The organism is Catellatospora vulcania (genome assembly GCF_009720385.1).
GTDB lineage: Bacteria > Actinomycetota > Actinomycetes > Mycobacteriales > Micromonosporaceae > Catellatospora > Catellatospora vulcania.
The window spans coordinates 1-115,343 of sequence record NZ_WARX01000034.1; the positions used below are offsets into that span (position 1 = coordinate 1).

At 71.7% G+C, this 115,343-nt stretch carries 98 protein-coding genes (1 of these 98 running past the window's edge); 49 read left to right on the top strand and 49 right to left on the bottom strand.

The genetic code is table 11. The annotated features are described in order from the left end of the window. The first annotated feature begins 142 nt into the window (after positions 1-142). The 3 genes from F6W97_RS37090 to F6W97_RS37100 all read left to right on the top strand — a co-directional run bounded on the left by F6W97_RS37090 (position 143) and on the right by F6W97_RS37100 (position 4,175). Positions 143-2,158: a S8 family serine peptidase gene (locus F6W97_RS37090; RefSeq protein ID WP_155375266.1), complete on the top strand. Its 2,016-nt coding sequence runs from the start codon at positions 143-145 to the stop codon at positions 2,156-2,158. Positions 2,159-2,325: 167 nt separating this feature from the next. Further along, positions 2,326-3,324 (top strand): ATP-binding cassette domain-containing protein, encoded by a 999-nt coding sequence (locus F6W97_RS37095; protein WP_155375267.1) that lies wholly within the window; start codon positions 2,326-2,328, stop codon positions 3,322-3,324. Continuing rightward, the gene (locus F6W97_RS37100) at positions 3,321-4,175 is read left to right on the top strand and encodes an ABC transporter permease (RefSeq protein ID WP_155375268.1); all 855 of its coding nucleotides are present in this window, start codon (positions 3,321-3,323) and stop codon (positions 4,173-4,175) included. Before F6W97_RS37095 ends, F6W97_RS37100 begins: the two co-directional genes overlap by 4 nt. A 3-nt stretch (positions 4,176-4,178) precedes the next feature. On the opposite strand, the gene F6W97_RS37105 is transcribed toward F6W97_RS37100, so the two are convergent. Then, positions 4,179-7,325, bottom strand: coding sequence for an ATP-binding protein (locus F6W97_RS37105; protein ID WP_155375269.1), 3,147 nt, complete (start codon positions 7,323-7,325; stop codon positions 4,179-4,181). Between the two features lie 545 nt (positions 7,326-7,870). Between F6W97_RS37105 and F6W97_RS37110 the strand changes: the two genes are divergently transcribed. From F6W97_RS37110 to F6W97_RS37120, 3 genes are all read left to right on the top strand, one after another. Next, positions 7,871-8,515: a nuclear transport factor 2 family protein gene (locus F6W97_RS37110; protein WP_155375270.1), complete on the top strand. Its 645-nt coding sequence runs from the start codon at positions 7,871-7,873 to the stop codon at positions 8,513-8,515. A 180-nt stretch (positions 8,516-8,695) separates the two neighbouring features. After that, on the top strand, positions 8,696-9,640 hold the full coding sequence (locus tag F6W97_RS37115) for a hypothetical protein (RefSeq protein ID WP_155375271.1): 945 nt from the start codon (positions 8,696-8,698) through the stop codon (positions 9,638-9,640). A 151-nt stretch (positions 9,641-9,791) separates the two neighbouring features. Further along, positions 9,792-10,220 (top strand): DUF3592 domain-containing protein, encoded by a 429-nt coding sequence (locus tag F6W97_RS37120; protein WP_155375272.1) that lies wholly within the window; start codon positions 9,792-9,794, stop codon positions 10,218-10,220. 9 nt (positions 10,221-10,229) lie between these two features. On the opposite strand, the gene F6W97_RS37125 is transcribed toward F6W97_RS37120, so the two are convergent. The 3 genes from F6W97_RS37125 to F6W97_RS37135 all read right to left on the bottom strand — a co-directional run bounded on the left by F6W97_RS37125 (position 10,230) and on the right by F6W97_RS37135 (position 12,858). Next, positions 10,230-10,685 (bottom strand): hypothetical protein, encoded by a 456-nt coding sequence (locus F6W97_RS37125; protein ID WP_155375273.1) that lies wholly within the window; start codon positions 10,683-10,685, stop codon positions 10,230-10,232. A 46-nt stretch (positions 10,686-10,731) separates the two neighbouring features. Further along, positions 10,732-11,580, bottom strand: coding sequence for a M15 family metallopeptidase (locus F6W97_RS37130; RefSeq protein ID WP_230687286.1), 849 nt, complete (start codon positions 11,578-11,580; stop codon positions 10,732-10,734). Between the two features lie 267 nt (positions 11,581-11,847). Further along, positions 11,848-12,858, bottom strand: coding sequence for an RNA polymerase subunit sigma-70 (locus F6W97_RS37135; RefSeq protein WP_155375275.1), 1,011 nt, complete (start codon positions 12,856-12,858; stop codon positions 11,848-11,850). A gap of 302 nt (positions 12,859-13,160) precedes the next feature. Here F6W97_RS37135 and F6W97_RS37140 point away from each other — a divergent pair, with 302 nt between their 5' ends. From F6W97_RS37140 to F6W97_RS37160, 5 genes are all read left to right on the top strand, one after another. Then, positions 13,161-13,919 (top strand): hypothetical protein, encoded by a 759-nt coding sequence (locus tag F6W97_RS37140; RefSeq protein ID WP_155375276.1) that lies wholly within the window; start codon positions 13,161-13,163, stop codon positions 13,917-13,919. 109 nt (positions 13,920-14,028) lie between these two features. After that, positions 14,029-14,358 (top strand): hypothetical protein, encoded by a 330-nt coding sequence (locus F6W97_RS37145; protein ID WP_155375277.1) that lies wholly within the window; start codon positions 14,029-14,031, stop codon positions 14,356-14,358. A gap of 16 nt (positions 14,359-14,374) precedes the next feature. Further along, on the top strand, positions 14,375-16,186 hold the full coding sequence (locus F6W97_RS37150; protein WP_155375278.1) for a M91 family zinc metallopeptidase: 1,812 nt from the start codon (positions 14,375-14,377) through the stop codon (positions 16,184-16,186). Beyond that, positions 16,183-16,755: a hypothetical protein gene (locus tag F6W97_RS37155; RefSeq protein WP_155375279.1), complete on the top strand. Its 573-nt coding sequence runs from the start codon at positions 16,183-16,185 to the stop codon at positions 16,753-16,755. The genes F6W97_RS37150 and F6W97_RS37155 overlap by 4 nt, the downstream gene beginning before the upstream one ends. Positions 16,756-17,264: 509 nt before the next feature. Further along, the gene (locus F6W97_RS37160; RefSeq protein ID WP_155375280.1) at positions 17,265-18,155 is read left to right on the top strand and encodes a hypothetical protein; all 891 of its coding nucleotides are present in this window, start codon (positions 17,265-17,267) and stop codon (positions 18,153-18,155) included. A gap of 172 nt (positions 18,156-18,327) precedes the next feature. On the opposite strand, the gene F6W97_RS37165 is transcribed toward F6W97_RS37160, so the two are convergent. Continuing rightward, complete coding sequence (locus tag F6W97_RS37165; protein ID WP_155375281.1) at positions 18,328-19,293, bottom strand: cellulose binding domain-containing protein; 966 nt, start codon at positions 19,291-19,293, stop codon at positions 18,328-18,330. 219 nt (positions 19,294-19,512) lie between these two features. After that, positions 19,513-23,394 (bottom strand): ThuA domain-containing protein, encoded by a 3,882-nt coding sequence (locus F6W97_RS37170; RefSeq protein ID WP_155375282.1) that lies wholly within the window; start codon positions 23,392-23,394, stop codon positions 19,513-19,515. Positions 23,395-23,968: 574 nt separating this feature from the next. Between F6W97_RS37170 and F6W97_RS37175 the strand changes: the two genes are divergently transcribed. After that, complete coding sequence (locus tag F6W97_RS37175) at positions 23,969-24,703, top strand: phosphotransferase enzyme family protein (protein ID WP_155375283.1); 735 nt, start codon at positions 23,969-23,971, stop codon at positions 24,701-24,703. A gap of 117 nt (positions 24,704-24,820) precedes the next feature. On the opposite strand, the gene F6W97_RS37180 is transcribed toward F6W97_RS37175, so the two are convergent. Further along, positions 24,821-25,684, bottom strand: a complete 864-nt coding sequence (locus F6W97_RS37180; RefSeq protein ID WP_155375284.1) for a hypothetical protein — start codon at positions 25,682-25,684, stop codon at positions 24,821-24,823. A gap of 112 nt (positions 25,685-25,796) precedes the next feature. Beyond that, the gene (locus F6W97_RS37185) at positions 25,797-26,438 is read right to left on the bottom strand and encodes a glycoside hydrolase family 16 protein (RefSeq protein WP_196279500.1); all 642 of its coding nucleotides are present in this window, start codon (positions 26,436-26,438) and stop codon (positions 25,797-25,799) included. 683 nt (positions 26,439-27,121) lie between these two features. Between F6W97_RS37185 and F6W97_RS37190 the strand changes: the two genes are divergently transcribed. Together F6W97_RS37190 and F6W97_RS37195 are read left to right on the top strand one after the other, a co-directional pair. After that, entirely contained in the window at positions 27,122-27,934 is an 813-nt protein-coding gene (locus F6W97_RS37190; protein ID WP_155375286.1) for a hypothetical protein, read from the top strand. 246 nt (positions 27,935-28,180) lie between these two features. Beyond that, entirely contained in the window at positions 28,181-28,849 is a 669-nt protein-coding gene (locus tag F6W97_RS37195) for a TOPRIM nucleotidyl transferase/hydrolase domain-containing protein (RefSeq protein ID WP_230687287.1), read from the top strand. A gap of 7 nt (positions 28,850-28,856) precedes the next feature. On the opposite strand, the gene F6W97_RS37200 is transcribed toward F6W97_RS37195, so the two are convergent. After that, positions 28,857-29,477 (bottom strand): class I SAM-dependent methyltransferase, encoded by a 621-nt coding sequence (locus F6W97_RS37200; RefSeq protein WP_155375385.1) that lies wholly within the window; start codon positions 29,475-29,477, stop codon positions 28,857-28,859. A gap of 212 nt (positions 29,478-29,689) precedes the next feature. Next, positions 29,690-31,138: a cellulase family glycosylhydrolase gene (locus F6W97_RS37205; RefSeq protein WP_155375287.1), complete on the bottom strand. Its 1,449-nt coding sequence runs from the start codon at positions 31,136-31,138 to the stop codon at positions 29,690-29,692. 407 nt (positions 31,139-31,545) lie between these two features. On the opposite strand from F6W97_RS37205, the gene F6W97_RS37210 reads away from it, so the two are divergent. From F6W97_RS37210 to F6W97_RS37220, 3 genes are read left to right on the top strand one after another with little or no spacing between them, the layout of a single operon-like run. Then, positions 31,546-32,868, top strand: a complete 1,323-nt coding sequence (locus F6W97_RS37210; RefSeq protein ID WP_230687288.1) for an ABC transporter substrate-binding protein — start codon at positions 31,546-31,548, stop codon at positions 32,866-32,868. After that, positions 32,868-33,836 (top strand): carbohydrate ABC transporter permease, encoded by a 969-nt coding sequence (locus F6W97_RS37215; protein WP_196279501.1) that lies wholly within the window; start codon positions 32,868-32,870, stop codon positions 33,834-33,836. The genes F6W97_RS37210 and F6W97_RS37215 overlap by 1 nt, the downstream gene beginning before the upstream one ends. Continuing rightward, positions 33,833-34,660 carry a carbohydrate ABC transporter permease gene (locus F6W97_RS37220; RefSeq protein WP_155375288.1) on the top strand — a complete coding sequence of 276 codons (828 nt, stop codon included), beginning with the start codon at positions 33,833-33,835 and terminating at the stop codon, positions 34,658-34,660. Before F6W97_RS37215 ends, F6W97_RS37220 begins: the two co-directional genes overlap by 4 nt. Before the next feature lie 102 nt (positions 34,661-34,762). Here F6W97_RS37220 and F6W97_RS37225 read toward each other — a convergent pair whose 3' ends face one another. The 6 genes from F6W97_RS37225 to F6W97_RS37250 form a co-directional block, all read right to left on the bottom strand. Beyond that, entirely contained in the window at positions 34,763-36,034 is a 1,272-nt protein-coding gene (locus F6W97_RS37225) for an alpha-L-fucosidase (protein WP_155375289.1), read from the bottom strand. Between the two features lie 77 nt (positions 36,035-36,111). Then, entirely contained in the window at positions 36,112-38,478 is a 2,367-nt protein-coding gene (locus F6W97_RS37230; RefSeq protein ID WP_196279502.1) for a polysaccharide lyase 8 family protein, read from the bottom strand. Between the two features lie 126 nt (positions 38,479-38,604). Beyond that, positions 38,605-40,233, bottom strand: coding sequence for a type 2 periplasmic-binding domain-containing protein (locus F6W97_RS37235; RefSeq protein WP_155375291.1), 1,629 nt, complete (start codon positions 40,231-40,233; stop codon positions 38,605-38,607). Positions 40,234-40,362: 129 nt separating this feature from the next. After that, complete coding sequence (locus tag F6W97_RS37240) at positions 40,363-41,253, bottom strand: carbohydrate ABC transporter permease (protein ID WP_155375292.1); 891 nt, start codon at positions 41,251-41,253, stop codon at positions 40,363-40,365. Beyond that, on the bottom strand, positions 41,250-42,236 hold the full coding sequence (locus F6W97_RS37245; protein WP_230687290.1) for an ABC transporter permease: 987 nt from the start codon (positions 42,234-42,236) through the stop codon (positions 41,250-41,252). Before F6W97_RS37245 ends, F6W97_RS37240 begins: the two co-directional genes overlap by 4 nt. Before the next feature lie 274 nt (positions 42,237-42,510). Then, entirely contained in the window at positions 42,511-43,596 is a 1,086-nt protein-coding gene (locus F6W97_RS37250) for a substrate-binding domain-containing protein (protein ID WP_155375293.1), read from the bottom strand. A gap of 153 nt (positions 43,597-43,749) precedes the next feature. Here F6W97_RS37250 and F6W97_RS37255 point away from each other — a divergent pair, with 153 nt between their 5' ends. Both F6W97_RS37255 and F6W97_RS37260 read left to right on the top strand, forming a co-directional pair. Continuing rightward, complete coding sequence (locus F6W97_RS37255; protein ID WP_155375294.1) at positions 43,750-44,757, top strand: hydroxyacid dehydrogenase; 1,008 nt, start codon at positions 43,750-43,752, stop codon at positions 44,755-44,757. Positions 44,758-44,887: 130 nt separating this feature from the next. Continuing rightward, on the top strand, positions 44,888-45,517 hold the full coding sequence (locus F6W97_RS37260) for a HEAT repeat domain-containing protein (protein WP_155375295.1): 630 nt from the start codon (positions 44,888-44,890) through the stop codon (positions 45,515-45,517). Positions 45,518-45,533: 16 nt separating this feature from the next. Here the strand turns inward: F6W97_RS37260 and F6W97_RS37265 are convergent, their stop codons facing one another. Then, positions 45,534-46,025 carry a GNAT family N-acetyltransferase gene (locus tag F6W97_RS37265; RefSeq protein WP_155375296.1) on the bottom strand — a complete coding sequence of 164 codons (492 nt, stop codon included), beginning with the start codon at positions 46,023-46,025 and terminating at the stop codon, positions 45,534-45,536. A 55-nt stretch (positions 46,026-46,080) separates the two neighbouring features. Between F6W97_RS37265 and F6W97_RS37270 the strand changes: the two genes are divergently transcribed. The 5 genes from F6W97_RS37270 to F6W97_RS37290 all read left to right on the top strand — a co-directional run bounded on the left by F6W97_RS37270 (position 46,081) and on the right by F6W97_RS37290 (position 53,353). Then, a complete protein-coding gene (locus F6W97_RS37270) occupies positions 46,081-46,581 on the top strand; it encodes a hypothetical protein (RefSeq protein WP_155375297.1) in 501 nt (166 codons plus the stop codon). 276 nt (positions 46,582-46,857) lie between these two features. Continuing rightward, positions 46,858-48,093, top strand: coding sequence for an exonuclease domain-containing protein (locus F6W97_RS37275; protein WP_155375298.1), 1,236 nt, complete (start codon positions 46,858-46,860; stop codon positions 48,091-48,093). Positions 48,094-48,200: 107 nt separating this feature from the next. Next, positions 48,201-51,716: an ABC transporter ATP-binding protein gene (locus F6W97_RS37280; protein WP_155375299.1), complete on the top strand. Its 3,516-nt coding sequence runs from the start codon at positions 48,201-48,203 to the stop codon at positions 51,714-51,716. A gap of 209 nt (positions 51,717-51,925) precedes the next feature. Beyond that, positions 51,926-52,663, top strand: coding sequence for a lytic polysaccharide monooxygenase (locus F6W97_RS37285; protein ID WP_155375300.1), 738 nt, complete (start codon positions 51,926-51,928; stop codon positions 52,661-52,663). 93 nt (positions 52,664-52,756) lie between these two features. Further along, a complete protein-coding gene (locus F6W97_RS37290; protein ID WP_196279503.1) occupies positions 52,757-53,353 on the top strand; it encodes a DUF305 domain-containing protein in 597 nt (198 codons plus the stop codon). Positions 53,354-53,357: 4 nt separating this feature from the next. Here the strand turns inward: F6W97_RS37290 and F6W97_RS37295 are convergent, their stop codons facing one another. The 3 genes from F6W97_RS37295 to F6W97_RS37305 all read right to left on the bottom strand — a co-directional run bounded on the left by F6W97_RS37295 (position 53,358) and on the right by F6W97_RS37305 (position 57,882). Further along, positions 53,358-54,563 carry a PP2C family protein-serine/threonine phosphatase gene (locus F6W97_RS37295; protein WP_155375302.1) on the bottom strand — a complete coding sequence of 402 codons (1,206 nt, stop codon included), beginning with the start codon at positions 54,561-54,563 and terminating at the stop codon, positions 53,358-53,360. 92 nt (positions 54,564-54,655) lie between these two features. Then, entirely contained in the window at positions 54,656-57,148 is a 2,493-nt protein-coding gene (locus F6W97_RS37300; protein WP_196279504.1) for an FtsX-like permease family protein, read from the bottom strand. Further along, positions 57,145-57,882 carry an ABC transporter ATP-binding protein gene (locus F6W97_RS37305; RefSeq protein WP_155375303.1) on the bottom strand — a complete coding sequence of 246 codons (738 nt, stop codon included), beginning with the start codon at positions 57,880-57,882 and terminating at the stop codon, positions 57,145-57,147. The genes F6W97_RS37300 and F6W97_RS37305 overlap by 4 nt, the downstream gene beginning before the upstream one ends. Positions 57,883-57,990: 108 nt before the next feature. Between F6W97_RS37305 and F6W97_RS37310 the strand changes: the two genes are divergently transcribed. Both F6W97_RS37310 and F6W97_RS37315 read left to right on the top strand, forming a co-directional pair. Beyond that, positions 57,991-59,202, top strand: coding sequence for a sensor histidine kinase (locus tag F6W97_RS37310; RefSeq protein ID WP_155375304.1), 1,212 nt, complete (start codon positions 57,991-57,993; stop codon positions 59,200-59,202). Positions 59,203-59,204: 2 nt separating this feature from the next. Beyond that, on the top strand, positions 59,205-59,840 hold the full coding sequence (locus F6W97_RS37315) for a response regulator (RefSeq protein ID WP_230687308.1): 636 nt from the start codon (positions 59,205-59,207) through the stop codon (positions 59,838-59,840). Between the two features lie 31 nt (positions 59,841-59,871). Here F6W97_RS37315 and F6W97_RS37320 read toward each other — a convergent pair whose 3' ends face one another. After that, positions 59,872-60,576 carry a carbon-nitrogen hydrolase family protein gene (locus tag F6W97_RS37320; protein ID WP_155375306.1) on the bottom strand — a complete coding sequence of 235 codons (705 nt, stop codon included), beginning with the start codon at positions 60,574-60,576 and terminating at the stop codon, positions 59,872-59,874. 329 nt (positions 60,577-60,905) lie between these two features. Between F6W97_RS37320 and F6W97_RS37325 the strand changes: the two genes are divergently transcribed. From F6W97_RS37325 to F6W97_RS37340, 4 genes are all read left to right on the top strand, one after another. Then, a complete protein-coding gene (locus tag F6W97_RS37325) occupies positions 60,906-62,765 on the top strand; it encodes a Calx-beta domain-containing protein (protein ID WP_230687291.1) in 1,860 nt (619 codons plus the stop codon). A 166-nt stretch (positions 62,766-62,931) separates the two neighbouring features. Further along, the gene (locus tag F6W97_RS37330; RefSeq protein ID WP_196279505.1) at positions 62,932-63,723 is read left to right on the top strand and encodes an META domain-containing protein; all 792 of its coding nucleotides are present in this window, start codon (positions 62,932-62,934) and stop codon (positions 63,721-63,723) included. A gap of 266 nt (positions 63,724-63,989) precedes the next feature. Next, positions 63,990-64,856 (top strand): hypothetical protein, encoded by an 867-nt coding sequence (locus F6W97_RS37335; RefSeq protein ID WP_155375309.1) that lies wholly within the window; start codon positions 63,990-63,992, stop codon positions 64,854-64,856. Between the two features lie 132 nt (positions 64,857-64,988). Next, positions 64,989-65,384 (top strand): RDD family protein, encoded by a 396-nt coding sequence (locus F6W97_RS37340; RefSeq protein ID WP_155375310.1) that lies wholly within the window; start codon positions 64,989-64,991, stop codon positions 65,382-65,384. Between the two features lie 58 nt (positions 65,385-65,442). Here the strand turns inward: F6W97_RS37340 and F6W97_RS37345 are convergent, their stop codons facing one another. Beyond that, a complete protein-coding gene (locus tag F6W97_RS37345; RefSeq protein ID WP_230687292.1) occupies positions 65,443-67,056 on the bottom strand; it encodes a RecQ family ATP-dependent DNA helicase in 1,614 nt (537 codons plus the stop codon). A gap of 259 nt (positions 67,057-67,315) precedes the next feature. Here F6W97_RS37345 and F6W97_RS37350 point away from each other — a divergent pair, with 259 nt between their 5' ends. After that, positions 67,316-68,998 (top strand): GH12 family glycosyl hydrolase domain-containing protein, encoded by a 1,683-nt coding sequence (locus tag F6W97_RS37350; protein WP_196279506.1) that lies wholly within the window; start codon positions 67,316-67,318, stop codon positions 68,996-68,998. 147 nt (positions 68,999-69,145) lie between these two features. Beyond that, entirely contained in the window at positions 69,146-69,904 is a 759-nt protein-coding gene (locus F6W97_RS37355; protein WP_155375312.1) for an alpha/beta fold hydrolase, read from the top strand. Positions 69,905-69,980: 76 nt separating this feature from the next. Here F6W97_RS37355 and F6W97_RS37360 read toward each other — a convergent pair whose 3' ends face one another. Next, a complete protein-coding gene (locus F6W97_RS37360) occupies positions 69,981-70,919 on the bottom strand; it encodes an SDR family NAD(P)-dependent oxidoreductase (protein ID WP_155375313.1) in 939 nt (312 codons plus the stop codon). A gap of 170 nt (positions 70,920-71,089) precedes the next feature. Between F6W97_RS37360 and F6W97_RS37365 the strand changes: the two genes are divergently transcribed. After that, positions 71,090-71,653, top strand: coding sequence for a TetR/AcrR family transcriptional regulator (locus F6W97_RS37365; protein WP_230687293.1), 564 nt, complete (start codon positions 71,090-71,092; stop codon positions 71,651-71,653). Positions 71,654-71,739: 86 nt separating this feature from the next. On the opposite strand, the gene F6W97_RS37370 is transcribed toward F6W97_RS37365, so the two are convergent. The 3 genes from F6W97_RS37370 to F6W97_RS37380 form a co-directional block, all read right to left on the bottom strand. Then, positions 71,740-72,684 carry an NAD(P)/FAD-dependent oxidoreductase gene (locus F6W97_RS37370; RefSeq protein ID WP_407924642.1) on the bottom strand — a complete coding sequence of 315 codons (945 nt, stop codon included), beginning with the start codon at positions 72,682-72,684 and terminating at the stop codon, positions 71,740-71,742. A 106-nt stretch (positions 72,685-72,790) separates the two neighbouring features. Further along, the gene (locus F6W97_RS37375) at positions 72,791-73,378 is read right to left on the bottom strand and encodes an HD domain-containing protein (protein WP_155375316.1); all 588 of its coding nucleotides are present in this window, start codon (positions 73,376-73,378) and stop codon (positions 72,791-72,793) included. Positions 73,379-73,544: 166 nt separating this feature from the next. Continuing rightward, positions 73,545-74,522 carry a phosphotransferase enzyme family protein gene (locus F6W97_RS37380; RefSeq protein WP_155375317.1) on the bottom strand — a complete coding sequence of 326 codons (978 nt, stop codon included), beginning with the start codon at positions 74,520-74,522 and terminating at the stop codon, positions 73,545-73,547. A 213-nt stretch (positions 74,523-74,735) separates the two neighbouring features. Here F6W97_RS37380 and F6W97_RS37385 point away from each other — a divergent pair, with 213 nt between their 5' ends. Continuing rightward, positions 74,736-75,518 carry a sulfite exporter TauE/SafE family protein gene (locus F6W97_RS37385; RefSeq protein ID WP_155375318.1) on the top strand — a complete coding sequence of 261 codons (783 nt, stop codon included), beginning with the start codon at positions 74,736-74,738 and terminating at the stop codon, positions 75,516-75,518. Here F6W97_RS37385 and sigJ read toward each other — a convergent pair. The 5 genes from sigJ to F6W97_RS37410 form a co-directional block, all read right to left on the bottom strand. After that, a complete protein-coding gene (sigJ, locus tag F6W97_RS37390) occupies positions 75,444-76,412 on the bottom strand; it encodes an RNA polymerase sigma factor SigJ (RefSeq protein ID WP_155375319.1) in 969 nt (322 codons plus the stop codon). The two genes, F6W97_RS37385 and sigJ, sit on opposite strands and share 75 nt — an antisense overlap. Continuing rightward, entirely contained in the window at positions 76,413-76,850 is a 438-nt protein-coding gene (locus F6W97_RS37395; RefSeq protein WP_230687294.1) for a carboxymuconolactone decarboxylase family protein, read from the bottom strand. Positions 76,851-76,983: 133 nt separating this feature from the next. Further along, a complete protein-coding gene (locus F6W97_RS37400; RefSeq protein ID WP_230687295.1) occupies positions 76,984-77,385 on the bottom strand; it encodes a four-helix bundle copper-binding protein in 402 nt (133 codons plus the stop codon). Between the two features lie 105 nt (positions 77,386-77,490). Next, positions 77,491-79,149 (bottom strand): MDR family MFS transporter, encoded by a 1,659-nt coding sequence (locus F6W97_RS37405; RefSeq protein ID WP_155375320.1) that lies wholly within the window; start codon positions 79,147-79,149, stop codon positions 77,491-77,493. Between the two features lie 89 nt (positions 79,150-79,238). Then, a complete protein-coding gene (locus tag F6W97_RS37410) occupies positions 79,239-79,856 on the bottom strand; it encodes an acyl-CoA-like ligand-binding transcription factor (protein ID WP_155375321.1) in 618 nt (205 codons plus the stop codon). A 256-nt stretch (positions 79,857-80,112) separates the two neighbouring features. Here F6W97_RS37410 and F6W97_RS37415 point away from each other — a divergent pair, with 256 nt between their 5' ends. Then, positions 80,113-80,319 carry a S1 RNA-binding domain-containing protein gene (locus tag F6W97_RS37415; RefSeq protein WP_155375322.1) on the top strand — a complete coding sequence of 69 codons (207 nt, stop codon included), beginning with the start codon at positions 80,113-80,115 and terminating at the stop codon, positions 80,317-80,319. A gap of 47 nt (positions 80,320-80,366) precedes the next feature. Here the strand turns inward: F6W97_RS37415 and F6W97_RS37420 are convergent, their stop codons facing one another. Both F6W97_RS37420 and F6W97_RS37425 read right to left on the bottom strand, forming a co-directional pair. Then, entirely contained in the window at positions 80,367-80,798 is a 432-nt protein-coding gene (locus F6W97_RS37420) for a CBS domain-containing protein (protein WP_155375323.1), read from the bottom strand. 26 nt (positions 80,799-80,824) lie between these two features. Further along, on the bottom strand, positions 80,825-81,712 hold the full coding sequence (locus F6W97_RS37425) for a universal stress protein (RefSeq protein ID WP_230687296.1): 888 nt from the start codon (positions 81,710-81,712) through the stop codon (positions 80,825-80,827). 248 nt (positions 81,713-81,960) lie between these two features. Between F6W97_RS37425 and F6W97_RS37430 the strand changes: the two genes are divergently transcribed. Both F6W97_RS37430 and F6W97_RS37435 read left to right on the top strand, forming a co-directional pair. Continuing rightward, positions 81,961-82,491 carry an alpha/beta hydrolase family protein gene (locus F6W97_RS37430; protein WP_155375324.1) on the top strand — a complete coding sequence of 177 codons (531 nt, stop codon included), beginning with the start codon at positions 81,961-81,963 and terminating at the stop codon, positions 82,489-82,491. Positions 82,492-82,783: 292 nt separating this feature from the next. Next, complete coding sequence (locus F6W97_RS37435; protein WP_155375325.1) at positions 82,784-83,257, top strand: hypothetical protein; 474 nt, start codon at positions 82,784-82,786, stop codon at positions 83,255-83,257. Positions 83,258-83,356: 99 nt separating this feature from the next. Here the strand turns inward: F6W97_RS37435 and F6W97_RS37440 are convergent, their stop codons facing one another. Next, complete coding sequence (locus F6W97_RS37440; RefSeq protein WP_155375326.1) at positions 83,357-83,614, bottom strand: hypothetical protein; 258 nt, start codon at positions 83,612-83,614, stop codon at positions 83,357-83,359. 329 nt (positions 83,615-83,943) lie between these two features. On the opposite strand from F6W97_RS37440, the gene F6W97_RS37445 reads away from it, so the two are divergent. Then, a complete protein-coding gene (locus F6W97_RS37445) occupies positions 83,944-84,405 on the top strand; it encodes a GNAT family N-acetyltransferase (RefSeq protein ID WP_155375327.1) in 462 nt (153 codons plus the stop codon). 47 nt (positions 84,406-84,452) lie between these two features. On the opposite strand, the gene F6W97_RS37450 is transcribed toward F6W97_RS37445, so the two are convergent. Continuing rightward, complete coding sequence (locus F6W97_RS37450) at positions 84,453-85,340, bottom strand: hypothetical protein (RefSeq protein WP_230687297.1); 888 nt, start codon at positions 85,338-85,340, stop codon at positions 84,453-84,455. 163 nt (positions 85,341-85,503) lie between these two features. Between F6W97_RS37450 and F6W97_RS37455 the strand changes: the two genes are divergently transcribed. The 4 genes from F6W97_RS37455 (at position 85,504) to F6W97_RS37470 (ending at position 90,074) form a co-directional block, all read left to right on the top strand. Next, positions 85,504-86,760 carry an alpha-L-fucosidase gene (locus F6W97_RS37455; protein WP_155375328.1) on the top strand — a complete coding sequence of 419 codons (1,257 nt, stop codon included), beginning with the start codon at positions 85,504-85,506 and terminating at the stop codon, positions 86,758-86,760. A 64-nt stretch (positions 86,761-86,824) separates the two neighbouring features. Beyond that, on the top strand, positions 86,825-88,090 hold the full coding sequence (locus tag F6W97_RS37460; protein WP_155375329.1) for an acyltransferase family protein: 1,266 nt from the start codon (positions 86,825-86,827) through the stop codon (positions 88,088-88,090). Positions 88,091-88,107: 17 nt separating this feature from the next. Continuing rightward, positions 88,108-89,010, top strand: a complete 903-nt coding sequence (locus tag F6W97_RS37465) for an ABC transporter ATP-binding protein (RefSeq protein WP_155375330.1) — start codon at positions 88,108-88,110, stop codon at positions 89,008-89,010. Continuing rightward, a complete protein-coding gene (locus tag F6W97_RS37470) occupies positions 89,007-90,074 on the top strand; it encodes an ABC transporter permease (protein WP_155375331.1) in 1,068 nt (355 codons plus the stop codon). Before F6W97_RS37465 ends, F6W97_RS37470 begins: the two co-directional genes overlap by 4 nt. 15 nt (positions 90,075-90,089) lie before the next feature. On the opposite strand, the gene F6W97_RS37475 is transcribed toward F6W97_RS37470, so the two are convergent. Together F6W97_RS37475 and F6W97_RS37480 are read right to left on the bottom strand one after the other, a co-directional pair. Next, positions 90,090-93,155: a M48 family metalloprotease gene (locus F6W97_RS37475; RefSeq protein ID WP_155375332.1), complete on the bottom strand. Its 3,066-nt coding sequence runs from the start codon at positions 93,153-93,155 to the stop codon at positions 90,090-90,092. Positions 93,156-93,157: 2 nt separating this feature from the next. Next, positions 93,158-93,616: a hypothetical protein gene (locus F6W97_RS37480; protein ID WP_155375333.1), complete on the bottom strand. Its 459-nt coding sequence runs from the start codon at positions 93,614-93,616 to the stop codon at positions 93,158-93,160. A gap of 332 nt (positions 93,617-93,948) precedes the next feature. Here F6W97_RS37480 and F6W97_RS37485 point away from each other — a divergent pair, with 332 nt between their 5' ends. Further along, positions 93,949-94,098 (top strand): hypothetical protein, encoded by a 150-nt coding sequence (locus tag F6W97_RS37485; RefSeq protein ID WP_155375334.1) that lies wholly within the window; start codon positions 93,949-93,951, stop codon positions 94,096-94,098. A 9-nt stretch (positions 94,099-94,107) separates the two neighbouring features. Here the strand turns inward: F6W97_RS37485 and F6W97_RS37490 are convergent, their stop codons facing one another. Further along, positions 94,108-94,758: a response regulator transcription factor gene (locus F6W97_RS37490; RefSeq protein WP_155375335.1), complete on the bottom strand. Its 651-nt coding sequence runs from the start codon at positions 94,756-94,758 to the stop codon at positions 94,108-94,110. Continuing rightward, a complete protein-coding gene (locus F6W97_RS37495; protein ID WP_196279507.1) occupies positions 94,722-96,737 on the bottom strand; it encodes a sensor histidine kinase in 2,016 nt (671 codons plus the stop codon). The genes F6W97_RS37490 and F6W97_RS37495 overlap by 37 nt, the downstream gene beginning before the upstream one ends. A gap of 133 nt (positions 96,738-96,870) precedes the next feature. Here F6W97_RS37495 and F6W97_RS37500 point away from each other — a divergent pair, with 133 nt between their 5' ends. Next, positions 96,871-97,605: an ABC transporter ATP-binding protein gene (locus F6W97_RS37500; RefSeq protein ID WP_155375337.1), complete on the top strand. Its 735-nt coding sequence runs from the start codon at positions 96,871-96,873 to the stop codon at positions 97,603-97,605. Positions 97,606-97,617: 12 nt separating this feature from the next. Beyond that, a complete protein-coding gene (locus F6W97_RS37505; protein ID WP_155375338.1) occupies positions 97,618-98,361 on the top strand; it encodes an ABC transporter permease in 744 nt (247 codons plus the stop codon). A gap of 176 nt (positions 98,362-98,537) precedes the next feature. Here F6W97_RS37505 and F6W97_RS37510 read toward each other — a convergent pair whose 3' ends face one another. The 5 genes from F6W97_RS37510 to F6W97_RS37530 all read right to left on the bottom strand — a co-directional run bounded on the left by F6W97_RS37510 (position 98,538) and on the right by F6W97_RS37530 (position 102,086). Next, on the bottom strand, positions 98,538-98,789 hold the full coding sequence (locus F6W97_RS37510; protein WP_155375339.1) for a DUF6458 family protein: 252 nt from the start codon (positions 98,787-98,789) through the stop codon (positions 98,538-98,540). Between the two features lie 37 nt (positions 98,790-98,826). Then, entirely contained in the window at positions 98,827-100,017 is a 1,191-nt protein-coding gene (locus F6W97_RS37515) for a cation diffusion facilitator family transporter (RefSeq protein ID WP_155375340.1), read from the bottom strand. A 94-nt stretch (positions 100,018-100,111) separates the two neighbouring features. Continuing rightward, positions 100,112-100,357 (bottom strand): hypothetical protein, encoded by a 246-nt coding sequence (locus F6W97_RS37520; RefSeq protein ID WP_155375341.1) that lies wholly within the window; start codon positions 100,355-100,357, stop codon positions 100,112-100,114. An 87-nt stretch (positions 100,358-100,444) separates the two neighbouring features. Further along, complete coding sequence (locus tag F6W97_RS37525) at positions 100,445-101,284, bottom strand: alpha/beta hydrolase (protein WP_230687298.1); 840 nt, start codon at positions 101,282-101,284, stop codon at positions 100,445-100,447. A 142-nt stretch (positions 101,285-101,426) separates the two neighbouring features. Then, the gene (locus tag F6W97_RS37530; protein ID WP_155375342.1) at positions 101,427-102,086 is read right to left on the bottom strand and encodes a LysE family translocator; all 660 of its coding nucleotides are present in this window, start codon (positions 102,084-102,086) and stop codon (positions 101,427-101,429) included. Between the two features lie 521 nt (positions 102,087-102,607). On the opposite strand from F6W97_RS37530, the gene F6W97_RS37535 reads away from it, so the two are divergent. Beyond that, positions 102,608-103,408: a metallophosphoesterase family protein gene (locus tag F6W97_RS37535; RefSeq protein ID WP_155375343.1), complete on the top strand. Its 801-nt coding sequence runs from the start codon at positions 102,608-102,610 to the stop codon at positions 103,406-103,408. A 130-nt stretch (positions 103,409-103,538) separates the two neighbouring features. On the opposite strand, the gene F6W97_RS37540 is transcribed toward F6W97_RS37535, so the two are convergent. Beyond that, entirely contained in the window at positions 103,539-104,744 is a 1,206-nt protein-coding gene (locus F6W97_RS37540; protein WP_155375344.1) for a hypothetical protein, read from the bottom strand. Positions 104,745-104,919: 175 nt separating this feature from the next. Here F6W97_RS37540 and F6W97_RS37545 point away from each other — a divergent pair, with 175 nt between their 5' ends. Further along, positions 104,920-106,725 (top strand): glycoside hydrolase family 15 protein, encoded by a 1,806-nt coding sequence (locus tag F6W97_RS37545; protein WP_155375345.1) that lies wholly within the window; start codon positions 104,920-104,922, stop codon positions 106,723-106,725. Positions 106,726-106,771: 46 nt separating this feature from the next. Here F6W97_RS37545 and F6W97_RS37550 read toward each other — a convergent pair whose 3' ends face one another. The 4 genes from F6W97_RS37550 to F6W97_RS37565 all read right to left on the bottom strand — a co-directional run bounded on the left by F6W97_RS37550 (position 106,772) and on the right by F6W97_RS37565 (position 113,696). Beyond that, entirely contained in the window at positions 106,772-108,031 is a 1,260-nt protein-coding gene (locus tag F6W97_RS37550) for a vanadium-dependent haloperoxidase (protein WP_155375346.1), read from the bottom strand. 117 nt (positions 108,032-108,148) lie between these two features. After that, positions 108,149-108,682 (bottom strand): LURP-one-related/scramblase family protein, encoded by a 534-nt coding sequence (locus F6W97_RS37555; protein WP_155375347.1) that lies wholly within the window; start codon positions 108,680-108,682, stop codon positions 108,149-108,151. Positions 108,683-108,753: 71 nt separating this feature from the next. After that, on the bottom strand, positions 108,754-111,552 hold the full coding sequence (locus tag F6W97_RS37560) for a glycoside hydrolase family 9 protein (protein ID WP_155375348.1): 2,799 nt from the start codon (positions 111,550-111,552) through the stop codon (positions 108,754-108,756). A 188-nt stretch (positions 111,553-111,740) separates the two neighbouring features. Further along, the gene (locus tag F6W97_RS37565) at positions 111,741-113,696 is read right to left on the bottom strand and encodes a cellulase family glycosylhydrolase (protein WP_155375349.1); all 1,956 of its coding nucleotides are present in this window, start codon (positions 113,694-113,696) and stop codon (positions 111,741-111,743) included. A gap of 330 nt (positions 113,697-114,026) precedes the next feature. On the opposite strand from F6W97_RS37565, the gene F6W97_RS37570 reads away from it, so the two are divergent. Both F6W97_RS37570 and F6W97_RS37575 read left to right on the top strand, forming a co-directional pair. Beyond that, complete coding sequence (locus F6W97_RS37570) at positions 114,027-115,007, top strand: phosphotransferase family protein (protein ID WP_155375350.1); 981 nt, start codon at positions 114,027-114,029, stop codon at positions 115,005-115,007. A 79-nt stretch (positions 115,008-115,086) separates the two neighbouring features. Further along, positions 115,087-115,343: the 5' end (the start) of an NAD(P)/FAD-dependent oxidoreductase gene (locus tag F6W97_RS37575; RefSeq protein WP_155375351.1), read on the top strand. Its footprint extends 1,402 nt past the window's final position; 257 of the gene's 1,659 nt are visible here — the first part of the coding sequence; its start codon is at positions 115,087-115,089; the stop codon falls past the right edge of the window.

Genomic DNA, 115,343 nt, shown 5'->3' on the forward strand with positions numbered 1-115,343 from the left:
CCCACGCCCTGTCGTGTGCCGCCCCGACGCTGGTATCTTCACCGTTCCCATCGAAGACATCCACGACTTTCACTCGGCAGCCAGGACCGTCGATTCCCGACGTCGAAGACACGTGGTGACGGTCGACGCCGAAGGGAACGGGATGGTCAACAGAACCGCAGTCGCCGCGTTGGCGCTGCTCACCGCAGCAGGTTTGGCTGCACCGGCACTGGCCGCGCCTGCACACGCGGCGCCGGCGACGGCCGTGTTGCGAGATCCGGGTCCGGGTTTCGGGGACAGGTATGTCATCGTCCTGCGCGACGGCACCGTCGGCCAGGCCGCGGAGCAGGTCGCGCTCGGCAACGGCGGCCAGATCCATTTCCGCTACACGGCCGCGCTCCGTGGTTTCGCCGCAACCCTGAACAGCACCGCGCTGGCCGCGGTACGCAGCGAACCGAGTGTCGCCTATGTGCAGCAGGACAAGATCGCGACCATCGCCGAGTCCGCGGCCAGCTGGGGTCTCGACCGTGTCGATCAGCGTGGCCTGCCGCTCAACGGCCAGTACAACTACACGGCCACCGGGTCCGGGGTCCACGCCTACGTCCTCGACAGCGGCATCCGCAAGACCCACCAGCAGTTCGCCGGGCGGGTCGGCAACGGCTGGGACTTCATGGAGAAGGACGCGGACCCGCAGGACTGCAACGGTCACGGCACCCACGTGGCGGGCACCCTCGGCGGAGCCGGCTACGGCGTGGCCAAGCAGGTGACCCTGCACGCGGTGCGGGTGCTCAACTGCGAGGGCGCGGGAGCGTTCTCCATCGTGCTCGCCGGGGTCGACTGGGTCACCGCCAACGCGGTGCGCCCGGCCGTGGTCAACATGAGCCTCAGCTGCAACTGCACCTTCAAGCCGCTCGAAGACGCGGTCCGCGCCTCGATCGCCGCCGGGATCACCTACGCCATCGCGGCGGGCAACAACAGCCTCAACACGTGTGATGCCACCCCGGCACTGGTGCCCGAGGCCATCACGGTGGGCGCCACCGACCGCCTGGACCGGCAGGCCTCCTGGACCAACTGGGGACCGTGCCTGGACATCTACGCCCCCGGCGAGGACATCATCTCGGCGTCCTTCGCCGGCGACACAGCCAGCGAGGTCGACTCCGGCACGTCGATGGCCGCGCCGCACGTGGCGGGCGCGGCGGCGCTCTACCTCCAGTACCACCCCTACGCGACACCGCAGCAGGTGCGAAACGCCATCGTCGGGCAGGGCACGCTGATCGACTCACCGGTCGTCCTGCTGTACACACAGTTCCCGCTGCCGCGGGCCATCGTGCGCAGCGACTTCGACGGCGACGGCCGCACCGACCGTGCGGTATGGCGGCCGGGCAACAGCACCTGGTACATCCCGGCGGGCGCAAGCGGCGGCTCTCCCTACAGCGTCCTCTGGGGCGCGGCAGGCGATCGCATCGTGCCCGGCGACTACGACGGCGACGCCAGGACCGACGCGGCGGTCTTCCGCCCGTCGACCGGGACGTGGTGGATCAGGCGCAGCTCAAGCGGTTCGGCAGAGGTCGTGTCCTTCGGCCAGGCGTCAGACGTCACGGTCCCGGAGGACTTCGACGGCGACCGGCGCACCGACATCGCGATCTGGCGGCCCGCGGACGGCATGTGGTGGATCAGGCGCAGCTTCGACGGCGCGGTGACGGCGGTGGCGTTCGGGCGCAACGGCGACGTGCCGGTCGCGGCCGACTACGACGGTGACGGCCGGGCCGACCCCGCGGTCCATCGACCGGCGGAGAACGCCTGGTACATCCTGCGCTCGTCGGACGGAGCCACGGTCCGCCAGGTCTTCGGCAGCACCGGCGACCGCCTGGTCCCCGCCGACTACGACGGCGACCGCAAGGCCGATCCGGCCGTGTGGCGGCCCTCGGACGCGACCTGGTACATCAAGCCCAGCTCGGGTGGCAGCTTCTACGGCATCAGGTTCGGCCAGGCGGGCGACCGCCTCGTCCCGGGCGTCTACTCCGCCACCGGCGCCACACCCGCCACCGGTCCCGCGATCACCCGGGCGGCCGGCAGCGCGACCACCTGGTACATCCGCAACCCGGCCGGCGACGTGGACCTGTCCACCTTCGGCCTGGCCGGCGACGTTCCCGTGCCGGCCGGCTACCTGCCCGGCTGACGCCGGAATCCGGCCTGCCCGGCTCCGTGCCGGGCAGGCCGGCCCGCCCCTCGTGAAACCGGCGCGCGAGCGCGTGAAAGGCGGTGAAACCGCGGTGTAGGCGCGGTGGAACCGGCCCCGTGAATGCTGTTCCTCGACCGGCTGACGCCGGCCACGAGGGAGCGAAGATGAATCACATTCCCGCGGTCCACGCGGAGGGCCTGGTGAAGTCGTTCGGCGACTTCCGCGCCGTCGACGGGGTCGACCTGCACGTCGACCAGGGTGAGATCTACGGCGTGCTCGGCCCCAACGGCGCCGGCAAGACCACGATGCTCAAGATGCTGGCCACGCTGCTGCCCATCGACGGGGGCCGGGCGGAGATCTTCGGCGTGGACGTGCGCCGCGACCCGCACCGCACCAGGCAGCTGCTCGGGGTGACCGGGCAGTACGCGTCCGTGGACGAGAACCTGACCGCCAACGAGAACCTGTGGCTGTTCGGCCGCCTGCAGGGCGTGTCCAGCCGGACGTCACGTGCGACGGCGGCCCAGCTGCTGGAGCAGTTCGGCCTGCAGGAGGCGGCGAACAAGCCGATCTCCCAGTTCAGCGGAGGCATGCGGCGGCGGCTCGATCTGGCCGCCAGCCTGATCACGCGACCGCCGCTGATCTTCCTGGACGAGCCGACCACGGGACTGGACCCGCGTACCCGCGGGCAGATGTGGGACACCATCCGCGAGCTGGTCGCGGGCGGCTGCACGGTCCTGCTGACGACCCAGTACCTGGACGAGGCCGACCAGCTCGCCGACCGGATCGCGGTCATCGACCGCGGCCGCAAGGTCGCCGAGGGCACACCCGACGAGCTGAAGGCCTCCGTCGGCAACTCGACCCTGCGGCTGCGGCTGACCGACGCCGCCGAGCAGACCGTCGCGGCGGATGTCGTACGCCGCCTGCTGGGCGAGGATCCGGTGCTCAGCCCCGAGTCGGGGCGGCTGAACGTGGCGCTCGACGCCGCGGACCGGGCCGCGGACGTGCTCATCAGCCTGCGCGAGGCCGGCATCGGCATCACCTCGGTGAGCGTCGACGCGCCGACCCTCGACGAGGTGTTCCTGGCTCTCACCGGGCACGACACCGGCGACAGCGTCGACCCGTCCGCGACCGCGGACTCCCGCCAGCTCGAGGTGGCCCGATGACCATGCAGATGACCCAGCCGGCTCCGGTGGCCACGCCGCCGCGACGGCTGACCCCCGGCGACATCGCCGCCCGTACGACGTCGCACAACAGCCTGCGCGAGACGATCAGCCAGACGATGTCGATGGCGTGGCGGGCGACCAAGAAGATGCGCCGCAACCCGGAGCAGTTCTTCGACGTCACCATCCAGCCGTTGCTGTTCACGGCGATGTTCGCGTACCTGCTCGGCGGCGGCCTGTCCGGCAGCGTGGAGGCCTACCTGCCGCTGGTGATCCCCGGCATCCTGGCGCAGACCGCGCTGACGGCGTGCATGGCCACCGGCGTGCAGCTGCGCGAGGACATGGAGAAGGGCGTCTTCGACCGGTTCAAGTCGCTGCCGATGGCCCGGATCGCACCGCTGGCCGGTCCCATGATCGCCGACCTGCTGCGGTACGCCATCGCCTCGACGCTGACCTTCGTCACCGGTATCGCCATGGGCTACCGCCCCGGCGGCGGCGTGGCCGGGGTGGCGATGGCGATCGTCCTCACGATGATCGCCGGCTGGTCACTGGCCTGGGTGTTCACCTGGGTCGGCACGCTGGCCCGCAGTGCGCAGAGCGTCCAGGGCATCTCCATGATGATCATGTTCCCGCTGACGTTCATGTCCAACGCGCTGGTCCCGGTCGAGACCCTGCCGAGCTGGCTCGCCGCGTTCGTGAAGGTCAACCCGGTGTCGTACGTGGTCACCGCCACCCGCGACCTGGCCAACGACGGCACCGTCACGGGGCACGTCGGCTGGGCACTGGTGGCCTGCGCGGCCGTCATCGCCGTCTTCGCGCCGCTGTCGGTACGCAGCTACAAGCGCCACCTGTAGAGATCACCCGGCCCCGACCCGCTCCACCAGGCTTCGCGCCTCGCCGAGCAGGTCGGGGCCGCGCCTGTCCCCGTACTCGGTGGCCAGCGCGGCCAGCAGCCCCGGTGCCCGCTCCTCGGCGTGGACGGCGATGCGCTCCCAGGCCAGCGTGGGCATGCTCCGGTTGTACGCGAACCGGTCCGCCAGCGCGATCAGCCGCACCGCCTCCGGGACGGGCAGCGCGCCGCGCAGCAGTCCCCACCCGCCGAGCGCGAACAGCACCAGCCCGCAGACCGGATAGTCCAGGTAGGGATGGTCGGGGTCGAGCACCTGCAACGCCTGGTCACGGGCCCGCGTGAACAACGCCGCGCCGATCGGGTCGCCGGCCGGCGCGTAGTAGGCGTGGGCGGCCAGGCTCGTCGCCTCGGCCACCAGCACCCACGGCTCCAACCCCGTCGCCGCGACGGACGGAATCCGCAGCTCACGTATTCGCACACCCGCCGCGCGGTAGCCGGCCAGCCCCGCCTCGACATCACCGCGGGCCAGGGCCAGCTCTGCCCTGGCGAGATCGAAGGAGAGCCGGCCGGCCAGGGCTCCGTCGGACTCCGTCGCGTCGCCGAGGTCGCCGAGCTGTCCGGCGGCGCCGTCGACGTCACCGTTGGAGATCATCACCAGGGCGAGCAGTGACCGCAGCTGGATGGCGTCATCACGGGCGCCGAGCCGGTCCAGCACCGGCAACGCGGCAAACGCGTGGACCGCCGCTTCCTTGCCCCGGCCGAGCTGCATCGCGAGCTGTGCGGCCATGGTGTGCATGATCGCCTGTGACCAGGGGCCGACCGTGTCGTCGGCGGTCTGCAACCCGCGCTCGGCGGCGTCCATGGCCGCGTCCGGATCGCCCATGTTCTCCAGGGCCTGGCTCAGCCACGGCAGCGCCAGGGCGGCGATCTCGCGGTCCGGGGAAGCCGCGTGCGCACGCAGCTGGTGGAGGAAGCCGTCGGCCGAGCGCGGGTCGATGTCGGTCAGCATGGTGACCATCGCGGAGATCCACGGATCGTGCTCGCCCGGCCCGATCGCCCGCAGCGTGGCCCGCAGCAGGTCGGAGTGCGGCGAGTTGGCGACCAGGGAACCGTTGAGGGTCATCGCGATCGCCATCCGGGTGGCGTCGGCCAGGTCCGGCGGGGGCGTCCAGCCGTCGACCGCGTGCGCGGCCGCTTCGATGAGCACGAGCAGCCGGGGGTGCTCCCCCAGGATGATCCAGTATCCGGCCAGCGCGGCCAGGATCTGCACCGTCGCCGCCGGGTCCGGCGCGGCGAAGGTCCGGCGGAGCACGTCGGACAGGTTGCCCTCCTCCGGGCGGATGGCGTCGACGACGTCGAACTGCCGCGGGCTGAACAGGGCGCGGGCGTGCCGGGCGGAGAAGGCGACCGCCCAGGCGCGCTGGGCCTGCTCGGCCGCGCCGTCCTCACCGGCGTCGATCAGCTGCATCCGGCCGAACTCGCGTACGGTCTCCAGCATCCGGTAGCGCACGCCGCCGGGACCGGTCTCCACCACGGTCAGCAACGACTGGTCCGCCAGATCCTGCACCGCCGACAGCGCGTCGTCGCCGAGCATCGCCTCCGCGGCGGCCAGGGTGAACCCGTCGTGGAACACCGACAGCCAGCGCAGCGCCCGGCGCTCCCGTTCGGCGAGCAGGTTCCAGGACCAGTCGATGACGGCGAGCAGCGTCTGATGCCGGTCGGGTGCGCTGCGGTCCCCGCCGCGCAGCAGCGCGAACCGGTTCTCCAGGCGACGCGCGATGTCCGCGACCGCCATCACGCGCACCTTCGCCGCCGCCAGTTCGATCGCGAGCGGCAGCCCGTCGAGCCGCACGACGATCTCGGCCACCACCTCGTCGGCGTCGGCGAGGTGCACGTCCGGTCGGGCCGCCCTGGCCCGCTGCCGGAAAAGCTCGGCCGCGTCCTCGGGGTCCAGCTCGGCCAGCGGGTACACCTGTTCGGCGGCGATGGCCAGCGGCGCCCGGGTGGTGGTGAGCACGCGCAGCTCGCGGGTGGCGGCGGCCAGGTAGGCGACGAGGTCGGCGACGGCGGCGACGATGTGCTCGCAGTTGTCCAGGATCAGCAGGCTCGGCGCCTGGTCGAGGTAGCGCGCGATCCGGGCCCGCACGTCGGCCCACTGCTCGGCGGTGAGCGCGCGCCGGCCGCTGACCGAGTCCCGCACCCCCAGCGCCGACCCCACCTCCCCGACCAGGTCGTCGGGTGCCGTGACGCCGACGAGCTCGACGAAATGCACCACCGGGGCGGGATACTCGCGGCCGAGCACGTGGGCCAGCCGGGTCTTGCCCAGCCCTCCCGGCCCGACGATGGACACCACCCGGGACGCCGCCAGCATCGCCTGCAACCGGCGGATGTCGGCAGCCCGGCCGAGCAGCGTGGTCGACTCGTGGCGCACCCCGGCCCGGACCGGGCTGTCCTGCACGAGCAGCTCGCTGTAGACCCGGCGCAGGTCCGGGCCGGGGTCGCTGCCGATGCGCTCACGCAGGTCCGCGCGGTAGGCCTCGTACCTGCTCAGCGCGGCACCGGCGCCGCGGACCGCCGCCTCGCTGCGCAGCAGATCCGCCAGCAGTGACTCGTCGGCGGGGCTCGCGGCCCACGCCTCGGTCAAGGTGGGCAGCGCCTCGGCGTGCTCACCGAGCCTGACCTTGGCCCTGGCCAGCACCAGCCGGGCCTGCGCGAGGTCATGTCCGGCCGCGCGCCGCAGCGACCCGAGCGGACCGTGGCCGCTGTCGTCGCCGACCGTGCCGAACGACACAGCTTGCGCTGCCTGCTCGGCCGCGCGTGCCGGGTCGGACTCGAACACCGACCGGGCGGCGGCGAGCCCGTCCGCGAGCACCTGCGTGTCCACCTGCGACCGGTCGACGCCCAGGCGGTAGCCGTCGCCGTCGCGCACCACCGAGTCCGGCCCGTGCGCCGCCCTGGTCCGGGAGACCAGCACCTGCAACGCTTTGAGCGGATTGGCGGGGACGTCGTCGTCCCAGATGAGGTCGACCAGCCGTGCGGAGCCGACCGTCCGTCCGGCAGCGGCGAGCGCGGCGAGGAGCGCTTGCGGCCGCTCACCAACCACCGGCTCGCCGTCCCAGCGCACCGCTTCCAGCAACGACAGGGTGATCGGCACCCGCCAAGTCTAAGCGCTGGACGATCTGGTGATCTCCGGCCACGACCAGGTCGACCGGCTGCTGCTCGGTCGCGGACGGCCCACCGGCCGCTTTGGCGCGCTCCGGCACCCGCCGGACTCCGGTGGCTCCGGCGCGGGCCGCGCCGGCGAGCCGCGAGCCGGCAACCGGAGGGAGTCTTCCCCATCGCGTACGCCACGACGCGCAGCCGTGATCGAGCACGAGCCGGTCAGCGAGGCACAGCGGCGGCGATTCGCCCATCTGCTGACTTTCGGGGTTCCGTCGATGCCCCAACATCGATAGTCTCACTGCGACCAGCGAGCCGGAGGTGTTACGTGGGCCCTCACGGCGGCCGGTCGCCGCTGCGGAAAGGGCACCTCCGCGGGCGACGGCTGCCGAGATCGGACTGTCCGAGTCGATCCTGCGGCGGCACGCCACCGCCCCTGATCGTCCGCGGTTCGTGGCCCATGAGCCCTTCCTCGACTTACGGCAGGCGGCCGGCCTGCCGTAACACCCCCACCGTTCGTGAAAGGGCGGAAACCCCATCGTGTCCGAAACCCCTCTGTGGCTGCAAGGCCGCACCGCCGTCATCGACGCCGCCGACCCGTCGGCCTGGCGCGACGGCACCACCCCCGACTACCACCTCTCCCACAGCGTCATGCCGGGCCAGCGCTCCACCCAGCACGCGCCCGACTCGCTCGAGGCGATCGTCGAGAGCATCGTGCAGGTGTTCGAGATGGAGGTCTCGTACAAGAAGGACCCGGCGACCTGGGTGTCGATGGTGACCGAGCACTTCCGGACCAACGTCAACGGCGGTCCGTGGGCCAGCGCGCAGGACATCGTCGACATCGGCAGCTACAACATCCTCATCGGCGACAGCCCGTTCTACCGTAGCGGCCAGGAGTCGTTCGAGTCCTCGCACCACATCTTCCACAAGGCGTTCCCGGGCGGGTTCTACTGGGAGGTCCTGGAAGTCATCAGCCCGCCGCCGGTCGTCACGTTCAAGTGGCGGCACTGGGGCACGTTCGAGGGCGAGTACCACGGCCACCAGCCGGACGGCAAGGTGATCGAGATGTTCGGGGTCAGCGTCGCCAAGGTCAGCGATGACCTGAAGCTGGTGGAGGTCGAGCACTACTACGACCCGAACCAGTTCCTCGGCAAGCTCACGGGCGGCTGCCCGGTCGCGCACTGACACCACCCGGCGGGGCCGCCCGGCATCACCCGGGTGGCCCCGCCGCTTGCGCCGCACCAATTCGTTCGTTTCACACCGCGAATCCGCCTCGCTTGGCCAAATCGGACATCGATCCGTACCCTGCACTCGACGATCTCCGCGGCACCGGGCCCGGGTCGTCGAACGTCCGGGGAGGACAACATGCGATTCGGTAGACGACTGACGATCTCGGTCGCGATGGTGCTGGGCCTTCTGGTGCTCTCCGGACAGCCGGCCCAGGCCGCCTACTACAACACGTACTCCGACATCGCCGGCACACCCGACACGAGCTGCTGCACCGGGGTACAGGGCTTCGCCGCCGGAGCCACCTACCTCTACTCGATCAAGAACCACACCGACCACGACGACGTCTCCGTCATCTACCGGGTCCACAAGACCACCGGTGACCGGGTGCTGATGGCCAACGGCACCAGCGGCGGGTCGACCAACACCTGGCTCGGCCACGCCAACGACATGACGATCGTCGACATCGACGGCCAGCACCACATGTTCGTCGTCACCATGAACACCAGCGGCGCCCAGCTGGTGCGGCTCCGCTACGACGGCACCACCTACTACCACGCCGGGTCATACCAGGTGCGCCTCAACGGCGCCGTATCGACGCCGTCCGGCATCAGCCGAGTCTCGGTCACCAGCACCACGATCACGTTCATGTTCAAGAGCGGCAGGACGGTCTACAACGCCGGCCTCCCGCTACGCGCCTCTTCCGGGACCGTCAACCTGACGAAGGCGTTCGACCTGCAGGTCGAGGGCGCCCTCGTCAACGGCGCCACGGTGCCGGACCTGGGGACCTTCGCCAACCAGGGGTTCTTCTACGACGCGCCCAAGAAGGTCCTCTACTACCCGCTGACCAAGGACAACCGCAGCATCGTGCTCGTGTACCGCAACGTGTCGCCGACGACGACCGGGACCGCCCCCGCGGCCACGGACCTCTCGTTCCGCATCACGTCCTCGGCGTACTCGACCAAATTCGAGATCGAAGGCGTCGGCATCAGCGACGGCAAGCTGTACTTCAACACGAACCGCGCGAACCCCGACGGCGCCTACGACGGGGTCCACGTGTTCAACGGCTACGTCGCGGCCTGACGCACGCGACGGCGGGAAGCGCTGTGGTCCGGCGACCGAGCCACAGCGCCACCCACTCGCCCTGACGGATCACCGACGCGCGGCAACGGCCTTTTCGCGCGTAGCGTTCGCCTGCACGGGTCACGCGAGAGGACAGGCGATGATTTTCACCATGCGGCGCACGATCGCGGGGCTGGCGATCGCCTTCGTCCTGGGTCTGCTCGCCGTCGGCATCTACCTCGTCGGCGAGCAGCAGCGGACCCGGATCGTCGAGCACGGCAGCCCGACCCGGGCCATCGTCACCGCCGACCACAACGACGAACTCGATCACTGGTACACCGTCGGCTACACGGCGCAGGGGCAGGCCCGCACAGCCGAGCTGCGATACCCGTGGGTGATCGACGCGATTCCGGTGGGTCAGGCCCTCACCGTCTACGTCGACCCGGACCACCCGGAGCGGATCGCCACCGCCGACGGCTATGCCACCCCGCTGTGGACTTCGGCGCCGGGGTGGTTCGCCGTCCTGGCGGTCTTCGCCGTCTTCATTTCCGTCGTCGGCCGGCTGACCTCGTCCCGCGGACAGGCGCCGGACAACGGCTAGGGACGGCCTTCACGAACCGGACGAGATCAGCTCCACGTCGATCGGTTCACTCGTGTCGAACCAGACCCCGTATCCGGCTTCCTCGTGGTCGAGCAGGTGCTTCGGGCATACCGAGATCATCAGCACCGGTCGGGGCAGCTCTCCGGTGTCCAGCGGTGGGTCGTGGGTCACCGATTCACGCACGACGACCGTCGTCGGCGGTATGTGAAGGGAACAGCTCGACCCGACCTTGCCGGGCTCCTCGACATACCGCCATGGGGTGTTGAGCCAATCATGGTTGTCGTCATGTCGCGGGAAGGCCCGGCTGCCGTCCCACCGGTAGGCGGAGGCCGGGTCGACCTGCCCCCACGGCGTTCGGAGGTAGACGTAGTAGCGGTCGAGGCGGACGATCTCCGTCTCGACCGGATCGGCCGTCAGCCTCAGCACGTCGCCTGGCCGGATCTGCAAAGCCTCGGCAAGGTCCACCGGAGTACCTCCCCATCGCGCTCATACGGTATCCCGCACGGCCGGCTCAGCCGCCGGTGGCCGAGAAGTGCATGTAGTCCTTCAGGGATCGGTAGTCGCCGCCCCACTTCCATCCGATCGCGGCGAAGGCCTGGACGGCCTCCTCGCGGGGCTGCGCCATGCCGGGCCGCACATCGGCTCGGTCGAGGTAGGCGGTGGCGAGTTCCGGCAGGACGACCTTGCCCTTGTGGTACGGGTTCTGGAAGGGGTTGAGATCCACGGCGAGGCCGTAGGCGTGCTGGGACCAGCCCTTTCGGCCGCGTACCGATCGGCAGGCGAACACCTCGGTGGTGTTGTGGTCGCCGGTCGACGGTGCGTTTAGTTCCGCGGCACTGGAGATCCGCATCCGCTCGATCGGGAAGCCCGCGGCGAAGAGCCGCTCGAACACGGTGACCAGGTCGTCGGCCACCCGGGCGTTGGCCAGCAGCTCGCCGGTGTGCGCGCGGCCGTCGAAGCCGCGGAAGCCGACCGTGAGGTAGCGCAGGTCGGCCGCGGCGATCGGGCAGGCCTTCGTCCAGCTGGACCGGGCGAGCACGGCGGCCGGCACCGCCTGGACGGTCGCATGGAAGCGGCCGTCCGCCGGTGGCGGCAGGTCGTCGACGGTGACGATCGACCGGGTACGCAGCTCGGCCGGGGTCTCCTGGGCCGCGGCGTACCCCTGCGGCCCTGCCGGCAGCGCTCGTGTTCCCAGCCAGGACGGCGCGGCGGTGGCGTTGAGGGGGCCGCTGGGCGCAGGGCTTTGATACTCGATGCGCGCTGTCGGCGCAGCAAACGCATTATGTGCCGCATTGTCCACTTCTGGAGCGGCCTGGACACTCGAACATCCGGCGAGGGCGTAACCCAGGAACACAGCCACGGCCAGCAGGCCCGCCGTTCGAGCGCCGCCGCGCCGCCGAGGAGCCGCATCCGTACGGGCCACGGAACAGGCGGACGGCAAGAGGACTTCGGGGGCGCGCATTTCGGCAAGGATAGCTTTTTCCCTGATGAGCGGCATCATCGTCGCGCACCGACGCTGTGCTGACCGGGCAGGGACGGGCGCTTGCGCACGCCCCTGCGCCACGTGTCGTGCTGTTGCGGGATCCTCAACCGGTACGGGTGCGCAGGCTCCGCGCCAGGGTGGGGTTCATGCCGTTGCTCCGTCCGTGCCGTCCGCAGGCAGGCGGTCCGGCAGCCCGAGCCGCGGGAACCGGTCGGCGTGGAACGTGACGATCTCGGTGATCGCCCCACCGGTGACGCGCAGGACGTCGATCGTCAGCGGCAGGTACGCGCCCTCCCGCTTCCGCCGGTGGTAGAAGGCCACGGCGGGCTGCCGGTTCACGGAGGTGAGCACGGCGCGCAGGTTCCTCATGTCCTCGAAGCCGCTCTCGACCCAGTCGCCGACCACCGCGTCGCGGCCGACGTGCAGGCCCGGCGTGGGCGGCATCGAGCAGCGGACGTCGTCGCGCAGCAGCGCGGCGAGCCCGGCGATGTCCGTGGCCACGCTGGCGTCGGTGTAGCGGCGCACCAGCTCGCGCGTCCCGGCGTCCTCCTCCCCACCGGTCCAGTCCTGCCGCTCGGCGGGCAGGTGCTCGCGCAGGCCGGCGCGGGCCCGCTGCAGCGCGCTGTTCACGGAGTTGACGGAGTCCCCGAGGAGCTCCGCGACGTCCTTCGCCGGCCAGCCGACCACGTCGCGCAGGATCAGCACGGCCCGCGGTCGCGGTGCGAGGTGCTGGACCGCGACCACGTACGCCAGCTCGATCGTCTCCCGCGCGACGGCGACGGCCTCCGGCTCGTCCGCGCCGCCGGCGGGCAGCTCGTCGAGCAGCCGGTCCGGGTAGGGCTGCAGCCACAGCACCTCCCCGCCGGTCGCGGGCTCCGGGCGGCACTTGGCGAGCATGTCCAGGCAGGCGTTGGTGGCGATCCGGTACAGCCAGGCCCGCAACGTCGAGCGCCCCTGGAAGGTCTCCCGCCGCCGCCAGGCACGCAGGAACGTCTCCTGCACGGCGTCCTCGGCGTCCTCGAACGACCCGAGCATCCGGTAGCAGTGCACGTGCAGCTCGCGCCGGTGCCGCTCGGCCAGCCCCGAGAAAGCCGGCTCCTCGACCTCGCCCGGCCCGCTCCCGCCCGGTTCCTCCGACATCGTGTCCGCACTCATCACGTCATCCTTCCGCCTCATCATGTCTGTCGTAGGTGTGACGGGCACCGGCGCGAAAACTCATCACCAGGGCCGGTCGGCACGGCTGATCCAGTGCGGATCCGCGGGCAGGCACGACGCCGCGTGGCCAGGAGGGCGCGGCTTCCCGACGTCGACAGAGACCGCTCGTCCGGCATTGCGCTCCACCCTGCCACTGTCGGCGCCCCTGTGACCTGATCGAGATAAGCGGCCGCACCCCTTCTGACAAGATCCAGGTAGGCTCCCGGCCGTCGGGCAAGCCGCACGTCCCCGGGAGACGAGAAATGACCATCAAACGGGCCGCGGCGGCGGTGGTCTTCGCCATCGCAGTCGGCATGCTCGCCACCGGATGTGGCGGCACCCCGGCTGCGCCACCCGCGGCGCCCAGCGCGTCGCCGTCGCCCACCCCGGCCGCGATCGACCTGCTCACCGCCGCCGCCGACAAGCTGCGTGCCACCACCGCGTCGTTCACCGCCGACATGACCGGCGAATTCGCCATCACCGGCGCCGGCCGGTTCGACGGCGTCTCCGGCGACGCCACCTCCACCACCACGGTCGCCGTCGACGGCCGCAAGAACAGCCTCGAGCTGACCCGCATCCGCGGCGACCTGTGGATCAAGACCACCGGCAGCGGCGCCTGGCTGCACACCGACGTGGACAAGGTAGACCCGGCCGGATCCCTGCACCGCTCGCTCGCCGACCCCACCGGCGCCGACAAGCTGCTGCGCGCCGCGGTCGACGTGGGCCGCAGCGCGGACGGCGTACTGCTCGGCAAGCTCGACATGACCACATCGCCCTTGCTGCCCTCCGGTCTGCCTGCCGCGGCCGCGGCCGCGGCCAAGCAGGTGTCCTTCCAGGCCAGGCTCGACGCCGAGGGCCGGCTGACGCAGCTGGCGATCGACCTGCGCTACGTGCTGCGCTCACCGCGCGACGGCAGCGGTGTCCTGGTCATCGAGTTCACCGACTTCGGCAAGCCCCTCGGCCTCACCCCGCCCACCGGCAAAATCGTCGAAGCGGACAAGGGTGCGCTGGCCCGGCTCTGACCCCGGTCTCGAGACGCTGCCTGCGCCCGTGGCGCTGGAGCACCGCCGGCGCACACCCCGCGTTCCGGCAGGGGTGGAGCGCGGTGCGGCGGCGTTGTAGGGTGCCTGCATGAGCGGGGAGGTACGGGCCGATCCGGTCGAGCTGGCACGGGTCGCACAGTCCTGTCTGGACAGCTCGCAGGATCTCGCGACGGCACTGCGCACCATCAGGGCTGACGCGGTGCTGTCCACGTCCGACTTCGGCAATGTGACCAACGCGGCCAGGCAGAGCGAGGCCTACCACCGTGTGGAGGGCAGCGCGGGCACGGCCACCGAGCGGCTGGTCACCGTGCTCGAGGTGGACAACGAGAGCCTGCTGCGGGTGGCCTTCGCCTACCAGCAGGCGGATGAGGAAGCCGAGCGCAAGCTGCGGCAGAAGCACCGCAACATTCCGATCTGACCACGGGAGGTCGCCGATGGGAATCCCACCGGAAGACCAGGAGCACTTCCCGCCGATCACGGCGGCCGAATCGACCTGGAAGCTGCACGCGAACCCGGGGCGGATCAACAGTGCCGCCTCGGCGTGGCGACGGTTCGGCAAGTCTGCCACGTCGCTGGGCGACGACATCGACGCGGACGCCAAGAAACTGGTCGGCTCCCAGTGGTCGGGCCCGGCCCGCGACAGCTATGTCAGCCACAAGACCAAGGTGGTGTCCAGCGTCGACGCGCTGCAGGACAACGCGGGCAAGCTCGCCGGCCACCTTGAGGGCATAGCCGATCTGCTCCAGCGCTACCAGGGGCTGCTCGACGCCGAGTACGACAAGGTGAAGTTCCGCGACGTCGGCGGCACGTTCCATCCGCGCAGCGCGGAGGAGCAGAAGCTGATCGGCGACACCGTGGCCGAGGCCGTCAAGCTGCGCAAGGAGCTGGAGCAGGCGCTCGACCAGAAGGTCAGCGGTTTCGACAAGTCGGCCTGGGACACCATCGCCACCGACTGGGGCGCGATCGCCACCGGCACCACCGACCCGTTCACGCTTCCCCCCGAGGCGACAGACGGCGTCTCGGTGATCATGGTGGACGGCCGGGCGGTCGTGAACACCGGCACCGGGAACGACGACGTCAAGGTCAGGATCGACCCGAAGACCGGTGACGTCATCGTGACCGTCAACGGCTCGGACTACTACTACCCGCCGGGCACCCCGGTCACCATCCGCGGCGGCGAGGGCAACGACACCATCGAGGTCCCCAAGGGCTCCAACATCAGCGTGACGCTCCTCGGCGGAGCAGGAAACGACACTCTCCGCGGCGGCGACGGCGCTGAGAAGATCTTCGGTGGGCGCGGAACGGACGACCTCTACGGCGGCCGGAGCGACGACTACATCTCCGGCGGCGCCGGCATCGACTACATCGACGGGCAGGACGGAAACGACGTGCTGTCCGGCGGGTCCGGCCAGGACACCCTGTACGGCCTGGGCGGTGACGACCAGCTGTCCGGCGGCGAGGACGACGACTACCTCGAAGGCGCGAAGGGCAACGACTCGCTGCACGGCGGCACCGGCAACGACGTGCTGTCCGGCGGCCACGGCGACGACAGGCTCGCCGGCGGCACCGGCGACGACGTCTACTACGGCGGGCACGGCAAGGACAGCATCATCGCAGGCGGCGGCCGCGACACCGCGTACCGGCAGGACGAGGACACCGTCGACGGCGTGGCCTCCGATGTCAAGGTCGAGATCAGCGACAAGGCGCAGTTCATCAAGATCGAGGGCTCCGACGAGTTCAAGGAACGGGTGCTGGCCGACCTCGACATGTACCGCGCCTCACCGACCGGCCAGCAGATGCTGGAAAACCTCCAGGACAAGCGCGACCCGAACTTCTGGCTCGGCGAGAACACGCTGACCATCAAGGAACTCAGCGACGAGAACGGCTACGCCAGCAAAGGCCACAAGCTCGCCAACTCGGACTCCGTCATCCAGTACAACCCCGCCTTCACCTTCGACTCCGAGCGCGGCCGGCCGTCGGTGGTGCTGTACCACGAGCTCGGGCACGTCTACGACTACTGGAACGACACCTTCCAGGAGGAGACGATCGCCGGCGGGCCCGACGACGGCATCAAGAAGGGCGAGCGGCAGGCGGCGGGGCTGCCCTTCGACCACGACGACGACTCCTCGACGCCGGACCAGATCGACCCCGACCACCCGATCCAGTACACCGAGAACGGGCTACGCCGCGAGATGGGCATGCGCGACCGCGACACCTACCGCACCTACTCGGGGGACGGCTGGTGACGAGAACGTGCCGCACCGCCGGCCTGCTGCTCGTCTCGGCGGTGCTGGCCGCCTGCTCGGGCGACCCGGACCTGGACCTGACGGTGCGGACAGCCGTCGCCGGCGGCGACGTCACGGTCGAATACACCCTGGCCAACCAGTCCGAAACGCCGGTGGTGCTCTACGACGGAGGGTGGACCGATCCGCAGCAGCCCGGCTGGTCGCGCGGGCCCATGGAGGTCAGCGTCCGCGACGACGGGGTGATCGAGCTGGCCAAGCGCATCATCCACCCCTGCCAGACCCCGGACACCAGCGACTGCGGCGGCGCACGCGAACCCACCGAGCGGATTCGCGGCTCCGTGCTCGAGCCCGGTGCCAGCAGCTCGGGCAGTTTCCGGGTGCCGCTTCAGGTGGAGCCCGATCATCCGGCGTCCGCCCAGCGCACGCCGATCCCGCTGGCCGGGCGGAAGGTGGTCTTCTGCATCGGGTTCACCGAGGTGACCGACGACAACCCGCCCGCGGCAGCTGGGCTCTACCCGCCCGCAAGCCCGCAGACCATCCTCTGCGGTGAGCCGTTCGAGGTGCCGTGACGCTCGCCGGCCCGCGTTCGTGTGTTGTCGCCTCCCGCGACCTGGATGCCGACCTGTCCGCTGCGACATGCGGCCAGGCCGGCATTCATCGCGATGGCTGACATCAACGACCTCCCCCGGGCACGCTGGCCAAGACACGGCATCTATCCCCGGCCCCGGCCCTGAGATCCACGACCAGACGCAGTTCGCCTGGCCCACGCACAGCCGCTCACCAGCCCTGGCCCGCCTGATCAGGACCGCCGTACAGCTCGAATCTCCCCGGTAGAGCCCTGCCCCTCGGCCTTACGGTGGATCTTCGCCCAGCGGCTCACCGGCCGCAGCGCCGGCGGCATCGCCCGCGAATTCAAACCACACCACGACACACCGCCCTGCCGGTGCGGGAATACGTAGATCGCACTGGGCTCAGTCTGTCCTTGCATACCAGTGCAATTGCTCCCAAATGCGATAGGAGCCGCTTGACACGATTTGGTATGCTGCGCTCTCTGTCATCCACAAAGGAGAGACGCCGAGTGAAGAAACTGTTAAGCGTCGCGTCCGTGTTGGCACTCTCAACCGGAATTGCCATTGCCTCGACAACGTCGGCCTACGCGGCTACGAACAGGAGCGGGGCGGAACAGCTGAACATACCGGACAGCAGCGCTTGCAAGGCAGGTCGCACGGTCCTGCAAGGCATGGTCGCCGGGCCAGGCGGCCAGCTTTACATCGTTTTCACCAAGGCAGCCGGCGCGGAGCCGGTCCTGTCCAGGTGGCTGCGCGACGGCTCAACCTGGGATGGCGCCAGCTGGATCTGCGCCGGGGCGCCGACTTCCATTCCCACACTCGGCCACGGTAACGACCTTGCTTACAATGCAAACTATCTGAGCCAGGGCCCGGCCTTGATTGCCACCCAGGGAAGTCAATCCGCGTATCCGAGCGACAAGGTGACAATCGTGCGCCTGAACGCCGACGGGTCCATTGGCACAAGCGCGGAAGTGCGTCTGCCGGTAGGCAACATCAGCGGCCTCTGCTACAGCTCGACAGCAGCCGGCGGGGCCGGCAAGTATGCCGCCAGACGGCTGGGCAGCCTGTGGACCCATCCCGGTTCCGGTGCGCTCACGAGTGGATGGACGCTGGTTAAGAGCAACCTGACGAGTCACGACAATCGTTCGGACCAGGGCATTGACTGCTCCGAAAACTATATCTGGAACACCAAGTCGATCAACGACTCCACGCCGGCGACCGGGTGGAACTGGGTGTACCAGTACAACTGGTCCGGAGGCGATGTGGAGAGCGACATCGGAGTTCCGGGGAACAACCTGACCGACGAGATCGAAGACATCACCCACGTGGGGAGCGAGTTCTTCGTCGCCATCAACCGAAACGGCGGTAGCGCCGACTCCGTGAAGGTCTTCACCGAGTAGACCTCGACGCGGGGTCGGTCCGGGCCATCGCAGCGACCGCCAGGCCGACAGCCTCATCGATGGTCGGAGCCGGCCCTCGCTCCGTGTCCGGGGTTCCGGGCCGGCTCCGTGAAGTGTGAGGTGACACGCCGGGTGTGGCATGGCGGCACACGCCACGCCCGGCAGGCCGGTCTCAGCGTGCCGGTGGAGGCGGCGGCGGGTCGATGGCGATGCTCACCTGGGCGTACGGCCCGAAGTTGCCCGAGGCGTCCCAGGCCCGCACCCGTACCGTGTAAACCCCGAAACCGGTGAACGGGACGTAGCCGCTGGTGCCGCCGACTTTGCTGGTCAGCGTGCCGTTCAGGTAGATCTCGTACCCGACGAGGAACGTCTCGTCCGTCGCGGCGTCCCAGCGCACCGTCAGGTGGTCGGGCGACATGCCGCCGATCCGCAGGTTGGCGGGTGCGGTCGGCGGGATCGCGTCCGGCAGTTGGCCGACGTGGAGTGGCGCGAACGGGGAGATGTTGCCGGCCGCGTCGACAGCCCGTACCCCGTAGGTCGTGACCATCGGTGGCGGGGTCGGCATACGGTAGCTCGCCGTCGTCGAGGTCCCGATCTGGGTGGATCGGTGGAAGATCTGGTACTCGACCACGCCGGTGTCGTCGGTGGACGGCGTCCAGACAATGCCGGTGAACGAACCGGTCACGAAGTGAACGTTCGTCGGCGTCGAGGGCGGGGTCACATCGACCGCCGGCGGGCCGGAGCAGGGTGCGCCGTTGACCGTGCAGCCCTGCGGCTCACCGCTGCCGCTCGCCACCCAGCCGAAGCTGGTCGAGGCGCCAGGCGCCAGCGTGCCGTTCCACGACATGTTGGTGAAGACGAAGCGGCTGCCGTCACGGGTCATGCTCGCGTTCCAGTACGAGCCGAGCGTGGTGCCGGCCGGCAGGTCGAACTCGACCCGCCACGAGGTGAGCGTCGCCGCACTGGGGTTGTGCACGGTCATCTTGCCGACGTAGCCGCTGGACCAGTGGCTTTCCTTGGCGAAGGTCACGGTCGCCGCGTGTGCTGGAGCGGGCAGGAGGGTGATCGCACCCACGCCCAGGACGACTGCCGTGGCGAATCGGGCGAGCCGGCGCACAGGAGCAGTTGGTAGCCTCATGTCGATGAAGTCTATAGATATTCATCGATCATTGGCAACGGCCGCCGTCGCGGTCAGCGCTGTCACGAACCGGTTCATGGTCGCGGCATCCTCGCGACTCGCCGGCTGCCTCGGCGGCCCGGCCCCGTATCCGGGGTGGCCGTCGTCGCTCGTCCAGAGCGGGCCGGGCGCGGAGGACCTGAGTGGTCCTCCGCGCCTGGCGATGTGCCGGCTAAGCGATCAGCTGTAGACCTCGAACTCGAACAGCGAGTAGCCGTACGCGGTGCCGCGGGCCGTGCCGTTGATCCGCACGTACCGGCCGGCGGCCGCGAGCGCCGTGTTGTCGTCGACGCCGCCGTTGCCGCCGGTGACCGAACGCACCGCCGTCCAGGTCGTGCCGTTGGCCGAGGTCTGGATCTGGTACGCCGAACCGTACGCCGCCTCCCAGGTCAACTTCACCCGGTTGATCGCGTACGACTGGCCGAGGTCGACCTGAATCCACTGCGGATCGGCGAACGCGCTGCCCCAACGGGTGGTCAGCGAACCGTCCACCGCGGCCGTCGCCACGAAGGCGCCCTCCACGCTGGATGCGGTGGCCGGCCGGTTGAGCGCGAGGTTGCTGGTCGACGGGGGCGGCGTGCCGCCACCGTAGACCTCGAACTCGAACAGCGAGTACCCGAATCCGGTGCCACGGGCCGTGCCGTTGATCCGCACGTACCGGCCGGTGGCCGTCAGCCCGGTGTTGTCGTCGACCCCGCCGTCACCACCGGTGACCGAACGCGCCGTCGTCCAGGTCGTGCCGTCGGCCGAGGTCTGGATCTGGTACGCCGAACCGAACGCCGCCTCCCAGGTCAACTTCACCCGGTTGATCGCGTACGACTGACCGAGGTCGACCTGAATCCACTGCGGATCGGCGAACGCACTGCTCCACCGGGTGGTCAGCGAACCGTCGACCGCCCCCGACGCCACGTAGGCACCCTCGACACTCGACGCCGTCGCCGGACGGTTCAGCGCGAGGTTGTTCCCCACCGGCGGCTGGGTGCCGCCGGAGGTGAAGGTGAAGTCGTCGATGTCGAACAGCGAGCCGGTGGCGGCGCCGGTGAACACCAGGTACAGCTGCTGCGTTCCGGTCGGCACGGTCACCGTGCCGGTCACGTCGGCCCAGGTCTCCCAGCTGCCGGTCGGCGCGACCGGCACCGTGGACACGACCGTGCCGGTGGGCGAGCCGACCCGCACGGTCAGCGTGCCACCGACACCGGCCGAGGCGACCCGCGCCTTGAAACCGGTGACGCCGGTCAGGTTGTACGGCGTGAAGGAGATCCAGTCGCCGTTCTCGATGTAGCCGACGGCGTTGCCGCCGTGCGCGCTGGCCTTGGCGGCGATCTGGACGCCGTTCATCGTGTTGAAGTGCTCGGCCTGCCGGGTCCGCGGCTGCAGCACGTGCTGGGCCTGGACCGCGGTCCCGGTCGGCGGGGTGTACACGGCGGCGAGCACCCCGAAGATGTTCGCGGCCGCGTCGTGCTCGCCGTCCACCGTGGTCTGGATCGACCCGGTGCAGCCGGTCTTGCTGGTGATGGGGTGTCCGTGGCTGTCGTGGGCCAGGACGTAGTTGAGCACGACCCGGTTGCAGTCGATCGTGCCGGCGTTCGGGTCGGTGACCCGCACCTCGTAGGGAACCAGGTCGCCGAACTGGAACACCGTGCCGTTGGCCGGGCCGATGATCTGGATCCCGGGCCGGCCGACGCCGACGACGATGCTTGCCGTCGAGGTCCGGCCGCCCGTGTCCCGCACCGTCAGCGTCGCGGTGTACTCGCCGTTGGCCGCGTAGGTGAACGTCGGGTTGGCCGCGGTGGAGTCGGTGCTGCCGTTGCTGGTGAAGTCCCAGGCGTAGGTGATCGCGTCGCCGTCCGGGTCGTTGCTGCCGGCCGAGCTGAACTGCACGGTCAGCGGCGCTGCGCCGGTGGACGGGTTCGCCGCGGCCTGGGCGATCGGCGCCCGGTTGCCGCCGCTGTTGTACTCGATGCGGTAGACGGCCGAGTTGGCGTCGCCGCCGAACCAGGTCGTGCCGTAGTCGAGCACGTACAGGGCGCCGTCCGGCCCGAACTCCAGGTCCATGATCGCGGTCCCGGACCACGGAATGGGCTCGATCGCGCCGGCGGTGCCGTTGGCGTTGATCGTGGCCGCCTTGATCCAGCGGCTGGTGAACTCGCCGAGGATCGCCTTGCCGTGGTAGGAGGCCGGGAACTTCACGTCGGAGACCAGCGCCGGGTTGAAGTTGTAGACCGGGCCGCCCATCGGGCCGCCGCCGCCCAGCTCGGGCCGCCAGGGTCCCGCGCCGCCGTAGGGCAGCCAGGCGGCCTGCGACGGCGGGAGGGTGGTGATGCCCGTGTTGTTGCGCGAGTTGTTGGTCGGGCCGCCGGCACAGTTGAACAGACCGGTCGACGGGCCGCTGGGGAACGTGTACTCGTGGTAGGGGGTGTTGTAGTTGGAGCAGTACGGCCAGCCGAAGTTGCCCGGCTGCGTGATCCGCTCGAACGCCACCGTGCCCGCCGGTCCGCGGTTCGGGTCGGCGCCGCCGTCGGGGCCGTAGTCACCGAGGTAGACGACCCCGGTCGCCTTGTCCACGCTCATCCGGAACGGGTTGCGGAAGCCCATGGCGTACACCTCGGGCTTGGTGTTGGGCGTGCCCGGCGCGAACATGTTGCCGGCCGGGATGGTGTAGCCGCCGGTCGCGCCCGGCTTGATCCGCAGCACCTTGCCCCGCAGGTCGTTGCTGTTGCCCGCGGTGCGCTGCGCGTCGAACGCCGGGTTGCGGTCGGCCCGCTCGTCGATCGGCGCGGAGCCGCCCGAGTCGAACGGGTTGGTGTCGTCGCCGGTGGACAGGTACAGGTTGCCGGCCGCGTCGAAGTCGATGTCACCGCCGACGTGGCAGCACTGCCCCCGGCTGGTCGGCACGTCGAGGATCGTGACCTGCGACGCCGGGTCGATCGTGTGGTCGTCGCGCACCGTGAACCGGGCCAGCTTGTTCGAGCCGTTGAACGGGGCGAACTGTGCCGCGGTGCCGGTCGCCGGGGAGTCGCCGCCCGGGGTGCTCAGCGGGGGCGCGTAGTAGAGGTACACCCACCGGTTGGTGGCGAAGTTCGGGTCGGCCTTGATGCTCTGCAGACCCTCCTCGTCGTGGGTGTACACCTGGAGCGTCATCGCGATCTTGGTGTTGCCGTTGACGTCGGTGTACCGGACGACGCCGTCGCGGGAGGTGTGCAGCACACCCCGGTTCGGCAGCACGGTCAGGCCCATCGGCTCGCCCGTCTCGGCCGCGCCCTTGGCCAGCGTCACCTGGTTGAACGTGCCGACCGGCGGAGGCCCGCCGACCGTGCAGTTCCCGGTGCCCTGGGCCGCGTACCGGATGCCGCCGAGCAGGTGGGTGCGGAAGTTGGCCTCGCTGAAGCTCTCCTGGGTGTGCCCGAGGCCGGTGTACCACGAGCGTCCGCCGTCGTAGGCGCGGCACCACGAGATCGGGTGGTCGGCGCCCATGCTGCCGCCGGTGTACGTGGACTCGTCCAGGTTGGCCAGCACGTGCACCGACGAGCGCGGGTTGGTGCGGTAGTTGTACAGCTCGTCGGTCCGGTTCCAGTTCGCCGGCAGGCCGGCGGTGGACGGGTGGGCCGTGTCCTCGATGCGCACCGTGACAGGCTGGATAGCCGGGTGGCTGGCGAAGTACGCGCCCACCAGGCTGCCGTACCAGGGCCAGTCGTACTCGGTGTCCGAGGCTGCGTGCACGCCGACGTACCCGCCGCCGGCGCGGACGTAGCGCTCGAACGCGGCCTGCTGGGTGGCGTCGAGCACGTCGCCGGTGGTGGACAGCCAGATCACGGCTTTGAATCTGGCCAGGTTGGCGTCGTTGAACTGGGTGGCGTCCTCGGTCGCCTCGACTGCGAAGTTGTTCTGCGTGCCGAGCTGCTGGATCGCGGTGGTCCCCACCGGGATCGAGTCGTGCCGGAACCCCGCGGTCTTGCTGAAGACCAGCACCGTGAAGTCAGGGGCGGCCTGCGCAGGGGCGCCGTTGAAGCCGACCCCGGCCAGCACGATGGTGACACAGAGCAGCACTCTGCGAAGGAACATGATCGGTTGGCACCTCTTCCGTGGAAGAACAATGAAGACGTGCGCCGATCACGTCTGGATGACCAGCCGTCGGCCGCACCGTGGCACGGTCGGCCTCAGGCTGGGTTACAACTCGATGGGTGGTGCCGCGCTCGCCCGCAAAGTGGAGGGTCGAACGAGCGCTCTGCTGTGGTGTGGTTCGCACCGGTCCGGCTGCGGTGTCGGGATCGGACCATCTCTCGCTTCACCGAAGTCGAGAGGTGCCGCATGCCGGCTGCCGCAACCGCACTGCCTGTCGTGAGTGGTCTCCAGCGAGCCACGATCGAGGGCGTGGGCCTTCACCTCCTCCCCCGGTCGACCCGGCGGGAGAGCGCTCTCCCGTCTATTGCAGACAGTTAAACAGACAATTTCGTCGTTGTGAAGTCTCATCGCGTGCCGACCGTGCGGGGTTCCCACGGGCTGGATACCACCGTTCCCGCTCACCTCGGCACTGACGTTCGGCGATGCGCCCACGGCACACCAAAGCCCTGGCGACTCGACGGGTGCTCGCACCAGCCGGGGACAGTGCCGTCCGGAACCTTCTAAGATGCGGCGAATGGGCTGGGAGACACTGGGGCAGTGGGGTGACAACGTCGCTCGCATCGAGCCGCTCGCCGGCGGAGTCGCCAACGACGTGTGGAGCGTGCGCGTCGACGGGCGCCGCGCGGTCGGCCGTCTCGGCACCCGCAGCGATGCCGATCTCGCCTGGGAGACCGAGCTGCTCCGATACCTCGACCGCGAAGGTCTGACCGTGCCGGTCCCGATCCCGACCACGGACGGCCGGCTGTTCGCCGACGGCCTGGTGGTGATGACCTACGTGGACGGCGGGCCGCCCGAGACGCAGGCCGACTGGCATCGCGTGGCCGGCACGCTGCGCGAGCTGCACCGGTTGACGCAGGGCTGGCCGCAGCGCCCCGGGTGGCGATCGTCGACCGACCTCCTGCACGTCGAGACCGGGACGAGGATCGACCTCGGTGCGATGCCCCCGGAGTCCGTCGCTCGATGCCGAGCAGCTTGGGCGCGGCTCACCGGGCGTCCGACATGCGTCGTCCACGGCAACCCGCAGAACCCTGGCAACGTCCGCATGACCGCGGATCAGGTCGCGCTGATCGACTGGGACGAGACGCACGTCGACGTCCCCGACCTCGACCTAGTGCTGCCAGACAACGCCGCCGACCTCGACGACATCGCGCACGACATCGCCGCGCAGGCGTCGGCCGCGTGGGAAGCCGCCGTCTGCTGGGACGACGAGTACGCAGTCAGGCGGCTCGCCGAAGTCAGAGCGGTCTGAGAACACTTTCGAGGACCTGGGCCATCGGTGCTCGACCGCGGACCTCGGCTGACGATTCGCGCGACTATGGCGCGCGAATCGTCAGCGTAGGCAGGTTGCAGCCCCGGACTCGACTGACTAGGTGGCGGCAGTCGGCGGCGTGACGTACTTCGCGTCCTTGCAGGCCTGCGAGTATCGGGTGGGGACCCGCCAGTAGGCGAGGAGATCGGCGCCGAACTCGTCGCGCAGTGTCTTGGTGCCGAAGCCGTGGTTCGGGCCCGAGTAGCCGCCGGCGTGGTTCTTGACGTACTTCGCGAACTCGTCAGCGGTCCGGTCGGGGACGAGGGTGATGAAGTAGCGGAACTCGATGCCGCAGGCTCCCTCGTAGGCGATCGGGTGCCGGGGTACCTTCCAGCAGCCGCTCTCCAGCTCATAGGCGGGAAAGTAGCGCTCCTCGCGCACCCGGGTTCCGAAGGTGTCGACCGAGTCCCGCTGCGCGCTGCCCACGAGGTAGATCGATTGGCCGGCGGGAGCCTCGCCGTTGATCACTCCCGCGGACGCGATGGTCAGCCGGCCGTTCCCACCCATCTCCAGCCCGTATCGAATCGACGTGGCGAAAGTCAGCGGCGGGTCGACACGCTGATCGATCCGGGTCAGGTCCACCTGGTCGACCTGCCGGCCGTCGAGTACACCGCAGTCGGGGTCGGGCTTGCTTCCGAAGAAGGTCTCGGCCGCGTCCGGCAGCTGGAAGAGTGTCACGACCACTGCCACTATGTTGATGGACTCCTTGAGACGCTGTTTGGTGGTCGGCCGGTCGGGCTGAGGATCCGGCCCGGCCGGGTCCGCAGCGGGGCCGCGCCGCCGAAGTCTGCCGAGCAGCCAGACGAGCGGCACCACGGCCAGGCCCACGAAGAAGATCGATATCCGGGCCCAGCTCGGGATGATCTGGTACGAGAGAAGGATCGCCGACCCGAGTGCCGCGGCCAGGCCGACTGCCAACACGTGCCGGAGCCGAACGTTCTCTCTGAGCGCGTGCTCGACGGCGGCTGCCGCGGTCCGGCGCCGCGGTGCCGACTCGCCCGCGGTGTCGTCAGGGCTGGGTGCGGGGGCGGGGTCAGGCGCGGGCATAGATCTTGATCCAGTCAACGTGGAGCGTCACCTCTGCCGGCGTGCCGCCATCGCGGCAGGGGGTGAAACTGTCGCAGCCTTTGTCCAGCTGGAGCGCGAGATGCATGGGCGAGGTGCTTGGCACGAGGGAGGCACTCGCGGTGGCGTTCGGCACCGACCAGGTCTGCCGGCCGTCGAGATAGAAGATCACCCGGCCCGGCAGCCAGTCCACCGCGACGGTGTGCCAGCTGGTGAAGTCCGCTCGTACCAGCTGGTCCTGCTTATTGGTCTTGGTCTTGTTGTGCAGGTAGTTGAGCCCGGTCGCGCGCTCGCCCTTGTTGACCTCGATCATGTTGATCTCGCCGTCCTCCGGCCACTGCTCCGACTTGGGCCACAGCAGCGCCACGCCGTTGTAGCCGGCGCCCCGGTCGACCCTCAACCGCACCTCCCACCTGCCGTACAGCTGGTTGACCCGCGAAGCGATGCCACCTGAGACGTCGCGGCCGTCGCGAATCGCGCCGGTGATCCGCAGCTCGCCGTCGCGAACCGCGACAGCCTCCCGTACCCGGGGGTGGTTGCCATACGGATCGTGGTAAACGCCCCACTTGCCGGTGTCGAGGGCGGTGCCGTTGAACTCGTCGCTCTGCACCAGGCTCCACCGGACTGGCGCGGGACTGCTCTGCTCCGGCGGCCGCGACGTCTTGGGCGGCACCGGCGGCGCCGGCGGCGAGGATGTAACGGTCGTCGGAGGGCTGGCCGGTGCCGTCGTCGGAGGGCCGGCCGGTGCCGAGGCGCCGGCGTCCGTCGGGGTGGGCGGGACCGCGGAGCCATCCGAAGTGGCGGTGCCGGCCGGTGGATCCGGGTTGCCTCGAATGCCACTGCATGCGAGAAGCATGGCGACGGCCAACGCGTTGACGGTGATCATTGCGGCTACGCGGAGCAGTGGCTTTCCGTGGACGGCCATGGGCATCTCCTCAGTGCGAGTGGGCAGCACGGGGCGCACCGCGATACGGCGATATCGACGGTGAGCGACGAGAGAGAGACTATTTGTAGTGAGTCGAGCCGAGCCAGGTTCTCCGCCCACATCGGTCCTGCCGACGTGGCAACGCGCAACGATTCGGCACCTCGTGAAGGCCGGCCGGGCCAGGACGTTCGATGATCGTTGACCGGCGGTAGTAGCTCACGTCCATTCACGTCGATGATCGGCGCTGGTGGCAAGCCTGATTCGAGCTGGACGGCCCGGCCGGAGTGCTCCCCGCTTGATCGGCTACCCGACAGCCTGCAGAGGCCGATTGACGCTACCGTCGCGGTGATCACCCCCGTGGAGGAACCGTGTCCCCTCGTCGTATCTCCGTCCTTTCCGCTGCCGCCGCCGGCCTGCTCGTGCTGGCCATGCCAGGCGTCGCCGCGGCCTCCGTGCCGCTGTCCAACGACTCGGTCACCCTGTCGAGCACGCCGGAGTCGTACAACTACAGCACCACCAACACCTACTGGTCGGTGGTGGCGCTGCAGTCACCGAGCAGCGCCGACTTCGACCTCGCGCTCTCCGGCGGCGGTGTCGCCCTGGGCACCAGCACGCAGGGCGCCGGCCGCACGGACTTCATCGCGGTCAACTCCAACAGCGGCTTCCGGCCGCTCGGCCGCTATCTGGCGACGGTCACGGCCTACAGTGGGTCGGGGACCTACTCGGTGCAGCGCCAGACCGGGGCGACCTCGATCGTGCTTCCGGCGATCACGCATCCGGGCAGCACGGGGGCCTCCGATCCGGACCTCGCCTTCGCGGTCCTCCCTGACGACGACATCGTCTCCATCGCCGACATGTGGCTCACCGCGGGTCAGGCCTTCTGGGCCTCCACGCCCACCGCGGGACAGCACCTGTATCTGATCAGGAGCACGGCGGGCACCCCGTCCACCTACGTCCGCAACCGGACCGCGGCGGCGTCCGGCCAGTCGGTGGCGGTCGTCGACGGGTGTACGAAGTACACGCCCACCGTCACCGGATGGCATGCCCTGGTGCTCGTCGACGACCGGGAACCCGAGCTGCCGCAGGTGCCCGCCGACGGGATCGCGCACGCGTTGAAGCTGGTGGACCCGGCGACCCCGAACACGTGCCCGGTGAAGAACTTCCCCGCCGCCACCCCCTGACACCATCGCTCCCCCGCGACTCGGCCGAGTCCCGGGGGAGCCGCGGTGCGAGTGGCGAGTCCGACCCCGGGAGCGCCGGGCGGAGTCGCCACGGCACGGGTGCGTAAACAGGTTGTCATCACCAGACGCCGCGACGATGATGGCCAGGATCCGCCGGGTTCGGCGATCCTGCGCCTGACCGGCGTTTCGATGGCACGCGAGCGGATCGCCGAGCGCCCGACCATCACCAGACGACGGAACCCCACCATGGATCTCGCCCGACGCCGTGAGCTCGCCCGCCGGGCGCTGGACGGCTACGACAGCGGCCCCGACGCCACGACGCGGGCGCTGGCCGCCGCGTGGGCGAAGATCGCCGACGCGGCGGGGCTGATCCTGGTCGAGGGTCTCAGCGACCAGATCGCCGTGGAGGCGGCCGCGGCCGGACGCGGCCGGGATCTCGGCGCGGAGCGCGTCGTGATCGTGCCGATCGGCGGTGCGCACGCGATCGGCCGGTTCCTGGCCGAGCTGGGTCCGCTGGCCGCCGAGCTGCGCCTGGCCGGCCTGTGCGACGTGCGCGAGGAGGAGGTCTTCCGGCGCGCGCTGGTCGCCGCACGGGTCGGCTCGCCGCGTACCCGCGCAGACATGGCCGAGGTCGGGTTTCACGTCTGCGTCGACGACCTCGAACAGGAGCTCATCCGCGCGGTCGGCGCCACCGCGGTCGAAGCCCTGTTCGACTCCCAGGGCGATCTGGGGTCGTTCCGCTCGCTGCAGAGCCAGCCTGCCTGGCGGGGCCGGGAGCCCGAGCGGCAGATGTGGCGGTTCCTGCGCGCCGGCTCGCGCCGCAACCTGCGTTATGCGCGGCTGCTGACCGAGGCGGCGACGGATCGTGACGCCCTGCCCCGGCCGCTCGCCGCGCTGCTCGACCAGACCGGCTGAGCTCGGCTCAGCGGCGGCGGACCGCCGTCAGCACGGCGTCGTGGATGGTGACCGGGTTGCCGTCGGGGTCGGTGACCTCGCGACCGGGCGTCTCGGTGCGGATCTCCCAGTCGCGTTCGTCCAGCGTGGCCGCGACCTGCTCGGCCGTGAACATCAGTTCCGGCAGACGGGGGCGGCCGATGGTGGTGTCGAGGTCGGACGGGTGATGGCCGACGATGAGCAGCGTCCCGCCGGGGCGTACGGCGGCGGCCAGGCGGCGGTGCAGCGCCTCCAGCGCGGGGCGGGGCATGTGCATGAACTGCGCCGAGATCAGGTCGTACCGGGCCGGCGCGGGGTCCCAGGACAGGACGTCGGCCTGCTGCCAGGTGATCCGTTCGGCGAGCTGCCCGCCCTGTGCGGTGACGGCGTCCGCCGCGCGGCGCAGTGCCACGGTGGACACGTCGACTCCGGTGACCCGCCAGCCCTGGGCGGCGAGCCAGATCGCGTCGGCGCCCTCACCACTGCCGACATCGAGCGCGTCGCCCGGCTTGAGCGCGGCGACGGTGGTGACCAGGTGCGGGTTCGGGTTGCCGCTCCAGACCCGGTCGGTCGAGCCGTATCGCTCGTCCCAGAACTCCGCGGTGAACATGATCTCGATCGGGTGTTGCGTCTGCGCGTCGGTCACGGTGACCACCTCCGCGACCACCTTCCCGCCCACCCCACCCACCCGCAAACAACCTTGCCGTTCCAGCAAACCAAACCCCCCGCCCAGCCGCGTTGATCATGAAGTTGTGGCGGCGACACGCCGTCGAGCCGTGCCATAAGTTCATGATCAACGCGATCGTGGGGTGGGTGGGGTGGTCAGAAGTCGTCGGGGGTGCGGATGCGGTCTCGGATCCAGGTGCCGGCGGGCTTGAGGCGGGTGGTGCCGGAGAACTGGCCGGTGGCGCAGGTGCCGGTGGTGAAGACGGCGCCGGAGCGGAAGTCGTCGGAGTAGTTCCAGTTGGTCCAGCTGACCTTCTTGGCGGCCATCAGGTCCAGGTAGCGCTGGGCGTTGGTGAAGTCGTTCGGGCCGTCGCCGGTGGCCTGCTGGGTGCCGAACTCGGTGACGAACATCGGCAGGGTGTCCACGGCCTGGGCGAAGGTGTTGTAGTACACGTTGCCGTGCGAGGCGGCGTAGAAGTGGAAGACGTACATCAGGTTGCCGGCGGTGACCGGGTTGGCGGTGATGGTGGCGACGCCGTTGCCGTCTCCGGACACCGACAGCGAGGACCAGTCGGGCGTGCCGACGAGCACCACGGCCTCCGGGTCGCGCTGGCGGATCACCGGGATGACCTGGTCGGCGTAGCTCTTGATGGCCGACCAGCTGACCTCGCTGGGCTCGTTGGCGATCTCGTACAGCACGTTGACCTTGTTGGCGTGCCGCTGGGCGATCTCGGCGAAGAAGGTCTTCGCGCGGGCCAGGTTGTAGTTCGGGTCACCGGGGTCGAGCATGTGCCAGTCGACGATGGCGTACATGCCGCGGGCGGTGGCCAGCTCGATGTAGTCGTGCACCAGGTCGGTGAACCGGCGCGGGTCGGTCTCGTAGCCGTCCTCCTGGATGTACATGGAGATGCGCAGCACGTCGGCCTTCCACTCGTTGGCCAGCACGTCCAGCGAACCCGCGGTCGCGCAGTTCGCGTACCACTGGATGCCGTGCGTGCTCATGCCGCGCAGCTGGACGGCCTTGCCGTTCTTGTTGCACAGCTGCCGCCCGCATACCCGCAGCTGCCCGTTGGCGGCCACGGGCGTGCCGGGGTTCGCGGTCGGGCTGGGACTCGGGCTGGCCGAGGGCGACGGCGGCTTCGAGGGCGAGGCGGACGGGGACGGCGGGCGCGGCGACGAGGCCGACGGGCTGGGCTGCGTGCCGCCCGCGCAGGGCTGGCCGTTGAGCAGGCAGCCGGTGGGGCTGCCGGAGCCCGCGCCGATGAAGCCGAAGACAACCGAGGCGCCGGGGGCGAGCGTGCCGTTCCAGGACAGGTTGGCGAAGACGACCTGCTGCCCGCTGCCCGAGCGGGCGGCGTCCCAGTGCGAGCTGATGCTGGTGCCGGCGGGCAGGGTGAACGACACCTGCCAGGAGTTCATGGTGCTGCTGCCGCCGTTGGTGATGGTGTAGCGGCCCTCGAATCCGGAGCCCCAGTCGGACACCTTCGTGAAGGTGGCGGTGGGCGTGGTCGCCGCGCTCGCGGAGCCGACGGCGACGGCCAGCGACACCGCCGCCAGCACGGACACCGCACCGGCGACCAGGACGTTTCTCAATTTTTGTGACATGCGCGCCTCCACGGGGCGTCGTCGGCGGACGTGGTCGGTGGCACAGACGAGGTACGGCGCTAAACGGCGGCCGCACATCTGTTAGGAAAACTAACTTACTATTGACACCCTAAGTTTATCGATGGTGGGCAGTCAAGCCGAAGCGACTTAATGATCGCTTAAATCAACCTTCACCAGCCACGATGGTTGACCGGGCGGGAAACTCAGCGCTCCATATCGGACTCGTGGTCGCCCGCGGCCGGCGAACAGGCCCTTGCCGGGTGTTGACAGCGGTGCTCGCACGCTCGATCCTCGACGCATTAGTTAGTCAGTCTTCCTAACAGTGCTGTGGCCCTCGGGGGAGGCCGCCGTGCCGCCGCGCGCCCTGACCCCCGGCGCGGTGTCGATCGACAGTGAAGGAGCCAAAAGTGTTCACCACCAATAGATCCCGGCTGCTGCTGACCGTGCTGACGGCAGGCCTGCTGGCCACCGCCGCCTGCACGCCCGGCGAGCAGCCCGCGCCCCTGGCCAGTCCCGGCGTCGAGGCGTCGGGCGAGGTCGAGCTCTGGCACTTCTTCACCGACCGCGAGGCGAACGCGATCGCCGAGATCGTCAAGGACTTCGAGGCCAAGCACCCCAAGGTGAAGGTCACCGTGAAGGGCGGCCAGGACGACACCAAGATGCTGCAGGCCATCGGCGCGGGCCAGGGACCCGACGTCGGCCTGAGCTACTCCACCGACATCGTCGGCAAGTTCTGCTCCTCCGGCGCCTGGACCGACCTGACGCCGTACCTGCAGCGCGACGGGGTCGACCTGAAGCGCTACCCCGAGGTGATCCGGTCCTACACGGAGTTCCGGGGCAAGCGGTGCGCCATGCCGTTCCTCGCCGACGTGTACGGGCTGTACTACAACAAGGCGATCTTCGCCGAGGCCGGTGTCGCCGGGCCGCCGAAGACCCTGGCCGAGCTGACCGAGCTGGCCAAGAAGCTGACGGTGCGCAAACCCGACGGCACCATCGAACGGGCCGGCTTCCTGCCGTCGTTCGGCTTCTACGAGAACTCCCCGTCGCACCTGGCCCCGATGGTCGGCGCGAACTGGCTGAACAACGACGGCACCTCGGCCATCGGCAGCGACCCGAAGTGGCAGGAGCTGGTCCGCTGGCAGAAGGACCTGGTCGACTGGTACGGCTACGACAAGCTGGAGAAGTTCCGGGCCGGCCTGGGCGACGAGTGGTCCGCCGACAATGCCTTCCACAAGGGCAAGGTCGCCATGAACGTGGACGGCGAGTGGCGCATGGCGTTCCTGCGCGACCAGGCCAAGGACGTGTCGTTCGGCGTCGCGCCGCTGCCGGTGGCCGACCCGGCCCGCTACGGCGGCGGCTACGTCACCGGCAACGTGATCGGGGTGTCGCGTACCGCGAAGAACAACGAGGCGGCCTGGGCCCTGGTGCGCTTCCTGACCACCGAGACCGACGCCATCGTGAAGCTGAGCAACGGCATCCGCAACGTGCCCAGCACGACCGACGCGTTGACCAGCAAGGACCTGGTGGTGGACCCGGAGTTCCAGGTGTTCCTGGACATCTTCGCCCACCCCGCCACGGTCACCACCCCGCCGAGCGCGATCGGGGCGGCGTACCAGGAGGAGCTGTCCGGGTTCCTGCAGTCCTATCAGGCCGGCACGGCGACCGACCTGGCCGGCGGGTTGAAGAAGGTGGACCAGCAGATCGACAACCTCGTCAAGTTGGCCGGCTGATGTCGCTGCCGCTGCTCGGGGGTGCGGGTCCGTCCCGCACCCCCTCCCCCAGGCTCAGGCGGCTGCGGCGGCGGCTGACGCCGTACGCCTTCGTCGCCCCCACCCTCGCGGGCCTCATGCTGTTCCTGGTCTACCCGCTGGTGTCGGCGGTGTACTTCTCGTTCACCCGGTTCAACCTGATCCAGGCACCGGAGTGGGTCGGGCTGGACAACTGGCGCTTCCTGTTCGAGGACGACAACGTGGTCCGGGCGGCCAAGAACACGCTGTGGCTGGTCGTGGTGATGGTGCCCATGCGGATGCTCGGGGCGCTGCTCACCGCGCTGCTGCTCAACCAGGTCAAGCGGGCCCGCGGCGTGTACCGGACGCTGTTCTACCTGCCCGCGCTCGCCCCGCCGGTCGCCGCGACGCTCGCGTTCGTGCTGCTGCTCAAGCCGGGCACCGGACCGGTGAACACGGCGCTGTCGGCGCTCGGCGTCGCCGATCCGCCGCTGTGGTTCAACGATCCGGCCTGGGCCAAGCCGTCGCTGGTGGTGCTGGCGATGTGGGGCATCGGCGACCTGATGATGATCTTCATCGCGGCGCTGCTGGACGTGCCCGCCGAGCTGCACGAGGCCGCCGCCCTGGACGGCGCGGGCAGCTGGCAGCGCTTCCGGTACGTCACCCTGCCCAGCATCTCGCCGGTGCTGGCCTTCGCCGCGATCACCGGGATCATCGGCACGCTGCAGTACTTCACCCAGGCCGCAGTCGCCGCCAGCGTCGCGTCCGGGCAGGTCACCGGCGGGGGCGGCATCTCCGACACGTTCGGCTACCCCGAGGGCTCGACGTTCACCTATCCGCTCTGGCTGTACGTGGTCGGCTTCCGCTACCACGTGCTCGGCTACGCCAACGTGCTGGCCGTGGTGCTGTTCGCGGTCTCGATGACCGCGACCGTGCTGCTGCTGCGCCGGTTCAAGGAGTTCACCCGATGACGCGACGGACCGTGCTGCTCTTCGTCGCCCGGCACGCGCTGGCGATCGCGCTGTCGGTGATGTTCCTGGCCCCCGTGGTGTTTCTCGGGCTGACCTCGTTCATGACCAGCGACCAGACGCTGACCTCGCAGCTGTGGCCGACGTCGTGGCACCCGGAGAACTACGCCGAGGCGTTCGCCAAGGCCCCGCTGCTGCGCTACCTGCTCAACACCATCCTGTACGCGGCACTGGCCACCGGCTTCATGCTGCTGGCCAGCGTGCCCGCCGCGTACGGGCTGGCCAAGCTGCGCTGGCGCGGCCGGTCGGTCACCATGGTCGCGATCGTCTGCATGATGATGCTGCCACCGCAGGTCACCACCGTGCCGCTGTACCTGTTCTGGGCCGACGCGGGCCTGACCGGGTCGCTGTGGCCGCTGATCCTGCCGATGCTGGCCGGTGACGCGTTCTCCATCTTCCTGCTGCGCCAGTTCCTCGTCACCATCCCCGACGAGTACCTGGACGCGGCCCGGGTGGACGGCGCGGGCGAGTGGCGCACCCTGCTGAAGGTGGTGCTCCCGATGGCCCGCCCCGGTATCGCCGCCGCCGCCATGTTCCAGTTCTTCTACGCCTGGAACGACTACTACGGCCCACTCCTCTACACCAGCGAGAACGAGCAGAACTGGACCGTCTCCCTGGGCCTGGCCAGCTTCCGCAGCATGCACCACGTGGAATGGCACCTGGTCAGCGCCGCCACCATGCTCACCATGATCCCGGTCGTCGTGCTGTTCTTCTTCGCCCAGAAGGCCTTCGTCCAGGGCGTCACCCTCACCGGCGTCAAGGGCTGACCTCCCCGACGATCTTGCGCGAACTGTGGGGACGACACACTCGATCCGGGCGTATCGGCAACAGTTCGCGCAAGATCGTCGCGATCTTGACCGGCGGCGGGGTCAGCCTTCGCCGTGGCCCCGGTACAGGGCGAGTTCGCCCTCCAGGTCCAGGGCGAGGACAGTGGCGTAGGGGTCGCCGGTCACGGGGGCGTCGATGCGGACCACGCCGGGGACGTTGCGGCTCGGGAAGCCGCCGACCACGCGGTGCCCGAGGTGCTCGCCGGTGCCGAGCACGCGGATGTCGCGGACCTTGTTATATAGGCCGCGCAGCTCGACGAACTCCCGTGGCGTGTCGAAGCAGAACAGGTACAGCGTGCTGCGGTCGGCGGACAGCGTGGACGGGCCGTAGTGGTGGCCGTACGGCAGGCCCGCGCCGGTCGGGTAGACCGCCTCGGCGTTGCGGGCGATCCACTCGCCGAGGCCTTCCAGCCGCTGCACGTGCTCGTCCACGAACGTGCCGTCCTGGCGCGGGCCCACGTTGAGCAGCAGGTTGCCGCCGCCGCCGATGGTCTCGGCGAACACCCGGACCAGCTCGCGCACCGATTTCACGTTGACGTCGTCGGGCCGGTGGCCCCAGTAGTCGCCGAGGGTGTAGCACAGCTCCCACGGCATGTCCGGCGGGTTGATCGGCACCCCGAGTTCGGGGGTCAGGTAGTCGCCGTGGCCCATCATCCGGCCGTTGAGCAGGATGTCCGGCGAGTGCTCGCGGATCGACGCGGCCAGTTCGCCCATCCGCCACTGCTGCTCGTCGCGCTCCCAGGAGCCGTCGAACCACAGCAGGTCGGGGTGGTAGCGGTCGAGCAGCTCCCGGAGCTGTCCCCGGTGGACGTGCGCCAGGTAGCGCTCGAACGCGGCCGGGTCCTCCGCGCCGGGGGCCGGCATCGCGAACCGGTTGTCGACCCACGGCCGGTGCAGGTGCGCCGGGCGCACGGTCGGGTAGTCGGGGTGGCTCCAGTCGTTGTGCGCGAAGTAGAGGCCGACGTGCAGGCCGCGCCGGCGCAGCGCGTCGGCGTACGGGCCGACCAGGTCCCGCCCGGCCGGCGAGCGCTTGACCACGGACAGGTCGGTGGCGTCGGTGTCCCAGAGCGCGACGCCGTCGTGGTGTTTGGTGGTGAGCACCGCGTAGCGGGCCCCGGCGCGGGTGAACAGGTCGGCCCACGCGTCGGGGTCGTAGTTCGCGGCGGTGAACCGGTCGAGCTGGGCGAGGTACTCCTCGCGGCTGAGTTCGCCCGCGTAGAACGACCACGACTCGGCCACGCCGTCGACGGCGTAGACGCCCCAGTGCACGAAGATGCCGAGTTTGGCCTGGGTGAACCAGGGTTGCATGGCCATGGTGAAGCTGGCTCCTAGCGAGGATGGCGGGTGGGTCCCGGCGGCGGCCGCATCGACGCCGCCGGGACGGTCCAGGGTCAGGCGAGCGTCACGGTGATCTGGTGGGTGTGGCCGTTCTTGCCGCTGGTGTCGACGCGCAGCTGCAGTGCGGAGCCGCTGCCGAGCACGGTCACGGTGGCGTCCTTGGACACCACGGCGGAGACCGCGCGGTTCCAGGTGACGTCGACGCTGGTCTGCTGCTGGGTCGGGTTGGCGATGGACAGCGTCGCCGTGGTCCCGCTCTCGCGGACCATGACGCTGGCCGGGCCGGCGGCGGAGACGCCGCCGACGGTGCCGTTGCCGAAGAAGTTGACCGCGGTGTAGCCCAGCGAACCGATGCGCACACCCTGCTGGACGGCGCTGTTGGCGAGCACCTGCAGCCAGCCGGTGTCCGCGGCGCGGGCCGCGGTCGCTGTGGCGTCCGCGCCCGGCAGCAGGATGTAGGCGTAACCCGCTCCGGACGGGTTGACGCCGTGGTCGAACCACAGCGTCAGGTAACGCCGGGTGTGCTGCGTGGTGGAGCCCATCAGCGCGTTGATGTCGTGCCAGGAGCCGGTGCGCTGCGAGCGCAACGCCTTCACCGTCGCGCCGCCGGGGAAGACGTACCCCGCGAACCCGGCCAGGTTGGCCCAGCCCGCCCCGGTCAGGGTCGCCGACCAGCCGGTGGTGGACGGCTGTGTCACGCCGTCGACGGTGAGGGTGTGCGTGCCGCCCGAGCCCAGGTTTCGGTTCTCGACGATCGACTCGACGCCGGTGCCGTCGGCGCAGCCGATGCCCGCGCCCAGGCACACGATCGCGTCGTCGGCGAAGAACCACGACTTGCGCCCGCCCAGGGTCGACTGCAGGCCCCGGATGTCCATGCCGGCCACCGCGTACGTGCCGTCGCCCGCGCCGCCGACCCAGCTCGACGTCGGGCACGGCGCGCCGAAGTCGCCGCCCGCGCCGTCGGCGAGGGTCTTGGCCGACACCGTGGTCCCGGGCAGCCGGTAGGGGTCGACAGTGGGCCAGAAGGCGTCGCTGTACTGCCCGAGCGTCTGCTCCTTCCAGTGGTAGAGCATCCCCGAGCCGGTGTGCCAGCCGCGCTTGTTCTCGGTGTTGCCGTACGCGTAGAAGGAGATCCGGTGCGAGCTCATGCTCAGCGCCGCCGCCCAGCCCGCGCGCCGGTGGGTGACCCGGTCGGTGGCGGGGAAGACCCGGTTCGCGACCGGCTCGGCGAGCGCGGTGACCGCCGGGTCGCCGACGATGGCGCTGAGCCGGGCGAGCGCGGGCACGCCGAGGTTGGCGTTGCTCGTGTACGGCAGGAAGTAGTCGCGCTGGAGCCAGCCCTTGATCAGGCCCTTCCAGCGGTTGCGTTCGGTCGTGCTCGCACCCTGGGCCAGCACCGCGATGGAGTCGATGATGCCGTGACCGCGGACGTGGTCGCCGGTCTCCCGGCTGATCGCGCGGCCGGAGACGCCGTCCATCACCAGTCCGCAGTACAGGAACGGGGCGAAGGTCTTCTCGACGGCGTCGAACACGAGCTGCCGGTTCGGGTCGGTGACCGCCCAGGTGGACCCGGCCAGCAGCGCGAACAGGTTGGCCAGGCCGCCGAGCAGGACCGCGCCGTAGGAGCCGGCGTACGGGTGGCGCACGTGCTGGATGAAGGAGCCGTCGGCGTAGAAGCCGTCGCTGGTGGTCACGAGCGGGAACACCGGGGACAGGGCGTCGCGGGCCAGGGTCATCTTGGCGCTGTTCTTGACCAGCAGCCCGGCCATGAGGATCGACCGGCACAGGTCGACCCGGTTGGCGCTGGTGCTGGTGCCGCTGTAGGTCGCGACCCGGGAGTCGGGCACGAAGTGGAACACGGTGTTCGTGTAGTTCGCCAGCTGGGCTGGCGACAGGTGGCCGTACATGATGACGGCCAGGTCGGTGAGGTGATGCGCGGAGCCGATCTGGGTGTTCCACCACCAGTTGCTGTTCGGGTTGAAGGCTGCGTTGTAGACGTTGGCGTGGACGTGGTCCAGGCCCGCGACGATCTCCGCGGCCAGCGTGGCGTCGCCGGTGAGGCCGGTGCCGGGCTGGGCGTACGCCATGGCCATGGTCTTCAGGCGCGAGTAGGTGGCGCTGACCTGGTCGCCGTTGGAGGCGGTGTAGGGCAGGTCCGGCCAGAGTGCGGCGCTGGTCGGGGCCATGGTCGAGCGGAACGCCGTGGCGTCCGCGCCGCGGGTGGCCAGGCGTCCGGCGTAGAGCGGGTCGGCCGGGTTGTAGCCCGTGCCCAGGAGCATGTCGCGCCAGCGCAGGCGCAGGGTGTCGTATTCGTCGGCGGCTTGGGCGGTGCCGGGCAGCAGGGCCCCGGCGCCGGTCGCGGCGGCGGTGACGCCGGCGGCCTGCAACAGCCGGCGGCGGGACAGGGACGGGTGTGCCATGTGAGCTCCCAACATCTTTGTCAGGCGAGGGGTATGGCGGTGGACCGGACGGACGGCGGGCAACCGTCCGGCCGGGCACCGGTTGTCGTGCTCTTGCTGCGTCGACGCGCCCCCGTGGCGGCCGGGCTACTCGGCCTGGGCTGCCGCGTACTCCATGGCGAACTCCTCGGCGGCGGCCGCGCCGCCGTTGGCGTTGAAGTCCTTGACGATCGTGTCGAGGTCGGACACGGGGCGGCGGCCCCAGCCGATCGCGGCGATGCCGTCACCGATGATCTTGTTGAGGTTGCCGGCGTTCTTGCTCCACGACGCCGAGATCAGGCCGACCGACGGGTCCGCGGCGCTGGCGGGCAGGGTGGCCTTGGTGAAGTCGTACAGGCGCTGCGCGGCCTCCGGCTGGCCCGGGATGAAGATCGGCCACGGCGCGTCGCTGATGTAGCGCACCCCCAGCGCGGACGGCACCTCGGTGGTGGTCGCCAGGTCGGTCGGCTTGATGCCGATCGCGGCGTCGCGGGTGAAGTGCACACCCTCGATGCCGTAGTGCGACAGCTCGTACTCCTTGGTGCCGAACGGCGCGGCCAGGTAGTCGCAGATGCGCAGCAGCAGCTTGATCCGGTCGGCCGGGGCCTTCTTGAAAACGGTGAAGCCGAAGATGCCGCCGCTCTGCCAGTTCGCGCCGCTGCCGTAGGGCAGCGCGTAGTCGATCTCGAACCGGCCGCCGATCTTCGTGATGGTGTCCAGGCTGTACCCGCCGAAGCCCCAGAACTTGGAGGCGACGGTGCCGTTGAGGAAGTCCGCGGCGGTGTCCTTGGACAGGCTGTCCGGGTGGAACGAACCCTGCTCGACGGCCTTGCGGTAGGTCTCCACGGCCGCCTTGAACTGCTCGGTGGCGATGCCGGGCACGAACTTGTCGCCCTGGCGCACCCAGGCGCCCTTCACACCCTCGGACGCCGCGTAGTACAGCGCCTGGCCGTACGCGGTCAGCTCGCCCTGCGAGGTCGAGGTGCCGTACCTGCCGTTGCCGGACAGCGCCTTGAGGCCGGTGAGGAACTGCTCGCGGGTGGCCTGCTTGGGCACGCCCGCGGCGTCGAACGCGGTCTTGTTGATCAGCAGGCCGCCGGGCGACAGCGGGCGGCCGACCGGCACGCCGTAGATGCGCCCGCCGATGCGGCCCATCTTCTGCCAGGTCACGGTCGGGATGTTGGCCAGGTTCGGGTACGCCTTGATGGCGTCGCCGGAAAGGAACTCGGACAGGTCGGCGCACTGGGCGAGGATGAACTCGTTCTTGCGCGGGATGTCGTTGCTCATGATGATGTCGGGCAGGTCGCCGCTCGCCGTGATGGTGGCGATCTTCGCGGCCCAGTCGGCGGCCGGCACGACGGTGAGCTTCAGGTTGACGCCCAGCGCCTTGTTCAGCTCCTGCCACAGCTTGTTCTGCTCCACCGGGGTGGGCGGGGTGCCGTAGGTCAGGTAGACGGCCGTGACGTCGGACCCGTCGCCGACCTTGTCCTTGACCGACTGCGCCAGCTGCGCCGGGTACGTCTTGTACAGCGGCTGCAGGCCGGTGGCGTCACCGGGCGCGTCCGGGGTCGGGCCGCTGAACGGCACGTAGGCCGGCCAGTCGGCCAGGTCCTTGCCCGCGTTGCCGGCGTCGGCGACCGGGCCGCCTGAGCAGGCGCTCAGCAGGGACGGCGCGACGACCGCGGTGGCGGAGACGCCCGCGGCCTTGAGCAGCGCGCGGCGGTTGAACATGGTCATGCCCAGGTTCCTCTCATCAGACTTGCGAGGGGTGGTGCGAGGGAATGGTCGCGCTATTTCAGGTGATGTCCGGCACGCGCAGCGCGTCGGAGGTCGCACCGTCCGATCGGGACGGCGCGGGATCAGAAGTCAGGCTTTGACGGCGCCGGTCAGCACGCCCTTGACGAAGAACCGCTGCACGAACGGGTAGACCAGCAGGATCGGCACGGTGGCCAGCACGACCACCGCCATCTGCACCGAGACCGGTGCGATCTGCGCCCCGGCCTCACCGGTCGCGTCGGCCACGGTCAGGCCGCCGCTGGTGAACGAGCGCAGCAGCGTGGCCATCGGCCACATGCCGGAGTCGTTGAGGTAGATGACGCCGTTGAAGAAGTTGTTCCAGTAGGACACGGCATAAAACAGGCCGACCACCGCGATGACGGCCTTGGACAGCGGCAGCACCAGGCGGAGCAGGATGCGCAGCTCGCCGGCGCCGTCGATGCGGGCGGCCTCGATCAGCTCGGAGGGCACCGACTGGAAGAAGCCCCGCATCACGATCAGGTTGAACGCGTTGAGCAGCAGCGGCGCGAACAGCGCCCCGAACGTGTTCAGCAGCCCGGTGCCCTGCACGACCAGGAACAGCGGGATCATCCCGGCCGGCATCAGGAAGGTGAACAGCACCATCAGCAGCACCGGCTTGCCGCCGAACACCTGCGGCCGGGACAGGGCGTAGGCCAGGCCGATGGTCAGCGCCAGGCTCAGCGCCGTGCCGACCAGCGTCACCCCGAGCGACACGGCCAGGGCGCGCGGCACCATGCCCGCGGCGAAGATCCGCTGGTACGTCAGCGAGGTCCACTCCGACGGCCAGATCACGAAGCCGCCGTTGGCGACGACCTCCTCCGGCGGCGCGAAGCTGGTCGCGACGACGACCCACATCGGGAACACCATCAGCGCCACGATCACCGTGATCGCGACGGCCTTGGCCGCGGTGGTCAGCGGGGAGGGCCGGCCCATCCAGGCCGGGCGGTGGGCGTTGCTCATCGCGTGTACACCCCCTGCTCGCCGAGCCGGTGTGCGACCTTGTTGGCGGTGTAGATCAGCACCGCGCCGACCAGGCCCTTGAACAGGCCGGCCGCGGCGGCGTAGCCCATGTCGCCGCCCTGGAACGCGGTGAAGAACACGAAGGTGTCGATCACCTCGCCGGCCTCCGGGCCGACCGCGTCGCGCTGCAGGAAGAACTGCTCGAAGCCGACCGACAGGATCTCGCCGAGCTTGAGGATCAGCAGCAGCATCACCACCGGCCGGATGGACGGCAGCGTGACGTGCCACAGCCTGCGCCACCAGCCCGAGCCGTCCATCGCCGCGGCCTCGTAGAGCTGCTCGTCCACGTTCATCAGCGCGGCCAGGAAGATGATCGTCCCCCAGCCGCACTCCTTCCAGATCATCTGCACGATCACGAGCGGCTTGAACATCTCGGCGTTGCCGATGAGCTGCACCGGATCCAGCCCGGCCTGCGCCAGCCAGCCGTTGAGCACCCCGGCGCCGCCGAGCATCTGCGTGAACAGCGCCACCACGATCACCCAGGACAGGAAGTGCGGCAGGTAGACCACGCTCTGCACCCAGCGCTTGACCGTCGATCCGGCGATGCTGTGCAGCAGCAGCGCCAGCCCGAGGGCGGCCGGGAAGAAGAACAGGATCTGCAGCAGCGAGATGGTGACCGTGTTCGCCGTGGCGTTCCAGAACCGGTCGTCGCCGAGCAGGCGCTCGAAGTGCTGCAGGCCGACCCAGGGCGAGGTCCACACGCCCAGGAACGGGAAGTAGTCCTTGAACGCCAGCACGTTGCCGAAGGCCGCCCCGTACGGGAAGACGACCAGCCAGGCGATCCCCGGGATCATCAGCGCGACCAGCACCCCGTCGCGGCGCAGCCGGTGCCGGAGCGTCCCCGCGGGACGGGGGGCCGCAGCGGGAGGCGCGGGTTCCGCCGGCTGCTGCGCCGGCGGGTCTTCGACCGCCAGGATCACCATGTCTCTCCTCTCCGCACCACCAATGACCGCATGACATCCTGTCTGAACAGGCATTTCATGTCACGTCGCGTCGGAAAATGTGCGATCTTGCAACTTCGTGTGTGCACGGCGTTGCGGTTGCGTGAAATCTTGAGCGATCGTCACGATCGAAGTCAAGTCTTTCGGAAGACGTTTTCTTTCGCTGATCGTTCGGACGCGAGGGAGCGTTCTCTGCGCACGCGGCATGCGTGAAGGGCCCGCAGGCGTGCGCCTGCGGGCCCTTCAGCGTGTGACGTCAGCGGGGCAGCAGCCGCCCGCAGGAGACCCGCAGCCGCAGCTCCGGAAGCAGTTCGAGGTGCTGGCGCGGCACGCCTTTGCCGTCCGCGTCCAGCCGCTGCAGCAGCAGCCGAACCGCGGCCTCGCCGACGGCGTGCTTGGGCGGGGCGACCGCGGTCAGCGGCAGGTCGGACAGCGCGGCCACGTCGTCGTCGTACGCCACCAGCGCCAGGTCCTCCGGCACCCGCAGCCCGCGGGCGCGCAGCGACTGCACGATCATCAGCGCGTCGACATCGCCGACGACCAGCGCGGCGCTGATCCGGCGCTCGGCCACCGCCGCGGCCAGCGCGTCCGCGGCCGCCTCGATCCGCTCCGGCACCACGTCCCCGGCGTACAGCTCCAGCGGCTCGTGCGGGGCGGTCAGGCCCAACGCCGCCAGCGCCGCGTCGTACCCGCGGCGGACCTGCACCTGGGTGGCGCTGATGCCGGAGACCAGCGCGATCTGCCGATGGCCCAGCGAGGCCAGATGGCGCAGCGCCAGACCGGCCCCGGAGGCGTGGTCGGAGCACACCCGGTCCAGCTCCGCCGCCCGTGTGCCGGGCGTGCCACGCCGCTCCACCAGCACAGTCGGCACGTCCGGGCCGAACGCGTCCGCGCTGCCGGGGTCCTCTCCGGTGAGCCAGCTCGGCACCAGCAGCAGCCCGTCCGCACCCGCTTCGACCAGCCGCGCCGCCTGCAGCGTGTCCTGCTGCGGCTGGTAGTTGGTGACCGCGAGGACCAGGCGGCCGCCCGCCGCCGACACGGCGTCCTGCGCGCCGCGGATGACGTCGGCGAAGTAGTGCGTCGCCTGCGGCACCACCAGGCCGATCACCGCGCCCGCACCCGGCGCCGGCGCTCCGCCGCCCGCCGCGGTCCGGCCGTGCGGCCACGACACCGAGCCGCGCACCCGGTCCAGCCGGCCCTGCGTCGACAGCAGCTCGACGTCGCGCCGCAGCGTGACGGTCGAGATGTCGAGCTGCTCGGCCAGGTCGGTCACGCGCAGCGTGCCCGCGGCGCGGACCAGCTCCAAGATCCGCTCGTGCCGTTCCTCCACGGTGTACCGCATTGACTCTCTCCCCCAGTCCCTCTGCGCGCACGTGGTACCACACCGGCCGGTGCGCACACCACCCGGCGAGAATGATCGTACCGTCTTGACGATCGGAATTGCGATCGCTACTTTCGTTTAGCAAACGTTTACTACTGACCGAAGGGCGGCGCCATGCCCCGGCCGCGAGTGCTCGTCGCCATGGATCCCGCCGTGGTGCCGCACATCCTCACCCCGCGCATCCGCACCGCCCTCGAAGCGGTCGCCGAGGTCGCCGCCCCGCTGGCCGACGACTTCAGCCGCGCCGACGTGCGCGCCGCCCTGCGCGACACCGAGGTGCTGTTCACCTGCTGGGGCTGCCCGCCGCTGGACGAGACGGTGCTCGCCGCGGCACCGGCGCTGCGGGCTGTCGTGCACGCCGCCGGGACGGTGCGCCACCACGTCACCGAAGCCTGCTGGAGCCGCGGCATCGCGGTGACCAGCGCCGTCGACGCCAACAGCGTGCCGGTCGCCGAGTTCGCCGTCGCCGCGATCCTGCTGTCGAACAAGGGCGTGCTGCGCGCCCGCGACCTCTACCGCGCCCGGCGCGGCGAGCAGGTCGACTGGCGCGCCGAACTGCCGTACGTCGGCAACTACCGGCGCACTGTCGGCCTCGTCGGGGCCTCGCGCATCGGCCGCCGAGTGATCGAGCTGCTGCGCCCGTACGACCTGACGGTCCTGGTGCACGACCCGCACCTGGGCCTCGCTGACGCCACCGCGCTAGGGGTCCGCCTGGTCGGGCTCGACGAGTTGTGCGCGGCGAGCGACGTGGTGAGCATCCACGCGCCCGAGCTGCCCGCCACGTTCCACATGATCGACCGGGGACGGCTGAAGCTGATGCGCGACGGCGCGACGCTCGTCAACACCGCCCGCGGCTCGCTCGTCGACCAGGACGCGCTGCTCGACGAGCTGCTGACCGGGCGGCTCAGCGCGGTGCTGGACACCACCACACCGGAGATCCTGCCGCCCGGCTCACCGCTCTACGACCTGCCCAATGTGCTGCTCACCCCGCACTTCGCCGGGTCCATGGGCACCGAGGTACAGCGGATGGCCGACGCCGCGGTGGCGGAGGTGGCCCGATACGCCGCGGGGCTGCCGTTCGCCCACCCGGTGCGCCACGAGCAGCTGGCGCACAGCGCCTGACCCACACCGCTTGCCCGCGCCCTCCCGCAGTACGCCGATCGGTGGAGGGTGCATACCCCGACGGGTGATCGGCGGTCCGGTGTTCAATGATCCCGTGGGAATCGCGAGAAGCCGCCGGAATGCCGGCCGGATGCAACAGGAGTCGGCCTTCGACGGCGGCGGGGCGCTCGCGCCGCAGCCCGCTCGGCCCGAGCACGACCGGGCGTTCGAGGATCGCCCCGCCGAGGGCGAGCACTGGGGCCCCTACGCCCGCCGCCTGCAGGCGACCCGCGACCCGCGAGCGCTCCCGGCGCTGCTGGAGGCACACGACACGCTCCGCCGTGAGCCCCGGTTCTGCTGCGTCGGCGCAGTGCGGGCCGCGCTTTACGAGATCGCGACGGCGCGCGAGAACGCCGCCAGCGAACCGGTCGCCGACCTCGTCGACCGGTGGTGGAATTCCGCCGACCCGTGGGAGGAGATGGTCGCGGTCACCGCCCGCGCCGGCGGGCAGGAGGAGACGGAACGGCCCGCGCTGCTGGAGAAGGTCCGCTCGGCCCGGCCGACGGTGGTCACCGCGGCGATCGAGGGCCTGTGCGGCATGTCCGACGCCGACGAGATCGAGGCCCTGCGCGACGTCGTCAGCCGTCCCGACCCGAAGCTGCACTGGGCGCACCAGGCCGCGGCCCGGCGGCTCGCCGAGATCGGCGGCCCCGACGCCGAAGCCGCCCTGGCCCAGCGTTTCATCGACCCCGACGGCCTGTGGCGCGAGGATCCGGCCTGATCCCACCGCCGGCCGGTCAGACCAGCCTGGTGTACCGGTGGCAGGGCACCGCGATCGGTCCGCCGGACGAACGCGCGGGGTAGTCGAACGCGCCCTCGTCAGTCCAGCCCTCACGCTCGTAGAAGCGGCGGGCACGGGTGTTGCCGCTGGCCACCGCCAGCCAGGCTCGCTCGTGCCCGTTCTGGTCCACCTGCCGCAGCCCTTCGGCCAGCAACGCGCCGGCGACACCGGCGCCGCGGCGGTCGGCGGCCACGTACACCTGCTCGACCTCGTCGGCGACGACCATCACGAACCCGGCGACGGCGCCGTCCACCTCGGCCACCGTCGTGTCGGCGACCCGCTGCGCGGCGCGCAGGTCGAACGATTCGGGGGTGCGGATCGCGACCAGTTCCTCGGGCACGTGGCCGAGGTGGCCGTCGCGCCAGCCGTCCCTCCAGATCGCGCCGACCGCCGGCGCATCGTCGGTGGTCGCCGGCCGGATCCGGACGGTGTCGTCTCTAGTGATCATGTATTGAGCCTATCCGGGACGGCGTGCGGCGGCGCGTTGTGTCACATTGTCCAGCATGGATGCAGCCAGGAGGCGGACCCGCATCGGTGTGACCGGGCACCTGAACCTCACCGAGGACACCGCGGCCCTCGTCGGCGCGGAGCTGCGCGCGCTGCTCGCCGCGTACCGGCCGGCGGAGCTGGTCGGCGTGACCTGCCTGGCTGCGGGAGCTGACACGATCTTCGCCGAGGCCGTGGTGGCGCGCGGCGCACGCCTGGAGGTCGTGCTGCCCGCCGCCGACTACCGGGAACGGCAGGTCTCCCCGGAGCACGCCGCGGATTTCGATCGGCTGGTCGCCTGCGCCGCATCCGTGCGCGTGCTGCCGCACGAACATGCGGGCCGGGCCGCGTACGAGGACGCCAATGCCACCATGCTCGCCGGATGCGACCTGCTCGTCGCCGTCTGGGACGGGCAACCGCCCGCCGACCGGGGCGGCACCGCGGCCGTGGTCGCCCGGGCCCACGCGCTGAACCTGCCCGTGGTGGTGGTCTGGCCCGAAGGCGCACGCCGCGCCTGACCTCAAGACCGTCGGGCTTGCCAGGCAGGTGTGCGTATCCTGCGCCGCCATTCACACGGGTGCCAGGCAGGTCGAGCGATCCTGCGAGCGGGCGGAGGGCACGCGAGCACAGGTGGCGGCGGTGCACGATCGGGCGATCTTCCGAGGTGATCCCTGCCGGGTTCGGCGCGTGTCGGTGCTTTCGGCGGAGCCGCAGCGGGTGTCGCACGACATACTGTGGGGACCCGGAGCGGTCGTGATGGGACGGTCCGGGACGGGGAAGGCGGAGGTGGCGGCGTGTACGCGGTGATCGATGTGGAGACCACCGGGCTGCGCACGACCTGGCACGACCGGATCTGCGAGATCGCGATCGTGCACGTCGACGGGTCCGGCCGGATCACGGGCGACTGGTCCAGCCTGGTCAACCCCGAGCGCGACCTCGGCCCCCAGCACGTGCACGGCATCACCGCCGCCGAGGCCCGCCGCGCGCCGGTCTTCGCCGACCTGGCCGGGCAGATCGGCCTGCTGCTGCGCGAGCGGGTGATCGTGGCGCACAACCTCGCCTTCGACGCCGCGTTCCTGGTCGCCGAGTACTCCCGGCTGGGCCTTTCGGCCCCGGTCGGGCGCGAGTACGGCCTGTGCACGATGAACCTGGCCGCGCAGCTGCTGCCGTCGGCCGGGCGCAGCCTGCGCGACTGCTGCCAGGCGGCGGGCATCCCGCAGCAGCGGGCGCACAGCGCGCTCGACGACGCCCGCGCGGCCGCCGGGCTGCTGGCGCGTTACCTGCACCGGGTCGGCACGCCGCCGCCCTGGCAGCAGCTGGTGCTCGACGCGTCCACGCTGACCTGGCCGCCGCTGCCGCCGGCCGAGGCGATGCCGGTGGTGCGCCGCCACCCGCACGAGGCCGAGGAGCACTTCCTCAGCAGGCTGATCGAGCGGCTGCCCCGGGTGCCGGCCCCGCCGCAGGCCGACGACTACCTGTCGCTGCTGGACCAGGCCCTGCTCGACCGGCACGTCTCCGCGGTGGAGGCCGACGCGCTGGTGGAGGCCGCGTACGCGCTGGGGCTCACCCGCGCCGACGTGCTCGACCTGCACCGGCTCTACCTGCAGGCGCTCGCGGCGGAGGCCGTCGACGACGGCCGGGTGACCGAGATCGAGCGCGACGACCTGCACACCGTCGCCGCGCTGCTCGGCCTGGACCGCGCCGACGTGGACCGGGCGCTGGACCCCGACGGCGAAGACCCGCACCGCCGCACCACCCGGCCGCTGCCGGCGCCGGCGTTCCGGCTGCTGCCGGGCGACACCGTGGTGTTCACCGGGCAGACCGCCGAGTCCCGGGAGCTGTGGGAGGAGCGCGCCCGCATCGCCGGGCTGACGGTGGGCCGCACCGTCACCCGCACGACCCGGCTGCTGGTGGCCGCCGATCCCGACACCATGTCCGGCAAGGCCCGCCAGGCGCGCCGCAACCGCATCCCGATCGTGCACCCGGGCGCTTTCCTGAGCATGCTCGTGGCGCTGCGCGTCGCGGAGTAGCCGAACTGTGTTGATCACCACCCCGTTGCCGCCGTAATTGCGTTGAGCTCGGGTGGGGCGGCCTTGCATGCTGGGGACCAGTTCAAACCAGCTGCAAGGGGCCTGCCATGCGTCTGTTCCGTGACCTGTGGGCCACGTCCCCTCGCCGTACCCTGGCGGTGCTGGTGCTCATCGTGGCCGGGGCGGCTGCGGCCGCGCTGTCCGCGGCGCTGGCCGGCACCGTGCTGGTGGACCGGTCCACGCTCGCCTTCACCGCGCTGGCCACGGCGCTGACGGTGGTCGTGCTCAGCGACCTCGTGCTCAGCCTGATCATGGCGCGGCTCACCGCCGACTGGGCCGCCGACGTGCGCCGCCGGCTGTGCCGGGTCGCGTTCGGGCAGAGCCTGCCCGCGCTGGAGGGCACCCCGGTCGGCGAGCTGCTCGACCGCATCGACGGCGACGTGTACCAGGTGGGCTCGCAGCTGCGCGGCAGCGGGGTGCGCCTGGCCCAGTCCGGCGCGGTGGCCGTGCTGTCGGTGGTGACGGCGTTCGTGGTGTGGTGGCCGGCCGGTCTGGCCATGCTCGTGCTGTCGGTGGTGCTCGGATTCGGGCTGCGCAAGCCGACCGGCGCGATCGGCCCGGCCCGCATGCACGAGGAGGAGGCCTGGTCGGACCTGGCCGCCGTGCAGGAGGAGTCGGTGCACGGCCAGGACGACGTGCGCACCAGCCTGGGCCGGCCGTACGTGCTGCGGCTCTACGCCCAGCGCTCCGCCGAGGTGCTCAGACGGGGCCGGCGGGTGTGGGCGCTGTCGTCGAAGGTCAGCACCATCGCCGGCGGCGTGACCAGGGCGGGCATCGCCGTGCTCGTGCTCGGCGGGGTGTGGGCGCTGTCCGCGGGCCACCTCGACGCGGCCCGGCTCACCGGCGCGTGGCTGCTGGCCCTGGCCTTCGGCGGCACCGTCGAGCAGGTCAGCCGGATGCTGCCGGAGCTGCAGCACGCGCTGGGCGCGTGGGCGCGGGTGCAGCTGCTGCGCGACACCCCGCAGGAGCCGACCGGCGGCACGGCGCCCGCCACCGGCAACATCGAGGTGCGCGGGCTGACCTTCCACTACTCGACCGACCGCCGCCGCCCGGCGCTGCGCGAGCTGGATCTGACCTTCGCGCCGGGGCGCTCGTACGCCCTGGTCGGCCGGACCGGTTCGGGCAAGTCGACGCTGGCCAAGGTGCTGACCAGGGCCGTCGACGTGCCCCGGGGCACCGTGTTCCTGGGCGGGGTGGACCTCAACGACCTGGACGTGGAGTCGCTGCGGCGGTGGGTCGCGATCGTGCCGCAGCGCACCGAGATCCTGGCCGGCACGCTCGCGGAGAACATCGCGCTGTTCGACCCGGAGCTGATCGGCGCGGCCGGGCAGGCGATGGACGAGCTCGGCCTGGCCTCATGGGTGGACACGCTGCCCGACGGCCTGGCCACGAAGCTCGGCGAGGGCGGCCAGAAGCTGTCGGCCGGGCAGGAGCAGCTGGTCGCGTTCGCCCGCATCCTGGTCCGGGACCCGCAGGTGGTGATCCTCGACGAGGCCACCGCTCGGATGGACCCGGTCACCGAGTCACGGGTGCAGCACGCGGCCCAGCGCCTGCTGAACGGCCGCATCGGCGTGGTCATCGCGCACCGGCTGTCCTCGGTCCGCGACTGCGACGAGGTCGTGGTGCTGGCCGACGGCCGGGTCGTGGAGGCCGGGCCGCTGTCGGAGTCGGAGCGGTTCGCGCAGTTGCTGGCGACCAGCCACAGCAGCGCGGCCGACGGCGAGCTGGTCCTGGCGACCGCGTACGGCCTGGAGTCGGCGGCCGAGGGCGCGGCGGGTGACGGACCGCCGGGCGCCGTGGCAGGCCCGGCTCAACCGGCCGGCGGCGGACCCGGGGCGGACCTGATCGCGCTGCCGAAGGCCGATCCGCCGCCGCTGCCCGCGCCGCAGCGGGTGCGCACCCTGCGCGAGATCTTCCGGCTGACCGTCAACGACTTCCGCTTCGGCCAGGTCTCGGTCGCGCTGTTCACCGTCATGGTGCTGTTCGGCCTGGACGGCACGGTGCTGCCGTGGCTGTGGGCCGATGTCGTCGACGGCTCCGGCAGCCCGTGGTGGCCGGCGGTCGGCATCGTCGCCGGGCTCGCCGTCACCACGCCGGCCGGCTACTTCGCGGGCCTGTGGTATCCGGAGTGGTGGGTCCGGCAGATGCTGCGGATCAACCTGCGCCTGGTGCACGGGCAGACCGGGCCGCGCCGGGTCAGCGCGCACACCCCGGCCGAGGTCGTCGCGCAGGGCGGCGACAACGAGCGGGTGGTGATGCTCGCCGACAACCTGGTCGACCAGACCATCTGCGTGGTCATGATCGTCGCGATGACGCTGGTGTCCGGCTCGATCGTGCCGGCGCTGTTCTTCGCAGGCACGATGGTGGTCTCGGCGCTGGCCGCGTCGGTCTTCGCGCCGGTGCTCAAGCGTTCGGCCGCGCACACCGTGGCGGCGCGGGCCGCGTTCGCCACGTTCCTGGTGTCGTCGCTGTCGTCGGCACGCACGGTCAAGCTGGCCGGGGCGACCCGGCCGGTGCTGGGTCGGCTGGCCGATCTCGACGCCGCCCGCAGCGAGCGCCAGCGCCAGGAGATCGCCATGCAGGTGTGGGCGCGTTCGACGCCCTCACTGCTGGCGGGTCTGCTGCCGATCGCGGTGTGGGCGCTGTTCATGGCGGGTGACCTGGGTGCGGGTGCGACCCTGGTCGCGGTGTCGACGCTGGGCTCGGCCCGGTGGTTCGCCTGGACCACGGCCTCGCTGGTCTCGCAGCTGCCGTCGGCACGGGTGTGGACCAGGCGCACCGTGGCGATGGCCGGGGTCGGCGCGTACTCGGCGGCCGTGCCGGGCGTGGACCTGTCCGCGGGCACCGCCCCGGGGCCGGTGGCCGCGCCGCGCAACCCGCTGCACCGGCTGGAGCTGTCCAAGTTCGGGGCGGTGCACGAGGACGGCACGGTCGGCGTACGCGGCATCGACCTCACCGTCGAGCGCGGCGACCTGGTGCTGGTGCTGGGCCCGGTCGGATCGGGCAAGTCGTCGCTGCTGCGGGCCCTGGCCGGGATCGTGCACCACGACGGCGCGCTGCTGTGGAACGGCGACCGGGTCGTCGAGCCGGAGCTGTTCCTGCGCCCGAACCAGGTCGGGTACGTGGGCCAGCTGCCGCGGGTGCTGTCGGGCACGGTCGGCGACAACATCCGGCTCGGCCACGACGTCGACGCGGCCCAGGCGGTGGCGACGGCGCAGCTGGAACACGACCTGGCCGCGGCGGGCAGCGGCATGGAGCTGCTCATCGGGCACAAGGGCACCCGGTTGTCCGGCGGTCAGCTGCAGCGGCTGGCGCTGGCCCGCGCGCTGGCGCCGGGCACCGAGCTGCTGATCGCCGACGACGTGTCGTCCGCCCTGGACGTGACCACGGAGCTGGCGCTGTGGCAGGCGCTGCGGGCGCACGGGCTGACCGTGGTCGGCTCGACGTCCAAGCGGGCGGCGCTGGTGCAGGCCGACCACGTCGTCGTGCTGATCAACGGCGAGGCGGCCGCGCAGGGCTCGTGGGACGAGCTGGAGGCGGGCTGGGGTCACCTGGCCGGTTGAGCGCGCAACGTGGGAAGCCCCGGCTGGGAACGGCCGGGGCTTTCCGTATGTCCTGGCACGTGCCAACTTGAACGCAATCTCAGTTAAGCGTATTTACAGTTAGGACTGTTTAATTTATGTTTTCGTGAACGAGTGTCGATGTCTCCTCTCACGACACCGGCACTCGCCCCACCCGGTCCGTCCATCCCGCACAGAAGCGAGGAGGAGACATGAGAAAACGGATCGTTCTACCCGTCCTGTCCATCTTCACCATCCTGGTGTCCGGCATGATCGCCACCCCGGCGAGCGCGCACGGGTACATCTCGTCCCCGCCCAGCCGGCAGGCCAACTGCGCCCAGGGCCGGGTCACCGGCTGCGGTGACATCGTCTACGAGCCGCAGAGCGTCGAGGCCCCCAAGGGCTCGCTGCAGTGCAACGGCGGCGGCAGCAGGTTCGCGGTGCTCAACGACAACAGCAAGAACTGGCCCGCGGCCTCGGTCGGCAACAACGTCACGTTCAACTGGGTGCTCACCGCCCGGCACCGCACCAGCACCTGGGAGTACTTCGTCGGGAGCACCCGCATCGGGGTGGTCAACGACAACGGCGCCCAGCCCGGTGCGACGGTCTCGCACAACATCAGCCTCGGCGGGCGCACCGGCCGGATCCTCGTGCTGGCCCGGTGGAACGTCTACGACACCGCGATGGCGTTCTACTCCTGCGTGGACCTCCAGGTCGGTGGCGGCGGCGGCAACCCGACGCCGCCTCCGACGTCGCCCTCGCCGAACCCGCCGCAGTCGCCGCCCCCGGCCAGCCCGCCGCCCGCCGGCGGCACCTGGGCCGCGGGCACCGCGTACGCCGTCGGCGCGACGGTGACCTACGGCGGGCTCAGCTACCGCTGCCTGCAGGCGCACACCGCGCTCGCCGGCTGGGAGCCGCCCAACGTGCCTGCCCTGTGGCAGCGCATCTGAGTCCCACCTGACCCGGTCCGCGGCTCACCCGAGCCGCGGACCGGCCCCCGGACCACCGCCGCCCCGGTGCCCGCCATGAGGAGCCACCCGCACATGAAGCGCTTCGTCCTGCTCGCCGTCGCCCTGGTGACCCTGGCCGCCTGCGACGCGCCGCCCGGCGTCACCGCCCGCCCGTCGTTCGCGCCGCCGTCCGGGTCGCCGCCGCCGGCGCTGTCGGAGTCCGGCGGGCACAACGACACCGACGTGATGTTCCTGCAGATGATGGCCGCGCAGTACGGTCCCGCCGCCGAGCTGCTGAGGCTCGCCGCCGCCCGCACCGAGAACACCCAGGTGCGCACCCTTGCCGCGGCGATGGACGTGACCCAGGCCGACGAGCTGACCGCGGTGCAGGGCTGGCTGAAGGGCTGGTCGCAATCGCTGACCCCGGCCGCCGACCCGAGCCTGCACGCCGGACACGGCGGGCTGCCCGCGACCGGGCCGGACGAGATCAAGGCGCTGCGCGACGCCTCCGCCGCCGACTTCGACAAGGTCTTCCTCAACCTGCTGATCGGTCACCAGCACCAGGCCGTCGAGTATGCCCGGATGGAGCTGACGTCCGGCGTCAATCCGCAGGTGCTGGAGTTCGCCACCCGCGTCGACCAGTCCCGCACCGCTCAGGTGACCATGATGCTCGGCCTGGTGTCCGGCTGACCGGTCAGGGCAGCACCCGGCGGGCCGCCTCGGCCGACCACTCGACCAGCATCAGTGTCGCGTCGTCGCGCGGCGGCCCGTCCCGGAACGCGGCGACCCGGTGCGCGAGCCCGCGCAGCGTCTCCGGAGCCGGCAGCTTCGCCTGCGCCGCCTGCTCGGTGAGGTCGGCGAGCCGCTGTACGCCGAACATCTCACCCCACTTGTCGCTCGCCTCCACGATGCCGTCGGTGTACAGCAGCAGCCGGTCCCCCGGCTCCAGAATCTCCTCGGCGACCTCGATCGCCGCATCGTCCAGGCCGAACGGCAGCCGCTGGCCGCCGGTCAGCTCCCGGACCGCCCGGCCGCGCCGTAGCAGCAGCGGGGCGGGGTGGCCCGCGCTGATGTAGCGCAGCCGCCCAGTGCCGGTGTGCAGCTCGCACAGCAGCCCGGTGACGTAGGCGTCGTCGAACTGGTCCCGCAGCGCGTCCTCGACTGCCCGCGCGATCGCGTACAGGCCGCCATCGGCACGCCGGGCCGCGCGGATCGCGGCCAGCGCGGTCACCGTCATGACCGCCGCGCCCAGTCCGCGGCCCATCCCGTCGAGTACGCAGAACCAGGCGATCTCGTCGTCGAGCGCGTAGTCGAACGCGTCGCCGCCGATGTCGTAGTGCGGTTCCAGCACCGCGCTGAGCACGAGCCGGTCGGAGGTGAACGTCATCGGCGGCAGCGTCGACAGCAGCAGCTCGCCCGCCACCGTCATGGGCCTGGTCCGCCGGACCTGCTGCAGCGAGTCGCCGTAGGGCATCTTCACCGCCAGCAGGTGCCCGACCAGGCCCACGTAACTCTCGCACCAGTCCTGCAGCGCCTCGATGTCGCAGTCGTCACGGCGCAGCACGATCTCCACCACGCCCAGGCGCTCGGTGCCGTCCACCAGCGGCACCCACAGCCGGCCGCCCACCCCGCCGCCGACCCGCTGCGTGTCCACGGTGGTGAAGGCACGCCCGGCGACGGTGCCCTCCACGCCCAGCGGGCCGACCGGCTGCTTGCCGTGCTCGGCCAGCGGATGCAGGTGACGCTGCTCCTCGTCGACCAGGTAGCAGGTGGTCTCCATGCCGAGCGGACGCAGCGCCGCGCTGACACACTCGGCCACCTGGTCGTCCTGCGCCTGCTGGGTCAGGTGCAGCAGGTCGAGCAGCGCCGCGTGCCACGGGTCGTACGTCACCTGGGTCATCCGAGCACCTCGCCGTCCCGTCACGTGCACGGCCGGCGTCGAACAACCTCGCTCCCCCGTGCATTCCCTGACGTTCCCGGGCGGCCACCTGCTCAAACACCGCCCACAGCGCCGCCCTGCCGGCGGGAGCCGAGGGCGGGCAGCGTCGCCGCGGCCACGGCCAGCACGAGGCACACGCCGACGGTCGCGGCCAGCGTGCCCCAGGGGACCACCATGGGCACCGCGACGCCGAGTTGCGCGCTCAGCCCGCGGGCGAGCGCCGCCAGCGCGGCGACAGCGACGGCCAGCCCCAGCACCGCCCCGGTGGCGACCACGGCCGCGGTCTCGGCGGCCAGCATCCCCAGCACCTGGCCGCGGGTCGCCCCCGACAGTCTCAGCACCCGCAGGTCCGCGGCCCGGCCGGAGGTGGACATGAGCATCGTGTTCACCACCGCCAGCAGCCCGAACCCGGCCGACACCCCGATCAGCAGGGCGGTGAACACCCATACCAGCCGGTCGTCGGCGTCCTGGCCGCTCGCCGCGTAGGCGGCGGCGCTCAGCGGGCGCGCGCCCAGGCCCGCGAGCGCGGCCCGCGGGACGGGTTGTCCGGAGTAGACGACGAGGGTCAGCGCCGACGGGTCCATGGCGCGCACCGCCGCCCGGTCGAGCAGCACGGAGGCCGGCAGCGGACCGCCGGCGAGCACGGCGACCACCCGCAGCGTGACCGGCTCGCCGTCCGGGCCGGAGACCGGGTGCATGCTGCCCACGGCCCACCCCGCCTGCCTGGCGAATCCCTCGGCCACGGCCACCGCCAGCACCCTGCCCGCCGGCCCCGCGGGCACGACCCTGTCCGCCGGACCCGGGGGCGGGGCCGAGCCGACGGGGGTCGCCAGGCTCGCGGCGGCGAGACCGTGCAGGGCGGACAGGCTGCCGTCGGCGACCGCCAGCAGGGCGTGCTCGGCGGGGGTGATGCCGGCGGCGGGTAGCGGCTCGGTTCCGTCGTACAGGGTGGTGGGCAGGGCGGACAGGCCGCCCGCGGCGGCGACCGCGGCGTCGGACAGACCCGGTGTGCCGTCGGGGACGACCACGGCCGTGGCGTTCGCGGCGGTGACCCGGTTGAGGCCGTAGTAGGCGGTGGTGGTCTGCACCATGCCACCGATCAGGACGGTGAACGCCACGCAGAGCAGCACCGGCGCGGCCGTGGACGCGGACCGTCGGGCCGCGGTGCCGACATGCTGGCGCACCAGCAGCACGATCGCGCCCCGGCCGCCCGTGAACGGCATGGTCAGCAGCCGCACCGCCGGTGGCAGCAGCAGCGGGGCCAGCAGGCTGCCCGCGGTGACCAGCGCCATCGCCGCGTACAGGGCGTAGGTGCCCAGGTCGGCCCCGGACGCCCGGGTCGCGGCGACACCCGCGGCGACGGCAGCGGCCAGCGCCACCCCTCCGGCGAGCAGCCGGACGAGGGTCACCGGCCGGTCGTCGACGGCCGCCGCCCGCAGCGCCGCCAGCGGCCCCACCCGTGCCGCCCGGCGGGCCGCGGCCCAGGCCCCCACCAGCGCCACCAGCACCCCGGCAACCATCGCGGCAACCGGGACCACCGGCTGGTACAGCACGGTGAACGACGCCGGCTCGAACCCGGTGCGGATCAGCCAACCCGCCACCGGCCCGGCGGCCAGCAGGCCCACCGGGACTCCGACCGCGCCGCCGAGCAGGCCCAGCAGCAGCACCTCGCCGAGGACCCAGCGCCGCACCTGCCGCGGCACCGCCCCGAGCAGGCGCAGCAGGCCCAGCTCCCGCTCCCGCTGCCGCGTCGCGAACGCGAACGTCGACGCGACGATGAACACCGACACGAATACCCCGAGCGCGGACAGGGCGGACAGCACCTGCATGCCGATCCACCGGGTGCGGGCGTCCCCGACCGGCTCCAGCGCGCCGCGCGCGTCGCCGGCCAGCACCACCCCGTCCGCCCCGACCGCGGCGACCGCCGCCGCGGCCACCGTGGCGGCGTCGGTGTCCGCGCCGGTCAGCAAGCCGATCACCTGAGCCGCGCCGCGAGCATCCGCCACACGGTCGCCGACCCAGATCCCGGCCCCGTCGGCGGTCCCCGTCACCGTGAACGTCTCCGGCCCGCTCGCCGTCAGCAATTCCACCCGCGCTCCCGGCGGGCTGTCGAACGCCGCGCCGAGCACGACCTCACCGGCGGCGGCCGGGGCCCGGCCCGCCCTGAGCCGGTGGCCGCCGAGCGCGGCGGCGGACCAGTTGTAGGCGTCGTGCTCGCCCGCGACGGGCCGGCCGTCGCGCAGCAACTGGGCGTGGAAGCGGTGCACGGGCACGGCTGCCGACACCTCGGGCAGGGCCGCCAGGCGGGCGGTCAGCGTCGCCGCCTGCTCCTTCGGCCACGGCCGCGGTTCGGTAAACGCCTCCGGAGCAGCCGGCGGCACCGGACGGATCAGCACAGGGCTCGCCGCGTACCGGTCGGGGGTCACCGGGCGGGCCGAGACGAGCAGCAGGCCGCACACGGTGAGCACAGCGACCGCGACGGCGAGCGTCATCAGCGTGCCGAGCAGGCTGCGGTGGCGCTCCCGCAGCGAGGCGAGCGCGATCATGCGGCCACCGCCCCGCGGGCCAGCCGGGCGGCGATCCGCGCCGGGTCCGCGCCGGTGATCTCGTCGACTAGCTGCCCGTCGGCCAGCACCAGCACCCGGTCGGCGGCCGCGGCCGCCACCGGGTCGTGGGTCACCATCACCACGGTCTGCCCGTGCTCGTCGACCAGCCGGCGCAGCGCAGCCAGCACCACCGCCGACGACGTGCTGTCCAGCGCCCCGGTGGGCTCGTCGGCGAACAGCACCGCAGGCCGGGTGATCAGCGCACGGGCGATGGCGACGCGCTGCTGCTCGCCGCCGGACAGCTGCGCCGGGTAGTGCCCGGCCCGCTCGGCCAGGCCGACCTCGGCCAGCGCCTGCGTGACCGCCGCGGCCTGCGGCGCACGCCGGGCCAGCCGCAGCGGCAGCGCCGTGTTCTGCGCCGCGGTCAGCGCGCCCACCAGGTTGTACGCCTGGAACACGAACCCGATCCGGTCCCGGCGCAGCAGTGTGCGGGCGTGCTCGGACAGCCCGGCCAGGTCGACGCCGTCGATGGTGATCTGCCCGCTGTCGACGGTGTCGAGCCCGGCCGCGCACTGCAGCAGCGTCGACTTGCCCGAGCCGGACGCGCCCATCACCGCGGTGAACGTGCCGCCGGCGAACTCCGCGCTCACCCCGTCGAGGGCGGTGACCGCGTTCGCTGCGGTCCCGTACGTCTTGCGGACCGCGTGCAGGCGGACCGTCGCCGTTGATGTCATGCGACCACCCCACCGGAACGCGGGGCTCGGCACACGGGTGCGACGGCGAGGATCCGGACTAGTCCCAGCACTACTGTGCCGCCCATCGGCGCAGGCTAGGGTCGTGCCGTGACCACCCGCACCGCCCTGTCCGCCGCCGCGACACCGCCCTGGCGGCTGGTGCGTACGGGGTGGCCGTGGCGGTCGCTGGCGTACCTGGCCGCAGGTCTGGTTCCGGCGGCGCTGCCGATGGCTTTGCTGATCGGGATCGAGCTGCTGCGCCCGGGGCGCACCGCGCTCATCGGGCTGCTGGTCGCCGCACTGCTGGTCGTGGTGGCCGCCGGTCCGCTGATCGCCGGGTTCGACCGGCGGCGGCTGCGCCTGGTCGACGACCGCCCGCTGCCGGCGCGCCCGCCGCTGCGGCTCGCCGAGCCCAGCACCTGGCGCGAGATCGGGTACGCCGTGCTCAGCGCCTGCGTGGCCTGGTGGCTTGACCTGGCCGTCGTGCTGTTGTCGCTGCTCCCGCCGCTGATGCTCATCTCGGCCCCGCTGCAGCCCTCCGGCCCGGGTGCCGAGCTGCCCGCCGACCCCTGGTTCGCCGCGCTGCTGTGCGCCGCCGGACTGATCATGCTGCCGCTGGCCGCGTACCCCATCACCGCCTGGGCCGGGGCGCGGGGCGCGATCGCCCGTGCCGTGCTGGCCCCGTCCGACACCGACCTGGTCGAGGTCATGCGCTCCCGGCAGCGGCTGGCCGCGGGCTTCGACTCCGAACGCCGCCGCATCGAACGCGACCTGCACGACGGAGCGCAGCAACGGCTCGTCGCGCTGAGCGTCACACTCGGCCTGGCCCGGCTGCAGGTCACCGACGACCACACGGTCGCGCCGCTGCTCGACGACGCGAAGCAGCAGACCGCCGCGGCGCTGGCCGAGCTGCGCGAGCTGATCCGCGGCGTACACCCGCAGGTGCTCAGCGACCGCGGGCTGGCCGCCGCGATCCGCGACATCGCCGGCCGCTCCCCCGTGCCCGTCGAACTCGACCTGCGCCTGGACGGGCGGCTGCCCGCCCCGGTCGAGGCCACCGCGTACTTCGCGGTCAACGAGGCGCTGGCCAACCTGGCCCGGCACAGCAGCGCGGCCGGCGGCCGGGTCAGCGCATGGACGCAGGACCGGCGGCTCATGCTGGAGGTTCACGACGACGGCGCGGGCGGCGCCGACCCGGCCCGCGGCACCGGGCTGACCGGCCTGGCCGACCGGGCCGCGGCGGTCGGCGGACGGCTGCTGCTGGCCAGCCCGCCCGGCGGGCCGACGCTGCTGCGGGTGGAGCTGCCGTGCGAACGCTGAGGGTGGTGCTGGCCGAGGACTCGGTGCTGCTGCGCGAGGGCCTGACCAGCCTGCTGCGCCACTTCGGACACGAGGTCGCCGCCGCGGTCGCCGACGCTGACGCGCTGCGCGAGCAGGTGCCGCTGCTGCGGCCCGACATCGTCGTCACCGACGTGCGGATGCCGCCCGGCTACAGCGACGAGGGGCTGCGGGCCGCGCTGGCGTTGCGCACCGAGCTGCCGGACCTGCCGATCCTGGTGCTCAGCCAGTACGTCGAGCAGACCTACGCCGCGGAGCTGATCGACGCGGGGCGGTCGGCAGGCACGGGATACCTGCTCAAGGACCGGATCGGCGAGGTGAGCGAGTTCGTCGACGGCCTGGTCCGGGTCGCCGACGGGCACACGGTGCTCGACCCCGAGGTGGTCCGCCAGCTGCTGGACCGCCGCCGCGACCCGCTGCACCGGCTCACCCCGCGCGAGCGCGAGGTGCTCGGCCTGGTCGCCGAGGGGCGTTCCAATGCCGCGATCGCCCGCCGCCTGGTCGTCACCGAGGCCGCGGTGGCCAAACACATCGCGGGCATCCTCGCCAAGCTCGACCTGCCGCCCGACGCCGACGACCACCGCCGGGTGCTGGCGGTGCTGGCCTACCTGCGTGGGTGAGACTCAGCTCCGGGCCGCGAGGCCGCCGGCGTCACGGCCGCAGGGTGGCCCGTGCGATCGCGCCCGGCTCGGATCCCGCCTCAGCTACGGCGACGCCGTCGCGAGCCCAGATCGCCGAGCCGCCGGCGGCCCGGTCGAAGCCGCCGCCGGTGGAGCCCGCGAAACTCGCCGCGGCGACCCAGACACCCCGGTCGGCGGCGACGCGCCGGGCCCGGTCGGGTGTGTGCGGGGCGTGCGCGTGGTCGAGCACCGAGGCGACGTACACGTCCATGCCCAGTTCCGCCGTCGCGGCGTCATGCTCGGGGAACGCGGTGTCGCGGCAGATCGCCAGGCCCAGCCGCCAGCCGTCGACCTCGACCACGGCCGGGCTGTCACCGCAGCTGAACCGGTCCTCGGATTCGTGAACGTGGACCTTGCGGTACGCGACCCGCGCCCCGCCGCCCTCCACCGCCAGCGTCGCGATGTAGGCGTGGCCTGCCGTGTCCCACACGGGCGCGCCGGCCAGGGCCAGCGTGCCGGTCTCGGCGCAGGCCTGCACGAGCGGGCCGAGCCGCGGGTCGTCGGCGGTGATCGCGGGCGCGTCGAGCTGGTAGCCGGTGAGGGAGAGCTCGGGGAACACCACCACCCGGGCGTCGGCGGCGCGCACCGCGGCCGCGTGCTCCACGGCGTTGGCCGCCACGTCGTACGCCACGATCAGCGGCTGCGCCACCGCGATCACCAGCGGCCTGCGTTCCACCGGCACTCCCCGCTATCGAATAGCCGTCAACGTGCATCCGGCAGTCATTCACCTCACGCCACCGGGTCCGGGCACAGCGTAGTCCGATCAGGTTACGCCGAACGGAGCGATCGACCGCCATCACCTAACGCGATCGCGCTCACACATGGAGTCACTTAGTCGGCCCGTACCGGATAGTCAAGCGTTGTTGGCTTCGATATTCATCGCTTTGACTCTAGGCACACCCAGCAGCCGTACGCCGCCGGCACACCGCCGGACGCCGCAGGCTGCCCGAAAGGATGTGCCAGATGTTGCACCTGCACAGGCGGAAGGCTACCCACCGGTGGGGCTTGAGTGTCCTCACGGTGGCCGCCCTGGCGGCGTCGGGCCTGCTCTCCCAGCCGGCTCCCCCGGCGCACGCCGCCGATCCCGGCGTCGAACCGTCCGCCGTCACCCGCACCCTGCCGCCCGGCGGCTCCGCCACGATCGCCAAGGTCGTGCACACCCCGGCGGTGCCGCCGAACCCCGACATCGTGTTCCTCGCCGACACCACCGGCAGCATGGGCGGGGCCATCGCCAACGTGAAGACCAACGCCGCCGACATCATGACCGCCGTCAGCGGTGCGCAGCCCAGCGCGCAGTTCGCGGCGGCCAACTACAAGGACGTCAACGACACTCCGCCGTTCGCCGTCAACCAGGGGCTCACCGCGAACCAGGCCCTCGTGCAGACCGGCATCAACGCGTGGAGCGCGGGCGGCGGCGGCGACATCGCCGAGGACGGCCTCAACGCCCTCTACCAGCTCGCCACGGGCGCGGTCACGTTCCGTCCCGACGGCACCCGCATCGTCGTCATCTTCGGCGACGCCGTCTCCCACGAGCCGAGCATCGGCCACACCCGCGCCCAGGTCATCGCCGCGCTCCAGGCGGCCGACGTACGCGTGGTCGCGGTCAACGTCGGCGCGGGCGGCCTGAACCAGGGCGGTCAGATCCAGGCCGTCACCGACGCCACCGGCGGCGTGTTCCTGGACAACGTGCCCGCCAACCAGGTCGCCGACGCGATCCTGGCGGGCATCCAGGCCATCGAGGTGACGGTCACCCACAGCGTGGACTGCGACGACGCCCTGTCGGTGTCGCTGTCGCCCGCGTCGCGGACCGTGACCAGCGGCGACGACGCGGCGTTCAGCGAGACCGTCGAGGTGGACGGTGAGGCCGCGGGCGGGACCTTCCAGTGCGAGGTCGACTTCCTCGTCGACGGGACCAGCCGCGGCTACGTGCAGACCCTGACCGTGCACGTGCCCGGCCTGAGCGTGTACGACGTGCAGGTGAACGAGGGAGCCGGCACCGTCGACTTCACCGTCACCCTGTCCAGCCCGGCTCCGTTCCCGGTGAGCGTGAGCTACGCGACCACCACCGGCAGCGCCGGAGCGGGCGACTTCACCGCCAAGTCCGGCCTGCTCACGTTCTCCCCGAACGAGACGCTCAAGACGGTCACCGTGCCGATCACCGACGACACCGCCGACGAGCTCAACGAGACCTTCAAGCTGGGCCTCAGCTCGCCGAGCGGCGCGGCGCTGACCGACCCGTCGGGCGAGGCGACCATCGTGGACAACGACCGCGACGGCGTCTTCACCTGCTCGGCCACCGCCCTGAACCTGGCCGGCCAGGTCTCGGCGCAGGCCAACCCGGCCAACTCGCCTTGCGTGGACGCCACCTCGACCGGCCCCGACAACACGCTCAACGCCGGCCTGGTCACCGTGAAGACGACAGGCTTGTCCGCGGGCACCAACCTGACCCCCGACAACCTGAGCACCGCGCCAGCGGCGGGTGACAAGGCCGTCTCCACGTCGGCCGCGGGCTCCACGAAGATCACCGTCGCGGGCCTGGTCACCATCGAGGTCGGCTACATCAACTCGACCGCCTCGGCGACCTGCGTGGCCGGACCCGGCGGGCTCGCCCCGCAGTTCACGGGCTCGTCCACCATCACCAACCTGAAGGTCAACGGCGCGACGGTGACGGTGGGCAGCGGCCCGCTCACCATCCCGCTGGTGGTCGGCAGCCTGAAGCTCAACAGCACCACCACCACCGCCACCGGCGTCACCCAGCAGGCCCTGCTCCTGGACACCCTGCTGACCGACGTCGTCATCGGCGAGTCCAAGGCCGGCATCACCGGCTCCTCCACCCACCCGACCGGCACTCCCTGCCGCGCCTGACGAAGGAAGGGCACCTTCACATCGCTATACGTTGTAGAAGGTGCCCTTCCTAACGGCTCACCACCCGCGACCAGCCGGGACGCTCCGACGCCACCACCGCCGGGGCGTCCTGGCCGTGGCACGGAACCCAGCGGGTCCGCCGGAGGTCGAAGGTAACGTGAAGACCGTGCGCGTAAGCCCGCTGCTGACCGTTCTGCTGCTCGCCGCGTGCGCGCAGCCCCTCGACGCCGGCGCGGACGGCCCGCCCGACGACGGTGCCGTCCTGGCCGGGCGGACCTTCCTGTCCACCGCCGTCGCCCGCGACGGCAAACCCTACGACCTGGTCAAGGGCACCCGCATCCGGCTGGCGCTGGACCAGAACGGCCACCTCGGGGCCACCGCCGGATGCAACAGCATGGGCGGCGAGGCAGACCTGTCCGGCGGGCAGCTGCGGCTGTCCGGCGACATGAGCATGACCGACATGGGCTGCGACCCGAAACTGCACGAGCAGGACCAGCTGGTATCCGGCTTCCTGCAGGCCGGGCCGCGCTGGGAGCTGGCCGGGGACGTGCTCACCCTGCGCACCGACACCATGGAGGTCACCTTGCAGGACCAGGAGTCCGCCGACCCGGACCGCCCGCTGACCGCCACCCGCTGGCAGGTCGACACCGTGCTCGACGGGCAGAGCGCGAGCTCGGTCCCCACTGGCGCGACCGCGTTCCTGGAGTTCGCCGACGGCAAGGTACAGGGCCACACCGGCTGCAACAACCTCGGCGGCACCGCCGTGCTCGCCGAGAAGACGATCGCGTTCGCCGAGATCTCCACTACGAGGATGGCCTGCGCCGATGACGTCAACCGGCTGGAGCGGGCCGTGCTGGCCACCCTGAAGGGCGACGTGACCTGGCAGGTCACCGCCGACCGGCTGACCCTCACCGGCCCCGACGGCCACGGGCTGCAGCTGCGCGCCGCTCAGAAGTGAGGCGCGGCACCGCCTCGCGCTGACGATGACGGCCGGGGCATACGCCGATGCGGCCACAACTTGTGGGTTGTACCGACAACCCACAAGTTGTGGGCGTCGGCAGCGGTCGCCCGCCCCGCGCGGCACGAACCGTCGGATCGCCGACTTTCCGCAGGTCAGAAACCTGTCGCTGTAATCATCGCCACCGCGGGTGTGTGGAGAAGTCCACAAACGAACACCGCTCGCGTTCGTACGTTGAAGGCTCCCTACCAGTACAGGAGACTTCGATGCAGGCACGAGCGACCCACCACCGGCTGACCCGCGCGGCACTGACCGCCGGGCTGGCGCTGAGCTCCCTCGCGGTGAGCCAGCTCGCCCTGGCGGCGCCGGCTGCGGCGGTTCCCGGGCTGACCCGCCAGACCGTCACCGGCCCGAGCGACAGCGTCGCCAAGACTCAGAACAAGACCTGCCCGGCGGGCAGCGTCGCGCTCGGCGGCGGTGGCGCCGTCACCGGCGCGACCGGCCACATCGGTCTGGACTTCCTCCTGCCCGTGTCCGGGAACACCACCTGGTCGGTGACCGGGCGCGAGGACGAGAACGGCACCGGCTCGAACTGGTCGCTGTCGGCGACCGTGCTCTGCGCCCCGGCCCCGGCCGGCTACCAGGTCGTCTCCGGCAGCTCGGCCTGGTCGTCACCCACCAGCAAGTCGCACCTGGTCAGCTGCCCGCTCGGCAAGGTGGCGCTCGGCGTGGGCGGCGCGGTCAGCGGCGCGTCGGTCAGCGAGCTGATCCTGGAGGATCTGCGCATCGACACCAGCAGCGTCACCGTCACCGGCGCGGAGGACGGGACCGGCTTCGCCGGCGACTGGCAGGTGCAGGCGCGGGCAGTCTGCGCGACCCAGCCTGCGGGCTACGAGCGGCTGCTCGACGACAGTGCGCTCAGCTCCACCAGCACCAGGTCGGTGACGGTGACCTGCTCCGCCGGGCGCAAGGTGCACGGCGTCGGGGCGGAGATCCTGGGCGGCGAGGGCCAGGTGCGGCTGACGGCCGTGCACGCGGTGTCGAGCACCGCGGTGACGGCGAGCGCGACCGAGGACGACAACGGCTTCAGCGGCAACTGGAAGGTGCGGGCGTTCGCGATCTGCGCGAACTGAGGCACCGGTGCCCGGCCGTGGGGGTACGTCGAAGGCTTGCGATCACCTGCGTACGGCGACCGGGCGTGCCCCCACGGCGCGGCCCGTTCATGATCTGATGCCGGGACTTGATCTACACCAGAGGAGTGCGACATGTCCCTTGCCGGATGGCCCGCCCGCGCGGCCGCGTTCATCGTCGACCTGGCGCTGCTGGGGATCGTCCTGATGCTGGTCCGGATCACCGGACTCGCCGACGGTGGCGGCGGCCTGGCCAAGGCGGCCACCGTCGTGGTCATCGCGGCGCACGGCTTCAACCGCTGGTATCTCGGTGGAAAGTCGGGCCAGTCACTGGGCCGCCGACTGCTCGGCATCAAGCTCGTGTACGAGCGCGGCCTGCTCCCGATCGGCGCACTGCAGGCGTTCCTGCGCGACCTGGCGCACGTGGCCGACACGGTCGTGTTCTACATCGGCTGGCTCTTCCCGCTGTGGGACGCGAAGAAGCAGACGTTCGCTGACAAGATCACCAGTACGGTCGTCGTGAAAGCCTGACGCCCGGCCACCGGGACCTCGGCCGACGTGTCGCGAGGTCCCGGTGGAAGCCCGAAGGTCAGGCGGGGGCGAGCAGGTTGCGGGCGCGGACCGCCTTCAGCGACAGGGTGCGGTAGCCGACCTCGTCGAACAGCACCGTGATGCGGTCGTTCTCCTCACGCATGACCACGCCCGGACCCCACTCGGCGTGGGTGACCCGTGACTGCACCGGGAACCCGGTGTCCACGTCGGACTGCGCGTCGGCGGTGCCCGCGGTGCAGGTGTCGCAGCTGCCGCAGGTGTCGACCAGGTCCTCGCCGAAGTAGCCGAGCAGGAACTGGCGGCGGCAGTCGTCGGTCTCGGCGTACCCGCGCATCATCTCGACCCGGGTCAGCTCGATGGTGCGCATCTGCGCGGCCTCGACCGCGGCCGCCGCGACGGCGTCGGCCAGCTCGCCGCCGGTCCACCGCACGCCCTTGCCGGTGGTGAGCACGGCCCCGGCCTCCTGCAGCAGGTTGACCGAGCGGGTGACCCGCGAGCGGGTGACGTCGAGTTCTTCGACCAGGTCGTCGATGCGCACCGGGCCGTCGGCCGCGATGACGCCCGCGCCGACGCGGGTGAGCAGCTCCTCGTCGACGGTGCCGGAGGAGAAGAAGCGCGGCAGGCGCAGGTCCTCGGGGCGGAAGTAGAGCACGGCGGTGGCCTGGTCGCCGTCGCGGCCGGCGCGGCCGATCTGCTGGTAGTAGGAGTCAAGCGACTCGGCGGGGGCCGCGTGCACCACGAAGCGCACGTTCGGCTTGTCGATGCCCATGCCGAACGCGGACGTCGCGACGACCACGACCCGGTCGGAGGCCAGGAACGCGTCGTGCACGGAGGATCGCTCCGAAGAGCTCAGACCCGCGTGGTACGCGTACGCCTCCTCCCCTGCCTCGCGCAGCGCCTCGGCGTACTCCTCGGTCTCGCCGCGGGTCTGCACGTAGAGCAGGCCTGGCGGGTCGAGCGCGATGATGCGCTCGATGATCTCGCGGCGCTTCTCCCGCTCGGTGATCTCGCGGGACACCTCCAGCCGGATGTTGGGCCGGTCGAAGCCCTTGACCAGCTGCACCGCGTCGCGCATGCGCAGCCGCTCGACGATGTCGGCGCGCACCGGCGGCGAGGCGGTGGCGGTCAGCGCCAGCACGGTCGGGTGGCCCAGCCGCTCGATGACCTCGCCGAGGCGCAGGTAGTCGGGCCGGAAGTCGTGTCCCCAGGAGGAGACGCAGTGCGCCTCGTCCACCACGAACAGCGACGGCTTGGCCTCCAGCAGCTGCGCCACCACCTCGTCCTTGGCCAGCTGCTCGGGCGCGAGGAACAGGAACTCGGCGTCACCGGCGCGCAGCGCCTCGAATGCGGCGTCGTTGTCGCGGGCGCTGCGCGCGGAGTTGACCACGTGCGCGTCCGGAGCCCCGCGGTCGACGAGGTTCTTGACCTGGTCGCGCTGCAGCGCGATGAGCGGCGACACCACGATCGTCGGCCCGCCGACGACCAGCGCCGGGACCTGGTAGATGGCCGATTTCCCGGAGCCGGTGGGCGACACCACGATCGTGTCGCGGCCCGCGACCACGTGGGCCATGGCCTCCTCCTGCGCCGGGCGCAGCTCCGTCCACCCGTACACCTGTGCCGCGACCTCGCGCAGCCGCTGCAGATCTCCCACCTCGTACCCCTCCCCAGACTCGAACCCGCATCCTCCCACCCGCCGCGCGAGCGCCGGCCCACCGGGGCGTGCGGGTCACCGGCGTCCGCCCGAAGAGGTCGGTGAGGCAACGCGGCCGTGAAGCGCGTGTAACTTCCATGAAACTGATTGCCGTCGATACCACTGTTTACAGGCACTTCGACGATGGCCTATGGTGTCCGGTGGAAGCGCTCCCAGTCATGGCACAACCCGATCTCTCCTCCCCTGCCCAAGGAGTGACATGCACGCCACGACGAGCAGAAAGCAACGCCTGACGACGATCGCCTCGGCCATCGTGCTGACCGTCGCCGCCACCGCCGCAAGCCTTCTCGCGGCCCAGCCCGCCCACGCCGCGACCATCTGCGAGCAGTACGGCACCGTGGTCGCCGGCAGCTACGTGATCCAGAACAACCGGTGGGGCACCAGCGCCACCCAGTGCATCAACACCACGAGCAACGGGTTCAGCATCACCCAGCAGGACGGCGTCGGCAGCACCTCGGGTGCGCCGGTGTCCTACCCGTCCATCTTCCTGGGCTGCCACTACACCAACTGCAGCCCGAGCTCCCCGCTACCCAAGCAGCTCAGCACCATCGGCACCGCCAACAGCAGCATCAGCTACTCGTACCCCGGCAGCGGCACCTACAACGCCTCGTACGACATCTGGCTGAACGCGGACACCAACGTCTCCGGTGTCCAGGACACCGAGATCATGATCTGGTTCAACCGGCAGGGCAGCATCCAGCCCATCGGCTCCCAGACCGGCACCGCGAACATCGCCGGGCGCAGCTGGGCCGTGTGGACCGGCAGCAACGGCGCCAACAACGTGGTGTCCTACCTGTTCACCGGCTCGGTCATCAACTCGCTGAGCTTCGACGTGATGGACTTCGTCCGCGACACGTTCACCCGCGGCTCGCAGTACGGCAACAACAGCTGGTATCTGACCAGCGTCCAGGCCGGCTTCGAACCGTGGATCGGCGGCGTGGGCCTGACCGTCAACTCGTTCTCGGCGGCGGTCACCAACGGCGGCGGCACCCAGCCGCCCGGCACGCCCGGCACGCCGAGCGCGTCGAATGTGACCTCCAGTGGCGCGTCGCTCAGCTGGTCGGCGTCCTCCGGCACGGTCAGCAGCTACCTGGTCGAGCGGGCCACCGGCGCGACCAGCACCAGCTTCAGCCAGATCGGCACGTCGAGCTCGCCGTCGTTCACCGACTCCGGGCTGGCCGCCAACACCACCTACCGGTACCGCGTGCGGGCCTCCAACTCGGCCGGCACGTCCGGCTACTCCGGCATCGTCAACGTCACCACCACCGGCGGCGGAACGCAGGTCCCGGGCACGCCCGGCACGCCGAGCGCGTCGAATGTGACCTCCAGTGGCGCGTCCCTGAGCTGGTCGGCGTCCTCCGGCACGGTCAGCAGCTACCTGGTCGAGCGGGCCACCGGCGCGACCAGCACCAGCTTCAGCCAGATCGGCACGTCGAGCTCGCCGTCGTTCACCGACTCCGGGCTGGCCGCCAACACCACCTACCGGTACCGCGTGCGGGCTTCCAACTCCGCGGGCACGTCCGGCTACTCCGGCATCGTCAACGTCACCACGACCGGCGGCGGCGGTGGCGGGTCCGGCTGCACGACCACCGCGACGGTGCAGAGCCAGTGGAACAACGGCTACGTCCTGCAGGTGACGGTCACCAACACCGGCTCGTCGACCATCAACGGGTGGGCGTCTACGGCGACCCTGCCGTCCGGCCACGCGCACACCGGCTCCTGGCCGCAGGCGGCCGTGGTCAGCGGGCAGAACGTGACCGAGACCAACCAGAACTGGAACGGCGCGCTCGCACCGGGCCAGACCGCGTCGTGGGGCTTCCAGGCCAGCCGTCCCAACGGCAACACGTCGCTGCCGACCACGTTCTCCTGCACCGCCTCGTAATCCCGCGTACCACCCGATCACGTGCGGCGGAGCCACCGGCTCCGCCGCACGTCACGTCGGACCACCCGGCGCGGTGAGCTCCCAAGACCGTCGCCCGGCCGTCCGCCGGTGTAGGGTCAGGGTGATCATCTTCTTGGGAGGTCCCCGGTGCGCACCGCTCACCTCGCCTGGGAGCGCCACGGTGGCGAGCCGGGTCTGCTGCTCCTGCACGGCTTCTCCGACTCGGGCGCGTGCTGGGGCCCGGTGCTGCCGGCGCTCACCGCGCACACCGGCGCGATCACGCTGGACGCCCGCGGGCACGGCTCGTCGGGGCTGCCCGACGCGCCCACCGGCACCGCCGCCAACGCCGCCGACGCCGCGCTGGTGCTCGACGAGCTCGGCCTGCCGCCGGTCGTCGTGATCGGGCACTCGATGGGTGCGCTGGCCGCGGCCGCGCTGGCCGCCGCGCGGCCCAAGCTGGTCGGGGCGCTGGTGCTGGAGGACCCGCCCGGCCCGCACCACACCCTCGCCGCCGACGGCATGCCGTCCTGGCTGGCCGAACTGCAGGCGCTGGACCTCGACGCGCGGATCGCCAGGGGCCGCGCGGACAACCCGGGCTGGCCCGAGGCCGAATACGAGCCGTGGGCGGTCAGCAAGGGCGAGTTCGACCCGCGGTGCTACGACCTGCCCTACGAGCCGGGACCGGCGCTGCTGCAGTCGCTGGCCGGGGTCACCTGTCCCACGCTGCTCCTCTACGGCGAGGTCGCCCGCGGTGGCCTGCTGCGGGAGACCGACGCCGAGGACTGCGCCGACATCGCCGCCGGGCCGTTCACCGCGCTGCGGGTGACCGGGGCTGGTCACTGCGTACGCCGCGACTACCCGGCCGCGTTCACCGCCGCGATCGGCGACTTCCTGTCCTGGTCATGACGACGCCGGCCGGAAGGCTCATGCCCGAGTTCTGACCGGACCGGCCCTCCCGGCCTCACCGGGAGGGCATCCCGCATCAGCCCGCCAGGGTCTGTTCGGTGATCTCCCAGAGCCGCTGCGCCGCGGCGGGGTCCAGCGCGTACGCCGCCACCCCGCGCCGACCGCCCCCGGTGTTCGGCTCGGCCTCGGCGCAGTCCTCGAAGTACCGCCCGCCGACGCCGTCCAGCAGCGGCGACGTGGCCACCAGGACCGAGGTCGCGGCGCCCTGCTCCGGAGTCTTCCACTGGAAGTCGCCGCCGCCCAGCTGCGCCCGCAGCCGGTTCAGCTCCTCCTCGGAGACGTAGCGCTGCAGGTTGGTCTGGATCGCGCCGGGCATCAGCGCGTTGACGGTGATGCCGTCACCCGCCCAGCGGCGGGTCCCCTCCACCGCGAACAGCACGTTCGCGGTCTTCGACTGCCCGTATGCCGCCCAGGGCTCGTACTCGCGCCGGGTGAAGTGGATGTCGTCGAACACCACGGGCGAGCGCAGGTGCGCCGACGAGCTGACCGAGACCACCCGGGCGCCGCCGGCCGCGGCGAGGGCGCTGTGCAGGCCGCGGGCCAGGGCGAAGTGTCCGAGGTGGTTGGTGGCGAACTGCATCTCCCAGCCCTGCGGGGTGCGCATCAGCGGCGCTGCCATGATCCCGGCGTTGTTGACGAGGATGTGCAGCGGGCCGTCCCAGGCCGCGGTGAACGCGGCGACGGAGTCCTGGTCGGCGAGGTCGAGCCGGGCGACGTGGATGTCCTTGTTGCCGGTGGTGGCGGTGATGTCGGCGGCGGTGCGGTCGCCGGCGGCGGTGTCGCGTACCGCCAGGGTGACCTCCGCGCCCGCACCGGCCAGGGCGCGGGCGGTCTCCACGCCGATGCCGGACGCGCCGCCGGTGACCACGGCCCGCCGGCCGGTGAGGTCGACGCCCTGCACCACCTCGGCGGCGGTGGAGGTGGCGGTGAACGGGGTGGTGATACGTGTGCTCATGATCTTTCCGTCCTGATCGACGATGCCGGGTCGGGTCCTCCGGTACAGTCAACAACCGGAGGACCCTCCGTTACCCGTTCCACGCTAACCGGAGACTCCTCCGTTTTGCAACCGCGGTGCCGATGAGCACAATGAGCCGCGTCACCCGCTCGTCACCGGGAGGAGGAGCCGTGACCCGACCCCTGCGCGCCGACGCGCAGCGCAACCGCGAACGGCTGCTCGAAGTCGCAGCCCAGGCCTTCGCGCACGACGGGCCGCAGGTCTCCATGGACGCCATCGCCAAGCAGGCCGGTGTCGGCATCGGCACCCTCTACCGGCACTTCCCGACCCGCGAGGCGCTCGTCGAGGCGGCGTACCGCAAGGAGCTGGCCCGGCTGTGCGACGCCGCCCCCGGCCTGCTGGAGACCATGCCGCCGGACCGGGCGGTGCGCGCCTGGATGGACCTGTTCGTCGAGTACATGTCGACCAAGCGGGGCATGGCCGACGCGCTGCGCGCCGTGATCGCCTCCGGCGGCAACCCGTTCGCGCAGAGCCGCGACCGGCTGCTCGGCGCGGTCACCACGCTGCTGCACGCGGCCGCCGACGCCGGTTCCGTGCGCACCGACGTACGGCCCGAGGACGTGCTGGTCGGCCTCGGCGGCATCTCGCTGGCCACCGCCGACCCGGCACAGGCCGAGCAGGCCGCACGCCTGCTCGACCTGCTCATGGACGGCCTGCGCCACCGCCCCACCTGAGAAAGGAAGGGCACCTTCACATCGCTACACGTTGTAGAAGGCGCCCTTCCCAACATCGGCAGGCGCTGACCAGCGCACGGAGCAGGTCAGCCGGCGGCAGCCACCGCGGCCGCGGTGTCCTCGGTGACCAGGTCGAAGTTGATGAACGCGGCCGCCCGTGAGCCGCCCGCCGCGGCGTGGACGACCTGCGCGGCAAGATCTGTGATGTTGCCCGCCACCCACATTCCGGGCACCTCGGTCAGGCCGGTCGGGTCCGCGGCGACGTACGCGCCGAACGGGTGCTCGGTGAGCGCGACGCCCAGCGACTCCAGCACCCCCGCCCGGGGCGCCATGCGCGCCGACACCACCAGCGCCTCACACGGCACGACCGTGCCGTCGACCAGCCGCGCCCCGGTCAGCCGGTCTTCGGCCACCTCCAGCCCGGCGACCTCGCCGTCCACGAGGCGCACCCCGCGGGCGGCGAGCTGTGCCAGCTCCGTCTCGGTCGGCTCCGGGCCGGTGTGGCGCAGCAGGGTCACGTCCGATGTCCACTGCCGGTAGAGCAGCGCCTGCATGGCCGCGTGCGCGCCGGTCGCCAGCACCGCGACGGCCTGGTCGCGCACCTCCCAGCCGTGGCAGTACGGGCACTGCAGCACGTCGCGGCCCCACCGCTCGCGCAGGCCGGGGATCGGCGGCAGCTCGTCGACGACGCCGGTGGCCACCAGCAGCCGCCGCGCCCGGACGAGCCGGCCGTCGTCGAGGGTCACGGCGAAGCCGCCGTCCTGGCGTACCGCCGAGACCGCCTGGCCGTCCACGATCTCCCCGCCGTAGCCGCGCACCTCCTCGCGGCCGATCCTCAGCAGCTCGCCCGGCGGCATGCCGTCACGGGACAGGAACGCGTGCATTGCCGCGGCCGTCGCGTTGCGCGGCTCCCCACCGTCGACCACCAGCACCGAGCGCCTCGCCCGCGCCAGGGTCAGCGCGCCGTTCAACCCGGCGGCCCCGCCGCCGACGACCACCACGTCGTACGCCTCAAGGGTCATCTCGACCACCTCCGCCACCACCCTGCGCCCGAGCGCGCGGCGTCGGCAAACTCTGTTGCCGAACCGGCAAACCAGCTCCGCCTGCGGGCCGGCCCGACGCGACCCGCAACAGCCCTTACACCGGGTGACGAGCTTGGAACGCCAGCCGGGCGTCGGCGTCGCGGGCCAGCCGTTCCAGCAGGTCGTCCAGCCGGAGGAACGCCTCCCACGGCTGCTCGCCGTCCACTGCGCACAGCCGCGCGGTGACCTCGTCCTCCAGCGGGGGCACCCGCTTGCCCTTCCACACCTTGTCGGCGAGGACGACCAGCAGGTCCTCGGTGCTGAGCCGGGCATAGGCCACCGACCCGTGATCACGGGCGAACCGGGCCAGGCACGGTTCGACCCCGCGGGCCACCAGCAGCGCGTACCCAGCGGGTTCGTGTTCGGAACCGGGCCCGGACAGTTCGGACGGGTGCGCAACCTTGCCGATGTCGTGGGTGGCCGCGCCGAACAGCACCTGCTCGGCGGAGAAGGCCAGTCCGGGGTACGCCTCGGCGACCCCGACGACCAGCCGCGCGGCGACGTCGTGCACCGCCCGCAGGTGCGCGCCCAGCCGAGCGGGCGCGTCGAGTTCGGTGAGCAGCGCTGCGACAGCATCCGGCAGCGGTCGCAGGTGAGGATCGGCGACTTCGGTCAGAGCGCGGTGGAGGGCAGGGGTAGGCATCCGGCCGAGACTAACCGGATCGGCAGATGACGCGGCCCGGCCGCGGCTCAACACGGCCCCGGGGCAGCGCGCCGCAGCGGTCAGAGCACGCCACAGCAGGTCAGGGCGTGGTCCGCGTTAACAGGGTGCCCTTCCTCTACGCATAGCGATGTGAAGGTGCCCTTCCTTACTTCAGGGCGGTGAGGATGTCGGTGAGGATGTCGAAGCATTTGGTGTCTTCGGGGGTGCCGGTGTGCGGGGCGCGGAAGCGGGCGACGTCGACGGCGATGTCGGCGATGTCCCAGCGCTGCCGGTAGAGGTCCAGCAGCGGCTGGTGCACGGCGTGGCCGGTGGCGGTCGCGTAGGCGGCGAGCACGGCGTCGTCGCCCGCGGCGAGCAGCCAGAGGTCGCGTTCGGGCGGGGCGGTCAGCGCGGTGTCCCAGTCGATGAGGCGCCAGCCGTCGGGGGTGAGCATGGTGTTGCCGGGGTGCGGCTCGCCGTGGGTGAGCACTGCCGGGCGGCCGCGGTTCTCGTCGACCAGGCGGTCGTAGCGGTCGAGCAGGTCGTGGACTTGGGCGGCGTGCTCGGTCAGCAACAGGGCCAGCGGGCGGGCGTACGGGCCGGTGGCGGGCAGGTCCCCGGCGAGCGCGGCGGCGAGCCCGTCGCGGTGCGGCACGGTGAAGTCGTCGACGGCCGCGTGGCGGCGGGCGGCCTCGGGTCCGCCGTGCACGGCGATCACCATCTCCAGCACGGCCTCCCGGTGACCGGGCGTGTCGTACTCGCCCCAGCTGAAGCTGCGGCCGTCGAGGTGCGGGTAGAGCGCGAGGGTGTACTGCCGCCCGGTGCGGACCAGCGGCTCTCCGTCGCGCGCGGCGACCGGCGCGACGACGAAGGACAGCCCGCCGTCGCTCAGCTCGCGTGCCGCACGCAACGAGCCGCGCAGCCGGTGGCCGGCCTCGTCGAGTGTCTCGGCCTGCGTACGGCGCTTGCCGGTCAGGTCGTCGGCGGTCGCGAACCAGCGGCCGCCCGTGGTGTCGGTGACCGCCCAGTGGTGGCTGCCCCAGCCGACGGGCTGGTAGGCCAGCGCGGCCACCGCCAACCCCCAGCCGTCGGCCAGGGTCGAGACGAGCAGTTCCTCGGGCAGGTCGGCGGGCGGCGTCAGCACACGGCCACGATACGGATCTCCCGGATCGTGGCAACACCTTTTCGTCCGGCCGCCAAATCCGCCGACCGTCCGCCGAAGGAGGTCCCGACGGTCTCATTTCCGACGCGCGGCCGTCCCACATTGCCGGATCCCGCCCGCCCGAATGCGCTGTGAACAGCGAGTTAATGAAGAAGGGTGCCAGGTTAAGGACATTTCGCTTACTGGGACGTGCACATGCGGCGCGGCACCGTGGACAAGCGCCTGGTGCTGTGGCTCTGCGCGGGCAGCATCCCGGCCGCGTTCGCCGGGGTGTTCATCGCCAAGGCCGTCGACGGCGAGGGCATGTCGCGGGTCATCCAGTCGCTACTGGGCGTCGCGCTGCTGCTGGCCGCGTCGGGGCTGGTGGTCAAGGCCTGGTTCGGGCTGCGTGACCAGGCCCGCGCCGCCGTCGACCCGTCGCCGCGGGAGGCCGTCGAGGGCGCCTTGGCGCGCGTTCGCGTACGCATAATTCCGACCGTGCTGGTCGGAGCAGTGGGTGGGCTCGTGGTCGGGGTGACCTCGGTCGGGTCGGGCTCGCTCATCGTCATCGCGCTGATGGCCCTCTACCCGGCGCTGCGTCCACAGCAGCTGGTCGGCACCGACCTGGTGCAGGCGGTGCCGCTGGTCGGCGCGGCCGCCCTGGCCCACCTGCTGTTCGGCGACTTCCAGCTGGCGCTGACCGTCGCCCTGGTCGTCGGCGCGGTGCCGGGAGTGCTGCTGGGCGCGGCGGTGTCCTCGCGGGCGCCGGGTGGCCTGATCCGCGCCGCGCTCACCGTCGTGCTGACCGCCAGCGGTCTGAAGCTGCTCGGGGCGAGCACCGTCGCCGTCGGGTACGCCACCGCGGCGCTGGTCGCGTTCATCCCCGCGGTGTGGGTGCTGGCCCGCCGCCACCACGGCCTGCCCCTACGACCGGCTCCGGTCCCGGCCCCGCGCAACCCGGCCGAATCGCAGCTCGCCGAGCAGGTCCCCGCCTCCTGAGTCGCCGGCGAACAGGCCCAGCGCGCGCATCTTGTCGGGATTGGCCAGCAGCTGGATGCCGGCGAGCCGGCCGTGGTCGGTCTCCCAGGTCATCAGCGACCAGCGCCCACCCAGCCGCAGCAGCGCGGCCGGGCCGCCGTTGACGTCGAGCAGCCACCACTCGACCTCCGCGGCCTTGGCGCTGACCCCGGCCAGGAACCGCGCCACCCGGGCCGCGCCGACCACCGGGTTGACAGCGGCGCGGGCCTTGCCGCCACCGTCGCTCCACAGCGTGATCTCGTCGGCCAGCATCGCCTGCAGGCCGGCCCGGTCACCGGTGGCGGCGGCCGCCAGGAAACGCTCGACGAGCGCGCGGTGTCCCGCGCCGTCCACGGCGAAGCGCTGCCGGTCGTCGCCGATCCGTTCGGCGGCACGGCGGTGCAGCTGGCGGGCGTTGGTCTCGGTCAGCCGGAGGGTGTCCGCGATCTCCGCGTACGGCAGCTCGAACGTCTCCCGCAGCAGGTAGACCCCGCGCTCCGGCGGCGTGAGCCGCTCCATGAGCCGCAGCGCCGCCAGTGACAGCGTGTCGCGCTGCCGGGCGGACTCGGCCGGGTCGCCGACCTGCGTGCCGACCGGGATCGGCTCGGGCAGCCAGGTGCCCGGGTAGGTCTCCCGCCGGTGGCGGGCCGAGCGCAGCTGGTCGAGGGCGAGCCGGGTGGTCACCGTGACCAGCCAGGCCCGCGGATCCCCGATCGCCGCGCGGTCCGCCCCGTGCCAGCGCAGCCAGGCGTCCTGCAGCACGTCCTCGGCGTCCCACCAGCTGCCGAGCATCCGGTACGCGACGCCGAGCAGCACCGGCCGGTGCTGCTCGAAGACCGCCGCGTCGGCCGGACGCAGTTCCGCATATGCCGTCATTCACACCGCCGGATGCATTCGGGTGGTCACGCCGATGCGATTCCACAGGTTGATGGTCCCGATGGCCAGGATGAGGTCGGCGACCTCCTTGTCGGTGAAGGCCGCGCGGGCGGTGTCCCACACCTCGTCGGAGACGCCGTACTCGCCCAGCTTGGTCACCGCGTCGGTGAGCGCCAGGGCGGCGCGCTCGCGGGCGTCGAAGCCCGGGAACTCCCACCACGCGCTGACCCCCAGCACCTCACGCAGGTCGGCGCCCTGCTTGACCAGGTCCGTGCCGTGCTGGTCGATGCAGTAGGCGCAGCCGTTCAGCAGTGACGCCCGCAGCTTGACCAGGTCCAGCAGCCGGGCGTCGAGGCTCTTGTGCAGGTACTTCTCCAGGCCCAGCACCGCCTTGTAGCCCTCGGGTGCCAGTTCGCCCAGATTCATCCGCTGAGTCATCGTTTCTGCCCCTCCGTGTCCAGTGTCGCGGCAACCGTGCGCCACCGCTGCAGGAACGACACGACAGGGCCGCCCGAACGTGACAATTCAGGGCGCTGATGCGACGCAGGACACGTTTCGCGGGGCAGACGGCTCAGGCCAGCGCCGGTTCGGCCAGCATCTGCCGGCAGGCGTCGCGGGCGGTCTCGCACGCGTCCGCGGCGATCTCGCAATGCCGGTGCCGGTCGGCCTGGCTGCGGCACTCCTGGGCGCAGACGTCGCAGACGGTCGCGCACGCCTCGATCACGGCGCGGGCCAGCTCGGGGTGGTAGCCGCGGAACCGGTCGAGGATCTCGGCCGCGGTGGCGCACATGTCGGCGCAGTCCAGGTTCGTCCGGATGCAGATCACCAGTTCCGCGACCGCCGGGTCGCCCAGGCAGGCGTCGGCACAGGAGTTGCAGGCCTCGGCGCACAGGTTGCACGCACGCACGCAGGCCGCCCGCACGTCATGACGCAGGTCTTCCTCGTCGCGGTACATGGGAGTCATCGGCTGCATGTCTCGCCCCCGATCAAGAAGATCAATCCTACCGGTTCGCGGATCGTCCGGGAGCGCGAAAAGGGCGTCCGTGCCGACGGCACGGACGCCCTTGACCGGCAGGTGTCACTCCACCCGTACGAGCCCGTCCGGGCGGTCGTCCGACTTCTTCGCCGGCTCGTCGCCGCCCTCGACGCCGAGATCCGCGCCCTCGGCTGCCGCCGACTCCATGGCGAGGCGGTCCGCGCCGCTCAGCGTGCTCAGCGGCTTCTCCTTGATGAACAGCACCACGACGAACGCCAGCGCCGCGATCGGCGCGCCGACCAGGAACAGGTCCGCGGTGGCCAGGCCGTAGATCTCGGCGATGATCGCCTTGATCTCCGGCGGCAGCGTGGCCAGGTCGGGAACCTGGCTGCCGCTGCTGCCCGCGGGCGCGGGGCCGAAGCGCTCCTCGCTCAGCGCGGTGATCCGGGCGGTCATCACCGCGCCGAGCGCGCTGACACCGACCGCGCTGCCCATGCTGCGGAAGAAGGTCAGCACCGAGGTGGTGACGCCCAGGTCGTGGGCCGGCACGTCGTTCTGGGCCGCCAGCACCAGGTTCTGCATGAGCAGGCCCACCCCGATGCCGAGCACCGCCATGTACACCGACACCAGCAGCACGCTGGTGGTGTGGTCGATGGTGCCCAGCAGCAGCATGCCGACGGTCATCACGACGGCGCCCACGACCAGGTAGATCTTCCACTTGCCGAACTTGGTGATGAGGCCGCCCGCGACGGTCGACGAGACCAGCAGGCCGAAGATCATGGGCAGGCTCATCAGGCCGGCCACCGTCGGCGACTTGCCCAGCGAGATCTGGAAGTACTGCGACAGGAACACCGCGCCGCCCATCAGCGCCAGACCGACCAGCACGCTGGCGATCGTGGTGAGGGTGACGGTGCGGCTGCGGAAGATGCCGAGCGGGATGATCGGCTCCGCGGCCCGCGACTCGACGAACACGGCCAGCGCCAGCAGCACCAGACCGCCGGTCACCAGGATCGCCGTCCAGGTGGAGGCCCACTCGAACTTGCTGCCGGCCAGGGTCGACCAGATCAGCAGGGTCGAGACACCCGCGGTGATCAGGAACGCGCCCAGGTAGTCGATCTTCACCTTGCCCGGCGGCGTCGCCGGCAGGTGCAGGGTGCGCTGCAGCAGGTAGATGGCGAGCAGGGTGAACGGGACGCCGATGAAGAACGTCCAGCGCCAGCCCAGCCACGAGGTGTCGACCAGCACGCCGCCGATGAGCGGCCCGGCGATGGTGCCGATGCCGAACACCGCGCCGAAGATGCCCGAGTAGCGGCCCATCTCGCGCGGCGGGATCATCGCCGCCATGACGATCATGGCCAGCGCGGTCATGCCGCCCGCGCCGACGCCCTGCACGACCCGGCTGACGAGCAGGATCTCGACGTTCGGGGTGAAGCCCGCGATGAGCGAGCCGACCACGAACAGGCTGAGCGAGAGCTGGATGAGCAGCTTCTTGCTGTACAGGTCGGCCGCTTTGCCCCACAGCGGGACGGTGGCGGTCATCGCCAGCAGCTCGGTGGTGACGATCCAGGTGTAGACGGACTGGCTGCCGTCGAGCGCGGCGATGATGCGCGGCAGCGCGTTGGCCACGACCGTCCCCGCCAGGATGGACACGAACATGCCCAGCATCAGCCCGGACAGCGCCTGCATCACCTCGCGGCGCGACATGGGCACCGTGTCGGGGTCCGATCCGGCCTTCTGCGCCGGTATGTCGGTCGTGGTCATTCTCTTCCTCACGTGGTGCGGCAACCGGGTGAGGGTCACCCGGGGGGATCAGGGGCGCCGACACGGGATCGCGCCGACGCAAGCGGCGGTCAGTGCGGATCGGGCAGCCCGGCGGCCAGGCCCGCGAACGCCTCGTCCACTAGCGCGCCCAGCGACAGGCTGCCGCGCGCCTCCATCCAGCGGGTGGCGGCGACCCGGTAGGCGGCGCTGGTGGTGGCCACCACCAGCGCCGGGTATCCGTGGACCGCGGGGTCGAGGCCGAGGTGGGCGGCGATCTGCCCGGTGGTGGCGCGTTCGGCCTCGGCGTTGCTGAGCACCAGCCGCGGCAGCAGTTGCGGGCTGCGATGGATGATCTCCATGCGCAGGAACCAGTGGTCGCGGTCGGCCTCCATGGCGGCGACGACCAGCAGCACGGCGCGGCGTACCGCCTCCAGCACCGGCATGGTCGGCAGCAGCACGGCCAGCCGGGCGCGCATCGCCTCGACCTCCACCAGGTGGTCGCCGAGCACGGCGTCCTCCTTGGAGGCGAAGTAGTTGAAGAAGGTGCGCGAGGACACGCCCGCCTCGGCGCTGATGTCGTCGACGGTGACCTGGTCGAAGCCGCGCAGCGCGCACAGCCGCAGCGCCGCGCCGGTCAGCGCGGCGCGGGTCTGCTGCTTGCGGAGATCGCGCCGGCCCAGCGGCGCGTCCTGGTCGATCGGGGTCACGCGCCGATCAAACCTTAAACTTGCAGTGGCTGCAAGTTTATTTGACGCCGTGTCGTCCGGCCCCGCGAACCGGTCAACACGGTTGCGAGCGGGACGGACCTGCCACTAAGGTCAGGCGCTGTGACTGCCGGGTCGGCCCAGTGCCGTGATCAGATGAGGCATCCGGCTGAGCCGTGATCGCCCGGCGGGCCCGTGGCCCGCCCTCCTTCCACCGTCGCCCGCAAAAGCGGAGCCTGCCGAGGAAGGAGGTGATCGCATGTCCCGCTTCGAAGAACTCAACGCCGGTGACGTCCTGGTCGGCCAGGTCGTCCAGATCGTGCCGTTCGGCGCCTTCGTCAGCATCGCCGACGACGCCCACGGCCTGCTGCACGGCGAGACCGAGCCGCAGGTCGGCTCGAGCGTCACGGTACAGATCATCGAGATCGATCGTGAACGCAGGCGCGCCAGCCTGAAGCCGGCGTGACCACGGCGGGGGAGGCGGCGCGAGCCGTCTCCCCCGCTCCCGCCCGGTCACCGGGCGAGCAGGGCGACCAGATCGCTGCCCGTCACCACCCCGACCGCCACCCCGCGGGCGTCGACCACCGCCACCGCGTCCACGCAGGCCGTGCGCATCAGCCGGGCCGCGTCCACCACCGCCGCCCCGCCCGCGACCACCGCCGGCGTGCGGTCCAGCACCGAGGAGACCCGCCGGTACGACAGTGCGGCCGGCTCGGCGGCCCACGCCGCGACGACCGACCGGTCCGCCAGCACGCCCACGCACCGCCCGCCCTCGTCGGTGACGACCAGGTGCCGCAGCCCCTCCCGGACCATCACCGCGAGCGCGTCGCCCAGCGTCGTCGACGTCGGCACGGAGTACGGCGGCGCGCTCATCACCTCGCTGATCTGCCGCCACGCCAGCCCCGCCGCCCGGTCCGGCCGATCCTGTGCGATCCGCTTGTCCATGACCAGCTCCTGACCTGCCCCGCGTCTTACCCGGCCGCGGGTTCCCCGGCGGGCTCGTGACGCACCATCAGCACCGGGCACGCCGCATGGTGCAGCAACTGCTGGCTGACCGAGCCCAGCAGCAACCCGGTGAACCCGCCCCGCCCCCGGGCGCCGACCACCATCAGCTGCGCCTGCTCGCTCAGGCGTACCAGCTCGCGCCCGGTCCGCCCGGACACCAGTTGGGTGCGGACCCGGACATCGGGGCAGCGCTTCTGCTCGCCGTCGAGGGCCGCGTCGAGTTCGTGCTGCTCGGCCGCGCGCGCGGCGTCCGCGTCGTAGAGCGCGGGCACGGAGTAGGACAACGTCGTGGCGGCGTCGTGCCAGACCCGCACCGCCAGCAGCTCCGCGTCGCGCTGCCGGGCCTCCAGGAACGCCTGCCGCACCGCCGACGCCGACCCCGGCGAGCCGTCGACCCCAAGCACGACCGGGCCGGGACGCCCCGCGCCGCGTACCACCAGCACCGGGGTGGCGCAGTGCGCCGTGACCTCGACCGCGACCGAGCCCAGCAGCAGCCCGGTGAATCCGCCCAGCCCTCGGTCGCCGAGCACCAGCAGTTGCGCGCCCCGGGCGGCGGCCAGCAGCACGCCCGCAGGGCCGCCCGTGACCAGGTCCGCCGTCACCTCGACCCGGCCGTTCGCGGCTTTGGCCGCCGCGGTCGCCTCGGCGAGGATCCGCTCGGCATCATGGCGCAGCCCGCCCTCGGGCACGGCTTCGGACGCGCCGACGTCCACATGCATGAGCGGCCAGATGAAGGCGTGCACGATCCGCAGCCCGCACCCGCGCCACGCCGCCTCCCGCACGGCCTCCCGCACCGCCGCCAGCGCCGACCCGGACCCGTCGACCCCCACCACGACCATCGCCTGCTCGCCCATAGCCTCTCCCCCACCCCATTATCGATCACCCCGGACGAAACAGCTGCTCAGCCGCCCGACGGCCTTGGCTCACCGCGCGAAGAGCGCGGTTTCGGGTCAAGATCTGCCGGTCTGGCACGAGTCTCCGACCGGCGACAGCGATCTCCACAGAGGTAGCGCCCTGCGCGCTCCGAACGGGGAATCCGGCGAAGGGCGAGCGGGCCGGGAGGGCGCGGCGCACATTGGAAGAAGACCAGGTGGGAGGCGGTGTGGCGCTCGACGGGAGCACGTTCGCGCAGACGGTCTACGCCGACGACGTGGTGGCGTCCAACGCGGCCATGGGAGCGATGGTCCGCGAGATGGGCTGGCCGCCGCAGAGCGTGCAGGCGTTCCGCGACCAGGCCCGCGAGCGGCTGGCCGCGCTGGCGCCCGGCGGAGTTCTGCCCCGCTCCCCGCTCGCCCGCGAGATCACCGTCCCGCTGCCGGCGGGGTCGATGAGTGCCCGGGTGTTCGACGCGCCCACGCCGACCGGCCTCTACCTGCACGTCCACGGCGGAGGCTGGACCGTCGGGGCGGCCGACGAGCAGGACTCCTACCTGGAGGACCTGGTCCGCGGCACCGAGGACCCGCTGCTCGACGACTCCCTGTTCCTGTACGCCCGGCTGCTCGCCGCCCGGTCGCCCGCGCAGATCCAGGTGGTGCCGGGTGCGGGCCACAGCTTCAACCTGATGCCGCTGTCGGTGTCCGGGCCCGCCAACGAGGTCGTGTACGGCTTCCTCGCCGCGGCGCTCGCCGCCTGACAGGTCCACTGTCGCGAACCTGTCCGCGGATCTTCTCGCAGGTCGGCCGTTGCGGCAGCGGGAACCGGTCGGACAGCCCTCGCCGCGGGCACACCGTGGTGGGATGATCGGCGCGCCGCTCGCACGGCCCTGTCCGGCAACGCCCCTCAGCTCAACCGGACCGGTGCTGTGCGACCCTCGCGCACCGTACGTCCACCTCGGCCGATGTCGTTCCGAACTGGATGATCGCGGCCGCAGGGGCCCCGCGCCGCGGGAGCGCCGGCGTGAACGGTATCGGTGAGGGAGGAACGCTGTGACGCAGGCAGAAGCCGGCGCATTCAAGATTCTCAAGGGCCTGGGCATCGCGATCGTGATCGTGGTGTCGCTGGTGCTTATCGCGGTGTACTGGCAGCCCGTGCTGTCCACCATCGTCGACGTCTGGAACTACCTGATCGACCGCATCCCGACCGATGGCGGCCAGCGCACGGCGGTGCTGGTCTACATGATCGCGGCGGTGGTGATGGGCGTGCTGTTCTCGCAGGCCGGCCACTTCACCGCGTACGGCATCGCGATGGGCCTGGTGCCGCTGCTGTGGGTGCTGTTCTGGGAGGGCTTCCCGCCGCTCGGCCTGCACCCGGTGTGGACGTCCAACATGGGCGTCGCCCACCTGCGCCCGAGCCAGGTCGCGCTGTGGGCGGTCGTCGCCGCGGTGCTCACCACGCTGGTCTTCGTGCCGCTGGAGATGCGCGAGAAGTGGCAGCGCCGCCGGCGCTCCCGCCGGGGCTGAGAAAAGCCGGGGCGGGTGGCGCCGGCATCGTCGGCGCCACCCGCCTGGCCCGGTCCGGCCCCCGAGGCTACGCGAGAGCCGGCTCGGTCTTCGGGCACCTCACACGTAGGTCACCGTGTCGATGTAGGTGTACACGTCGTCACGGACCATCAGGTGCGGTGCGGTCATGGTCTCCTCCACGACACCGGAGTCACTGCCGCAGATGACCACGGCCTTGTCCGATGAGACGTCGGAGATGATCCCTGCCTGCCACTTCCGCTCGCGGTGCACCCAGACCCGGTCTCCGGACTGGTACGAGTCGGTGGCCGCGATCTCGGCGGAAGCGCGCCGGGCGGGGTTGATCCTGGGAGCTGGCATACGTGCCTCACTGCGGCAAACGTGGTGCTCGCGGATGGGGGGTGGAGCCGGCCGGTCCGGGTTGTGTCCGTGCCGTCCGCCCGGTGCCGTGTTGCCACACCATCCGGGCCACAGATGCAAGTGCCACAATGCAAACGCTATGTCGTTGCGCCTCCCATCATGCAGACGATCCTGTGCAGGCGCAAGCGCCGGATGCACGTGCAGATGACTTTTGGCATTCCTTCCCCGTACAGAGCGTCACCTGCCTGGCGTAACGCGGGCGACATCCTGATGAGATATGGCGTCCGCCGGCCTGGCCGACGTCCCACTTTTCGGGAAAAGATCGACAGGTGACCTCTGTGCGACCCGTCAAACCCGACGACCTCCCGGCACTGCTCGCCCTGATCGCCGACCACGCCGACTACGAACGAGCCGCGCCCGTGCCGCCCGGCCTCGGCGACCGGCTCGCTCCGGCCCTGTTCACCGACCCGCCGCGGCTGCGCTGCCTGGTCGCCGACGACGCCGGGACCCTCGTCGGGTACGCGACCTGGACCCGGGACTTCGCCACCTGGACCGGCCGCCACTACAGCCACCTTGACTGCCTCTACCTCGCCGACCGCCACCGGGGCCGCGGCCTGGGCAGGCAGCTGCTCGACGCGGTGGTCGCGGCCTGCGGCGACGACGAGATCCAGTGGCAGACCCCGGCCTGGAACACCGACGCCCAGCGCTTCTACCAGCGCCTCGGCGCCCGCCCTGCCGAGAAGGTCCGCTACACCCTGAACCCGTCCGGGCCGGTGCACGGCACCGGCTGATCGCTCGCCGACGAACAACGCGGCGATGCGGCGATGTGCCGCCAGGCTCAGACGACGTCCGCATCGCCGACCGGCACGGAGACCTCCGGCCGGGCAGCACCGGTCGGCGACCCGCTCAGCTCACCGAACCGGGCCAGCGCCAGCGCGCCGCCGACCGCGAGCAGGAAGCCGCCGACCGCGACCGGCACCCAGCCGGCTCGCGCCTCGTCGCCGAGCACCACGACTCCCACGACGGCGGGCAGCACGGTCTCCCCGATGACCATCGCCGCCGTGGCCGTGGTGACCGAGCCGCCCGACAGCGCCATCGTCCACAGCACCAGCGCGATGAGACTGGAGGCGGCGACCAGGTAGGTCGCCGGTTCCCGCATCATGCGCGCCGGATCAAGCTCCGGCAGGGTGCGCGCGGCGAGCGCCAGCACCCCGAAGCACAGTCCCGCGCACAGCCCGAGGGTCATCGTGCGCCACCGGCCGGGCAGGCGGCCCGCGCCCGCGCCCAGCACGGCCAGCCCGACCAGGCTGGCGCCCAGCGCGGCGTAGAAGTCGGTGTGCGCGCGGTTCGCGCCCTCCGGTCCGGCCGACACACCGAGCAGGGCCAGACCCAGGCACACGGCGACCACGGCGAGTTTCTCGGCGCGGCCCAGCCGCTCCTTCATCACCACGGCCGCGGCGATCGCGGTCACCGCCAGCGCGGACGCGATCGCGGCCTGCACCAGAAACAGCGGCAGGTGCCGCAGCGCGACCAGTTCGAAGCCGAAACCGAGCAGGTCCAGGCCCAGGCCGGCGAGGAACGGCACGGTCATCCAGGCACGCAGCATCGACCGTGGATCGAGTTCGCTGACCGGCCCCGCCCCGCGCATGCCGACGGCCTGCATGACCGACGACAACCCGAAGCACACGGCCGCCGCGAGCGCCCCGCACAGGCTCAGGATCAGCACCGCTTCATCGTTTCACCGGGTTCCCGGCCCGACCGGCCGTTCCGCTGGTCTGACGGCGCTCCACGCGAATGCTATAGGATCTTTGACACCGCCGATGAAACCGTTTACTGTCCCTTCGTCCTGCGACTTCCCGGCCCGCCGGCCGCGTCCCCATCGGAGTGCCATGACCACCGTCCCCACCCCGGGCCAGCTCGCCTGGCAGGAGGCCGGCTTCGGTCTCTTCCTGCACTTCGGCGTCAACACGTTCCACGGCAAGGAGTGGAGCGACGGCACCCTGGACCCGGCCACGTTCGACCCCGCCGACCTCGACGCCGTCCAGTGGGTCGACGTCGCACAGCGGGCCGGCGCGAGGTACGTGGTCCTCACCGCCAAGCACCACGACGGCTTCTGCCTGTGGCCGACCGGCACCACCACCTACTCGGTCGCGTCCTCGCCCTGGCGCGGCGGCCGCGGTGACGTGGTGGGCGAGCTGGCCGAGGCCTGCCGGGCCGCGGGCATGCCGCTGGGCCTGTACCTGTCCCCCTGGGACCGCAACGCCGCCTGCTATCCCGACGCCGCCGCCTACGACGACTTCTACGTACGGCAGCTCACCGAGCTGTGCACCCGCTACGGGCCGCTGTTCGAGCTGTGGTTCGACGGGGCGGGCTCCGAGGGGCGCGCCTACGGCTGGGACGCGATCATGAAGGTGGTCGACACGCACCAGCCTCAGGCCATGGTTTTCAACATGGGGCGGCCCACCATCCGGTGGGTCGGCAACGAGGACGGCCTGGCCGCCGACCCGTGCGCCTACACCGTCGACCGGCTGGGCAGGTCCATGTTCACCGCCGACTCCGACCGCCTCGACGGCGCGCGCTACCTGCCGCCGGAGTGCGACGTGCCGATCCGGGCGCACTGGTTCTGGCAGCCCGACGACCTGGGCACGCTCAAGAGCGCCGAGCACCTGCTGGCCATCTGGTACCGCTCGGTCGGCCTGGGCGCGGGGCTGCTGCTCAACCTGCCACCGGACCGGAGCGGGCGGCTCGACGAGACCGACGCCGCCCGGCTGCTGGAGGTCACCGCCGAGCTGCGCCGGCGGTTCGCGACACCGCTGGCCGCCCGGCTCACCCACGAGCCGGGCCGGGTCGTCGCCGAGTTCGACACCGAGGTCGAACTCGACCACGTCGAGCTGCGCGAGGACCTCACCACCGGGCAGTGGGCGGGCGGGCACGAGGTCCGTCTCGGCGAGGCGGTGGTCGCGGCCGGGCACACCGTGGGCGTACGCCGCTGGCACGCCTTCCCCGCGATCCGCACCCGTCGGCTCACCGTGACCCTGGGCGACCCGCGGGCGCGGCTGACCGCCGTCACCGGCTTCCGCACCGGGCACGAGTCACCGCCCGCAGCGCAGGCGCAGCCCGCACTGGACGTGTCGAAAGTAGACTGACCGCGGCACCCACCTCCGGCGTCCCCCGGCGCGTCCATCAGCAGGACGCGTCGAAAGGGCAGGCATGGGCGAGGAGCAGGGCACCACGACCCGGGTGCGGGCGGCGTCGCCGCGGCGGCCGGAGCTGGACGCGATACGGACGCTGGTCGTCGTCGGTCTGATCTTCTTTCATTCGGCGCTGGTGTTCGACGAACGCGACGACTACTACGTCAAGAACGGCGACACGACCGAGGTCACCACGATCCTGTCGGGGCTGGCCGTGGTGTGGGCCATGCCCGCGCTGTTCCTCATCGCGGGGTTCGGTGCACGCCACTCGCTGCGCCGCCGCGGACCGGGCGGCTTCGCCGCCGAACGGCTGCTCCGGCTGGGCATGCCGCTGCTGTTCGCGATCGTGGCGCTGCTGCCGGTGCCGCAGTGGCTGCGGCTGAAGGCCGCCGACCCGGGCTACCACGAGTCCTACTGGCGGTTCCTGCCGCGCTTTTTCGACGTGCGGTTCGAGCCGGGCGAGTTCCCGTTCGTCCTGCAGGGTGAGCATTTCGAAACCGGGCACCTGTGGTTCGTCGTGCTGCTGCTGGCCTGGGCGCTGCTGCTGGCCTGCGCCGCCCGGGCGCTGCCCCGCGACCGGGTACGGCGGCTGCGCGACCGGCTCGCCGCTGTGGCCGGCCGGCGCGGCAGGGTGCTGCTGCTGCCCGCGCTGCCGCTGGCGCTGATCAGCGCCCTGGACGGCATGGAGGAAGGGCTCGCCGGCTGGAGCCGCTGGGCCTACCTGCTGTTCTTCCTGTACGGCGTCGTGCTCGCCACCGACGAGCGGTTCCGCGACGCGATGCGCCGTGAAGCCGTGCTCGCGGCCGTCGCCGGGGTGGTGCTGATGGCGATCGGCATGCCGCTGTTCTTCGTCGTCAGCGAGGCCGGCGGCGACCCGTTCACCGACCTCACCGGCCCGGCCCTGGCCATGCGGGCGCTCTACGGCATGACCGGCTGGTGCTGGGTGGTAGCCATCCTCGGCCTGCTCGACCGCCGCGCGCACCCCCGCCCGGCGACCTCGGCGAGACCTCCCGGCCTCGGCCGCCGGGTCTACGTCTACCTGGCGCTCGGTGCGCTGCCGATCTACGTGCTGCACCAGCCGATCGTGGTCGCGGTGGCCTACTTCGTCGTGTCCTGGCAGGCCCCGATCGCGGTCAAGTACGCGGCACTCGTCGCGATCGCGCTCGTGCTGACCATCGCGGCGTACGACCTGCTGGTGCGGCGTACCCGGAGCACCCGGTTCCTGTTCGGCATGCGGGAGCCGGCCGCCGTCCGTCCGAACACGACGCCATCGCCTGGCGAGTGAGGAGTACCGTGCAGCCCATGTCACCGACGATCAAGGTCGAGGAACTCAGGAAGGCGTACGGCGAGCTGCGCGCCGTCGACGGCGTCTCCTTCGAGGTGCAGACCGGGGAGTTCTTCGGCATCCTCGGGCCCAACGGCGCGGGCAAGACCACCACCCTGGAGATGATGGAGGGTCTGCGCAAGCCCGACTCGGGCAGCGTGTCCCTGTTCGGCGAGAGCCCCTGGCCGCGCAACCCGCGCCTGCTCCCCCGCATCGGCGTGCAACTGCAGGCCAGCGCGTTCTTCGAGCGGCTGACCGCACGCGAGCAGATCCGCACCTTCGCCTCGCTGTACGGCGTGCCCGCCCGCAAGGCCGACGAGTGGCTGGCCGTGGTCGGGCTGGAGGACATGGCCGGCAAGCGCAACGAGGACCTCTCCGGCGGGCAGCAGCAGCGCCTGTCCATCGCCTGTGCGCTGGCGCACGGGCCGGACCTGGTGTTCCTCGACGAGCCGACGTCGGGCCTGGACCCGCAGGCCCGCCGCAACCTGTGGGACGTGCTGCGCGACATCAGCGCGCAGGGCCGCACCGTGGTGCTGACCACGCACTACCTCGACGAGGCCGAGTCGCTGTGCGACCGGGTCGCCATCATGGACCACGGCCGCATCCTGCAGTCCGGGCCGCCCGCGACGCTGGTGCGCGACCTGGACGCGCCGACCCGGATCTCGATCGAGACCGGCACGCTCACCGCGGAGGCGGCGCGCGGGCTCGCCGACGGGCTGGAGGTCACCGACGACGGGGTGTCGCTGACCATCGCGACGCGTACCCCCGCCCCCGTGCTCTCGGCGCTGGCCGAGCGGGACGCGCTACGCGGCCTGTCGGTGCGCGGCGCGACCCTGGAAGACGTCTTCCTGCACCTCACCGGACGGGAGTACCGCGCGTGACAAGCTTCGTCAGCCTCTCCTCGGCGATGGCCCGCGGCTTCTTCCGCGACCGCACCGCCCTGTTCTTCACCATCCTGTTCCCGCTGATGTTCCTGGTGCTGTTCGGCGGCCTGTTCAAGGACGCGGGCGCGTCCAAGACCGACATTCTGCAGATCGGCGCGGTGCCGGTCGTCGACCAGCTGCCCGCCGAGGCCGCCGCCGGGCTCGACCAGGTGCTCGCGGTGACCCGCACGTCGGATCGCGCCGCCGCGCTGGAGGAGGTCCGCAAGGGCGACAAGGCCGCCGCGATCGAGCAGGTCGGCGGCGAGCTGATCGTGCACTACTCGGCGGCGGACGCGGTCAAGTCCGCCACCGTGCGCGGCATCGTCGAGTCGCTGGTGCAGCAGGCGAACCTGGCCGCCGCCGGGGTCACCACGCCCTCGGTGACCATGCGCGCCCAGCCGGTCGAGGACCAGTCGCTCAAGGCGATCCAGTACATGACGCCGGGCCTGCTGGGCTGGGCGATCGCCACCGGCGCGACGTTCGGCGCGGCGCTGACCCTGGTCACCTGGCGGCAGAAGAAGATCCTGCGCCGCCTGCGGCTGTCCCCCGTGCCGCTCGCGTCGATCATCGGCGCGCGGGTGTCGGTGAGCATCGTCATCGCCGCCGCGCAGTGCGCCATGTTCATCGGCGTGGCCCTGCTGCCCTACTTCGGGCTGCAGCTGTCCGACCAGTGGTGGGCGTTCATCCCGGTGATGATCGCCGGCACGCTGGCATTCCTGTCCATCGGCCTGGTCGCCGGCGCCGCTGCCAAGACCCCCGAGGCCGCCAGCGCCATCGCCAACCTCATCACCCTGCCCATGGCCTTCCTGTCGGGCGCCTTCTTCCCCCTCGACGGGGCCCCGAAGTGGCTGCAGCAGCTGTCGGAGTTCTTCCCCCTCAAGCACCTGGTGTCCTCGATGCAGGACGTGATGGTCCGGGGCGAGAGCTTCGCCGTCACCCTGCCCGACATCGGGCTGCTGCTCGGCTTCACCGTCGTGCTGGCCGGTGTCGCCGCGTTCCTGTTCCGCTGGGACGACGCCTGACCGGCCGGCCCGTGGTCACGGCACGGAACCGACCGTGCTGTCCAGCACGTCGCGGAGCAGTTCCTCGTCGACGGGCTCGCTGAACGCGTCGAAGGTCACCTGCACGAGCGTGTGTTCGACCCGGACCAACACGATGATCAGCGAGCCCTGGAACGACATACCCGAGAACTCGGCGGTCATCGCCAGGTCCACCCGCCAGGCCTGGTCGCCCAGCGCCGGCGGGCGGCCGGTGCTGACGGTGTAGTGCAGCGGCGTGCCCTCCCCGCTCGTGTAGGTGAACCGGGGGCAGGCCTGCCGTGCCTTCTCGGCCGCCGTGAACAGCGCAGGTGGCACCGGATGGGGGTACGAGCGCACGGTCACGTTGACGGACGAAGTCGTGATCTTGTCGCCGTCGGTCCACCGGCTGCGGGCGACGATCGGCTGCGCGTCGTCCACCGTCAGATACGTCTCCTCGACCAGCGCCGTGCAGTGCTCGGGGTCGTCGAGGACCGCGGTGCCGCTGCTCGTGGACTCCGGCAGCGTGCGCCAGTGCCGGGGCAGCACGGGGCGTGCGGCGTCGGCGACGCGCTGAGCCTCGGCCTGGGAGAGCACCCGGGAGACGGCGGCACCGGACCGGGTGGGGGCAGGGTCGGCGACGGCCGTGGGGGTGTCGGTCATCGCCGACAGGGTGCTGCCGGCGGCCAGGCCCACGGCCACCAGTGCCGCGGTCGCGGCGGCGAGGACTGCCGACCGGACCCGGGGCCGACCCGCCAGCGCCGCGGGGACGAGCGCGGCCGCCCGCTGGAGCAGAAGCACCAGGACGCCGACGGCGAGCGCGCCCAGCGCACCCTGGACCACGATCTGGTCCAGCAGGAAGTCCGCATAGGACAGATCGACCCCGGCGTTGCAGGTGTTCTGGCGCAGCCGCAGCATCGGCACACACCTACCGATCATCGAGGCCGCCTGCTCCCCGATGATCACAGCGGCGGCGCAGGTCAGGGCCGCGAGCTGGCCGAGCAGCAGCCCACGGCGGCACCGTGCCGCCAGCACCCCGCCCAGGACCGCCTGGACGGCGACGGCCAGCGCGAGCTGGGCGTACGAGTGATAGGAGACGAGTCCGGGGGTGTCGTAGGCAACCTGGTGCAGCACGGCGCGCAGCGCGAGGGTCAGCAGCACGAACACCCCTGCCCCGGCCAGCCCGGCCAGCACCGCTGACCGCAGGCCGCGAGTGCCGGGCAGGTCCGGCACTCCGGCAGGGCGGCTGCCCACGGGATCGTCCCCGGCGTCGGCCGGGCGGTCGGCGGGAGCCGCACGCGGGCGGCGCAGCAGTGCGGTGAACGGGTAGAGGCAGGCCAGCGCGAACGCCGGGACGACCAGGGGCCGGGCGGCGAACAGTTGCAGCGGCGGATAGACGGTGGAGAACAGACCGAAGCCGGGCCCCTCCCAGAGCCGTTCGCCGAGGGTCACGAAGTCGGCGGCGACCAGGTGGTAGAACCGGCCGATCAGGTACGGCGCGGAGCGCGTCTCGAGCCAGATGCCGAACCAGACGGCGAACGGGGTCACCGTGGCGGCGATACCGGCCGGCCAGACCCACCGGCTGTCCGCCCCGCGCAGTACGGGCAGCCAGGCGCGGGCGCCGGCGGCGCTGGCGGCGGCCAGCAGGAGGATCCCGACGGTGAACGACGCCGCGCCGACCAGGCCCGCGGTCAGGCTGACACCGCCCACCTCGACGCTCCCGGCCAGCGCGATCCTGCCCCCGGTAGCCGAGCTGCCGAAAACGCCCCACGCGCCGACCGTGTTGAGGATCGAGGCGAGGTCGCCGAGCAGGCAGCCCAGGCTGAAGCCCAGCGCGGCGGGCAGCACCGGCACCCGTGGCCCGTGCGCCGACAGCAGCTCGGCCCGCCAGGCCGCCACGGCCAGGACGCCGACCACGACGGGCGCCACCAGCCAGGCCAGGTAGCGGCCCGACGGAGTGCCGTCGTGGGGCAGCCCGAGACCGGCGACAAAGGTCAGCGATCCGGTCGCGAGCATGGTGGTCACACCCGCCCCGAAGAGCTCGCCGAACCCGGGGCGCAGTGTCGTGAGCGGATGGTCGATGGCGTGCAGGCGGGCCGCGGCGGCCGGGTGCACGCCGAAACGGCGGCGCCACGACAACCTGGTCTCGCGCGCCGCGGTGGCCGCCATCACCCGGCGCAGTCCGTCGGCTGCGCCGTGCTGGGCGGCGCGCGCGTCGGCGAGGATCTCCCGGGCACGCAGCACCGAGTTGCGCACCAGGTAGACGATCCCCACGAACAGCACCGTGCGACTGCCGCTGTTGAGCACCTCTCGCGGGTAGTCCGCAGACACCCACGGCGGGGTCGACGGGTCGACGAAGATCCTCGGATGCACGATCGCGACCGCCATCGGCAGGAGCGCCAGCGCGACGAACGCCCGCCACAGGGCCATCGTGGCGTAGGCGATGTCGACATCGCGGTTGCGCAGATGGGCCAGCTCGTGCAGGACCACGGCACGGAACGCCGCCGGGTCGGTGATGCGCAGGGGCACCAGACCGGCGTTGATCCGGACCCAGTACCGGCCCGTCCGGCCGAAGGCCAGCCCGCCCGGCGCGACCGCGTGCGGATCGAGCACGAAGCGGGGCGGTCTGCGCAGCCCGATCTCCGTCGTGAGGTCGCACAGCGCGGCGTGCAGGCGGGGGAAATCGGCGGCGGTGACCGGCACGAGTCCCGCCCGCCGCCGGGTCCACCAGGGTGCGGCGAGGTAGAGAGCGAGCGCCACCGCCAGCAGCAGCACCAGCCCGGCCAGGATCCATGCCGCCTCGGCCTGCTCGTACGGGGCGAGGCAGCGGCTGGCCTGCGCCAGGTCGCGTTCGGAGTCCTCGATGGCGGCGGGATCCAGGGAAAGGCCGAGCTCGCCGCGCCGCAGCAGTTCGTTGCAGCGGGCGTACGTGAACAGGCCCGCTTCCGCATTGCCGGGCAGCCGGGTGTACACGAGGCTGAAGGCGTAGGTGGCGGTGCCGAAGATGGCGGCGACCAGCGACACGAAGCGCAGGGTGGTGCCGGAGACCACGGCGAGGGCTGACCGCGGCGGCGGGGCGACGGCCACGGTCACGCGCCGTCGCGCAGTGCCCCGGCGACGGAGTCGGCCAGCAGCCGTGACCTGCCTTCGTCGAGGCCGGCCTGGGCGCACTTGTCGAGCACGATGGAACGGACACGGGCCAGCTGGGCGTCGTCGAGGTGGGGAGCGGCAGGCTCGGTGACGGCGTCCGCGCCACCGCGGGCCCGCCGCAGCGACAGCCTCGCCCGGACCGCGGAGCCGTACTGCTCGGTGAGGTAGCGCACGACTTCGGTGACCGCGGCCAGCACCACCGGAGTCATGAGGGCGGCCAGCGTCTCCACGCCGAAGCCGAGCATCTCGTCATCGCCGGGCCCGCGGGCCGTGAGCCGTGCGGGGTCCTTGCGATAGGCGGCGTCAAGCACCGTGAACAGCTCGTCCTCTTCGGGGGCGACCTGCGCGGCAACCCAGCGGGCCAGGTCCTGTTCAGCGGTGATGATGTCGGGGTCCACGCACGGAAGGATAGGTTCCGGTAACCCTATGTCAGCAGCAGGTGTCTATTTGCTGACAGATGTGGTCGATTCCTCCGGGGCCGGGCGGCCCACCGGACTCTGCCACGGCACCCGCTCGGTGAATTCGGGCCGCGGCCGGTCGCCGTTCAGCGACCGTCCCCGGATCCTTCACCTGGGCAGTCGACGCTGCGACGGCCTGGCGGCTCGGCCCAGTGGGGCAACCCCCAGGCGCTCGACGGCACGACGTGCTGCTCGTGAGGACGCGACCGGCCGCGCCGGTCCGGCCGCCGCCACGCCCGATCCCGGGGGAGCCCGTGCACACCTTCCTTGTCATGGCAGCCGCCGCCACGGTGCTCCTGCTCCTGCTCCTGTTCCTCGGCCGCCGCGTGTTCCTGACCGACGACCCGGCGCAGGGTCTGCTCTGCCGCCTCGATCCCGACGCACCTCCGGGCACCGCCTGGTGCGCGGAGTGCGGAGGCTGAGCCGCCGACTCAGGTTGCGCCGTTGAGGTAGGCCAGCACCGCCAGCACGCGGCGGTTGTCGTCATCGGACGGCGCGAGGTCGAGCTTGCCGAAGATGCTGGCCGTGTGCTTGCCGACCGCGCTCTCCGACAGGAACAGCCGCTGCCCGATCGCCGCGTTGGAGCGCCCCTCCGCCATCAGCTCCAGCACCTCCCGCTCGCGCGGCGTGAGCCGGGCCAGCGGCACGTTGCGGGCAGGCTGCTGGAGCAGCTTCGCGATGACCTCCGGGTCCATCGCGGTGCCGCCCCCGGCGACCCGGCGCACCGCGTCGAGGAACTGGTCGGCGTTGAACACCCGGTCCTTGAGCAGGTATCCGATCCCGCCCGTGCCGTCGGCCAGCAGCTCGCGGGCGTACAGCTGCTCGACGTGCTGCGACAGCACCAGCACCGGCAGGCCAGGCACCTGCCGCCGCGCGGTCAGCGCCGCCTGCAGCCCCTCGTCGGTGTTGGTCGGCGGCAGCCGCACGTCGACGACGGCCACGTCGGGGCGGTGCGCCAGCAGGGCGGCGAGCAGGTCGGGGCCGGTCTCCACGGCGGCGACGACGGTGCAGTCGTGCGCCTCCAGCAGGCGGACCAGCCCCTCCCTCAGGAGGTAGAGGTCCTCGGCGAGGACAACGCGCACGGTATCTCCAGGGTCAGCACGGTCGGGCCGCCCTGCGGGCTGTGCAGGGCGAGGGTTCCGTCGAATGTAGCGAGTCGCCGGCGCAGCCCGTGCAGCCCGCCGCCGTGGGTGGGCTCGGCCCCGCCGCGGCCGTCGTCGGTGACGGTGACCCGCAGCAGGCCGCCGGTGTGCCGGATGTCGACGCCGACCCGGCCGGCCTGGGCGTGCCGGGCGGCGTTGGCCAGCGCCTCGGCGACGGCGAAGTAGGCGGCCGTGGCGACCGGCGCGGGCGGCTGCCCGGCCAGGTCGGCACGCACCTCGACGGGCAGCGCGGCGTCCAGGGCCAGCGCGCGCACCGCGTCGGCGAGGCCGCGTTCGGCGAGCACCGGCGGGTGGATGCCGCGGACCAGGTCGCGCAGCTCGGCCAGGGCGGCGGCGGAGGTCTCCCGGGCCTGGGCCAGCAGCACGCGGGCGGCGGCGGGATCGCGGTCCATCAGCTGCTCGACGGTGCCCAGGCTCAGCCCGACCGCGACCAGGCGGGCCTGCGCGCCGTCGTGCAGGTCGCGTTCGATGCGGCGCAGTTCGGCACTGCTCGCGTCGACGGCTTCGGCCCGGGTCTGCGCCAGGTGCTCGACCCGCTGGGTCAGCTCCGCGGAGCGGCTCGGCGCGAGCAGCAGCCGCGCCCAGCCGGTGATCAGCCGCAGCACGGGGCCGGCCAGCAGCACGCCGAGCAGGCCGAGGGCGAGGCCGATCGGGATCGACAGCCAGCCGGGCACGGCGTCGAGGAAGGGCATGCCCAGGGTCATCAGCTGCCAGGTGTACCAGGGGCTGACCCACACGCCGGTGATCAGGCCGAACGGCACGCCCCACAGCGGCCAGAACAGGGCCTGCCAGAACAGCCCGAAGTAGCCCGCGCCGATCAGCACGCCGGGGACCACCGCGAGCAGGGCCGCCAGTGGCGCGGTCGCCATCCAGGCCAGGTCGCGCCAGGTGGCCGAGTCGCCGAGGATCCACGGGAAGAAGCCGGCACGGCGCGCACCGTCGCGGGTGGCGTAGAGGGTGCGCCCGACCCGGTAGCGGCCGTCGGGTCCGGGCTCGGGTACGGGCTCACGCTGCCGGTACGGGTCGGGCATCGGCTCGCCGTCGCCCCACTTCACGCACAGGCGCCGGTAGTGGTTGAGCATCGGCCGGATCGCGTACGCCAGCCAGGCGATGCCGAACCCGCCGCTGACCAGGGTCAGCAGCAGCGTCAGCAGGAACACCGCGAACCCGGTCAGCGACAGCCCGAGCAGCAGCGCCGCCTGCCACGTGTCGTGCCCGCCCTTGCGCAGCCAGGCCCCGATCCCGGAGGACTGCCACCAGGTCAGTCCCGGGTGGCCGAGCCACTGCCGCGCCCAGCGGCCGTGGGCGCGCAGCAGGGCGGGGCCGGCGAGCACACCGGCGACGATCGCGGCGAGGCCCGCCGCGAGCACAGCCCAACCGGGCATCGTCACGCCGGGCCAGGCCACCAGGTCGGTCAGCCCGGCGTCGGCCAGCATCCGGCGTCCCGGACCGGTCACCCCCGCGACCAGCACCACTCCCGCCAGGACGAACCCCGGCGCGAGCAGCGCGACCAGGCCCCCGATCGGCGCGAGCAGCACCAGCCACATCCAGTCCCGGGCCGTCGCCGGGTCGTCGCTCAGCCACTGCATGCGCAGGAAGAACGCGGGATAGTGCCGGGTCTTGAACAGCTGGCCCTCGTGCTCGTACCAGCCGTCGGGGCGGCGCGGCGGGGTGGGCACCGGGCCCTCGCGGTACGGCAGGTCGATCACCACGCCGCTCCACGCGCCGGCCAGCCGGCGGGACAGCGAGTTCAGCCGCCGCACCAGCAGCAGCACGTGCGGGTAGGTGACGATCGCGCCGATCGACATCATCAGCGGCAGCGAGGCGACGAATCCGAAGACCGCGAGCAGCGCGAGGGCGACGCAGCGCAGCGGGGCGAGGGCGTACGACCGGAACATGCGACACATCGTCGCCGATCGGCCGGGCTGTTGGCACTGCTCGTGGGCACCCGGAGGGGGTGGGGTTTCCTACACCCGTCTCGGCGCGCAACCGCATACCGGCGCTCGCATGGCGTCTCTACCGTCTATCGGCATGACAGTCATCGAAGTCAACGGGCTCACCAAGCGGTACGGCGACCGCACGGTCGTCGACGGCGTCTCCTTCACCGTCGCCGAGGGCGAGATCTTCGGCATCCTCGGCGAGAACGGCGCCGGCAAGACCACCACGGTCGAGTGCATCTCCGGCCTGCGTACCCCCGACGCGGGCACCATCAGCGTGTTCGGCCTGGACACCCGCGGCGACCGGGAGCAGTTGCGCCGACTGATCGGCGTGCAGCTGCAGGAGAGCCAGCTGCAGGACCGGCTGCGCGTCGGCGAGGCCATGCAGCTGTACTCCTCCTTCTACCCCGACCCCGCCGACTGGCGCGAGCTGCTGGCCGCGGTCGGGCTGACCGAGCAGGTACGGATGCCGTACGCGAAGCTGTCCGGCGGGCAGAAGCAGCGCCTGTCGATCGCGCTGGCGCTGATCGGCAACCCGCGCGTGGCGATCCTGGACGAGCTCACCACCGGCCTGGACCCGCGGGCGCGGCGCGAGACGTGGAAGCTGATCCGCCAGATCCGCGACCGGGGAGTGACCGTCCTGCTGGTCACGCACTTCATGGACGAGGCCGAGCGGCTGTGCGACCGGCTCGCCGTGTTCGACGGCGGCCGCATCGTCGCACTGGACACCCCCGCGGCGCTGATCGCGAACGTCGGCGACGTCGACGGCTACCGCGCGAACCTCGAGGACGCGTTCCTCGCCCTGACCGGCACCGGCCGCGACAACTGAAAAGGAGCAACCATGTCCGCCCTGACCCGACTGGCCGGCAGCGAGGCCCGGCTGTTCCTGCGCGAGCCGATGAGCTTCTTCTTCGCGCTGGCCTTCCCCACCGTGCTGGTGGTCGTGCTCGGCAACGCCATCCCCGCCTTCAGCGAGCCGTCCCCCGACTTCGGCGGCGAGCGTCCGATCAACCTGTACCTGCCCGTGGTGCTGGCTCTGGCCGTCGGCACCGTCACCATGACCAGCCTGCTCAGCGTGCTCTCGCAGTACCGCGAGCGCGGCGTGCTCAAGCGGCTGGCGACCACGCCGGTCAAGCCGTCCACCCTGATCGGCGCGCAGCTCGCCGTGAACATCGCGGCGCTGGTCGCCGGCGCGGCACTGATGATGGCGGCCGCCGCGGTGGTGTTCGGCAGCCGCGGGCCCGAGAACTGGCCGGCGCTGCTGGTCGCGTTCCTGCTCGGCAGCGCGGCGATGATCGGGGTGGCGCTGTTCATCGCCGCGGTGACTCCGAACGCCCGCGCCTCGGCGGGCGTCGGCAGCCTGGTGTACTTCCCGATGCTGTTCTTCGCCGGGGTGTGGACCCCGGGCGACATGATGCCCGAGGGCGCGCGGCGCGTCGCCGACTTCACCCCGCTGGGCGCGGCGTCGCAGGCTCTGCAGGACGCCTGGCACGGCGGCTGGCCGCAGCCCCTGCACCTGGCTGTCACTGCCGCTTACGCCGTGGTCACGGGCATCCTCGCGATTCGGCTGTTCCGCTGGCAGTGACACGCTCGAAGGGCCGCGCTGCACCCGAAGGGTGGGGCGCGGCCCTTTTCGCCTGTCCAAGCACCCGGCACTGTGCTGTGCGCATCGGTCCCGCGGGTCCAGGCTCACCGATGCAGCGGGGCGCGGACGCGCGCAGAGGCAGGACCGGGTGCGGTCCTGCCTCTGCGAAAGTACGGTCAGATCGTGCCGGGGGGCAGGGGATCGCGGGTTTCCTCGATGACCTGCCGCTCGGCGGGCGCGGTGGTCACCACGCTGCGGCTGCGGCTACGGCTGCTCCAGATGGTGAGGGTCAGCACCATCCCGACCGCGCCGACGACCATCAGGATCCAACCGACCACGTCCAGGTCAAGCCCACTAATGCTCACATCCAGGGCGAATGTGAGGATCGCGCCCAATGCGATCAGGAATAGGCTCGCGCCGATACCCATGTCAGCCTCCTCTTGGCGACTATCGCCTCGCCAGCGGCTATACCCGGTCGTGCGCGTCGCCAACCACCTGGTTTCCGGGATCTCGGTGGTGATTCAGCACCGCGTGCGGATCGGCGGGCGACCCGGCCGGATCGGCGTGCACCATCGCCGCGGTCAGCTTCGGCACCGCGTGCAGCAGCCGGTGCTCGGCGTCGACCGCGATCGCGTGCGCCCGGGTCACGGTCAGCTCCGCGTCGACGGCCACCGCGCACTCCGCCCGCAGCCGGTGCCCGATCCAGCGCAGCCGCACCTCGCCCACGTCGAGCACGCCCGGGGTGCCGCGCAGCGTCTGCTCGACCGCGTCGACCAGCTTCGGGTCCACCGCGTCCATCAGCCGCCGGTACACCTCCCGCGCGGCGTCCTTGAGCACCAGCAGGATCGCCACCGTGATGAGCAGGCCCACCACCGGGTCCGCCCACCACCAGCCCAGCGCCGCGCCGCCCGCGCCGAGCAGCACCGCGAGCGAGGTGAAGCCGTCGGTGCGCGCGTGCAGCCCGTCCGCGACCAGCGCCGCCGAGCCGATGCGCCGCCCGACGACGATGCGGTACCGGGCCACCAGCTCGTTGCCCGCGAAGCCGATCAGTGCCGCCGCGGCGACGTAGGGCAGGTGGCGTACCTCCTGCGGGTCCAGCAGCCGGCGGAAGGCCTCGTACCCGGCCAGCGCCGCCGACGCCGCGATGGTCAGCACGATGAAGATGCCGGCGAGGTCCTCGGCCCTGCCGTAGCCGTAGGTGTACGAGCGGGTCGGGCGGCGGCGGCCGAGCAGGAACGCGACGCCCAGCGGCACCGCGGTCAGCGCGTCCGCGACGTTGTGCAGCGTGTCGCCGAGCAGGGCGACCGAGTGGGAGTAGTACACGACGACGGCCTGCAGCACCGCGGTGATGCCCAGCACCACCAGGGAGATCCACAGGGCGCGCAAGCCTTCGCGGGACGACTCCATCGCGGAGTCCACCTTGTCCGCGGCGTCATGCGAGTGCGGGCTGAACAGGTGGCCGAGCTGGTGCTTCAGCCGGGACAGCACACCAGTGTGGGCGTGGTCGTGCCCGTCGGCGTGGTCGTGGCCGTGGGCGTGGTCGTGCCCGCGGGCGTGGTCGTGGCCGCTCGCACCATGGTCGTGCGGGACATGACCGTGATCGTCGTGGCCGTGGTCGCCGTGGCCGCTGTGGTCGTGGCGGTGCTCGTCACTCATGGCGTGCCTCCCGCGCCCACTAAAGCAGAAGTCGATCGTGCGCGCTTCTCAGCACGCCGCGCTGCCGCCACGTGCCCACGCCGGCCGCCGCGTGTCATGGCCCGTCGAGCGGATAAGCGACGTCGGGCACCACCTCGATGGGAAAGATCTCCGCATGCACCGCGGCGTGCGCGTGTGCGTCGGCGAAGGCGGCCTCCTTGGCCCCTGGTTCGTCCGGCCTCTGCTCGCCGACCCAGTCGCATTGGCAGACCGCCCAGTAGAACGGCTGGTAGTTGTCCTTGTCCTCGACATATGCCACGTGCACCCGTTCGGTCACGTCGCGCTTCTTCCACCATGCCATCGACCGCTCCCGTCAGCGCCGCAGGTGATGCGACCCGCAACGTATCCGGCCGGGGCACGCTCCACCGCCCCGCATCCGCGGCGCCGGTCAGGCCTCGCCCTCGATCCGGTCCGCGAGCCGGTCGACAGCGGCCATCAGCTCGTCGCCTTCGAAGAGCACCGCGTCGTTGTGGTCCGCGCCCTCGACCGGCGTGATCTCGACCGCGCCTGCCGCCGCCTTCGCCACCGCGAGGCTCTGCTCCGCAGGCACGACCGAGTCCTCGGTGCCGTACACCACGCCGGTGGGCACCGCGATCCCCGCGATCTGCGCGGCCACCGGGAACCGGTCGCGCAGCATGAGGCGTACCGGCAGGAACGGGTAGTGTTCGGCGGCGGTCGCAGCCAGGTCCGTGAACGGCGAGCGCAGCAGCAGTCCGGCGGGCGGATGCTCCACGGCCAGGCCGGTGACCACGGCGCAGCCCAGGCTCTCTCCGAAGTAGATGATCCGGTCCGGGCGCGCCTTCGCCTCGTCCACGAGGTGGCGGTACGCCGCACGGGCGTCCAGGGCCAGTCCCGCTTCGCTGGGGCTGCCCGGATTGCCGCCGTACCCTCGATAGTCCATCAGCAGCACGGTGAACCCGCGGGCCGACAGCGCCCGCGCGACCGGGGCCCGCCCGGCCCGGTTGCCCGCGTTGCCGCCGGCGACCAGCACGGTCAGGTCGCGGTCCGCACCGGTCGGCGGCACCAGCCAAGCGGTCAGCGCCAACCCGTCGGTGGTGTGCAGGGTGACGTCGTGCGCGCCCGGGATCGTCTGGGCGGCCGGGCCGGGGTGCGCGGTGTCCGGCAGGAAGATCAGCCGTCGCTGCAGCAGCCACAACGCGGTCACCAGCACCACGATGACCAGCAGCACGATCAGCGCCGGGCGTACCAGCGACGAGGCCTTCAGCACCGCTCCATTCTCACCCGGCAGCCGATGCGGCGGGCGGTCCGCCCCTGCCGCGCGCTGACCTCCTCCCCCGCAGCCCGCGCCACGGCCTGAGTTAAGAAGGTGCCCTTCCTCTACGTATAGCGATGGGAAGGTGCCCTTCCTTTCATCGGTCGGTGGTTAAGCGGAGGCCTAGGGTGAGGAGGACGGTGCCGGCGAGGGCGTCGGTGAGGCGGCGGATGCGGGCAGGCGTGGCGGAGTCGCCGGTCCACCAGCGGCGGGCCAGGTCGATGCCGCCGATGAGCAGGGCGAACCAGACCATCGCCTCGACGTCGTGGACCAGGGCGAGCAGCAGGCCCATGGGCAGGGCGGCGACGCCGTCGGGCAGGAACTGCGGGAGCATCGCGACGTAGAAGAGGCCGACCTTGGGGTTGAGCAGGTTGGTCAGGCAGCCGGTGGCGAAGGCGCGCCGGGCCGAGCCGGTCGCGGGTGCCGGAGTCATCGCGGCCGGGGCGGGGACATCTGCGCGGCGGGAGCGCCAGGCGTCGCGCAGCATCAGCACGCCGATGACGGCCAGATAGATCCCGCCCGCCACGCGCATCACGGTGTATGCGGTCGTGCCGGCCAGCAGCAGGGCGGAGACTCCGGCGGCCGCGGCCGCGCCCCAGACCAGCGCGCCGGTGCAGATGCCCGCGGCGGTGGCGTACGCGTGCCGGCGGCCTCGCGCCACTGCGACGCGTAGCACCAGCGCCGTGTCCACCCCGGGAATGATCGTGAGTACTCCGGCGACGAGCGCGAACGAGACGACGGCCGACGTGATGGTCACGCACCGCAGTCTCTCATTGTCCGGCGGCGAACGCCTCGACGCCATCACCGTGCTCGCCGGGCTCCTCGGGCTTCCCGGGCACGGCGCACGCTTCCCGGTCCTGGCCGAGACCATGGCCGCGGCAGCCGCCGAGGGCGGCCAGGACCCAGGCTTTCGAGTTCGACCTGGACCGTATCCTCGACGGTCTGCAGACCCTGATCGCGTCGAGGCGACAGGCACGCCGCCGACGCTCCTGGCGTCAGCGCGGAGACCAGCCCGCGGCTGTCCTCACGACATCCTGGGCGAGGTGCGGACTGCCGCACGGGAAGGTGTGTGGCTGCTGTACCGGGAAATCCTGGAGAACCCGCAGGTCGGGTCGGCCAGCTACGCGTACGAGATCTTGCCTGGTGGAAGACTCCGAGCACCGGCTGCGCGAGATGCGGCACGCGCTGGCCGGCAAGCTCAGCTTCGACCTGCTGTACGACGAATAGCGGCGCGATAACGGCTGCGCTGTCAAGCCCGCCGGCCGCTACCGTCGGGCGATGCGCGTGGTCGGAATCGAGCTGAGAACCTTGACCGGACTGGCCTACCGTCAGGCTCGGCCGGGCGGCGGCACCGAGTCGGTGCGGCTGCCGGTGCAGCGGCTGGCCGTGGCACGGGTCCCCGAGGACTGCGACGGCGTACTGGTCGCGGGCGACCTGCAGGGCGTCGCCCCGTCGCCGTACGGCGGCGCAGCCGTGCTGCTCGGTGTCGCGCTCGCCGACCACCTGGCCGGATGGGCGGAGCAGGGCCTCGTGCCGCCACCGGACCGGCTCGCCGTGGTGCTCGCCGGCGACCTCTACTCCGCGCCCACGGCCGACGTGCGCGGCGCGTCCGGTGACGTCGCCGAGGTCTGGCTCGCCTTCGCCGCCGCCGGTTGCCGGCTCGTCACGGGTGTGCTCGGCAACCACGACGTGCTGCGGCTGTCCGATCTGGCCGGACTGGACCCGGCCCCGGTCCCGCTCGACGGTGACGCGGTCACCCGAGGCGGAATGCGCTTCGCCGGTGTGAGCGGCATCGTCGGCGATCCCGCCCGGCCGGGCCGCCGTGCCGAGCCCGACCAGCTCACCCGGCTTGACCGGGCGCTGGCCACCACTCCCGACCTGCTCGTGCTGCACGAGGGCCCGACCGGCCGACGACCGGATCAGCGCGGCAACGCCGTGATCGCCGAGCGGGTGCGCCGCGCCGGGCCGCCGCTGACCGTCTGCGGCCACGTGCACTGGCCCGAACCGCTGTCGCCGCTGGGCGACGGACATGTGCTCAACGTGGACTCCCGCGCCGTCCTGCTGACGCCCGGCCAGTGACCCCCAGCCCCGCCCGGGTGGCGGGGCTGGGGGTCATCACAGCGCGCACCGCATCCCACGTCGATAAGGTGCCCCTCCGCTACCTACAGCGATGTGAAGGTGCCCTTCCTTTCCGCGGGGTGGGGCGGGGTCAGCGGATGGGGTCGGTGGTCCAGGGGGTCTGGTCGGCGGGTTGGGCGATGGTGGTCAGGTCGGTGGTGCCGAGCACCTGGATGCGGCGGTAGAGGCCGACCAGGCCGTCGCCGCCGACCAGCTGCGTGGTCGCCGCGTCGGTGCTGGACACGGCCACGAACGGGCCGGGGTCGCCGTACACGGCCAGGTCGGTCGCGCCGGTCGGGGACTCCTGCTTGACCGCGCGGCGGCCGTCGACGGTCGTGTTGCTGCGGTCGCCGGTCCAGCCGTACCCGGGGATGATCGCCTCGGCCCGCACGCCCAGCGTGGACTGCGGTGTCGTGCTCCCGGCGCAGTAGGGTCCGGCCGTGAACATCAGGACGCTGCTCCATCCGGTCTTCGAGCGCTCGGTCACCGACGCCGCAGCCAGGTGCAGGTCCTGCGGGACGCCGCCGACCACCAGCGGGAAGCGCAGCGACTCGATGCCGTAGCGCAGGTCGCCGACGATCCCGGCCAGCGCGCGCAGGCCGGCCGGCGTATCGTCACCGGCCCGGTCGACCAGGTCCTTGCCGATCGCCTCCGCCCACGCACCGGGTGCGTACTCCCAGCGCAGCCGCCCGTCGACCAGTTTCGCGGGCTTGCCCTGCACCGCCGGAGCGGCCAGGTCCGCGGTCGGTGTGGGCCTGCTTCCGGACGGCGGGCGGACCAGGTTCGCGGCGGCCGAGCACTCGCGGTGCGGCGTGACACCGCGCGGGAAGAAGGTCACCGCCACCTGGGCGCCGATGCTGCGCTCCGGCAACCCGGCCTCGATGGTGTATCCGCCCTGCTCCCCCGCCTGCACGAGGGTGGTCCGGGGCACCATGCCCGCGGGCAGCGTCCCGAAGCGGGCGAAACGCACCAGCGGGTCGAAGGAGACCGGGGCCTGGGCGGGCGGCGTCACGGTGAACGCGATCGGGGCGACCGGCGCGTCGGCGGCAGCGGCCTGCACCGAGGCGGGTGCGGTATCGGGGGCTGGGGTGGAGGCGGCGCCGCCGAGCTGCATCGCGCCGGCGGTCACTGCGGCCACGAGCAGGGCGGCGCATCCCGCGATCGCCCACCGGGCCGCGCCGCGGCGGCGCGACGCGGGTGCGGCGGGCGGGGCGACGCCGTCCCCATCGGGCGGGGCATCCGGCCGCGGCGAAGCGTCGGGATCGGGCGAGGCGGGCTGCGCGGGCAGCTGGCTCATGGCAGGCTCCGGGGGGCGAGGGGGGCGGCGAGGCTGTTTGAGCACTCGCTCAAGCCAGAGGATAGTGCCTTTTGAGCAATCGCTCAAGTCGGCGCTCCAGCTGCCGAAACATGAGATCGGACGCTGTCGGGATCGGAACCGTTACACCGCCGCGTACACGGGTAACGTCGTTGCCATGCCACTTCGCATCGAGGACTACGCGGTCATCGGCGACACCCAGACCGCGGCACTCGTCGGCAACGACGGGTCGATCGACTGGCTCTGCCTGCCCAGGTTCGACTCCGGCGCGATCTTCGCGGCGCTGCTTGGCGAACCCGAACACGGCCGCTGGCAGATCGCCCCGGCCACCCCGATCCGCGCGGTGCGGCGGCGCTACCGCGGCGACACGCTCGTACTGGAGACGGAGTTCGACACCGACGAGGGCACCGTACGGCTGGTCGACTTCATGCCGCCGCGCGGCGAGGCCGCCGACGTGGTGCGCATCGTCGAGGGCGTGCACGGCCGGGTGCCGATGCGGATGGACCTGCGGCTGCGCTTCGACTACGGGCACGTCGTGCCCTGGGTGCGCCGCGTCGACACGGACACGGTGGCCATCGCCGGACCGGACGCGGTGTGGCTGCGCACCCCGGTCGCGCTGCACGGGGAGAACCTGGCGACGGTCGCCGACTTCAGCGTCGGCGCGGGCTTCCACGTGCCGTTCGTGCTGACCTGGCGCGAGTCGCACCTGCCCACCCCGCACCCGGTGGACCCGATAGTGGCCCTGGAGGGCACCGTCTCGTACTGGGAGGAGTGGATCGCCGGCTGCACCTACGAGGGGCCGTGGCGTGAGGCGGTGGTCCGCTCCCTGCTCACCCTCAAGGCCCTGACCTACGGTCCGACCGGCGGCATCGTCGCCGCGGCGACCACCTCGCTGCCCGAGCAGCTGGGCGGGGTGCGCAACTGGGACTACCGCTACTGCTGGCTGCGCGATGCCACCATCACCCTGCAGTCGCTGATGTACGCCGGGTTCGTCGACGAGGCGCGGGCCTGGCGGTCCTGGCTGCTGCGGGCCATCGCGGGCGACCCCTCCAAGCTGCAGATCATGTACGGCGTCGCGGGCGAGCGCCTGCTCACCGAGCGCATCGCGGAGTGGCTGCCCGGCTACTGCGGCAAGCCGGTGCGCATCGGCAACGCCGCCTCCGAGCAGTTCCAGCTCGACGTGTACGGCGAGGTCATGGACGCGCTGCACCAGGCCCGCAAGGCCGGGCTGGAGTACGACCAGCACACCTGGGATCTGCAGCGGGCGCTGATGAGTTTCGTGTCGGAGAACTGGACCCGGCCCGACGACGGCATCTGGGAGGTGCGCGGCGGGGCGCAGCAGTTCACCCACTCCAAGCTGATGGCCTGGGTCGCCGCCGACCGCGCGGTCAAGGACGCCGAGCAGTTCGGCCAGACCGGCCCGGTGGAGCACTGGCGGGAACTGCGTGAGCAGATCCGGGCCGACATCCTCGCCAAGGGCTGGGACCCGATCCGCCAGACGTTCACGCAGTACTACGGCTCGGTGGAGCTGGACGCGTCGCTGCTGATGATGCCGCTGGTCGGCTTCCTGCCCGCGACCGACGAGCGGGTGCGCGGCACGGTCGCCGCGATCGAGCGCGAGCTGATGAAGGACGGCTTCGTGCAGCGCTACACCCAGCAGCCGGAGCAGCACCCGGATGCCACCGTGGACGGCCTGCCGCCCGGCGAGGGCGCGTTCCTGGCCTGCACGTTCTGGCTGGCGCAGAACTACGCCCTGATGGGGCGCGTGGACGAGGCCCGCGACCTGTTCGAGCGGCTGCTGGAGCTGCGCAACGACGTGGGACTGCTGGCCGAGGAGTACGACTCCGACGCGCGCCGCCAGGTAGGCAACTTCCCGCAGGCGTTCAGCCACGTGCCCCTGATCGACACCGCGCGCCACCTCGCCGACGCGATGGGGCCGGAGGAGAACCGGCCCCGCGAGTGACCCGGTTCCCTCATCCGGACGGGGACCGGATGAGGGAACCGGTGGTTCACGCGACCGGCTGGAAGTAGTGCTTCGCGCCGTAGAAGGCGACCTTCTTGCCGATGACCGCGCCGTGGTGGTCGGCGGTGCGGAAGTGGATGCCGGCCCACACGCGGGCGTCGATGATCTCCTTGCGGGCCTGCGAGAACCGGGTGAAGCTGCGGGTGGTGCCGGTGACCGCGTTGAAGCCGGAGAAGGCGACCTGGTCGGTGCCGAAGAAGTCGGTCAGCGCGTACGACCAGGCGGAGATGTTGCAGGAGTGCCCGGACGAGTGCTCGTACCAGGGCGGGGTGTCCAGCAGCGGGGTCCAGGACGGGTCCGGTTCGGTGGCCGGGTTGCCGTCGTCGGCCGCCTCCTGGATCGCGGTGACCGGCCGCCAGGACTTCCAGTGCGCCTTGTCGTTGTGGCACGCGATCACGGCGTCCGCGGTGGACAGTCCGACCTGGGCGAACAGCCGGGCGCTGTCGTCGGCGGACAGCCCGTGGCCGGTGGCCAGCGCGCGCAGCATCGCCTCCTGCGGCACCGCGGCCCACCAGCGGGCCGCGTCGGTCTGGTCGGCGGTGCGCGTGGTGCTGGTACGCGAGCCGACCGACTTGACCTCGTTGAAGTCCTCCGCGTACGCCGCGCTGGTCAGCGGGTTCGGCCCGGCCGAGCGCAGCGCCGCGACGTCGGGGACGAGGAACGGCTTGACGTTGCCCGCCCAGGGGGCCGGGTCGATCGCGAACGCGGGCGGCGTGGGCCGCCACTGCCCCGGCTCGGTGCCGATCACCACGTCGGCCGGGCCGCCGCGCCCGTCGCCGGTGCGCGCGGCGATCATCGCGGCCGCGGCCTGCTCGCCGTCGGTGATGCCGCCCAGTTTCGCGGGGCCGTCGGGCACGGCGGCCAGTGCGGTGTCGTACTTGCCCTGCAGCGCCGTGGCCTGGGCCGGGAACAGGTGCGCCAGCATCCGGAAGGCGGCGGTGGCGGTGGCGGCGTCGACCGAGTCGCCCGGCTGCGCCTCGACCTGCACCAGGTACGGCCGGTGGGTGCGGGTGATGCCGTTGACCGCGTCGTAGACCGCCCCGTGCACCATCGCCCGGTTGATCAGGGCGACGTGCGGGATGAACGGCCCGGCGTTGCGGATCGTCTCCTCGGTGTGCTGGTTCCAGGTCACGACCGCGTTGACCGCGGACAGCGCGACCGCGGGCGCACCGGCGGGGACGAGGGCCGCAGCCGACGCGGTGAGGACGGTGAGGACTGCGCCGGTACGGCGGGATCGGAGCCGCATGAACTCTCCCGGGGGCACGTGCCCGCCCCGGATGGGCCGGCAGCAACGTGTCCATTGTGCAGTCTTATGACCGGAAAACGAACCTACCGCACCGGCGGTTCACCGGAAAGATGCAGGTCAGCCGCTTGCTGCCTGCCGCATGGCACGGACCGCCGTGCGCAGTGCCTGCGCCAGGCAGATCGCTTCCAGGGCCGACATCACCGGCGCGGACAGCTCGAACGCGTACGAGTCCGGATGGAAGGTCAGCACCCCGGTCGTCGGGGTGATCCGGCCGAACGGCCGCCCGCCCGCGGCGAACTCGAACCGGCGGTCCGACCAGATGCTGGTCTTCATCACCTCGACGGTGCGCCCGCTCGCCAGGGTGACCACCGCGCCGTCGATCGGCCGCCAGAAGCCCAGCCGCAGCTCGACGACCCTGGCCCCGGACGGGGCGGTGACCTCGTACGTGCGCCCGGTCATGCCCCGCGCGACGCCGTCGGCGACCGGGTTCCCGGCCGGGTCGAGGATGCCGAACCGCTGCCGCACCGTCCAGAAGTGGTACTGGACCAGTGCCACGGTCTGCCCGTCGGCGAGCACGACCGGCGACGTCCCGGTCGGCACCACCTTGTCGGGCAGGTAGAGGGTGCCGGTGAACGGCTGGGTGAGGGACATACCGCGCACCCTAGGGGGTGCGGGCAAAGGTGCCCGGGGCTCCCCTGGCGGGGGGAGCCCCGGGCGGCCGGTCACGCCGGCGGGGTGCCCCAGGAGAGCACGCCGCCCGCGTATCCGGGGATGGCGGGCGCGTCCGCGAACGCGGTGTTGGCGCCGCGGCTGTAGTCGCCGACCTCGTTGAACGGACTCCAGTCGGCCTTGTGCAGCCGCAGCTGGACCTCTCCGGTCGACGCCCCCGCGGCGAGCGTGCCGCCGGTGAACGCGATCTCGACGTAGGTGTCCGCCCCGGCGACCGGCGTGGCCAGGTTCACCACGGTGGTGCGCACGTTCGCGCAGCCGACCTGGGCCCAGTCGCAGTACACCGTCACGCCTGCCGCCCCGTCGCGGGTCAGGTAGTAGCGGGCGGTGACCGTGGTCAGGCCGATCGCGGCGGTGCCGCTGTTGACGACCTGTACGCCGAAGCGGATCGAGTTGTCCGTCGGCGAGCCGTCGTTGTTCTTGTAGCGGACCGTCAGCCCGCCCCCGGTCGGCGGCGCCGTCGTGGTCGCGGTGATCGGCGCGGACCACACGGACGGGTCACCGGCGGCGTTGCGGGCCTGCACCGTGTACGTGTACGCGGTGCTCGGGCTGAGCCCGGTGTCGGTGTACGACGTCCCGGTCACCACGGCCACCTGGACGCTCCCGCGCCGCACGGCGTAGCTCACCGCGGTCGGCACCGCGTCCCAGGTGATGGTGAGGGTGCTGCTGCCCGTGGCGGTGACCCGCAGGTTCTGCGGCGCGGCGGGCGGCACCACGTCGCCGCTCTGCGTCGTCGCGGTCACCGCCGTCGACGCCGCCGACACGTAACCGCCCGCGTCACGCGCCCGGACCGTGTACTGGTACGCCGTCGACGGGGTCAGGCCGGTGTCGGTGTAGGACGTGCCGGTCGGCGTGCCCACCTTGGCCGTGCCGCGGTACACGTCGTAGCCGACCACGCCCACGTTGTCGGTGGACGCGTCCCAGGCCAGCCCGACCGACGTCGCGGACGTCGCGGTGACGCGCAGGTTCGCGGGCACGGTCGGCGGGGTGACGTCGGGCGGCGTGCCGCCGGTCAGGTCGGCCGCGTTGCGGTCCAGGTAGGTGGCGACCCAGGCCAGCGGGGCGTTCCAGTTGATCGTGTTCTCCTTGGAGCCCCACGCGTCGGGCGCGGTGTTCTTCGGCGCGTAGGACTTCGCGGCCGGGCGGCCGGTGGGCGTGGCCGGGTCGTTGATCAGCTCATTGTTCGGCCCGCCGGCCAGCCAGCCCTTCGGGTACGCCAGCCCCGGATACTTCCCCCACGCCCAGCGGTCGTGCAGGTCGCTCTCGCTGTACTCGCCGTAGCCGGTGACGTACGACAGGCGCATCGCGTTGTTGCCCATCAGGTAGTCCATGGCCCGGTTCATCGCCTTGAGGTAGGCCAGGCTGCCCGAGTCGTCGTAGGCCACACCGAGCACCAGCATCCGGTTGGCGATGAACGAGTTCGAGCCCCACGGGTACGCCGAGGCCCCGCCGATCAGCGACGGATAGCCCTCGCCCCGCAGCGTGGTGACGATCTGGTCGGCGAAGGCGCGCACGTTCGCGCGCATCGTCGAAAGGTCCGCGGCGGGCAGATCGTTGGCAACGCTGACCAGCGACAGCGTCCCGGTCGCGGCGACCTCGGCCCAGTCGAACTGACCCATCTCCCGGTAGTGCGGCGACCCGGTGACCGCGGTGCGGTAGCCGGACACGGCGGAGTCGGCGCGCTTGAGCGCGGTCAGGTACAGCTCGGCCGCGGCCGCGTACCGGTCGTCGCTGTTCTTCGTGTCGCCGTAGTCGCCGCCGCCATCGGCGTCGGAGGTGGTGTTGTAGTCCACGTTCGGCTGCGCCTCGGCCCTGGTCCAGGCGTCCTTCGCGATGCCCCACAGCGTCGCCGCACGAGCCGCGTCATAGGGCGCCAGCACCCGCGCGAGCTGCGCGTTGGTCCGCGCCACCGCGTAGGTCGCGTTCGTCGACGGGCCCATCGCCGAGCGGGCCAGCCCGTTCTCGGAGTCGACCGAGGTCACCGGGAACGCGCTCCAGGCGTGGTTGTGCACCTTGTGCGAGGCCAGGCCGGTCGACGGCAGCAGGCCCGCCATCCAGCGCGAGCCGAACTCGACCTCGTCCAGCAGGTCCGGCCGGCCGTTGGCGCGCTCCGGGATCGACAGCGAGCCGTCGCCGTACGCGGCGGGCTCCCGTTCCAGCAGGTTGAGCAGCGTCCACGCCGACACGGCGTGGTTGACGGTGTAGATGCCGAAGTCGCCCGCGTCGGCCCAGGAGTAGCGCACGTTCAGCCGCTGGCTGCCGCACCAGCTGTTGAAGCAGGGCACCGACTCGTCGCCGGGGTGCAGGGCGGCGTGGGCGTGCCCGGCGTTCTGCAGGAACTGGCCGTCGACGGCCGCGCCCATGCGGTGGAAGTAGAAGTACTGCATCGCCTCGCGGCCCAGGGCCGGATAGAGCGAGGACGCCGAGATCGTGAACGGCACGCTGGTGCCGACGCCGTCGACCCACAGCACGTAGTCGCCGGGCGTGGTCAGCGCGGTGAAGTCGGCCTGCTGAACCGTGTCGCCGGAGGCGCGGTCGCTGCCGTACACGGTGGTGGTGCCGGAGGCGACGGCGGTCCCGCCGCTCGCCTGGCGCACCTGCCAGGCACGGGCGCCGCCGGTGGCCACCACCGTGGCGATCTTGTCGGCGCCGGTGAGGTAGCCGATCTGGTTGACCCGGACCGGGCTGGTGTCGACGTCGGCCGCCGCGGGCGCGGCGGGCAGCGGGAGCAGGAGGGCGGCGGCCGCGGTGGCGAGCACCAGGCGAAGCCGCCGGAAGGACGGACGTTTCATCGTTGACTCCAGTGATCGGCTGGATGGTCGGCGTTCCCGCGCCCGCGGAACGCGCCGGGGAGGACGGCGCGTCCCGCGGGCCGGGCGGCCCGGCCGGGCCCCGGATCAGGGCGCGAGGCCCTGACGGGCCGCATCGGACAGGCGGGACCGGCCGGCGGCGGGGAGGGGCCCACCGCCGGCCGGGGTGGTCACGGCACCGCGATGGCGCAGCTGGTCACGGTGACCGTGCCGGAGCCGGTGGCCACGAACCCGAAGGTCGTGCTCGCCGTGGGCGCGAGCGAGCCGTTGTGCGGGGCGTTGGTGACCGTGTTGCCGGTCCGGTTGCCGTTCCACAGGTTGCTGATGGTCAGCGTCGCCGGGATGTTCAGCACGACCGACCAGGCCGCCGACGTCATGGTGCTGGTGTTGGTCACGGTGACCTCACCCTGCATGCCGCCCTGCCAGGAGCCGGTCACCCGCACGGTCGCGGTGCAGCCGCTGCCGCCCCCGCCGCCGCCGGACGTGGTGCCGGTGACCGCCGCCGACGCCGCCGAGACGTTGCCCGCCGCGTCCCGTGCCCGCACCGTGTACTGGTACGCGGTCGACGCGGACAGCCCCGTGTCGGTGTAGGTCAGCCCGGAGACCGTCGCGACCTTGGTCCCGGCGCGGTAGACCTCGTACGCGGTGACGCCGGTGTTGTCGGTGGCCGCGCCCCAGGACAGCGACACCGAGCTGCTGGTGACGCCGGTGACGGACGGGTTGCCGGGCGCGGACGGGGCGATGGTGTCGCCGCCGGTGCCCCCGCCGCCGTACACGTCGGCGAGGTTGTAGCCCGTGGTGCTGGTCGCGCCGCCGAGCCGCACCTGGTGGTCGAGGCTGACGAACTTGCCCTGGTGCTGCCACAGCGCCGGCTTGAGCAGGTTGTACTTGGCGGTGTCCCAGGTGGCCCAGTCGTCGAGCAGCAGGCCGCCGGTGTCGCCGGAGTTCGGGTTGAGCACCCAGAACGTCTGGTGCAGGCGGTACTGCACGATCAGGTCCCGCAGCGCGGTCATCCACTTGTCCTGGCGGGCGTCCTGGCCGAGGCGGCCGCCCCACTCGCCGACGAGCAGCGGCGCGATGCCGTCCTCGTGGATGTAGAACCAGTTCGGCCGCCACACGTCGTTGGTCAGCGAGGCCTTGTCGAACGTGCCCTGGAACCACGGCTGCTCGTAGACCAGCGGGCCGTAGTCGTGCGGGGAGTACATCAGCTGGTCCTGGTTGGCGCCCAGGTTGACCGGGTTGGTGCGCACACCGCGCAGGTTGCCGCCCCACCAGTTGTAGAAGTAGTTCGGCGTCAGGTCAGGGTCGGTGTTCGGGGAGTTCCAGGTCTCGCCGGGGCGCGGGTAGACCTCGATGCCCTCGCACAGGATCAGCACGTTCGGGTTGATGGCCAGGATGCGCTTGCCCGCGGTCTCGCAGGCGTACTTGAAGTTGTCCTGGTCGGTGCTGTTGTCCCACTTGGCCCGCGGGGGCTGGTTGGGCGTGCCGTGCGGCTCGTTCTTGATGTCCATCGCGACGATGGTGTCGTTGTTCTTGTACCGGTTGGTCACCCACTCCCAGCCCTGGTAGAACTGCTCGGTCGTGATGGTGCCCTTCCACCAGACCGGGTGGATGTGACCGGAGTTGTCGGCCTCGGCGCTGTGCACGTCGAGCATGACCTTGATGCCGTACTGCTCGCACAGCTGCAGCCAGTAGTCGAAGATCTGCAGGTTGTTCTTGCCGGCCAGCTCGGGGTTGGCGTACGTGTTCACGTTCGGCGCGGCGACCGTCTGCCCGGCCTTCCACTCCAGCAGCAGCTGGGTGGAGATCGGCACGCGGACCAGGTTGATGCCGCGGTCGGCCATGCCCTTGGTGATGGTGGTGATGTTGCCCGACCACAGGCCGTGGAAGACCCGCTCGGAGGCGTTGAAGCCGAACCAGTTGACGCCGGTCAGCCACACCTCGTTACCGGCCTCGTCGACGACCTTGTTGCCCTGGACGTGCAGCCAGTCCTTCTCCGGCACCGCGGCCGCGGCGGTGGTCGGGGCGAGCACGGCCGCGCCGGCCGCCAGCGTGGTGGCCAGCGTGGCCAGCGCGAGGGGGATGCGCAGTCGCCTGCTGATCCCCGCCTTCCTGGTGAGTGCCATGGAGAACCTTCCGGAAGCGGTGGTGCGGGCGGCGATCGGTGCCGCCCACAGATCGGGAGCGCTCCCATTCACGGGCCGGGTACGCCCGCTCCCCCGGCGGGCACCGAGGGTGGCGCGGACGGCCCGCCTAGGCGGGTCCGCCCGGCTCCCGACCGTGCCGACGACCGTCCGGAGTAGACCAGACATCGACGACCGTGAACGGGAGCGCTCCCATTTGTGTTGGAGCGTAAGGCTCCCGTAACCCGGACGCAACAGTCTCCGTCAATCCCGCGCCTCGACCGGCACGGCCGACCTTGCGACTGGAAGCGCTCTCACGACATCATCCGACCCATGCGCAGTATCACCAAGCCCGTGCTGTCCGATGCCGACATCGCCCGCCTGATCAGGCAGTGTCTGGGCGAGCACGCGGTCGTCGCCGGGCACGAGGAGTTCACGGACGGCTACTTCAACGCCGCCCACGCGGTGCGCCTCGAAGACGGCCGCGAGGTGGTGCTGAAGGTCGCGCCCGACAAGGGCCTGACGATGCTGACCTACGAGGTCGACCTGATGCACACCGAGATCGAGTTCTTCGAGCGGGCCGCCGCCGCGGGCGTGCCGCTGCCGAAGATGTGGCACGCCGACGCCGAGGGCGGGGTCATGGTCATGGACCGGCTCCGCGGGGTCTCCTTCGAGCAGGCCAAGCAGACGATGGCCGCCGAGCAGGTGCTCGCGGTGCGTCATGAGCTGGGCCGCATCGCCGCGGCGGTCACCGCCGTCACCGGCGAGCGCTTCGGCTACCCGCGCCGCGACGGACGCACCCGCTCGGCGTCCTGGCGGGAGTCGTTCCTGTGCTTCGTCGACGACATCCTGGCCGACGCGACGGCCACCGACCGGCCGCTGCCCCGGCCCGCCGACGAGATCCGCGAGCTGGTCGTATGCCACGCGCCGCTGCTCGACGCGGTGACCGTGCCCGCGCTGGTCCATTTCGACCTCTGGGACGGCAACGTGTTCGTGCTGCCCGACGGCGACGGCTGGCGAGTCGAAGCCGTCATCGACGGCGAACGCGCGTTCTACGGCGACCCGGTCGCCGAGCTCGTCTCGCTGATCTCATGGGTGCCCGACGACCAGGTCGCGGCCACGGTCGACGGGTTCCTGGGCCGGGCGCTGACCACCGCCGAGCAGACCCGGCTCACCCTGTACCAGATCTACCTGTGGCTGATCCTGGTCGCGGAGACGGCCGTGCGCGGCTACCCCGAGAAGGAGAACGGGGAGCTGCTGGCCTTCGCCGGCGGACGGCTCGCCGCGGATCTGGACACCCTCGCAGCGGCATGAAAGTTACAGGCGTGACCGGTGATGCCATTGTGATCAACTCGCCATGGAAAGGCCCCGTAAAGGTGTTTTGATAGGTGACATGAGCACTCCCGCGATCCTGACCGTGGACGACGACCCGAACGTCTCCCGCGCGGTGGCACGTGACCTGCGCCGGCACTACGGCGAGAACTACCGGGTGGTGCGGGCCAGTTCGGGGGCCGAGGCCCTGGACGCGCTGCGTGAGCTGAAGTTGCGCGGCCAGCAGGTCGCCGTGCTGCTGGCCGACTACCGGATGCCGCAGATGAACGGCATCCAGTTCCTGGAATCGGCGATGGACCTCTACCCGCGGGCCCGCCG

Excerpts from the sequence above, each read along its gene's own strand:
- F6W97_RS37165 (WP_155375281.1), bottom strand. The coding sequence starts at position 19,293 with ATGAGGCTACCAACTGCTCCTGTGCGCCGGCTCGCCCGATTCGCCACG.
- F6W97_RS37115 (WP_155375271.1), top strand. The coding sequence starts at position 8,696 with ATGCGATTCGGTAGACGACTGACGATCTCGGTCGCGATGGTGCTGGGC.
- F6W97_RS37150 (WP_155375278.1), top strand. The coding sequence starts at position 14,375 with ATGGGAATCCCACCGGAAGACCAGGAGCACTTCCCGCCGATCACGGCG.
- F6W97_RS37350 (WP_196279506.1), top strand. The coding sequence starts at position 67,316 with ATGCACGCCACGACGAGCAGAAAGCAACGCCTGACGACGATCGCCTCG.
- F6W97_RS37340 (WP_155375310.1), top strand. The coding sequence starts at position 64,989 with ATGTCCCTTGCCGGATGGCCCGCCCGCGCGGCCGCGTTCATCGTCGAC.
- F6W97_RS37385 (WP_155375318.1), top strand. The coding sequence starts at position 74,736 with ATGCGGCGCGGCACCGTGGACAAGCGCCTGGTGCTGTGGCTCTGCGCG.
- F6W97_RS37570 (WP_155375350.1), top strand. The coding sequence starts at position 114,027 with ATGCGCAGTATCACCAAGCCCGTGCTGTCCGATGCCGACATCGCCCGC.
- F6W97_RS37440 (WP_155375326.1), bottom strand. The coding sequence starts at position 83,614 with ATGCCAGCTCCCAGGATCAACCCCGCCCGGCGCGCTTCCGCCGAGATC.
- F6W97_RS37500 (WP_155375337.1), top strand. The coding sequence starts at position 96,871 with ATGACAGTCATCGAAGTCAACGGGCTCACCAAGCGGTACGGCGACCGC.
- F6W97_RS37240 (WP_155375292.1), bottom strand. The coding sequence starts at position 41,253 with ATGAGCAACGCCCACCGCCCGGCCTGGATGGGCCGGCCCTCCCCGCTG.
- F6W97_RS37555 (WP_155375347.1), bottom strand. The coding sequence starts at position 108,682 with ATGTCCCTCACCCAGCCGTTCACCGGCACCCTCTACCTGCCCGACAAG.
- F6W97_RS37230 (WP_196279502.1), bottom strand. The coding sequence starts at position 38,478 with ATGGCACACCCGTCCCTGTCCCGCCGCCGGCTGTTGCAGGCCGCCGGC.
- F6W97_RS37520 (WP_155375341.1), bottom strand. The coding sequence starts at position 100,357 with ATGGCATGGTGGAAGAAGCGCGACGTGACCGAACGGGTGCACGTGGCA.
- F6W97_RS37565 (WP_155375349.1), bottom strand. The coding sequence starts at position 113,696 with ATGGCACTCACCAGGAAGGCGGGGATCAGCAGGCGACTGCGCATCCCC.
- F6W97_RS37250 (WP_155375293.1), bottom strand. The coding sequence starts at position 43,596 with ATGCGGTACACCGTGGAGGAACGGCACGAGCGGATCTTGGAGCTGGTC.
- F6W97_RS37300 (WP_196279504.1), bottom strand. The coding sequence starts at position 57,148 with ATGATCGCGCTCGCCTCGCTGCGGGAGCGCCACCGCAGCCTGCTCGGC.
- F6W97_RS37245 (WP_230687290.1), bottom strand. The coding sequence starts at position 42,236 with ATGGTGATCCTGGCGGTCGAAGACCCGCCGGCGCAGCAGCCGGCGGAA.
- F6W97_RS37425 (WP_230687296.1), bottom strand. The coding sequence starts at position 81,712 with ATGGGCGAGCAGGCGATGGTCGTGGTGGGGGTCGACGGGTCCGGGTCG.
- F6W97_RS37510 (WP_155375339.1), bottom strand. The coding sequence starts at position 98,789 with ATGGGTATCGGCGCGAGCCTATTCCTGATCGCATTGGGCGCGATCCTC.
- F6W97_RS37285 (WP_155375300.1), top strand. The coding sequence starts at position 51,926 with ATGAGAAAACGGATCGTTCTACCCGTCCTGTCCATCTTCACCATCCTG.
- F6W97_RS37195 (WP_230687287.1), top strand. The coding sequence starts at position 28,181 with ATGGATCTCGCCCGACGCCGTGAGCTCGCCCGCCGGGCGCTGGACGGC.
- F6W97_RS37545 (WP_155375345.1), top strand. The coding sequence starts at position 104,920 with ATGCCACTTCGCATCGAGGACTACGCGGTCATCGGCGACACCCAGACC.
- F6W97_RS37215 (WP_196279501.1), top strand. The coding sequence starts at position 32,868 with ATGTCGCTGCCGCTGCTCGGGGGTGCGGGTCCGTCCCGCACCCCCTCC.
- F6W97_RS37255 (WP_155375294.1), top strand. The coding sequence starts at position 43,750 with ATGCCCCGGCCGCGAGTGCTCGTCGCCATGGATCCCGCCGTGGTGCCG.
- F6W97_RS37200 (WP_155375385.1), bottom strand. The coding sequence starts at position 29,477 with ATGTTCACCGCGGAGTTCTGGGACGAGCGATACGGCTCGACCGACCGG.
- F6W97_RS37400 (WP_230687295.1), bottom strand. The coding sequence starts at position 77,385 with ATGCAGCCGATGACTCCCATGTACCGCGACGAGGAAGACCTGCGTCAT.
- F6W97_RS37460 (WP_155375329.1), top strand. The coding sequence starts at position 86,825 with ATGGGCGAGGAGCAGGGCACCACGACCCGGGTGCGGGCGGCGTCGCCG.
- F6W97_RS37175 (WP_155375283.1), top strand. The coding sequence starts at position 23,969 with ATGGGCTGGGAGACACTGGGGCAGTGGGGTGACAACGTCGCTCGCATC.
- F6W97_RS37205 (WP_155375287.1), bottom strand. The coding sequence starts at position 31,138 with ATGTCACAAAAATTGAGAAACGTCCTGGTCGCCGGTGCGGTGTCCGTG.
- F6W97_RS37295 (WP_155375302.1), bottom strand. The coding sequence starts at position 54,563 with ATGACCCAGGTGACGTACGACCCGTGGCACGCGGCGCTGCTCGACCTG.
- F6W97_RS37170 (WP_155375282.1), bottom strand. The coding sequence starts at position 23,394 with ATGTTCCTTCGCAGAGTGCTGCTCTGTGTCACCATCGTGCTGGCCGGG.
- F6W97_RS37280 (WP_155375299.1), top strand. The coding sequence starts at position 48,201 with ATGCGTCTGTTCCGTGACCTGTGGGCCACGTCCCCTCGCCGTACCCTG.
- F6W97_RS37465 (WP_155375330.1), top strand. The coding sequence starts at position 88,108 with ATGTCACCGACGATCAAGGTCGAGGAACTCAGGAAGGCGTACGGCGAG.
- F6W97_RS37090 (WP_155375266.1), top strand. The coding sequence starts at position 143 with ATGGTCAACAGAACCGCAGTCGCCGCGTTGGCGCTGCTCACCGCAGCA.
- F6W97_RS37375 (WP_155375316.1), bottom strand. The coding sequence starts at position 73,378 with ATGCCTACCCCTGCCCTCCACCGCGCTCTGACCGAAGTCGCCGATCCT.
- F6W97_RS37420 (WP_155375323.1), bottom strand. The coding sequence starts at position 80,798 with ATGGACAAGCGGATCGCACAGGATCGGCCGGACCGGGCGGCGGGGCTG.
- F6W97_RS37415 (WP_155375322.1), top strand. The coding sequence starts at position 80,113 with ATGTCCCGCTTCGAAGAACTCAACGCCGGTGACGTCCTGGTCGGCCAG.
- F6W97_RS37395 (WP_230687294.1), bottom strand. The coding sequence starts at position 76,850 with ATGACTCAGCGGATGAATCTGGGCGAACTGGCACCCGAGGGCTACAAG.
- F6W97_RS37515 (WP_155375340.1), bottom strand. The coding sequence starts at position 100,017 with ATGAGTGACGAGCACCGCCACGACCACAGCGGCCACGGCGACCACGGC.
- F6W97_RS37235 (WP_155375291.1), bottom strand. The coding sequence starts at position 40,233 with ATGACCATGTTCAACCGCCGCGCGCTGCTCAAGGCCGCGGGCGTCTCC.
- F6W97_RS37405 (WP_155375320.1), bottom strand. The coding sequence starts at position 79,149 with ATGACCACGACCGACATACCGGCGCAGAAGGCCGGATCGGACCCCGAC.
- F6W97_RS37260 (WP_155375295.1), top strand. The coding sequence starts at position 44,888 with ATGCAACAGGAGTCGGCCTTCGACGGCGGCGGGGCGCTCGCGCCGCAG.
- F6W97_RS37550 (WP_155375346.1), bottom strand. The coding sequence starts at position 108,031 with ATGCGGCTCCGATCCCGCCGTACCGGCGCAGTCCTCACCGTCCTCACC.
- F6W97_RS37135 (WP_155375275.1), bottom strand. The coding sequence starts at position 12,858 with ATGAGTGCGGACACGATGTCGGAGGAACCGGGCGGGAGCGGGCCGGGC.
- F6W97_RS37495 (WP_196279507.1), bottom strand. The coding sequence starts at position 96,737 with ATGTTCCGGTCGTACGCCCTCGCCCCGCTGCGCTGCGTCGCCCTCGCG.
- F6W97_RS37290 (WP_196279503.1), top strand. The coding sequence starts at position 52,757 with ATGAAGCGCTTCGTCCTGCTCGCCGTCGCCCTGGTGACCCTGGCCGCC.
- F6W97_RS37140 (WP_155375276.1), top strand. The coding sequence starts at position 13,161 with ATGACCATCAAACGGGCCGCGGCGGCGGTGGTCTTCGCCATCGCAGTC.
- F6W97_RS37335 (WP_155375309.1), top strand. The coding sequence starts at position 63,990 with ATGCAGGCACGAGCGACCCACCACCGGCTGACCCGCGCGGCACTGACC.
- F6W97_RS37540 (WP_155375344.1), bottom strand. The coding sequence starts at position 104,744 with ATGAGCCAGCTGCCCGCGCAGCCCGCCTCGCCCGATCCCGACGCTTCG.
- F6W97_RS37360 (WP_155375313.1), bottom strand. The coding sequence starts at position 70,919 with ATGAGCACACGTATCACCACCCCGTTCACCGCCACCTCCACCGCCGCC.
- sigJ (WP_155375319.1), bottom strand. The coding sequence starts at position 76,412 with ATGACGGCATATGCGGAACTGCGTCCGGCCGACGCGGCGGTCTTCGAG.
- F6W97_RS37145 (WP_155375277.1), top strand. The coding sequence starts at position 14,029 with ATGAGCGGGGAGGTACGGGCCGATCCGGTCGAGCTGGCACGGGTCGCA.
- F6W97_RS37270 (WP_155375297.1), top strand. The coding sequence starts at position 46,081 with ATGGATGCAGCCAGGAGGCGGACCCGCATCGGTGTGACCGGGCACCTG.
- F6W97_RS37305 (WP_155375303.1), bottom strand. The coding sequence starts at position 57,882 with ATGACATCAACGGCGACGGTCCGCCTGCACGCGGTCCGCAAGACGTAC.
- F6W97_RS37265 (WP_155375296.1), bottom strand. The coding sequence starts at position 46,025 with ATGATCACTAGAGACGACACCGTCCGGATCCGGCCGGCGACCACCGAC.
- F6W97_RS37095 (WP_155375267.1), top strand. The coding sequence starts at position 2,326 with ATGAATCACATTCCCGCGGTCCACGCGGAGGGCCTGGTGAAGTCGTTC.
- F6W97_RS37455 (WP_155375328.1), top strand. The coding sequence starts at position 85,504 with ATGACCACCGTCCCCACCCCGGGCCAGCTCGCCTGGCAGGAGGCCGGC.
- F6W97_RS37225 (WP_155375289.1), bottom strand. The coding sequence starts at position 36,034 with ATGGCCATGCAACCCTGGTTCACCCAGGCCAAACTCGGCATCTTCGTG.
- F6W97_RS37120 (WP_155375272.1), top strand. The coding sequence starts at position 9,792 with ATGCGGCGCACGATCGCGGGGCTGGCGATCGCCTTCGTCCTGGGTCTG.
- F6W97_RS37560 (WP_155375348.1), bottom strand. The coding sequence starts at position 111,552 with ATGAAACGTCCGTCCTTCCGGCGGCTTCGCCTGGTGCTCGCCACCGCG.
- F6W97_RS37485 (WP_155375334.1), top strand. The coding sequence starts at position 93,949 with ATGGCAGCCGCCGCCACGGTGCTCCTGCTCCTGCTCCTGTTCCTCGGC.
- F6W97_RS37220 (WP_155375288.1), top strand. The coding sequence starts at position 33,833 with ATGACGCGACGGACCGTGCTGCTCTTCGTCGCCCGGCACGCGCTGGCG.
- F6W97_RS37535 (WP_155375343.1), top strand. The coding sequence starts at position 102,608 with ATGCGCGTGGTCGGAATCGAGCTGAGAACCTTGACCGGACTGGCCTAC.
- F6W97_RS37505 (WP_155375338.1), top strand. The coding sequence starts at position 97,618 with ATGTCCGCCCTGACCCGACTGGCCGGCAGCGAGGCCCGGCTGTTCCTG.
- F6W97_RS37100 (WP_155375268.1), top strand. The coding sequence starts at position 3,321 with ATGACCATGCAGATGACCCAGCCGGCTCCGGTGGCCACGCCGCCGCGA.